General features: G+C 62.7%; 91 protein-coding genes and 1 pseudogene. 39 read left to right on the forward strand and 53 right to left on the reverse strand.

Translation table 11 applies throughout. The features are described from left to right. The 4 genes from AC1DS5_RS21300 to AC1DS5_RS21315 all read right to left on the reverse strand — a co-directional run. A partial coding sequence (locus AC1DS5_RS21300) for a helix-turn-helix domain-containing protein (protein ID WP_477718424.1) occupies positions 1–173 on the reverse strand: 173 nt, incomplete at its 3' end. Between the two features lie 170 nt (positions 174–343). Next, positions 344–1,540, reverse strand: coding sequence for an FAD-dependent monooxygenase (locus tag AC1DS5_RS21305; protein WP_477720254.1), 1,197 nt, complete (start codon positions 1,538–1,540; stop codon positions 344–346). A 145-nt stretch (positions 1,541–1,685) separates the two neighbouring features. Beyond that, positions 1,686–4,574 (reverse strand): aconitate hydratase, encoded by a 2,889-nt coding sequence (locus tag AC1DS5_RS21310; protein ID WP_477720255.1) that lies wholly within the window; start codon positions 4,572–4,574, stop codon positions 1,686–1,688. A gap of 144 nt (positions 4,575–4,718) precedes the next feature. After that, complete coding sequence (locus tag AC1DS5_RS21315) at positions 4,719–5,132, reverse strand: hypothetical protein (RefSeq protein ID WP_477720256.1); 414 nt, start codon at positions 5,130–5,132, stop codon at positions 4,719–4,721. Between the two features lie 188 nt (positions 5,133–5,320). Here AC1DS5_RS21315 and AC1DS5_RS21320 point away from each other — a divergent pair, with 188 nt between their 5' ends. Beyond that, a complete protein-coding gene (locus tag AC1DS5_RS21320; protein ID WP_477720257.1) occupies positions 5,321–6,124 on the forward strand; it encodes an MmyB family transcriptional regulator in 804 nt (267 codons plus the stop codon). Between the two features lie 190 nt (positions 6,125–6,314). Here AC1DS5_RS21320 and AC1DS5_RS21325 read toward each other — a convergent pair whose 3' ends face one another. The 4 genes from AC1DS5_RS21325 to AC1DS5_RS21340 all read right to left on the reverse strand — a co-directional run bounded on the left by AC1DS5_RS21325 (position 6,315) and on the right by AC1DS5_RS21340 (position 11,698). Next, positions 6,315–8,930: a bifunctional aconitate hydratase 2/2-methylisocitrate dehydratase gene (locus AC1DS5_RS21325; protein ID WP_477720258.1), complete on the reverse strand. Its 2,616-nt coding sequence runs from the start codon at positions 8,928–8,930 to the stop codon at positions 6,315–6,317. Between the two features lie 68 nt (positions 8,931–8,998). Then, the gene (locus AC1DS5_RS21330; protein WP_477720259.1) at positions 8,999–9,670 is read right to left on the reverse strand and encodes a hypothetical protein; all 672 of its coding nucleotides are present in this window, start codon (positions 9,668–9,670) and stop codon (positions 8,999–9,001) included. Between the two features lie 31 nt (positions 9,671–9,701). After that, a complete protein-coding gene (locus tag AC1DS5_RS21335; protein ID WP_477720260.1) occupies positions 9,702–10,691 on the reverse strand; it encodes an HpcH/HpaI aldolase/citrate lyase family protein in 990 nt (329 codons plus the stop codon). A gap of 20 nt (positions 10,692–10,711) precedes the next feature. Beyond that, on the reverse strand, positions 10,712–11,698 hold the full coding sequence (locus AC1DS5_RS21340; RefSeq protein WP_477720261.1) for a malate dehydrogenase: 987 nt from the start codon (positions 11,696–11,698) through the stop codon (positions 10,712–10,714). A gap of 240 nt (positions 11,699–11,938) precedes the next feature. On the opposite strand from AC1DS5_RS21340, the gene AC1DS5_RS21345 reads away from it, so the two are divergent. The 21 genes from AC1DS5_RS21345 (at position 11,939) to lysS (ending at position 34,886) form a co-directional block, all read left to right on the forward strand. Next, on the forward strand, positions 11,939–12,709 hold the full coding sequence (locus AC1DS5_RS21345) for a GntR family transcriptional regulator (RefSeq protein WP_477720262.1): 771 nt from the start codon (positions 11,939–11,941) through the stop codon (positions 12,707–12,709). Between the two features lie 336 nt (positions 12,710–13,045). After that, a complete protein-coding gene (sdhC, locus tag AC1DS5_RS21350) occupies positions 13,046–13,492 on the forward strand; it encodes a succinate dehydrogenase, cytochrome b556 subunit (protein WP_011484499.1) in 447 nt (148 codons plus the stop codon). Positions 13,493–13,508: 16 nt separating this feature from the next. Then, a complete protein-coding gene (gene sdhD / locus AC1DS5_RS21355) occupies positions 13,509–13,874 on the forward strand; it encodes a succinate dehydrogenase, hydrophobic membrane anchor protein (protein ID WP_011484500.1) in 366 nt (121 codons plus the stop codon). A gap of 54 nt (positions 13,875–13,928) precedes the next feature. Beyond that, positions 13,929–15,725 carry a succinate dehydrogenase flavoprotein subunit gene (sdhA, locus tag AC1DS5_RS21360; protein WP_477720263.1) on the forward strand — a complete coding sequence of 599 codons (1,797 nt, stop codon included), beginning with the start codon at positions 13,929–13,931 and terminating at the stop codon, positions 15,723–15,725. Positions 15,726–15,775: 50 nt separating this feature from the next. Then, positions 15,776–16,480 carry a succinate dehydrogenase iron-sulfur subunit gene (locus tag AC1DS5_RS21365; RefSeq protein WP_011484502.1) on the forward strand — a complete coding sequence of 235 codons (705 nt, stop codon included), beginning with the start codon at positions 15,776–15,778 and terminating at the stop codon, positions 16,478–16,480. Positions 16,481–16,502: 22 nt separating this feature from the next. Next, the gene (locus tag AC1DS5_RS21370) at positions 16,503–16,826 is read left to right on the forward strand and encodes an FAD assembly factor SdhE (RefSeq protein WP_477720334.1); all 324 of its coding nucleotides are present in this window, start codon (positions 16,503–16,505) and stop codon (positions 16,824–16,826) included. Between the two features lie 22 nt (positions 16,827–16,848). Continuing rightward, positions 16,849–18,159 carry a citrate synthase gene (gene gltA / locus AC1DS5_RS21375; RefSeq protein WP_477720264.1) on the forward strand — a complete coding sequence of 437 codons (1,311 nt, stop codon included), beginning with the start codon at positions 16,849–16,851 and terminating at the stop codon, positions 18,157–18,159. A gap of 104 nt (positions 18,160–18,263) precedes the next feature. Continuing rightward, positions 18,264–18,644 (forward strand): hypothetical protein, encoded by a 381-nt coding sequence (locus tag AC1DS5_RS21380; RefSeq protein ID WP_477720265.1) that lies wholly within the window; start codon positions 18,264–18,266, stop codon positions 18,642–18,644. A gap of 160 nt (positions 18,645–18,804) precedes the next feature. Continuing rightward, positions 18,805–19,782, forward strand: coding sequence for a LysR family transcriptional regulator (locus AC1DS5_RS21385; RefSeq protein WP_477720266.1), 978 nt, complete (start codon positions 18,805–18,807; stop codon positions 19,780–19,782). 24 nt (positions 19,783–19,806) lie between these two features. Then, positions 19,807–21,228: a 3-isopropylmalate dehydratase large subunit gene (gene leuC / locus AC1DS5_RS21390; RefSeq protein ID WP_477720267.1), complete on the forward strand. Its 1,422-nt coding sequence runs from the start codon at positions 19,807–19,809 to the stop codon at positions 21,226–21,228. Between the two features lie 12 nt (positions 21,229–21,240). After that, a complete protein-coding gene (gene leuD / locus AC1DS5_RS21395) occupies positions 21,241–21,891 on the forward strand; it encodes a 3-isopropylmalate dehydratase small subunit (RefSeq protein ID WP_477720268.1) in 651 nt (216 codons plus the stop codon). An 80-nt stretch (positions 21,892–21,971) separates the two neighbouring features. Then, positions 21,972–23,042, forward strand: coding sequence for a 3-isopropylmalate dehydrogenase (gene leuB / locus AC1DS5_RS21400; protein ID WP_477720269.1), 1,071 nt, complete (start codon positions 21,972–21,974; stop codon positions 23,040–23,042). A 282-nt stretch (positions 23,043–23,324) separates the two neighbouring features. Then, complete coding sequence (asd, locus tag AC1DS5_RS21405) at positions 23,325–24,464, forward strand: aspartate-semialdehyde dehydrogenase (RefSeq protein ID WP_477720270.1); 1,140 nt, start codon at positions 23,325–23,327, stop codon at positions 24,462–24,464. Between the two features lie 253 nt (positions 24,465–24,717). Then, a complete protein-coding gene (locus tag AC1DS5_RS21410) occupies positions 24,718–27,432 on the forward strand; it encodes a FimV/HubP family polar landmark protein (RefSeq protein WP_477720271.1) in 2,715 nt (904 codons plus the stop codon). 63 nt (positions 27,433–27,495) lie between these two features. Beyond that, complete coding sequence (truA, locus tag AC1DS5_RS21415; protein WP_477720272.1) at positions 27,496–28,290, forward strand: tRNA pseudouridine(38-40) synthase TruA; 795 nt, start codon at positions 27,496–27,498, stop codon at positions 28,288–28,290. 156 nt (positions 28,291–28,446) lie between these two features. After that, complete coding sequence (locus AC1DS5_RS21420; RefSeq protein ID WP_477720273.1) at positions 28,447–29,190, forward strand: phosphoribosylanthranilate isomerase; 744 nt, start codon at positions 28,447–28,449, stop codon at positions 29,188–29,190. Next, on the forward strand, positions 29,168–30,529 hold the full coding sequence (gene trpB / locus AC1DS5_RS21425) for a tryptophan synthase subunit beta (RefSeq protein ID WP_477720274.1): 1,362 nt from the start codon (positions 29,168–29,170) through the stop codon (positions 30,527–30,529). The genes AC1DS5_RS21420 and trpB overlap by 23 nt, the downstream gene beginning before the upstream one ends. Then, complete coding sequence (trpA, locus tag AC1DS5_RS21430) at positions 30,526–31,344, forward strand: tryptophan synthase subunit alpha (protein WP_477720275.1); 819 nt, start codon at positions 30,526–30,528, stop codon at positions 31,342–31,344. Before trpB ends, trpA begins: the two co-directional genes overlap by 4 nt. A 106-nt stretch (positions 31,345–31,450) precedes the next feature. Continuing rightward, positions 31,451–32,323, forward strand: a complete 873-nt coding sequence (accD, locus tag AC1DS5_RS21435; RefSeq protein WP_477720276.1) for an acetyl-CoA carboxylase, carboxyltransferase subunit beta — start codon at positions 31,451–31,453, stop codon at positions 32,321–32,323. Positions 32,324–32,491: 168 nt separating this feature from the next. Further along, entirely contained in the window at positions 32,492–33,151 is a 660-nt protein-coding gene (locus AC1DS5_RS21440; RefSeq protein ID WP_477720277.1) for an LON peptidase substrate-binding domain-containing protein, read from the forward strand. A 184-nt stretch (positions 33,152–33,335) separates the two neighbouring features. Then, positions 33,336–34,886, forward strand: coding sequence for a lysine--tRNA ligase (gene lysS, locus AC1DS5_RS21445; RefSeq protein WP_477720278.1), 1,551 nt, complete (start codon positions 33,336–33,338; stop codon positions 34,884–34,886). A gap of 55 nt (positions 34,887–34,941) precedes the next feature. On the opposite strand, the gene AC1DS5_RS21450 is transcribed toward lysS, so the two are convergent. After that, a complete protein-coding gene (locus tag AC1DS5_RS21450; RefSeq protein ID WP_477720279.1) occupies positions 34,942–36,318 on the reverse strand; it encodes a patatin-like phospholipase family protein in 1,377 nt (458 codons plus the stop codon). 168 nt (positions 36,319–36,486) lie between these two features. Between AC1DS5_RS21450 and AC1DS5_RS21455 the strand changes: the two genes are divergently transcribed. Next, entirely contained in the window at positions 36,487–37,014 is a 528-nt protein-coding gene (locus tag AC1DS5_RS21455) for a YgjP-like metallopeptidase domain-containing protein (RefSeq protein ID WP_477720280.1), read from the forward strand. Between the two features lie 120 nt (positions 37,015–37,134). Here the strand turns inward: AC1DS5_RS21455 and AC1DS5_RS21460 are convergent, their stop codons facing one another. The 27 genes from AC1DS5_RS21460 to AC1DS5_RS21590 all read right to left on the reverse strand — a co-directional run bounded on the left by AC1DS5_RS21460 (position 37,135) and on the right by AC1DS5_RS21590 (position 61,920). Next, positions 37,135–37,893, reverse strand: a complete 759-nt coding sequence (locus AC1DS5_RS21460) for an ABC transporter permease (RefSeq protein WP_477720281.1) — start codon at positions 37,891–37,893, stop codon at positions 37,135–37,137. After that, on the reverse strand, positions 37,886–38,830 hold the full coding sequence (locus AC1DS5_RS21465) for an ABC transporter ATP-binding protein (protein ID WP_477720282.1): 945 nt from the start codon (positions 38,828–38,830) through the stop codon (positions 37,886–37,888). Before AC1DS5_RS21465 ends, AC1DS5_RS21460 begins: the two co-directional genes overlap by 8 nt. Further along, entirely contained in the window at positions 38,827–39,921 is a 1,095-nt protein-coding gene (locus AC1DS5_RS21470) for an ABC transporter permease (RefSeq protein WP_477720283.1), read from the reverse strand. The genes AC1DS5_RS21465 and AC1DS5_RS21470 overlap by 4 nt, the downstream gene beginning before the upstream one ends. Positions 39,922–40,053: 132 nt before the next feature. After that, entirely contained in the window at positions 40,054–40,977 is a 924-nt protein-coding gene (osmF, locus tag AC1DS5_RS21475; protein WP_477720284.1) for a glycine betaine ABC transporter substrate-binding protein OsmF, read from the reverse strand. Between the two features lie 363 nt (positions 40,978–41,340). Then, positions 41,341–42,399 carry a beta-N-acetylhexosaminidase gene (gene nagZ, locus AC1DS5_RS21480; protein WP_477720285.1) on the reverse strand — a complete coding sequence of 353 codons (1,059 nt, stop codon included), beginning with the start codon at positions 42,397–42,399 and terminating at the stop codon, positions 41,341–41,343. A gap of 71 nt (positions 42,400–42,470) precedes the next feature. Then, on the reverse strand, positions 42,471–42,869 hold the full coding sequence (gene acpS / locus AC1DS5_RS21485) for a holo-ACP synthase (RefSeq protein WP_477720286.1): 399 nt from the start codon (positions 42,867–42,869) through the stop codon (positions 42,471–42,473). Then, a complete protein-coding gene (locus tag AC1DS5_RS21490) occupies positions 42,869–43,684 on the reverse strand; it encodes a pyridoxine 5'-phosphate synthase (RefSeq protein WP_477720287.1) in 816 nt (271 codons plus the stop codon). The genes acpS and AC1DS5_RS21490 overlap by 1 nt, the downstream gene beginning before the upstream one ends. 15 nt (positions 43,685–43,699) lie before the next feature. Next, positions 43,700–44,449 (reverse strand): DNA repair protein RecO, encoded by a 750-nt coding sequence (gene recO, locus AC1DS5_RS21495; RefSeq protein WP_477720288.1) that lies wholly within the window; start codon positions 44,447–44,449, stop codon positions 43,700–43,702. A 252-nt stretch (positions 44,450–44,701) separates the two neighbouring features. Next, positions 44,702–45,646 carry a GTPase Era gene (era, locus tag AC1DS5_RS21500; protein ID WP_477720335.1) on the reverse strand — a complete coding sequence of 315 codons (945 nt, stop codon included), beginning with the start codon at positions 45,644–45,646 and terminating at the stop codon, positions 44,702–44,704. A gap of 135 nt (positions 45,647–45,781) precedes the next feature. Beyond that, positions 45,782–46,483 carry a ribonuclease III gene (gene rnc, locus AC1DS5_RS21505; RefSeq protein WP_477720289.1) on the reverse strand — a complete coding sequence of 234 codons (702 nt, stop codon included), beginning with the start codon at positions 46,481–46,483 and terminating at the stop codon, positions 45,782–45,784. Further along, positions 46,484–46,825 (reverse strand): DUF4845 domain-containing protein, encoded by a 342-nt coding sequence (locus AC1DS5_RS21510; RefSeq protein WP_477720290.1) that lies wholly within the window; start codon positions 46,823–46,825, stop codon positions 46,484–46,486. Between the two features lie 75 nt (positions 46,826–46,900). Beyond that, positions 46,901–47,878: a signal peptidase I gene (gene lepB / locus AC1DS5_RS21515; protein ID WP_477720291.1), complete on the reverse strand. Its 978-nt coding sequence runs from the start codon at positions 47,876–47,878 to the stop codon at positions 46,901–46,903. Then, positions 47,878–49,689 (reverse strand): translation elongation factor 4, encoded by a 1,812-nt coding sequence (gene lepA, locus AC1DS5_RS21520; RefSeq protein WP_477720292.1) that lies wholly within the window; start codon positions 49,687–49,689, stop codon positions 47,878–47,880. Before lepA ends, lepB begins: the two co-directional genes overlap by 1 nt. A 589-nt stretch (positions 49,690–50,278) precedes the next feature. Beyond that, positions 50,279–51,742 carry a DegQ family serine endoprotease gene (locus tag AC1DS5_RS21525; protein ID WP_477720336.1) on the reverse strand — a complete coding sequence of 488 codons (1,464 nt, stop codon included), beginning with the start codon at positions 51,740–51,742 and terminating at the stop codon, positions 50,279–50,281. 151 nt (positions 51,743–51,893) lie between these two features. Beyond that, positions 51,894–52,916 (reverse strand): MucB/RseB C-terminal domain-containing protein, encoded by a 1,023-nt coding sequence (locus tag AC1DS5_RS21530; protein ID WP_477720293.1) that lies wholly within the window; start codon positions 52,914–52,916, stop codon positions 51,894–51,896. Positions 52,917–52,952: 36 nt separating this feature from the next. Further along, positions 52,953–53,573, reverse strand: coding sequence for a sigma-E factor negative regulatory protein (locus AC1DS5_RS21535; protein WP_477720294.1), 621 nt, complete (start codon positions 53,571–53,573; stop codon positions 52,953–52,955). Positions 53,574–53,718: 145 nt separating this feature from the next. Continuing rightward, positions 53,719–54,354: an RNA polymerase sigma factor RpoE gene (rpoE, locus tag AC1DS5_RS21540; RefSeq protein ID WP_477720295.1), complete on the reverse strand. Its 636-nt coding sequence runs from the start codon at positions 54,352–54,354 to the stop codon at positions 53,719–53,721. Continuing rightward, positions 54,351–54,890: a hypothetical protein gene (locus AC1DS5_RS21545; RefSeq protein WP_477720296.1), complete on the reverse strand. Its 540-nt coding sequence runs from the start codon at positions 54,888–54,890 to the stop codon at positions 54,351–54,353. Before AC1DS5_RS21545 ends, rpoE begins: the two co-directional genes overlap by 4 nt. Before the next feature lie 54 nt (positions 54,891–54,944). Beyond that, positions 54,945–56,189, reverse strand: coding sequence for a beta-ketoacyl-ACP synthase II (fabF, locus tag AC1DS5_RS21550; RefSeq protein ID WP_477720297.1), 1,245 nt, complete (start codon positions 56,187–56,189; stop codon positions 54,945–54,947). An 87-nt stretch (positions 56,190–56,276) separates the two neighbouring features. After that, the gene (acpP, locus tag AC1DS5_RS21555) at positions 56,277–56,516 is read right to left on the reverse strand and encodes an acyl carrier protein (protein WP_011484542.1); all 240 of its coding nucleotides are present in this window, start codon (positions 56,514–56,516) and stop codon (positions 56,277–56,279) included. 148 nt (positions 56,517–56,664) lie between these two features. Next, on the reverse strand, positions 56,665–57,411 hold the full coding sequence (fabG, locus tag AC1DS5_RS21560) for a 3-oxoacyl-ACP reductase FabG (protein WP_477720298.1): 747 nt from the start codon (positions 57,409–57,411) through the stop codon (positions 56,665–56,667). Continuing rightward, positions 57,408–58,358, reverse strand: coding sequence for an ACP S-malonyltransferase (gene fabD / locus AC1DS5_RS21565; RefSeq protein WP_477720299.1), 951 nt, complete (start codon positions 58,356–58,358; stop codon positions 57,408–57,410). The genes fabG and fabD overlap by 4 nt, the downstream gene beginning before the upstream one ends. Beyond that, positions 58,355–58,672, reverse strand: a complete 318-nt coding sequence (locus AC1DS5_RS21570) for a hypothetical protein (protein ID WP_477720300.1) — start codon at positions 58,670–58,672, stop codon at positions 58,355–58,357. The genes fabD and AC1DS5_RS21570 overlap by 4 nt, the downstream gene beginning before the upstream one ends. Before the next feature lie 72 nt (positions 58,673–58,744). Continuing rightward, positions 58,745–59,722 (reverse strand): beta-ketoacyl-ACP synthase III, encoded by a 978-nt coding sequence (locus AC1DS5_RS21575; RefSeq protein WP_477720301.1) that lies wholly within the window; start codon positions 59,720–59,722, stop codon positions 58,745–58,747. Positions 59,723–59,725: 3 nt separating this feature from the next. Then, a complete protein-coding gene (gene plsX, locus AC1DS5_RS21580; protein ID WP_477720302.1) occupies positions 59,726–60,838 on the reverse strand; it encodes a phosphate acyltransferase PlsX in 1,113 nt (370 codons plus the stop codon). 84 nt (positions 60,839–60,922) lie between these two features. Continuing rightward, on the reverse strand, positions 60,923–61,105 hold the full coding sequence (rpmF, locus tag AC1DS5_RS21585; RefSeq protein WP_007873878.1) for a 50S ribosomal protein L32: 183 nt from the start codon (positions 61,103–61,105) through the stop codon (positions 60,923–60,925). Positions 61,106–61,338: 233 nt separating this feature from the next. Next, on the reverse strand, positions 61,339–61,920 hold the full coding sequence (locus AC1DS5_RS21590) for a YceD family protein (RefSeq protein WP_477720303.1): 582 nt from the start codon (positions 61,918–61,920) through the stop codon (positions 61,339–61,341). Here AC1DS5_RS21590 and AC1DS5_RS21595 point away from each other — a divergent pair. Both AC1DS5_RS21595 and AC1DS5_RS21600 read left to right on the forward strand, forming a co-directional pair. Further along, positions 61,904–62,563, forward strand: a complete 660-nt coding sequence (locus AC1DS5_RS21595) for a Maf family nucleotide pyrophosphatase (protein WP_477720304.1) — start codon at positions 61,904–61,906, stop codon at positions 62,561–62,563. The two genes, AC1DS5_RS21590 and AC1DS5_RS21595, sit on opposite strands and share 17 nt — an antisense overlap. Next, on the forward strand, positions 62,560–63,327 hold the full coding sequence (locus AC1DS5_RS21600) for an SAM-dependent methyltransferase (RefSeq protein WP_477720305.1): 768 nt from the start codon (positions 62,560–62,562) through the stop codon (positions 63,325–63,327). Before AC1DS5_RS21595 ends, AC1DS5_RS21600 begins: the two co-directional genes overlap by 4 nt. 109 nt (positions 63,328–63,436) lie before the next feature. On the opposite strand, the gene AC1DS5_RS21605 is transcribed toward AC1DS5_RS21600, so the two are convergent. The 4 genes from AC1DS5_RS21605 to AC1DS5_RS21620 are packed head-to-tail and all read right to left on the reverse strand — an operon-like array spanning position 63,437 to position 66,844. Then, a complete protein-coding gene (locus AC1DS5_RS21605; protein ID WP_477720306.1) occupies positions 63,437–64,522 on the reverse strand; it encodes a S49 family peptidase in 1,086 nt (361 codons plus the stop codon). A gap of 21 nt (positions 64,523–64,543) precedes the next feature. Then, the gene (locus AC1DS5_RS21610; RefSeq protein ID WP_477720307.1) at positions 64,544–64,909 is read right to left on the reverse strand and encodes a Rieske (2Fe-2S) protein; all 366 of its coding nucleotides are present in this window, start codon (positions 64,907–64,909) and stop codon (positions 64,544–64,546) included. 33 nt (positions 64,910–64,942) lie between these two features. After that, entirely contained in the window at positions 64,943–65,602 is a 660-nt protein-coding gene (locus tag AC1DS5_RS21615; protein WP_477720308.1) for an HAD family hydrolase, read from the reverse strand. 51 nt (positions 65,603–65,653) lie between these two features. After that, the gene (locus AC1DS5_RS21620; protein WP_477720309.1) at positions 65,654–66,844 is read right to left on the reverse strand and encodes an RluA family pseudouridine synthase; all 1,191 of its coding nucleotides are present in this window, start codon (positions 66,842–66,844) and stop codon (positions 65,654–65,656) included. A gap of 636 nt (positions 66,845–67,480) precedes the next feature. Here AC1DS5_RS21620 and AC1DS5_RS21625 point away from each other — a divergent pair. Continuing rightward, positions 67,481–70,594: an Rne/Rng family ribonuclease gene (locus AC1DS5_RS21625; protein ID WP_477720310.1), complete on the forward strand. Its 3,114-nt coding sequence runs from the start codon at positions 67,481–67,483 to the stop codon at positions 70,592–70,594. Between the two features lie 167 nt (positions 70,595–70,761). Here AC1DS5_RS21625 and AC1DS5_RS21630 read toward each other — a convergent pair whose 3' ends face one another. From AC1DS5_RS21630 to hemC, 4 genes are read right to left on the reverse strand one after another with little or no spacing between them, the layout of a single operon-like run. After that, the gene (locus AC1DS5_RS21630) at positions 70,762–72,054 is read right to left on the reverse strand and encodes a heme biosynthesis HemY N-terminal domain-containing protein (RefSeq protein ID WP_477720311.1); all 1,293 of its coding nucleotides are present in this window, start codon (positions 72,052–72,054) and stop codon (positions 70,762–70,764) included. 23 nt (positions 72,055–72,077) lie between these two features. Next, positions 72,078–73,232: a uroporphyrinogen-III C-methyltransferase gene (locus tag AC1DS5_RS21635; RefSeq protein ID WP_477720312.1), complete on the reverse strand. Its 1,155-nt coding sequence runs from the start codon at positions 73,230–73,232 to the stop codon at positions 72,078–72,080. Further along, entirely contained in the window at positions 73,229–74,101 is an 873-nt protein-coding gene (locus AC1DS5_RS21640) for a uroporphyrinogen-III synthase (RefSeq protein ID WP_477720313.1), read from the reverse strand. Before AC1DS5_RS21640 ends, AC1DS5_RS21635 begins: the two co-directional genes overlap by 4 nt. 12 nt (positions 74,102–74,113) lie before the next feature. Next, positions 74,114–75,109: a hydroxymethylbilane synthase gene (hemC, locus tag AC1DS5_RS21645; RefSeq protein WP_477720314.1), complete on the reverse strand. Its 996-nt coding sequence runs from the start codon at positions 75,107–75,109 to the stop codon at positions 74,114–74,116. A gap of 82 nt (positions 75,110–75,191) precedes the next feature. Between hemC and ppc the strand changes: the two genes are divergently transcribed. From ppc to AC1DS5_RS21660, 3 genes are all read left to right on the forward strand, one after another. After that, on the forward strand, positions 75,192–78,146 hold the full coding sequence (ppc, locus tag AC1DS5_RS21650) for a phosphoenolpyruvate carboxylase (protein WP_477720315.1): 2,955 nt from the start codon (positions 75,192–75,194) through the stop codon (positions 78,144–78,146). A 289-nt stretch (positions 78,147–78,435) separates the two neighbouring features. Beyond that, complete coding sequence (locus AC1DS5_RS21655) at positions 78,436–78,666, forward strand: hypothetical protein (protein WP_477720316.1); 231 nt, start codon at positions 78,436–78,438, stop codon at positions 78,664–78,666. Positions 78,667–78,670: 4 nt separating this feature from the next. Further along, positions 78,671–87,088 carry a glycoside hydrolase family 94 protein gene (locus AC1DS5_RS21660; protein WP_477720317.1) on the forward strand — a complete coding sequence of 2,806 codons (8,418 nt, stop codon included), beginning with the start codon at positions 78,671–78,673 and terminating at the stop codon, positions 87,086–87,088. Between the two features lie 78 nt (positions 87,089–87,166). Here the strand turns inward: AC1DS5_RS21660 and AC1DS5_RS21665 are convergent, their stop codons facing one another. The 4 genes from AC1DS5_RS21665 to AC1DS5_RS21680 form a co-directional block, all read right to left on the reverse strand. Then, complete coding sequence (locus tag AC1DS5_RS21665; RefSeq protein ID WP_477720318.1) at positions 87,167–87,946, reverse strand: TerC family protein; 780 nt, start codon at positions 87,944–87,946, stop codon at positions 87,167–87,169. A gap of 267 nt (positions 87,947–88,213) precedes the next feature. Next, positions 88,214–89,386, reverse strand: a complete 1,173-nt coding sequence (locus AC1DS5_RS21670; protein ID WP_477720319.1) for an AI-2E family transporter — start codon at positions 89,384–89,386, stop codon at positions 88,214–88,216. Between the two features lie 199 nt (positions 89,387–89,585). Further along, on the reverse strand, positions 89,586–90,326 hold the full coding sequence (locus tag AC1DS5_RS21675) for a LytR/AlgR family response regulator transcription factor (RefSeq protein ID WP_477720320.1): 741 nt from the start codon (positions 90,324–90,326) through the stop codon (positions 89,586–89,588). Continuing rightward, positions 90,323–91,387 (reverse strand): sensor histidine kinase, encoded by a 1,065-nt coding sequence (locus AC1DS5_RS21680; protein WP_477720321.1) that lies wholly within the window; start codon positions 91,385–91,387, stop codon positions 90,323–90,325. Before AC1DS5_RS21680 ends, AC1DS5_RS21675 begins: the two co-directional genes overlap by 4 nt. Before the next feature lie 262 nt (positions 91,388–91,649). Here AC1DS5_RS21680 and argH point away from each other — a divergent pair, with 262 nt between their 5' ends. From argH to AC1DS5_RS21710, 6 genes are all read left to right on the forward strand, one after another. Next, on the forward strand, positions 91,650–93,059 hold the full coding sequence (argH, locus tag AC1DS5_RS21685; protein ID WP_477720322.1) for an argininosuccinate lyase: 1,410 nt from the start codon (positions 91,650–91,652) through the stop codon (positions 93,057–93,059). A 365-nt stretch (positions 93,060–93,424) separates the two neighbouring features. Continuing rightward, the gene (locus AC1DS5_RS21690) at positions 93,425–94,084 is read left to right on the forward strand and encodes a response regulator (protein ID WP_011484566.1); all 660 of its coding nucleotides are present in this window, start codon (positions 93,425–93,427) and stop codon (positions 94,082–94,084) included. Further along, positions 94,081–95,481: an ATP-binding protein gene (locus AC1DS5_RS21695; protein WP_477720323.1), complete on the forward strand. Its 1,401-nt coding sequence runs from the start codon at positions 94,081–94,083 to the stop codon at positions 95,479–95,481. Before AC1DS5_RS21690 ends, AC1DS5_RS21695 begins: the two co-directional genes overlap by 4 nt. 144 nt (positions 95,482–95,625) lie before the next feature. Next, a complete protein-coding gene (locus tag AC1DS5_RS21700; protein ID WP_477720324.1) occupies positions 95,626–97,131 on the forward strand; it encodes a Do family serine endopeptidase in 1,506 nt (501 codons plus the stop codon). Positions 97,132–97,356: 225 nt separating this feature from the next. After that, entirely contained in the window at positions 97,357–98,112 is a 756-nt protein-coding gene (locus AC1DS5_RS21705) for an enoyl-CoA hydratase/isomerase family protein (protein ID WP_477720325.1), read from the forward strand. A gap of 265 nt (positions 98,113–98,377) precedes the next feature. Then, a complete protein-coding gene (locus AC1DS5_RS21710) occupies positions 98,378–99,526 on the forward strand; it encodes an alpha-hydroxy acid oxidase (protein WP_477720326.1) in 1,149 nt (382 codons plus the stop codon). Positions 99,527–99,634: 108 nt separating this feature from the next. Here AC1DS5_RS21710 and AC1DS5_RS21715 read toward each other — a convergent pair whose 3' ends face one another. Both AC1DS5_RS21715 and AC1DS5_RS21720 read right to left on the reverse strand, forming a co-directional pair. Continuing rightward, entirely contained in the window at positions 99,635–100,039 is a 405-nt protein-coding gene (locus AC1DS5_RS21715) for a DUF3224 domain-containing protein (RefSeq protein WP_477720327.1), read from the reverse strand. 59 nt (positions 100,040–100,098) lie between these two features. Continuing rightward, positions 100,099–100,995, reverse strand: coding sequence for a c-type cytochrome (locus tag AC1DS5_RS21720; protein ID WP_477720328.1), 897 nt, complete (start codon positions 100,993–100,995; stop codon positions 100,099–100,101). 305 nt (positions 100,996–101,300) lie between these two features. Here AC1DS5_RS21720 and AC1DS5_RS21725 point away from each other — a divergent pair, with 305 nt between their 5' ends. After that, positions 101,301–102,512 (forward strand): Y-family DNA polymerase, encoded by a 1,212-nt coding sequence (locus tag AC1DS5_RS21725; RefSeq protein ID WP_477720337.1) that lies wholly within the window; start codon positions 101,301–101,303, stop codon positions 102,510–102,512. Positions 102,513–102,537: 25 nt separating this feature from the next. On the opposite strand, the gene AC1DS5_RS21730 is transcribed toward AC1DS5_RS21725, so the two are convergent. Both AC1DS5_RS21730 and AC1DS5_RS21735 read right to left on the reverse strand, forming a co-directional pair. Further along, complete coding sequence (locus AC1DS5_RS21730; protein WP_477720329.1) at positions 102,538–103,134, reverse strand: RNA-binding protein; 597 nt, start codon at positions 103,132–103,134, stop codon at positions 102,538–102,540. 18 nt (positions 103,135–103,152) lie between these two features. Continuing rightward, entirely contained in the window at positions 103,153–103,722 is a 570-nt protein-coding gene (locus AC1DS5_RS21735) for a DUF3455 domain-containing protein (RefSeq protein ID WP_477720330.1), read from the reverse strand. A 201-nt stretch (positions 103,723–103,923) separates the two neighbouring features. Between AC1DS5_RS21735 and AC1DS5_RS21740 the strand changes: the two genes are divergently transcribed. The 3 genes from AC1DS5_RS21740 to AC1DS5_RS21750 are packed head-to-tail and all read left to right on the forward strand — an operon-like array spanning position 103,924 to position 106,027. Next, the gene (locus AC1DS5_RS21740) at positions 103,924–104,535 is read left to right on the forward strand and encodes an RNA polymerase sigma factor (RefSeq protein WP_477720331.1); all 612 of its coding nucleotides are present in this window, start codon (positions 103,924–103,926) and stop codon (positions 104,533–104,535) included. After that, positions 104,532–105,284 (forward strand): anti-sigma factor, encoded by a 753-nt coding sequence (locus AC1DS5_RS21745; protein ID WP_477720332.1) that lies wholly within the window; start codon positions 104,532–104,534, stop codon positions 105,282–105,284. The genes AC1DS5_RS21740 and AC1DS5_RS21745 overlap by 4 nt, the downstream gene beginning before the upstream one ends. A 35-nt stretch (positions 105,285–105,319) precedes the next feature. Beyond that, a complete protein-coding gene (locus AC1DS5_RS21750; protein WP_477720333.1) occupies positions 105,320–106,027 on the forward strand; it encodes a phytanoyl-CoA dioxygenase family protein in 708 nt (235 codons plus the stop codon). Positions 106,028–106,310: 283 nt separating this feature from the next. On the opposite strand, the pseudogene AC1DS5_RS21755 reads toward AC1DS5_RS21750, so the two are convergent. Further along, positions 106,311–106,546 (reverse strand): annotated as a pseudogene (locus tag AC1DS5_RS21755) (IS4 family transposase); the annotation flags it as partial.

Genomic DNA, 106,546 nt, shown 5'->3' on the forward strand with positions numbered 1-106,546 from the left:
CTCTCTGCAAGCCCGGCTCCGCCTTCGGTGGCATAGCGCTGCAGCCATTTGTAGCCCGTCTGCGGGCTGATCCCGAAGCGCCGGCACAGCTCACGGCGATTCGCTCCATCTTTCGTAGCCAGTGCGACAAATTCCTGTTTCAGACTCATGGTGTCTTGTGCTTTCCAAGGCATGGTGATCCTCCGGCAAATTCGCCGGAAAGTGTCCACCATGTCCCCGCACACCTGTCACCTATGTCCCCGGTCTATACAGCGAAGCAAAAGAAAAGTGAGTAGCCAGCCGCCGGGCTACCCCCAGCCAGCTGCCCTCAGCAGAGCCAATCAGCTATTAATTCAATAGCAACCTACAAGACCTTGGACACCCCACCATAAAGCCAGGGCATATCCAGCAGCTTCTCCCCCAGCACCTTCAGCGCGGCATCCCGCCCCCAGCGCAACAGTCCGTCCGCATGGAATATCTGGCCGTTGCGCAAGGCCCTGGTCTGCACTTGCGCATTGCGCTGCCAGCGGTTCAGCGCATAACGCTGCAGCATGGTCGGTACATCAAAGGCCGGGTCCAGCGCCTGCGCCAGGGTGTGGCCCAGCTCGGCGGCGTCTTCAATCGCCATGCCGGCGCCTTGCGCCAGGTAGGGCAGCATCGGGTGGGCGGCATCGCCCAGCAGGGCCACGCGACCTACCGCATGCTGGTGGGAGTCCTGCATGGGCGCTCGATCGCTCAGTGCCCACAAGCGCCAGCCGGCCAGGGCGTCCACCAGCTCGCGCAGCGCGGCACAGCTGCCGGCCAGCGCCGCGGCCAGGTCGACCGCATTGGCGCTGTGGTCCCAGGGGTCGGCATCTGCGGCTACTTCGCCATGCACGATGGCCACCACATTGAGCCACTCGCCGCTGCGCACCGGGTACTGCACCACGTGCATGCGCGGACCCAGCCAGACCGTGACATGCTGGGTCCTGAGCTTTTCGGGCAGACTGGCCTGCGACACCAGTGCCCGGTAGGCAAGGTGGCCGGTGCGCCGCGGCAGGCCGTCGCCCAGCAGCTGCTGGCGCACCGTGCTCCACACGCCATCGGCGCCAACCAGGGCGTCGCCCTCAATTTCCGGCCCGCCTTCGGTTTTCACCGTGACGGCCTGCGCCGTCTGGCTGAAAGATTGCAGCGGACGGTCCAGGTGAAGTTTCGCGTCGGTCTGCTGCTGCACGGCCTGGAGCAGCAGGCCGTGCAGGTCGGCACGGTGCAGCGTGACATAAGGCGCACCATAACGCCGGACCATGCTGGCCCCCAGCGGCAACTCGCCCAGCACCTGGCTCGACACGGCGCTGCGCACCTGCAGGCGCCCGGGAAACGCGGCCACCGCATCAAGCGGCTGAGCCAGCCCCCAGCCGTGCAGCACCTTGACGACGTTGGGGCCCAGCTGAACGCCGGCGCCCACGTCGCTGAAAACGCTTGCGCGTTCAAACAGGCGCACTTCCCAGCCCGCCCGCGAGGCGGACAGCGCCGCCGCCAGCCCACCGATGCCGCCACCGGCAATCAAGGCTTGCCTCATCATGCTGCCATTGCTGCCATCAGGGCTTGAATGCTTCGACCGGCAGCCGTGCGCTTGACACTCCTGCTGTTCGTGTTCAGGCAGCGAGAAGCCGGCTGAGCACCTCGCCGCGCGGTCGCTTGGTGATTTTCAAAAATGTCCTGGGTGCTCATGCAGCGAGAAGCTGCCGAAGCACGAAAGGCAGAATGCCGCCGTTGCGGTAGTAGTCCACTTCGATGGGCGTGTCGATGCGCAGGATCACGCTGACCTCTTCACGCGAGCCGTCGGCGCGGGTGATGACCAGCGTGGCATCGCTCTGGGGCTTGAGTTCGGGGTGGGGAATCACGTCGATGACTTCGTTGCCCGTGAGTTTGAGGGTCTGCCACGATTCGCCGGGCCTGAACTGCAAGGGCAGGACGCCCATGCCCACCAGGTTGCTGCGGTGAATGCGCTCGAAGCTGCGGGCCACCACGGCCTTGATGCCCAGCAGCTGGGTGCCCTTGGCCGCCCAGTCGCGCGACGAGCCGGTGCCGTATTCCTCGCCGGCAAAAATCACCGTTGGCGTGCCTTCTTCAATGTACTTCATGGCGGCGTCGTAAATGAACATCTTCTCCTGTCCCGGCTGGAACAGCGTCACCCCGCCTTCTTCACGCGAGCCCGTTGCATCCGGCGGAATCATCAGGTTCTTGATGCGCACATTGGCAAAGGTGCCGCGCATCATCACGTCGTGGTTGCCGCGGCGTGCGCCGTAGCTGTTGAAGTCGGCCTTCTGCACACCGTGCGCCTGCAGCCACAAGCCTGCCGGCGAGCTGGCCTTGATGGAGCCGGCAGGCGAAATATGGTCGGTGGTGATGGAGTCGCCAAACAGCGCCATGATGCGTGCGCTCTTGACCGACACGCTGCCGGCCTCGCCCGCGGCCATGGTGAAATCCTTGAAGAATGGCGGCTCGGCGATGTAGGTGCTGGTGGGCCAGGTGTAGGAGGTGCCTGTCACCCCCTTGATGTTTTCCCAAAGCTTGCCCGGCTCGGTCTTGACCTTGGCGTAATTGGCGCGGAAGGCTTTGCCGTTCATGGCGTACTTCATGAGCTTGTCAATCTCATCGCTGGTCGGCCAGATATCGCCCAGGTAGACATCCTTGCCACCCTTGCCCTTGCCGACCGGCTCGGTCATCAGGTCGCGCATCACCGTGCCGGCAATGGCATACGCCACCACCAGCGGCGGGCTGGCCAAGAAGTTGGCTTTCAGGTTGGGATGGATGCGGGCTTCGAAGTTGCGATTGCCCGACAGCACGGCGGCGCACACCAGGTCGCTCTTGGTGATGGCTTCGTTGATCTCGGGCGTCAAATCCCCGGCGTTGCCGATGCAGGTGGTGCAGCCGTAACCGGCCAGGGCAAAGCCCAGCTTTTCAAGGTAAGGCAACAAGCCGGTTTCGGTCAGGTATTCGGTCACGATACGTGAGCCGGGAGCCAGGGAGGTCTTGATGTGCGGCTGCACTTTCAGGCCCGCTTCCACCGCTTTTTTGGCCAGCAGGCCCGCCGCCAGCAACACGCTGGGGTTCGACGTGTTGGTGCAGCTGGTGATCGCCGCAATCAGCACATCGCCGTTGCCGATGCTGATGCCGGCTTTTTTGGACTCGGGCGTGGGGACCTCGGGATGGGCTGCTGCCATCGTGGCCAGCGTGGGGCGGTTGCCTTCCATTTCGACCACCGAGCGCGGCGCACCCATTGGCGTGGGAAGCGCCCCCGGGAGAGTATCGGCGCGGCCATCGTCCGTGTGCCGCAGCAAGTGCCGCGTAGCCAGCATGCCGGCAGGCTGGTTGAAGCCGTTGTCCGCAATCGGCTTGCTAAAAAGCGAGGCGAACTGGCTGGCCACATGACCCAGTTCGATGCGGTCTTGCGGTCGTTTGGGGCCGGCCAGGCTGGGCGTGACGTCGCCCAGGTCGAGCTTGACCACCTGCGAATAGTCAATGTCACCGGCCTTGGCCACGCCGAACAGGCCCTGCGCCCTGAAGTAAGCCTCGAACGCCTCGATTTCGTCCTTGGTGCGCCCGGTGCCCTTGAAGTACTCGATGGTTTTTTCATCCACCGGGAAAAAACCCATGGTGGCGCCGTATTCGGGCGCCATGTTGCCAATCGTGGCACGGTCGGGCAGGGCCAGCGTGCGGGTGCCTTCGCCGAAGAATTCGACAAACTTGCCGACGACCTTTTCCTTGCGCAGGGTCTCCGTCACGCGCAGCACCAGGTCGGTCGCCGTGACACCCTCGCGCAGCCGGCCCGTCAGTTCAAAACCCACCACGTCAGGCGTGAGGAAATACACCGGCTGGCCCAGCATGGCGGCTTCCGCTTCAATGCCGCCCACGCCCCAGGCCACCACGCCAATACCGTTGATCATGGTGGTGTGGCTGTCGGTGCCGACCAGCGAGTCGGGGTAATACACCCCTTCTTTTGTCTTGTGCACGCCGCGCGCCAGGTATTCGAGATTGACCTGGTGCACGATGCCGAATCCTGGAGGCACCACGCCAAAGGTGTCAAAGGCCTGCATGCCCCATTTCATGAATTCGTAGCGCTCGCGGTTGCGCTGGAATTCGAGCTTCATGTTCAGGTCCAGCGAATTCTTCTTGCCGTAGTAGTCAACCATGATGGAATGGTCCACCACCAGGTCCACCGGCACCAGCGGCTCAATCGATTTCGGGTTCTTGCCCAACTTCAGGGCGACGCTGCGCATCGCAGCCAGGTCGGCCAGCAGCGGCACGCCTGTGAAGTCCTGCAGCACCACGCGCGAAACCACAAAGGGGATTTCCTGCGTACGGTCCGCACGGGGCGCCCAGTTGGCCACCTCCGCCACATGCTCGGCCGTCACTTTTTTTCCATCGCAGTTGCGCAGCACCGACTCGAGCACGATGCGTATGGACACCGGCAGGCGCGCCACCTTGGGGAACTGTTTGGCCAGCGCGGGCAGGGAATAGAACTCGCCCGTTTTGCCTGACGCGGTTTTGAAGGTTTTGCGCGTTGCAGCGAAAGCATGGGAAGGACGGGCGGGCGTAGGCAATTTGGCCATGGCAGACTCCTTTTTGTTAAACCAACAGCCTCCATTCTGGCAGGCGCCGGGCTGATGTGGGAGCCTTTGGCAACATACCCGGCAAGGTGGCGCGAGCTTTCACGGCCTGCCGCACAAGGCCCGCAACCACCTTTGCCAGCCCCTTCACCAGGCCGGCTGGGGCGCCGAGCGGCGTAATCCGAAAAACTGGAGTTCGGCCAGCACCGCCACGGTCAGCGCCTGCGCCACCACATAGGCCGCACCCAGCAGGGAGGGCGCCACGCGGCCACTGACCAGCAGCAGCGCACAAGCGATGGCCCAGCCCAGATTACCCGCCAGCAGCACCCAGACCAGGGGCCTCGGCAAGGGGTCACGCGTGGAAACAAAGGCCACCGCCGCCGCATACACGAGCAAAAATTCGCCGGTGTAGGCCAGCAAGGCCTCAGGCAAGCCCAGCAGTTGGGCCATGTGGCCCGTGAAAACGACCTGAAGCACACCGCAAGCCACGCACGAGAGCGCATCGGCACGCAGCACATTGCGCAGGAAGTTGGGGGAGGACATGAACGAAATGGAAGACATTGCAAACTCCTTGGATTAACTTGGATTAACTTGAATTGAACCTGGGTTGAGATAGCCGGTTAAGTCAGCCAGCGCACCTGGCTATCAATCAGTGCGGCATGGACTTGAATCATTCCCGCGGGGGCGCCGCAAGTCGATGACGTGGGAGGTAATGGAATACCGGCCTGCTGGCGCTTTAGGATGGCACCATGAACACAAGCACCCTCCAACCGTTTGGTGATCACCTGCGCCACTGGCGCCGGCACCGTCGCCTGAGCCAGCTGGACCTGGCCCATGAGGCGGAGATTTCGACCCGGCACCTGAGTTTTGTGGAAACCGGCCGGTCCGTTCCCAGCCGTGAAATGGTGTTGCGCCTTTCTGAGCGCCTGGACATTCCGCTGCGCGAGCGCAATGCCCTGCTGGTGGCGGCGGGCTATGCACCGATGTACCGCGAGCGGCCACTCCATGATCCGGCGCTGGATTCGGCCCGGCAGGCGGTGGAGTTGCTGCTGAAAAGCCACGAACCCTACCCCGCCTTGGCAATCGACCGGCACTGGAACCTGGTCGCGGCCAACCGCATGGTGCCGCACCTGATGGCCGGGGCCGATGCGTCGCTGCTGCAGGCGCCCGTGAATGTGTTGCGCCTGAGCCTGCACCCGCTGGGGCTGGCCCCAAAAATTGCCAACCTGGCGCAGTGGCGCGCCCACCTGTTCGAACGCCTGCGCCAGCAAATCACGGCTACCGCCGACCCGGTGCTGGTGGCCCTGCTGGAAGAACTGAAGGCCTACCCCGAGCCTGAAGACAACGCCGGCCTGCAGCTCGACGGCGAGCACGCGGGTGTCGTCATGCCCTTCAAGTTCACCACGCCGGCCGGCGTGCTGACATTGATCAGCACCACCACCATCTTCGGCTCGCCCGTCGACGTCACACTGCAGGAGCTGGCGATGGAGACATTCTTTCCGGCGGATGAGTTCACCAGGAAAACCCTGCAGACCTTGATGCCGCAGACTTGACCCGGCTCATTGGCTCGCCATTGAACAGATCCTTACGCAGATAGAGCAGATAGAGCAGATAGAGCGTTGACTACAGACACTGTTGAAACAAAAAGAAAAAGCCCCGCAACTTTCGCTGCGGGGCTTTTTGTCGAACCTGCCAGACTTTTTGAGGGGTCCGGGTGAACGCGGAATGGAAGTGGATGGAAGCTTACGCTGCCACGCCATCCTTCACGGTGTCCGCCATATCAGTGTAATCCTTGACCTTGTCAAAGTTCAGGTACTGGTACACGGTGCTGCTGGCCGCCGTCAACACGCCCATGTCGGCCATGTACTCCGCCTTGGTCGGGATGCGACCGAGCTTGGAACAGATTGCGGCCAGCTCGGCGGAGCCGAGGTACACATTGGAGTTCTTGCCCAGGCGGTTCGGGAAGTTGCGGGTGGACGTGGAGAACACCGTGGCGCCCTCTTTCACCTGCGCCTGATTGCCCATACACAGGCTGCAACCCGGCATTTCCATGCGCGCGCCGGCCGAGCCGAGCACGCCGTAATGGCCTTCTTCGGTCAGCTGCTTGGCATCCATCTTGGTCGGCGGAGCCATCCAGAGTTTCACGGGAATGTCGCGCTTGTTTTCGAGCAGCTTGGACGCGGCGCGGAAATGGCCGATGTTGGTCATGCAGGAACCGATGAACACTTCGTCGATCTTGGAACCCGCCACGTCGGCCAGCGTCTTCACGTCGTCCGGATCGTTCGGGCAGGCCACGATGGGTTCGTGGATGTCGGCCAGGTCGATCTCAATCACGGCGGCGTATTCGGCATCCGCATCGCCTTTGAGCAGCTGCGGATCGGCCAGCCAGGCTTCCATGGCGGCGATACGGCGGTTGATAGTGCGCACATCCGAGTACCCCGTCGCAATCATCCATTTCAGCATCGTGATGTTGCTGGTGATGTATTCGATGATGGGTTCCTTGTTCAGGTGCACCGTGCAACCACCGGCGGAGCGCTCGGCAGATGCATCGCTCAGTTCAAACGCCTGCTCTACCTTCAAGTCAGGCAAGCCTTCAATCTCCAGGATGCGGCCCGAGAAGACGTTTTTCTTGCCCTGCTTGGCCACCGTCAGCAAACCGGCCTTGATGGCGTACAGCGGAATGGCATTGACCAGGTCGCGCAGGGTGATGCCGGGCTGCATTTCGCCCTTGAAGCGAACCAGCACCGACTCAGGCATGTCCAGCGGCATCACGCCGGTGGCGGCGCCGAAAGCCACGAGGCCGGAACCCGCGGGGAAGCTGATGCCGATGGGGAAACGGGTATGGCTGTCGCCGCCGGTGCCCACGGTGTCGGGCAACAGCATGCGGTTGAGCCAGCTGTGGATGATGCCGTCGCCGGGACGCAGCGAAATGCCGCCGCGCGTGCTGATGAAGTCAGGCAGCTCGTGGTGCATCTTCACGTCCACCGGTTTCGGATAGGCCGCGGTGTGGCAGAAGGACTGCATCACCAGGTCGGAGCTGAAGCCCAGGCAGGCCAGGTCTTTCAGTTCGTCGCGCGTCATCGGGCCGGTGGTGTCCTGCGAACCGACAGAGGTCATCTTGGGTTCACAGTAGGTACCGGGGCGTACGCCCTGACCTTCAGGCAGGCCGACCGCGCGGCCGACCATTTTTTGCGCCAGCGTGAAACCGCGGCCGCTGTCAACGGGGTTTTGCGGCAGACGGAACTGGGTCGACACCGGCAGGCCCAGCGCTAAGCGCGCCTTGGCGGTCAGACCGCGGCCGACGATCAGCGGAATGCGGCCACCGGCGCGCACTTCGTCAAACAGCACATCGCTCTTGAGCTTGAACTCGGCGATCACCTTGCCGTCTTTCAGGGCCTTGCCTTCGTAGGGGCGCAGCTCGATCACGTCGCCCATGGCCATCTGGCTCACGTCGAGTTCGATCGGCAGCGCGCCGGAATCTTCCATGGTGTTGTAGAAAATCGGGGCGATCTTGCCGCCCAGGCAAACGCCGCCAAAGCGCTTGTTGGGCACAAAGGGGATGTCCTGGCCGGTCCACCACAGCACCGAGTTGGTCGCTGACTTGCGCGATGAACCCGTGCCCACCACGTCGCCCACATAGGCCACGAGATTGCCCTTGGCCTTGAGCTCTTCAATGAACTTGACCGGGCCGCGCTTGCCGTCTTCTTCGGGCGTGACGCCAGGACGGGCATTCTTGTGCATGGCCAGCGCATGCAGTGGAATATCGGGGCGGCTCCAGGCGTCGGGCGCGGGAGACAGGTCGTCGGTATTGATTTCGCCGGCAACCTTGAACACGGTCAACTTGATGGACTCGGGCACCTCGGGGCGGCTGGTGAACCATTCGGCGTCGGCCCAGCTTTGCAGCACGGCCTTGGCGTATTTGTTGCCCTTGTCGGATTTTTCCTGGACGTCGTGGAACTGGTCGAACATCAGCAGGGTGTTCTTCAGGCCGCTGGCCGCTTGCGCGGCCACACTGTCTTCGGCGTCGTCAAGCAGCGCAATCATCGGGCTGATGTTGTAGCCGCCCAGCATGGTGCCCAGCAATTGGGTGGCTTTTTCGCGCGAGATCAGCGCGCACTTTTCGGTACCGTGGGCCACGGCCGCCAGGTAGCTGGCCTTGACCTTGGCAGCGTCATCGACGCCGGCGGGAACACGGTGGGTGATGAGTTCAACCAGAAATGCGTCCTCGCCCTTCGGCGGGTTTTTCAGCAGCTCAATGACCTCGGCGGTTTGCTGGGCCGACAGCGGCAGCGGTGAAATGCCCGCAATGGCGCGCTCGGCGACATGGTTGCGGTAGCTTTGCAAAAACTCGGACGACATGCTGGTTTTCTCCTGTATTCAAAAATCGTGGGGATCGCGGGTTGGGTCTTGGGGGCTGAAAGTGGTGCTTACCTGACGGCCGGCGCGGCGGGCGCAGGTGCGACAGCCGCTGGCTGCGCAATGACCGGCGCCGTCACGGCAGCGGCCACAGGCTTGGGCGCATCCAGCACGCTGGCTGGCGGGTTCAGCTTCATGGCCTCGCCCACCGCCACTTGCGACGGGCTCACGCACTCGTCGGCCAGGCGGATGCCCAGTTTCTGGTTCATCAACATCGATTTGTTGGCCAATTGCAGCCACACCGCACCGGCCTTTTTGTCTTCCAGGCGAATGGCGCCGGTGGTGGTGGCCACCGGGAACATGCGATATTTGAAGTTCTTGCCTTGCAGGTCAAAGTAGCCGGGGGCTTTGGTGTCCGCCGTCAGCGTGACCGAAGCACCGAGTTCGCAAGGCAGACTGCCCACATGCACGCGCTCGGCAATGGCCAGCTCGGCTGGCGTCATTGCATCCTCCGCGGCCTCAATGCCCGCCGCCACGTTTTTGGCCGTGGTTTTGAGGTTGGTGCGGTCGGCGCTGACAGCCGGTTTTTTGGCGGCAGCTGGTTTGGCCGCAGCTTTGGCGGCAGGGGCAGCAGGCTTGTCGGCTGTGGTTTGCGCCGCCGCCATGCCAGGGCTGGCCAGCAAAACAGCAGCGACCATCGTGGCAGCAGTGGCAGCAAGGGTGGCGGAGTGAATGGTTTTCATGCGGTTGGTGACAATCTTGGTGAGGGGATGCTCAGGAATGAGCGGTCTGGAAATAAGTCCGGGCTTCGGCGGGCAGCGCCCGACCCGTCTGGTGCGCGCGCTCCAGCACCTGCCAGTAATAACGGTAACTCGCGCGGTCGTGCAATTTACCTTCAAAACTAATGGGAGCCCAATCAGCGCGCTCAGCAGCAGCTATTATTTTTGTAGCATCTTCAATCTCGCCCTCGCTGGGCGCAAAGGCCTCCAGGATGGGGCGGATCTGGTTGGGGTGAATGCTCCACATGCGGGTGTAGCCCAATTGGCGAGCCGCATGGCGGGCGGCCAGGGTCATGGCAGCCGTGTCATTGAACTCTGTGACAACGCAATGCGATGGCACCTTGCCATGCGCATGGCAGGCGGAGGCAATCTCGAGCTTGGCGCGCACCACCAGCGGATGCGTGAACTGGCCCTGGCTGCTCATGCCGTCGGCCGGAATCGCGCCGCCGTGGGCGGAGACAAAATCCATCAGCCCGAAGCTGAGCGACTGCACGCGCGGATGCGCGGCAATGTCAAAGGCGTTGTGCACCGCCAGCGGCGATTCGATCAGCACATGCAGCGGCAAGTCGCCGGCCGATGCGGCGATCAGCGCCTGTTCTGCCCTGATCACGTCATCGACCGACTCGACCTTGGGCACCATGATGTGCGAAAGCCGTTGCGCCAGCTTGCTGGCAATGGTGGCCATGTCGGACTCAAAAGCCGGATGGTCTACCGCATGCACGCGAACGGCCACACGGGCCTTGTCGCTGGCAAGCGTGGCCAGTGCTACCACCATGGCCGCATGGTCGGCCTCGCCGCCTACGGGTGCGCCGTCTTCGCAGTCCAGCGTCACGTCAAAAACGCAGGCGCCAAACTCCTCGCACATCTCGGCCTGCAGTTGCAGGCTTTTGCGCATCCGCGCCTCCACGCCGCTGTAGTGGTCACAAACAGGCAGGACACCGCTTGCGGCCTGAGCGCCGAGGAGAACTTCGCGCGGATGTTTCACTACTGAATTTGCCTTTGCAATCAGAGCAAATGGGCAACGCCTGCCTGCTCGCCTTGCAATTCTTCCAGCGTCTTGTTGATACGCTCCTGGCTGAACGCGTCAATCTCCAGGCCTTCGACCAGTTTGTACTCGCCGTTTTCGCAGGTCACGGGGAAACCGAACATCGTGTCTTTCGGAATGCCGTACTGGCCGTCCGACGGGATGCCCATGGTGACCCATTTGCCGTTGGTGCCGAGGGCCCAGTCGCGCATGTGGTCGATGGCGGCGTTGGCGGCCGAGGCAGCCGACGACAAACCACGGGCTTCAATGATGGCGGCGCCACGCTTGCCCACGGTGGGCAGGAACACATTGGCGTTCCATTCCTGGTCGTTGATCATCTTGGCGACGCTTTCGCCGTTGATGGTGGCAAAACGGTAGTCGGCGTACATGGTGGGCGAGTGGTTGCCCCAGACGGTGAGTTTTTCAATGTCAGCCACGGCCTTGCCGGTCTTGGCAGCGATCTGGCTGGCGGCACGGTTGTGATCCAGGCGCAGCATGGCGGTGAAGTTCTTGCGCGGCAGGTCGGGCGCGCTCTTCATGGCGATGTAGGCGTTGGTATTGGCCGGATTGCCGACCACCAGCACCTTGACGTTGCGGCTGGCCACGGCGTTGAGGGCCTTGCCTTGCGCGGTGAAGATGGCGCCATTGACGGCCAGCAGTTCAGCGCGCTCCATGCCGGGGCCGCGCGGACGCGAACCGACCAGCAGCGCGTAGTCGGCATCCTTGAACGCGGTCATCGGGTCGCTGTGCGCCTCCATGTCGACCAGCAGCGGGAATGCGCAGTCGTCAAGCTCCATCATCACGCCCTTGAGCGCTTTCTGGGGGCCTTCAACCGGCACTTCGAGCAATTGCAGAATGACAGGCTGGTCCTTGCCGAGCATCTCGCCAGAGGCGATGCGGAACAACAAGGCATAACCGATTTGACCAGCTGCACCAGTGACGGCAACACGGACGGGTTTTTTGCTCATGATTGAGGACTCCAGGAAGTTTGAAAATCGGTTGAAAAAGGGGTGTGAACGGCGTGAGGTGTTTGGCGCCAGCCTGGAGATTTCAGGTCAATCCGGACGGGGCTTTTACCCCAAAATTCCCCGGAACAGGCAGGCTGCGCGTTGGACTCAGCCGAAGATTTTACGCCTGAAAATGCCCGCCCGTCAATTTGTCTTATGTCTTATATAAGATATGATAAGCAGGATTAATACCGTTCTGCCATGACCGCCATTCCCGCCTCGTCTGTCGATGATTTTGCAGGTGCCACCCCGGCGTTCAGCCCGCTGTACCAGCAAATCAAGGGCCTGATCCTGCAAAGCCTGCAGTCGGGCGAGTGGAAGCCCGGCGAAGCCATTCCATCTGAAATGGAACTGGCGGCCCGTTACCGCGTCAGCCAGGGCACGGTGCGCAAGGCAATTGACGAGCTGGCCACCGACAACCTGGTGGTGCGCCGCCAAGGCAAAGGCACTTTTGTGGCCACGCATGCAGAGCAGCATGTGCAGTTCCGCTTCCTGAAGCTTGTGCCCGACTCCGGCATTCCGGGCAGCGAAGGCCCCGCACAGCGCGACATCATCGACTGCCGGCGCATCCGCGCCAGCGCCGACATTGCACGCGCCCTGGCGCTGCGTACTGGCGACGCGGTGCTGCAGGCGCGCCGGGTGCTGAGTTTTTCCGGCACGCCCACCATCCTGGAAGACCTGTGGCTACCGGCCGCGCCATTCAAGGGCCTGACCGCCGAACGCCTGGCCGGCTACCACGGCCCGATGTACGCCCTGTTCGAGACCGAATTCAATGTGCGCATGGTTCGCGCCGAAGAAAAAATACGTGCCGAACCCGCTACGGATGGTCGTGAACTGCTATTAAAAGTAGCGCATGGAACACCACTGCTGAGCGTGGAGCGCATTGCCTATACCTACAACGACGTCCCCATGGAGCTGCGGCGCGGCTACTACCGCACCGACACCCACCACTATCACAACACCCTGAGTTGAAACCGAAACCCCGAAACCGAAACCAAAACCCGAAGACAACAGACCCATGAAAACGATGTTTCCCCACCCAAGGCAACGCGCAAGCGGCAGCGCGGCGGGCGGCGGAAAATCAGGCCGAGCGGGACGATTTGTAAGATACGTGCCCCAATGTGTATCCCATCAGATTTCCAGCGCACTGGAACGGGGCGCATTTGCCGTTAAAACCCACTTTTTCCGATAAAAACTTTCAGCCATGGGGCACCCGGCCCAAGATTCATGCTGCATTGCAATAGAATTTCGGGCTGAGCAGCTTTTGATGGTTACAAACCAGTTACTCAAAAATATAGAAAGCCAAGTATGTCCGAATCAGCGACAACCGTAGCGAAGAAGCGGCCCGAGTTCCGCAACATCAACGCCTTTACCGACCTCCCCAGCTATCGCCTGCCCCTCGCCGGCCTTGTCTCCATCCTCCACCGCATCAGCGGGGCCATCATGTTTTTACTGATGCCCTTCATCATCTGGATGTTCGACACCTCGATATCGTCGGAAATCTCCTTCTCCAGATTCAAGTCCGCATTCAACGCGGGCATGCTCGGCCTGCCGGGTTTCCTCTGGAAGCTCGTCGCGCTGGCACTGATTTGGGCCTACCTGCACCATTTCATCGCAGGGCTTCGCCACTTGTGGATGGACACCAGCCATGCGGCCGTGAGCAAGGAATTCGGCAAGTCATCAGCCGCCGTCACGCTGGCCGTGAGCATTGGCCTCACGCTCGTGCTCGGCGCCAAGCTGTTTGGCCTTTACTAACTAGAAGGAGCTCACCATGTCTGTCAATTACGGCTCCAAGCGCATTGTTGTCGGCGCTCACTATGGCCTGCGCGACTGGCTGGCCCAGCGCGTGACCGCGGCCCTGATGGCCCTGTTCACCCTGCTGGTACTGGCCCAGATCCTTTTCAGCAAAGGCCCCATCGGCTATGACAAATGGGCCGGCATTTTCTCATCGCAATGGATGAAGGTGCTGACCTTCACCATCATCATCGCCCTGCTCTGGCACGTGTGGGTCGGCATGCGCGACATCTGGATGGACTACATCAAGCCGGTCGGGCTGCGCCTGGGCCTGCAGGTGTTCACCATGGTCTGGCTGGTGGCGTGCGCCGGCTGGGGCATTCAGGTCCTGTGGCGCCTGTGAGGCCCGTTTAAAGCACCGCTGACCGCCCCCGACTAAAAAGATTCCCAAATAAACATGACCGCTACCTCCAAACTCCCCAAGCGTAAATTTGACGTTGTGATCGTCGGTGCCGGCGGCTCCGGCATGCGCGCTTCGCTGCAGCTCGCACGCGCCGGCCTGAACGTGGCCGTGCTGTCCAAGGTGTTCCCCACGCGCTCCCATACGGTGGCCGCGCAGGGTGGCATTGGCGCCTCGCTGGGCAACATGTCGGAAGACAACTGGCACTACCACTTCTTCGACACCGTCAAGGGTTCCGACTGGCTCGGCGACCAGGACGCCATTGAATACATGTGCCGTGAAGCACCCAAGGTTGTCTACGACCTGGAACACATGGGCATGCCGTTCGACCGCAACCCGGATGGCACGATTTACCAGCGCCCGTTCGGCGGCCACACCGCCAACTACGGCGAAAAGCCGGTGCAGCGCGCCTGCGCCGCCGCCGACCGCACCGGCCACGCCATGCTGCACACGCTGTACCAGCAGAACGTCAAGGAAAAGACCAGCTTCTTTGTGGAATGGCTGGCCATGGACCTGATCCGCGACGCCGATGGCGATGTCGTGGGCGTGACCGCACTGGAAATGGAAACCGGTGACGTGCATATCTTCGAAGCCAAGACCACCCTGCTCGCAACAGGTGGCGCCGGCCGCATTTTTGCGGCCTCCACCAACGCGTTCATCAACACTGGTGACGGCCTGGGCATGGCCGCGCGCGCCGGCATTCCGCTGGAAGACATGGAGTTCTGGCAGTTCCACCCCACCGGCGTGCATGGCGCCGGCGTGCTGCTGACCGAAGGCTGCCGCGGCGAAGGCGCCATTTTGCGCAACAGCAACGGCGAACGCTTCATGGAGCGCTATGCGCCCGCCTACAAGGATCTGGCGCCGCGTGACTACGTGTCGCGCTGCATGGACCAGGAAATCAAGGAAGGCCGCGGCTGCGGCCCCAACAAGGACTACATCAACCTCGACATGACCCACCTGGGCGCCGAGACCATCATGAAGCGCCTGCCGTCGGTGTTCGAGATTGGCCACAACTTTGCCAACGTCGACATCACCAAGGAACCGATTCCCGTGGTGCCCACCATCCACTACCAGATGGGCGGCATTCCGACCAACATCCATGGCCAGGTGGTCACCCAGAACGCCGACAACAAGAGCGAAGTTGTTAACGGCCTTTATGCCGTGGGCGAATGCTCCTGCGTCAGCGTGCACGGCGCCAACCGCCTGGGCACCAATTCGCTGCTGGACCTGCTGGTGTTCGGCCGCGCTGCGGGCAACCACATTGTTGAATTCAACAATACCAACAAGACGCACAAGCCGCTGCCGGCCGACGCGGCCGACCTGACGCTGGCGCGCATTGCCCGGCTGGACAACGCGAGCGGCGGCGAGTACGCGCAGGATGTGGCCAACGACATCCGCACGGCCATGCAGACGCATGCCGGCGTGTTCCGCACCCAGGCCCTGATGGACGAGGGCGTCACCAAGATCGCGGCCTTGCGCGAACGTGTGAAGAACATCGGCCTGAAGGACAAGTCAAAAATCTTCAACACCGCACGCATCGAAGCGCTGGAAGTGGAAAACCTGATCGAGGCGGCAGAGGCCACCATCGTGTCGGCTGCCGCCCGCCACGAAAGCCGCGGCGCGCACTCGGTTGATGACTACGGCGATACGCCAGAGCATCCCAATGGTCGCAACGACACCGACTGGCACAAGCACACGCTGTGGCACAGCGAGGGCAGCCGCCTGAGCTACAAGCCCGTGCAGATGAAGCCGCTGACGGTCGAGTCCGTGCCACTCAAAGTGCGCAGCTTCTAAGCGCAAGCCAAGCGAACCAGTCAAGCCAACAAGACCGCGAGAAACGCCCCATGTCAAAACGTACCTTCCAGATCTACCGCTACGACCCGGACACCGACGCCAAGCCCTACATGCAGACCATCGAGGTGGAGCTCGACGGCAGCGAGCGCATGTTGCTGGACGCCCTGATGAAGCTCAAGGCGCAGGATCCGAGCATCAGCTTTCGCCGCTCCTGCCGCGAAGGCGTTTGCGGCTCCGACGCGATGAACATCAACGGCAAGAACGGCCTGGCCTGCCTGACCAACATGCGCACGCTGCCCGGCACGATTGTCCTGAAGCCGCTGCCCGGCCTGCCCGTGGTGCGCGACCTGATTGTCGACATGACGCAGTTCTTCAAGCAGTACAACTCGATCAAGCCCTACCTGATCAACGATAACGTACCGCCCGAAAAAGAGCGCCTGCAAAGCCCCGAGGAGCGCGACGAGCTCAACGGCCTCTACGAGTGCATCCTGTGCGCCAGTTGTTCCACCTCCTGCCCCAGCTTCTGGTGGAATCCCGACAAGTTTGTCGGCCCCGCCGGCCTGCTGCAGGCTTACCGTTTCATTGCCGACAGCCGCGATGAAGCCACGGCCGAGCGGCTCGACAACCTGGAAGACCCGTACCGGCTGTTCCGCTGCCACACCATCATGAACTGCGTCGATGTCTGCCCCAAGGGCCTGAATCCGACCCGAGCCATTGGCAAGATCAAGGAAATGATGGTCCTGCGCGCAGTCTGATCAATTATTTGGCATGATTGGCATGGAAGCCCCTGACGTTTTGCTCGATGAGCGCGCCCTGAGCAAGCTCAAGTGGCGCTGCCGCCGGGGCCTGCTGGAAAACGACCTGCTGATCGAAAAGTTCTTTTCCCGCCACGAAGCGACGCTCAGCGTCAGGCAGGCAAAAGGCTTGAATGATTTAATGGACTTGTCCGACAACGATTTGCTGGACCTGCTGTTAAAACGTCGGGAACCTGACCAGCTTCCCGATGCTGATGCGTTGGCAAGCGCCTCTACTTCGGAAGCGCTTGAGGTTTTAAATTTGCTGCGCACCGCAGCGGCCGGCCGCGTGGCTGTTTCCATGTGATTTGATACGAAAGAAGCGAGAAATGAAGCTAGCTGACAACAAAGCCACCCTGTCCTTCAGCAACGGCAGCCCCAGCGTCGATTTGCCCGTTTACCACGGCAATGTGGGCCCGGACGTTGTGGACATTCGCAAGCTGTATGCCCAGACAGGCATGTTCACCTACGACCCCGGTTTCCTGTCAACGGCCTCCTGCCAGTCGGCGATCACCTACATCGACGGCGACAAGGGCGAGCTGCTGTACCGCGGCTACCCCATCGAGCAGCTCGCCACCAATTGCGACTACCTCGAAACCTGCCACCTGCTGCTGTACGGCGAGTTGCCCAACGCTGGCCAGAAAAAGGATTTCGTCAGCCGCGTGACCAACCACACCATGGTCAACGAGCAGATGCAGTTCTTCCTGCGCGGCTTCCGCCGTGACGCGCACCCGATGGCCATCATGACCGGCCTGGTCGGCGCGCTGTCGGCCTTCTATCACGACAGCACCGACATCACCAACCCCGAGCACCGCGAAATTGCCGCGATCCGGCTGATCGCCAAGATGCCGACGCTGGTCGCCATGGCCTACAAGTACACCGTGGGCCAGCCCTACATGTACCCGAAGAACAACCTGAGCTACGCCGGCAACTTCCTGCACATGATGTTTGCCACCCCCTGCGAAGAGTACAAGGTCAGCCCGGTGCTGGAACGCGCACTCGACCGCATCTTCATCCTGCATGCAGACCATGAGCAGAACGCCTCGACCTCCACGGTTCGCCTGTGCGGCTCGTCGGGCACCAACCCGTTTGCCGCCATTGCGGCCGGTGTGGCCTGCCTGTGGGGCCCGGCCCACGGCGGCGCCAACGAAGCTGCACTGAACATGCTCGGCGACATCCAGAAAAATGGCGGCATCGAGAAAATCGGCGACTTCATCAAGCAGGTCAAGGACAAGAACTCCGGCGTCAAGCTGATGGGCTTCGGTCACCGCGTTTACAAAAACTACGATCCGCGCGCCAAGCTGATGCAAGAAACCTGCAAGGAAGTGCTGCACGAGATGGGCCTGGAAAACGACCCGCTGTTCAAGCTGGCAATGGCCCTGGAAAAAATCGCGCTGGAAGACGACTACTTCGTGTCCCGCAAGCTCTACCCCAACGTGGATTTCTACTCCGGCATCGTGCAGCGCGCCATCGGCATTCCCGTGCCGCTGTTCACCGCGATCTTCGCGCTGGCCCGCACCGTGGGCTGGATCGCCCAGCTCAACGAGATGATTGGTGACCCCGAGTACAAGATCGGCCGTCCACGCCAGCTCTTCACCGGCTCAACCCCGCGTGACGTCAAGCCCATGGCCCAGCGTTAACGGCCGGGGTACCTGACCCAAACGTTTCGACAGAGCCCGCCCGATGGCAACATTGGCGGGCTTTTGTGTTTTTGAATCTTTACTGCCATTTCCCACACACACCCATGGCCCCCATCCAGACCGCCACCGAACTGCGCCAGGCCCTTGCCGGGGTAGCCGCCCCCCGGGCCTGCACCTGTGCACTGGGGGCCTGCGCCGGCTGGGAAAGCCTGGCCGAATACCGCTGGGAGGTGCAGCAGATGACCCAGGTCGCGACGCTGCGCGACCCTGCGCTTGACGAGCCCACCCTGGAAGAGCGGCACCCCCAAGGCACCCGCTACGAATCGCCCAATGCCCTGATTGCCGTACGGTTTTTCCCGTACAACCGCTGCGATGTCTGGCATTGCGCCCGGTGCGACCGCCACCTGCTGCGCTATACCGAATTTGGCGGCTACAACGTGGACCACCGGGTCCGGGTCCTGGCCCCTGACAACATCATTGACTGATCGGACCGAAACCGGTCGCTATTTTCTATAGCGACCCAACCCCGCATTGCCAGGGTCCCAGTCCACCGGCACGCCACCCATCGCATACCGCGATGACGAGATGATGGATATTGGCTCAAAATACAGGGGTACATCGTGAACCGCGATGACTTTAACCCTCATGAAAAGCTCGGAACGCAACTTTGCCCGCCGCATTGACCTCACTTCGCTGCAATTATTTGTCGCGGTGTGCGAGCTCGGCAGTATCGGCAAGGCGGCAGAACGCGAATTCATTGCGGCCTCGGCCGTCAGCAAGCGCCTCAGTGACCTGGAGGCTGCGCTGGACACGCCGCTGCTGTACCGCCACACCCGCGGCGTGGACCTGACACCCGCCGGGCAAAGCCTGTTGCACCATGCGCGGTCCGTGCTTTTCAGCCTGGAAAAAATGCAGGGCGAGCTCAGCGAGTACGCCGCTGGCGTGCGCGGCCATGTGCGGGTACACGCCAGCATTTCGGCGATCGTGCAGTTTTTACCCGAAGACCTGGGCGCCTTCATCCGCCGCCATTCCGAAATCAAGATTGACCTCGAAGAACACCTGAGTACCGAAGTCGTGCGCGCCGTGCAGGAAGGCGCTGCGGACCTGGGCATCTGCAACACCGCCGATGGGGTAGGCGGCCTGCAGACACTGCCGTACCGGCACGACCAGCTGGTGCTGATCGTGCCGCGCGGGCATGTGCTGGGCGCGCGGGACGCCATCGCTTTTGAAGACAGCCTGGAGTTCGACCACGTGGGCCTGCACTCCAACAGCTCGATTTACCTGGCGATGCGGCAGGCCGCTACGGCACTGGGCCGCACCATCAAGCTGCGCATCCATGTCACGGGCCTGGACGCCATGTGCCGCATGATCCACAACGGCCTGGGCGTGGGCGTGATGCCGCAGCGCGCATTCGAGCTCATGCATGACGTGGGGGAACTTGAATCCATCGCCCTCACGGATGACTGGGCAGCGCGCCAGATCCAGCTCGTGGCGCGGGATTTTTCCACCCTGCCCCTGACCGCCCGCCTGCTGGTCGAGCACCTGACCCAGCCCGCGCCTGCCGCGAAGCCCGACAAAACGCCTGCAAAAACCACAATGGCGGGTGCCCGTTCACCCGCCTAAAATTGAAAACCACGAAGGAAAACCATGGGACGCACCCTCTACGACAAAATCTGGGACGAGCACGTTGTTCACACCGAAGAAGACGGCACGTCCATTCTTTATATTGATCGCCACCTGGTGCATGAAGTCACCAGCCCGCAGGCCTTTGAAGGACTGCGCGAAGCCGGCCGCAAGGTCTGGCGCATCAGCTCCATTGTGGCGACGGCCGACCACAACACGCCCACCACCGGCTGGGAGCTGGGCTACGACGGCATCACCGATCTGGTCAGCAAGGAACAGATCACCACGCTGGACGCCAATATCAAGGAATTCGGCGCGGCGGCCTTCTTTCCCTTCCTGTCCAAACGCCAGGGCATCGTGCACGTCATCGGCCCCGAAAGCGGCGCCACCCTGCCCGGCATGACGGTGGTCTGCGGCGACTCGCACACCTCCACCCACGGCGCATTCGGCGCGCTGGCGCACGGCATCGGCACCAGCGAGGTCGAGCACGTGATGGCCACGCAAACCCTGCTGGCCAAAAAGGCCAAAAACATGCTGATCAAGGTCGAAGGCACGCTGCCCAAGGGCTGCACCGCCAAGGACATCGTGCTGGCCATCATCGGCAAGATCGGCACCGCAGGCGGTACCGGCTACACCATTGAATTTGCCGGCTCGGCGATTCGCGCGCTCAGCATGGAAGGCCGCATGACGGTCTGCAACATGGCGATTGAAGGCGGTGCCCGCGCCGGCCTGGTGGCGGTTGACCAGAAAACCATTGACTACGTGAAGGGCCGCCTGCTGGCGCCCACCGGTGTCGAGTGGGACCAGGCCGTGCAGTACTGGGCCACGCTGCACTCGGATGCCGACGCGAAATTTGACGCCGTGGTCGAACTCGACGCGAGCCAGATCCTGCCGCAAGTGACCTGGGGCACGTCCCCTGAAATGGTACTGTCGATTGAAGACCGTGTGCCGGACCCCGACAAGGAAAAAGACGCCAACAAACGTGGCGCCATCGAGCGAGCGCTGACTTACATGGGCCTGCAACCGGGCAAGGCGCTGAACGACCTCTACGTCGACAAGGTGTTCATCGGCTCCTGCACCAACAGCCGCATTGAAGACATGCGCGAAGCCGCCGCGATCGTCAAGAAACTGGGCCAGAAGGTCGCCAAGAACGTCAAGCTGGCCATGGTGGTGCCGGGCTCCGGCCTCGTGAAGGAACAGGCTGAGCGTGAAGGCCTGGACAAGATTTTTGTGGCCGCTGGCTTTGAGTGGCGCGAACCCGGCTGCTCCATGTGCCTGGCCATGAATGCCGACCGGCTGGAGCCCGGCGAACGCTGCGCCTCCACCAGCAACCGCAACTTTGAAGGCCGACAGGGTGCGGGTGGCCGCACCCATCTGGTCAGCCCGGCCATGGCGGCGGCGGCGGCCGTGCATGGCCATTTTGTCGACGTGCGTAAATTTGTCTGAACCGAGTCACACATGCAAAAATTCACCGTACACAAGGGCCTCGTGGCACCGATGGACCGCGAGAACGTCGACACCGACGCCATCATCCCCAAGCAATTCCTCAAATCCATCCGCAAGACCGGCTTTGGCCCCAACCTGTTTGACGCGTGGCGCTACCTGGACGCCGGCTTTCCCGGGCAGGACCCGGCCAGCCGCAAGCCCAACCCGGACTTCGTGCTGAACCAGCCGCGCTACGCCGGCGCCTCCATCCTGCTCGCGCGCAAGAACTTCGGCTGCGGTTCCTCCCGCGAGCATGCGCCGTGGGCGCTCGACCAGTACGGCTTTCGCGCCATCATCGCGCCGAGCTATGCCGACATCTTCTTCAACAACAGCTTCAAGAACGGCTTGCTGCCCATCGTGCTGCCCGAGGCGCAGGTGTCCCAGCTGTTCGACGAGGCGTTCGCGTTCCCGGGCTACCAGCTCACGGTGGACCTGGAACGGCAAGTGATCGTCAAGCCCCAAGGCGAAGAGCTGCCTTTCGATGTGCAGGCTTTCCGCAAATACTGCCTGCTCAACGGTCTGGACGACATCGGCCTGACCTTGCGCCAGAGCGACAAGATCAAGGCATTTGAAGCCGAGCGCCTCGCGAAGAAGCCCTGGCTCAACCACACCATCCCGGGTTGATCAGCCGGTATTTTTCAGTCAAATCATGCTTTTGCCCCATCAATATGGGCATGAGCGGCCATACAAAAAAGATAGCAACCATGAAAATCGCAATTCTCCCGGGTGACGGCATTGGTACCGAAATCGTCGCGGAAGCGGTCAAGGTCCTGAGCGTTCTGGACCTGAAGCTTGAAACCGAAACCGCGCTGGTGGGCGGCGCCGCCTACGAGGCCCATGGCCACCCCCTGCCCGAAGCCACCCTGAAGCTCGCCAAGGACGCCGACGCCGTGCTGTTTGGCGCGGTCGGTGACTGGAAATACGACAAGCTGGACCGTCCGCTGCGTCCCGAGCAGGCGATTTTGGGCCTGCGCAAAAACCTGGGCCTGTTTGCCAATTTCCGGCCGGCCATCTGCTATGAGCAGCTGACACACGCCTCCAGCCTCAAACCCGAACTGGTCGCCGGCCTGGACATCCTGATCATCCGCGAGTTGACCGGCGACATCTACTTCGGCCAGCCGCGCGGCCGCCGTGTGGCCACCGACGGGCACTTTCCTGGTGCCGAGGAAGCCTTTGACACCATGCGCTACTCGCGCCCCGAGATCGAACGCATCGCCCATGTGGCCTTCCAGGCGGCGCGCAAGCGTGGCAAGCGCGTCACCAGCGTCGACAAGGCCAATGTGCTCGAGACCTTCCAGCTCTGGAAAGACGTCGTGACGGAAATCGGGCTGCAGTACCCCGACGTGGCGCTGGACCACATGTACGTGGACAACGCCGCCATGCAGCTGGTCAAGGCACCCAAGAAATTTGACGTGGTGGTCACGGGCAACATGTTTGGTGACATTCTGTCGGACGCCGCCGCCATGCTGACCGGCAGCATCGGCATGCTGCCTTCGGCCAGCCTGAATGACAAAAACCAGGGCCTGTACGAGCCCAGCCACGGCAGCGCACCCGACATCGCGGGCAAGGGTGTGGCCAACCCACTGGCCACCATTTTGAGCGCCGCGATGATGCTGCGCTTCAGCCTGAACCAGCCCGAAGCCGCCGCGCGCATTGAAAAAGCCGTGGATGCGGTGCTCAGCCAGGGGCTGCGCACACCCGACATTTACAGCGAAGGCACGACCAGGGTCGGTACCGTGCAAATGGGCGATGCAGTCGTGAAGGCGCTCGGCTGACGTTTTTTTGCCGCAAACCGGCTCAAACCACCGCGTTGCCGGGGGTTTGAGCCAGCCGTCAGCCGCGCGAAGCCCAAGCTTGGCTACAATCAGCACCATGTGTAAAAACCCCGCACCCATCCGCTGCACTGCCGCCTCGCGCGCGCTCAGCGCTGCGCCGGTTTTTGCCCAGATCACCAAAACGACCACCATTAAAGGCTGACAAGCCCGGTTCGTCGTGCCCGCCGGCTCGATGAGCCGGGTCAAAAAGCCTGTTTTTCGTACTTTTTGAAGGGCAATTCCATGAAACTCAAAGGCAATCTCACAGGACTCGTTGGCTGGCGCGGCATGGTCGGCTCGGTGCTGATCGACCGCATGCAGGCCGAAGGCGACTTCGACCTGATCGAGCCGGTTTTCTTCTCCACCTCCAATGCCGGCGGCAAAGCCCCGGCCCAGGCAAAGAACGAAACCACGCTCAAGAATGCTTTTGACATCGAGGCGCTCAAGAAGTGCGACGTCATCATCACCGCACAAGGCGGCGACTACACCTCCGAAGTATTTCCCAAGCTGCGCGCCGCCGGCTGGAAGGGTCACTGGATCGATGCGGCCTCCACCCTGCGCATGAACGATGACGCCGTGATCATCCTGGATCCGGTCAACCTGCCCGTCATCAAAAATGCCATGGCCAAGGGCGGCAACAACTGGGTCGGCGGCAATTGCACGGTCAGCTGCATGCTGATGGGCGTGGGCGCACTGTACAAGGCGGGCCTGGTCGAGTGGATGACCAGCATGACCTACCAGGCCGCTTCCGGCGGCGGCGCGCAGCACATGCGCGAGTTGCTGACGCAGTTCGGCACGCTCAACAGCGACGTCAAGGCGCTCCTGGACGACCCGAAATCCGCCATCCTTGAAATCGACCGCCGCGTGCTAGCCAAACAGCAGTCGCTGAGTGGCGGCGAAACCGCCAACTTCGGCGTCCCGCTGGGCGGCTCGCTCATCCCCTGGATCGACAAAGACCTGGGCGACGGCATGAGCAAGGAAGAATGGAAGGGCGGCGCCGAGACCAACAAGATCCTGGGCCAAGGCGCGGCCTTTGGCACGGCCGAAACGCCGGTCGACGGCTTCTGCGTGCGCATTGGCGCCATGCGCTGCCACAGCCAGGCGCTGACCTTCAAGCTCAAGAAAGACGTGCCGCTGGCCGACATCGAAGCCCTGATCGCCGCCGACAACGACTGGGTCAAGGTCGTGCCCAACACGCGCGAAGCCTCCATCAAGGACCTGACACCGGTGGCCGTGACCGGCACCATGCAGATCCCTGTGGGGCGTCTGCGCAAGCTGACCATGGGCCCGGACTATTTGGGCGCCTTCACCGTCGGCGACCAGCTGCTCTGGGGGGCTGCCGAGCCGTTGCGCCGCATGCTGCGCATCCTGCTGCAGGCTTGAACGCAGGCACGGACGGGCGGCCGGGAGGCATCCCGTCCGTCCGTAACCACTTGTCACAGGTCGTTGTCGTCAGACAACATCTGAAACTTGTAAGTTGATGCTAACTCGCCGTGTCAAAACTTAAGTGGTGTCTTAGCTTGTCAGCCTAATGCCTTGATGTTATGGTTGTTTTTCGAAAATTCGCATTGAGGTTTTTGTGCGCCTAAGCAGAATAAAGTTACATGCAACCCCAGCAATCGAGGATCAAAAACCCATGAATCATCGTGGTCGTTGGCGTATTGGTGCTCTGGCGAGCGCTATTGCATTGCTGGGTAGCCTGGCAAGTCTGGAAGCACATGCCCTGGCGTTGGGCCGAATAACGGTTCAATCGGCGCTGGGGGAACCCCTTCGCGCAGAAATCGACATCGCGGACATCACTGCAGACGAGGCCTCCAGCCTGAAGGCGGGTGTCGCGTCTGCCGACACCTTCAAGGCAGCAGGGCTTGAATACACCACCGCGCTGTCTGGCCTGCAGATCAACCTGCAGCGCCGCGCCGATGGCCGGGCTTATTTGCGCCTGACCAGCAGCCGACCCGTGAACGAGCCGTTTGTCGACCTCATCCTTGAGGCCAGCTGGGCCTCCGGACGGATCACCCGCGACTACACCATGCTGTTTGACCCGCCCAACCTGCGGTCCGCGGGCACGGCTGTCACGCCAACCGCACCCCAGTTGTCACGGCCGGTCGCACCGAGTACCGCAGCGCCAGCCCGGGGAACGACTTCCCCTCCAGCCACACCGCCAGCCCCACCCGCAGCCAAAGCCGCGCCGGCTGACAAAGCCCCCGTGGGCGACAAACAGCTGACGGTCAAGGCCGGAGATACCGCCGGGAAGATCGCTGCCGAGAACAAACCCGCCAGCGTATCGCTGGACCAGATGCTCGTGGCCATGCTCAGGAGCAATCCGAACGCATTCATCGGCGGCAACATCAACCGGCTCAAATCCGGCGCCGTGCTGGAAATGCCCAGCGCGGAAACAGCCAGCGCGATTTCACCGCGCGAAGCCACGCAAACCATCGTTGCCCAAAGCAGGGATTTCAACAGCTTCCGGCGCAAACTCGCCGAAGGCGTGCCAACCGCCCAGGTAGCCGATGCCGACAGGCAGGCCGGCGGAAAAGTTCAGGCCAAGGTGGAGGATCGCACACCGGCAACCACCACCCCCGACAAGCTGACGCTGTCCAAAGGTGCGGTTCAGGGCAAAGCAGCAACCGAAGACAAGATAGCCAAAGACAGGCAAGCCCAGGACGCCTCCACCCGCGTGGCGGAGCTGTCCAAAAACATCAGCGATCTCAACAAGCTGGGCGTTACCCCCGCTCCGGTGGCAGCCGCCAGCGCCGCCAAGGCGCCCGGCGTTGCCTTGCCCGCGCCGTCGGGCCTTGCGGCACCCGCACCTGCACCTGTGCCCCCTGCGGCTGTGGCGGCCAATTCAGCCCAACCTGGCACCGCCGGCAGCCCCGTATCCACACCAGCGGCTCCAGCCTCTGCAGCCACCGCGGTCCCGGCCGTCCCCGCTGCCAGTGCTGCCGCAGCGGCCAATGCCGCGGACAGCACCACAAACACCGCAGCGGCAGCTATCACCCCGGCCTCTGCAGCCGGTGCAATGCCCCCAGTGGCTGCAGTCGTCCCCCCCAAGAAGCCCGTGGTGGTCGCTCCTCCACCCCCGGAACCCAGCCTGGTGGACGGTTTGCTGGAGAACCCGCTGACCCTGCCGCTGGCCGGCGGCCTGCTGGCCCTGCTGGCCGGCTTCGGTTTTTACCGCTACCGCCAGCGCGGCAACCCCGCCCAGGTTGACAGCTCCTTCCTGGAAAGCCGCCTGCAACCCGACTCCTTCTTTGGCGCCAGCGGTGGCCAGCGCATCGATACCAACGAGGGCAACGCCACGGGATCGTCCCTCGTGTACTCGCCCAGCCAGCTCGATGCGGCCGGCGATGTGGATCCAGTGGCCGAGGCCGATGTTTACCTGGCCTACGGACGAGACTTGCAGGCTGAGGAAATCCTCAAGGAAGCCCTGCGCACCAGCCCGACGCGCGTGGCCATCCATGCCAAACTGATGGAAATCTATGCCAAGCGCCGCGACACCAAGGCCTTTGAGACCGTGGCGGTCGAGGCCTTCAACCTGACGCAGGGCAATGGCCCGGACTGGGCGTATATCAGCGAAATGGGCCGTGAACTGGATCCGGGCAACCCGATGTACCAGCCTGGCGGACAACCCATGGCCGGAGGCAAAGGCAGCGGCGCAGCCGCTTTCAATACTGCTTCCGGCACGGTCGCCAGAGCAGCCCAGCCTGCACCTGCCGCCCCCGTGACGCCGCCTGTGGTGGATGTCGATCTCGACCTCGATTTCTCGCTGGGCGATGCAGAAGACGCGGCGACCACCCCCGTTGCCTCGCCTACCCCCCCGGTACGACCGACACCCCCCCGGCCGCCAGAGCCGCCTGTGGCAGCGAAGCCCGCCCCCGCGCCAGCTCCCGCCTTGCCCGACCTTGACATGGATTTCGGCAGTGCCACTGTCTCGCTGCCCGAGATAGCGGCCCCTGCACCGGTATCCAAGCCTGCCGCAGCGCCGGCGCTCGAGATGGACTTCCCCTCCGCGGGACTGGACTTTACCCCCGAGCCCATAGCTGCCCCGAAGCCGGTCCTGGCCACCAAGGCCGCCGCCGCGCCTGCGCCAGCCGCTTCCGACAGCGGCATGCTGGAATTTGACCTCGGTTCGCTGTCGCTGGACCTGGACGACGGCCCCGCAACTGAAAGCCCGATTCACACCCAGGCAGCCGCGTCCAACGATCCGCTGGAAACCAAGTTCCAGCTGGCCGAGGAATTCCGCTCCCTGGGTGATCCGGACGGCGCGCGGTCCCTAGCCGAAGAGGTGCTGGCCGAAGCCAAAGGGCCGCTGAAGGTCAAAGCGCAGGCGTTTCTCAACGCCCTGGCGTGAACCCGGGGTGGTATTGCAGGCCGGCCTGAGCGCCTCGCGTTCGCTGGCCGAGAAGGTTTCCCCGTGAGGATTGCGCTCGGTATCAGTTACAGCGGCAGCGCCTATGAAGGCTGGCAAAGCCAGCTGTCGGGCAACACGGTACAGGACAAGCTGGAGCTGGCACTGGGCAAATTTGCCGCCCGGCCCGTGCGTACCCTGTGCGCCGGCCGCACCGATGCCGGCGTTCACGGGCTGATGCAGGTCGTGCACTTTGACACCGTCCTGCACCGTGACATGGGGTCATGGATCCGCGGCACCAACACCTTTTTGCCTTCCGACATCGCGGTGCAGTGGGCACGCGAAGTTCCTGACGCGTTTCATTGCCGAGGCAGTGCCATTGCACGCCGCTACGCCTACGTGGTGCTGGAATCACCCGTGCGACCCAGCGTGGAGGCCGGACGTGTCGGCTGGGTCTACCGGCCGCTGGACGGTGCGGCGATGCGGCAGGCCATCACGCACCTGGTTGGCGAGCATGACTTCAGCTCCTTTCGGGCAGCGCAATGCCAGGCCAAATCGCCCGTCAAAACCATCAACCGGATCGAAATTTCGGAGCGTGCCGGTACCGGTTCAAAGTACTGGCGCTTCGAGTTCGAGGCCAACGCCTTTTTGCATCACATGATCCGCAACATCATGGGCTGCCTGGTCGCCATAGGTCAAGGCAGCCATGAGCCTGGCTGGCTCCTGGAGGTGATGGCCGCACGCAGCCGGGATGCCGCCGCCCCCACCTTTTCACCCAACGGCCTCTATTTCCTGGGGCCTGTCTATGAAGACCACTATGGCCTGCCAAATCGCACGGCGGCTTATGATTGGATCCCATGACGCTCCCCCCGTTGCTCCCCCACTGCGTGTGGGTCGCCTCCCCCCTCAAGGGGGCAACACCTGCGGCCCGGCAAAGCCGGTTCCGCGGCGTTCCTGGGCTGTGCAGCGCCGGTTTCATAGGCTATGCGCGGCGCTTCGCGCCATAGACCCCTCGGTATGAGCACGCAAAATACCCCGCCGCCCACTCGCACCCGCATCAAGATCTGCGGCCTGACGCGGGAAGAAGATGTGGATGCGGCTGTGGCCGCGGGCGCAGATGCGGTCGGTTTTGTCATGTATGAGCCCAGCCCGCGTTATGTGACGGTGGAACGAGCCGCCGAACTGGCCCGCCGCTTGCCGCCCTTCGTCACGCCGGTGCTGCTCTTCGTCAACGCACCACTTGCAAAAATCATGGCTGCCTGCGCCCATATTCCCTCGGCCTTGCTGCAGTTTCATGGTGATGAAACGCCTGAAGTCTGCCTGCAGGCGGGCCGGCCCTTCATGCGCGCCGCCCGTATCCCGCTGGGCGAACATGCCGCGGCAGACCCCGCCGGAAACCAGGGTCGCTTCGATCTCGTAAAATATGCCGAAGATTTCAAGACAGCCCAAGCCATCCTGCTCGACGCCCATGTCGAGGGCTATGGCGGCGGCGGGAAAGCATTCAATTGGTCACTTCTTCCTCCAAGCGTCAGCGCTCACCTCGTTTTGTCTGGTGGATTGACGCCTGCAAATGTGACCGATGGCATTTTGCAAGTCAGGCCGCGCTGTAAAACGCTGGCCGTTGATGTGAGCTCAGGCGTCGAGATTTCCAAAGGAATCAAAAGCGCCGACAAAATCAACCAATTTGTCGCATCCGTTCGCGCGGCCGACGAACAACTTGCAAGAAACCCTCCTAGCCATGTTCGACTATCACCAACCTGACGTTTCCGGGCATTTCGGAATTTACGGCGGCAGCTTCATTTCCGAGACTCTGACCCATGCGGTCAATGAGCTGAAAGACGCCTACGCCAAATACCAGAACGACCCGGAATTCCTCGCCGAATTCCATTCCGAGCTGAAGCATTTTGTGGGCCGCCCTTCCCCCATCTACCACGCGGCCCGCATGAGCCGCGAACAGGGCGGCGCGCAGATTTACCTCAAACGCGAAGACCTCAACCACACCGGTGCACACAAAATCAACAACACCATCGGCCAGGCCATGCTGGCACGCCGCATGGGCAAGCCGCGTGTGATTGCCGAAACCGGCGCCGGCCAGCACGGCGTGGCCACCGCCACCATTTGTGCGCGCTACGGCCTCGAATGCGTGGTCTACATGGGCAGCGAAGACGTCAAACGTCAGAGCCCCAACGTCTACCGCATGAAGCTGCTGGGTGCCACCGTGGTGCCGGTTGAAAGCGGCAGCAAGACGCTGAAAGACGCGCTGAATGAAGCGATGCGCGACTGGGTTGCCAATGTGGACAACACCTTTTACATCATCGGCACCGTGGCGGGCCCGCACCCCTACCCCATGATGGTTCGCGATTTCCAGAGCGTGATTGGCACGGAATGCCTGGCGCAGATGCCCGAATTCATCGGCAAGCCCCAACCCGACGCGGTGGTGGCCTGCGTGGGCGGCGGCAGCAATGCCATGGGCATTTTTTATCCTTACATTCCCTATGAAACAACACGCTTGATCGGCGTGGAAGCCGCCGGCGAAGGCATGGACAGCGGCAAGCACTCGGCTTCGCTGCAGCGCGGCCTGCCCGGTGTGCTGCATGGCAACCGTACCTATGTCTTGCAAAACGAAGACGGCCAGGTTACCGAAACGCACAGCATCAGTGCGGGGCTGGACTACCCTGGCGTGGGCCCGGAGCATGCGTTTCTCAAAGACATCGGCCGGGCCGAATATGTCGGCATCACCGACGCCGAGGCGCTGGAAGCGTTCCACTACCTGTGCCGTACCGAAGGCATCATTCCTGCGCTGGAATCCAGCCACGCCGTGGCCTGCGCCATGAAAATGGCCAGAACCATGCGCAGCGACCAGAGCATTCTGGTCAACCTCTCGGGCCGGGGCGACAAGGACATCGGCACGGTGGCCGATTTGTCGGGGGCTGACTTTTATGACCGGCCTTCGATGCGCGGCCATGCCGTCAAGGGCAGCGAACAGTCAAAGGAATTTTCCGACGGGCCGCCCCTGGGAAAATTAGCCCCTTCTGGTGATGAAAGGGGCAGCGCACCGCCGAAGGCACACGAAGCGACAAGCGTGGGGGCCAGGAAATGAGCCGCATCAGCGCCACGTTCGCCAACCTGAAAAGCCAGGGCCGCAAGGCCCTGATTCCCTATGTGACGGCGGGTTTCCCGTTTGCCGACATCACCCCCGAGTTAATGCACAGCATGGTGGCCGGCGGCGCCGATGTGATTGAGCTGGGTGTGCCCTTCTCGGACCCGAGCGCCGACGGCCCGGTGATCCAGAAAGCGGGCGAAAAAGCCCTGGCCCTTGGCATCGGCCTGGCTCAGGTGCTGGAGATGGTACGCATCTTCCGCCAAAAAGACGGTGCCACGCCGGTGGTCCTGATGGGCTATGCCAACCCCGTCGAACGTTACGACATCAAGCATGGCGGCAGCGCAACGGAAAGCGCCTTTATCCGCGATGCCGCAAAAGCGGGTGTGGACGGCGTGCTGATCGTCGACTATCCGCCCGAGGAATGCGTCGAATTTGCTGCCCGGCTGCGCGCGCACGGCATGGACCTGATCTTCTTGCTGGCACCCACTTCTACCTCCGCACGCATGGCGCAGGTTGCCGAAGTTGCCAGCGGCTATGTGTATTACGTCTCACTCAAGGGCGTGACCGGCGCGGGCACCCTGGACGTGGACGCCGTGGAAGCCATGCTGCCGCGCATCCGCCAGCACGTGAACGTTCCTGTGGGCGTGGGTTTTGGCATTCGCGACGCAGCCACCGCCAAAGCCGTCGGCAAGGTGGCGGACGCGGTCGTGATCGGCAGCAAGATCATCCAGCTGATAGAAAACCAGCCGCGGGACAAGGTTGCGACCGTGGCCCATGACTTTCTGAAAGAAATCCGTACTGCTCTGGACTGATTTTTGACCCGCCAAACCCGGCGCATAATTGCGTTTTTCGCGCGCCTGCAGCCGCAGCGACAGTGAAACAGCGTAGCGCAGACGCATCCCAACAAGGACTGACACCATGTCTTGGTTAGAAAAACTACTTCCTCCAAAAATCAGCCCGACCGATCCGACCGAGCGCCGCAGCGTGCCCGAAGGACTGTGGATCAAATGCCCCAGTTGCGAGGCCGTGCTGTACAAGACCGATCTGGAAAAGAACCAGAACGTCTGCCCGCAATGCAGCCACCACCACCGCATTGGCGCGCGTGCCCGGCTGGATGCGTTTCTCGACGCCGAAGGCCGCTATGAGCTGGGCCAGGAAGTGCTGCCGGTGGATGCGCTCAAGTTCAAAGACAGCCGCAAGTACCCCGAGCGCCTGAAAGAAGCGCTGGAAAACACCGGTGAAACCGATGCGCTCATCGTGATGGGCGGCGCCGTGCACAGCATTGCCGTCGTGGTTGCGTGCTTTGAATTTGATTTCATGGGTGGCAGCATGGGCAGCGTGGTCGGCGAGCGCTTTGTGCGCGGCGTGCACGCGGCCATCGAGCAGAAAGTGCCCTTCATCTGCTTCACCGCCACCGGAGGCGCGCGCATGCAGGAGGGCCTGCTGAGTCTGATGCAGATGGCCAAGACCAATGCGGCGCTGACCCGCCTGGCCAAAAAAGGCCTGCCTTACGTGAGCGTGCTGACCGACCCGACCATGGGCGGCGTGAGCGCCGGCTTTGCCTTTGTCGGCGATATCGTGATTGCCGAGCCCAAGGCGCTGATCGGTTTTGCCGGCCCGCGCGTCATCGAGTCCACCGTGCGCGTGACCCTGCCAGAGGGCTTTCAGCGCGCCGAGTTCCTGCAGACCAAAGGGGCCGTCGACTTTATTTGCGACCGGCGCGAATTGCGCAAGACGGTGGCGAGCTCGCTGGCCATGCTGCTCAGGCAGCCGGCCGACGCCGTCAGCTGAACCCTGTAACCCGGCCCCGTTCACCGCGCCTGTTCTGCGCCTCTCGCGAAAGCGCTGCCGCGGGCACGAAATAGCCCCCTTTTGGGTTGGGCACATCTGGCAGCGGCCAGGAGCAGGGAAATGCGGGCGTGGGATGATGTCATTCAACGTAATTTGACGCATGACGCCATGTCCGAAACCTTGACCCTGACCTCCCTGCCGCTGTTTCCCCTGGGCACGGTGCTCTACCCCGGCGGCCTGCTGCCCCTGCGGATTTTTGAAGTCCGCTACCTCGACATGATCGGCAAATGCCACAAGGCGGGCGCACCTTTTGGCGTGGTCTCGCTGACCGAAGGCTCGGAGGTCCGCCGGCCCGACAATGCCGGGCCCGGCGGTGACGGCTTTGCGCACGAAGCCTTCAGCACGGTCGGCACCCTGGCCACGATCACCGAATTTTCAGTCCCGCAAGCCGGCTTGATGGTGATTCGCTGCACCGGGACCCAGCGTTTTACGATTTCCAGCAGCGAAAAAATGAAACACGGTCTGTGGATCGCCAATGTCACGCGCCAGGACGACGATATCGCCGTGAAGATCCCGGAAGACCTGCAGGACACCGCCAACGCGCTCGGCAAGCTGATCCAGACCCTGCAGACGCGCGGCGTGCCGGCCGGGCAAATGCCCATGTACCCGCCCTACAGGCTCGACGACTGCGGCTGGGTCGCCAACCGCTGGTGTGAATTGCTGCCGATCTCGCTCCAGCTCAAACAACGCCTGATGGAACTGGACAACCCGCTGCTCAGGCTTGAATTGGTGAGCGACATCCTGGGCCGCAGCGGCATCTCCGCTTAACGCCTGGCCTTCCCTTGCGTTGCGTGGCCTGGGCTTCGATCCGGGAAAATCCGCCGTATCACGGTCGTTAAACCGTAAAACAGCCGGTTAAAAACTTAAAATCATGGGTTGGGCGCTTTCTGGCCATTTTGGAATGGTGCAGCGCCCTGCACTTTCGAGACCTTTTTCCGGAACACCCACCCCTATGTCCATCCACCCCGCTTTGCCCGCAGCCGACAGCGCAATTTCCGCCCCGCCAGACGACAACCAGCTGATGGTCGAGCGGCGCGAAAAGCTCAAGGGCCTTCGCAGCGCCGGCGTAGCCTTCCCGAACGACGTCCGGCCCGAACACCGGGCCGAGGCACTGTTTGCGCAGTACGACAGCAAGACCAAGGAAGAGCTGGAACCCCTGGCGGTGAAAGTGAGCGTTGCCGGCCGCATGATGCTCAAGCGGGTGATGGGAAAAGCCAGCTTTGCCACGCTGCAGGACGCTTCGTTTGGTCCGTCCGGTGGGCGCATCCAGGTCTACATCAACAACGAGGGTGTGGGCGAAGAAGTTCATGCCGCCTTCAAGCATTGGGATCTGGGCGACATCGTCGCGGCCACCGGTACGCTGTTCAAAACCAAGACCGGCGAGCTGTCGATTCATGCCACCAGTGTCCGGCTGGTCACCAAAAGCCTGCGCCCCCTGCCTGACAAATTCCACGGAATGGCCGACCAGGAAGTCAAATACCGCCAGCGCTATGTGGACCTGATCATGGACGAGTCCGCCCGCAAGCGCTTCATCGCGCGCAGCAAGGCGGTCAGCGGCATTCGCGAATTCATGGTGGCCAACGACTTCCTCGAAGTCGAAACCCCCATGCTGCACCCGATTCCGGGCGGCGCCAATGCCAAGCCCTTCAAGACGCATCACAACGCGCTGGACCAGGAAATGTTCCTGCGCATCGCGCCCGAGCTCTACCTGAAACGCCTGATCGTCGGCGGGTTTGAACGTGTATTCGAAATCAACCGCAGCTACCGCAACGAAGGCATCAGCGTGCGCCACAACCCCGAGTTCACCATGATGGAGTTCTACGCGGCCTGGTGGAATTACTCTGACCTGATGACGTTTACCGAAGCACTGATTCGCGATGCGGCCCAAAAGGTCACGGGCTCCCTGCAACTGAGCTACGGCGGCAAGCCGGTGGACTTGGAACCGGCCTTTGAACGCCTGACCATTCGCGAAGCCATCCTCAAGCACACCGAAGCCGGTGCGCAGGTTGACGACGCGGCATGGTTGACCAACGCGCTCAAAAAACTGGGCTTGACCGAAGAAAAAAACCACCTGTCCACGCGCTCACTCGCGAGTTTGCAGGTAATGTACTTTGAGGAAACCGTCGAAGAAAAACTCTGGCAGCCGACCTTCATCATGGAGCACCCCACGGAAATCTCCCCGCTGGCGCGCGCCAATGATGCGCGCCCCGAAGTCACGGAACGCTTTGAGCTTTACATCACCGGCCGCGAATTCGGCAATGGCTTTTCCGAGCTGAACGATGCAGAGGAACAGGCGGCCCGCTTCAATGCCCAGGTGGCAGCCAAGGACAGCGGCGACGACGAAGCCATGTTCTACGACCACGACTTCATTCGCGCCCTCGAATACGGCATGCCGCCGACCGGCGGCTGCGGTGTGGGCATAGACCGGCTGATGATGCTGCTGACCGACAGCCCCAGCATTCGCGATGTGATTTTGTTCCCCGCACTGCGCCGCGAAGCGTAAGCGCGCCGCAGGGGCGTGCCTGCGCAGGCAACACGCCGGACAGGCCGGACCCGGTTCAGCCCTTGCGCTTTTTGAGCTTGTGCAGGTAGTTGTCCAGCACCGAGCGGATTTTGTGACGCACGGTCTTGCGCGCGGCTGGCGCTGATGCGGGCGCAGGCGCGGGCGCCTGTACTGGTGCCGATACCTTGACGGCCCCCGTTGATGCTGAAGGTACTGGCGGTAAGGTTGCCGACTTGCCGCGCTCGCTGGCCTCCACGGCTTCCGGGCGTTCCGGGCGTTCCGGGCGCGCCGGCTGCCCATTCGCATTCGTTACCGGCATGCGCAAATCATCAAGATAATCCCGCGCAATGTTGACACTGTCCTTCACGCCCAGCGCCGGATAGTGCTTTTCCAGCCACTCCTTGCCGCAACGGATGCCCAGGTCGCGCAGGCCGTGAATCAGGCCGGCATCGGTCGATGACTTGGTAGAGGCCGTGAAGCGCTCAAGCGCCTCGCCACCATCCACCCGGTGCATCAGCACATTCTTGTAGTGCCCCGGATCGAGCTTGCCTTCGGCCAACAGGCGCTTGACGAAATCAATGGCCCGCATCTCGGCAATCAGCCCGGCATTGAAGGTAATTTCGTTGATGCGGTCCATGATCTCGTTCGCGTTGGTCGGCAGTGACTCGCGCTTGATGGGATTGATCTGCACCAGCACGATATCGCGGCTGTCGCAGTGATAGATCAATGGATGGATCGCGGGATTGCCCGAATAACCGCCGTCCCAGAAATGATCGCCCTCAATCTCCACCGCCTGGAACACCATCGGCAGGCAGGCCGAGGCCATCACGGCGCTGGCCGTCAGGCGCTTGCCTGAAAACACCTCGGCCTTGCCGGTGTTGACGCGCGTGGCCACCACAAATACCTTGGGCGTGCCGGGGTGACGGGCGGTCGCCAGCCGTTCGAAATCGACCTGGCTCTCCAGAAATGTCTTGAGCGGGTTGATATCAAAGGGGTTGCTCTGGTAAGGCGACAGCGTATTGGCCCAGTAGCGCGTCATGGCATCGGTCCATAACCTGGACGGCCCCTCAGACGTTCCCATCGCCATGTGGCCAAACAGGATGTCAAACGGAGCGCGCTGCATTTTCGACAGCGACTGTGACATCGACGACGACAGCGCGCCCATGCTGACGATGCCGTTCCAGAAGCTGGCCAGCGCTTCGCGTGCCGCGTCATGCTGCTGCACTTTGGATTTTCCCTCGGCACCGGCAAAGCCATGCGCCAGCGCCACCGCATTCATGGCCCCTGCGCTGGTGCCGCTGATCCCCTCGATATCGATGCGCCCGTCTTCGAGCAGCGCATCGAGCACGCCCCACGTGAAGGCACCGTGCGAGCCGCCGCCCTGCAAAGCCAGGGTGATGCGACAGGTTGGAAAGCTTTGGACGTGGTTCATGGGTCAAGATTAGCAAAAAATGGTGTCGATGCGCGCCACACGCATCACGGCCGCTCCACGACTAAAATCAGTAACTTTCCCCGCGTCCGGGAATCAGCAGCCCTCCGCGGGCTTCCATGCATCCGGCTGCCTGCTGGCAAACGTCGGCAGCCATCAAACAAATCGCAAATGAATCCCGTCGGCCATCCGATGAAATACCTCTCGGGCTACCCTGACAGCCTCAAAGCCCAGGTACAGCAGCTCATGGCACAGGAGCGTCTGGGCGACATGCTGCTCGCGAAATACCCGAGGGCACACGACATACGCACCGACAAGGCCTTGTACGACTACGTGATGGACCTCAAAAACACGTTTTTGCGCAACGCCGAACCGCTCAGCAAAGTCGCGTTTGACAGCAAGCTCCATGTGATCGCTCACGCGCTGGGGACCCACACGGCCATCTCCAGGGTCCAGGGCAGCAAGCTCAAGGCCAAACGCGAAATACGTGTGGCCACGCTGTTCAAGGACGTTCCTGCCGAGTTCCTGAAGATGATTGCGGTGCACGAGCTGGCCCACATCAAGGAAAAGGCGCATGACAAAGCCTTCTATCAGCTCTGCACCTACATGGAGCCGCAGTACCACCAGTACGAATTTGACCTGCGCGTTTATCTCACGCACATCGATGCGGCGGGCAAGCTGGACTGGCCAGCGGCCTAACAGACACCCAAAATGGCATTGAAGACCGGCAAAGGCCTAAAAAAATCCCTCTTTCATGCATGAAATGGACTGCCAACCCATGAGACGGGTACCAGAAGCTACGTAATTGATAGCAAGCAGTCAGCGTTTCCACGAGGCAAGCCGAGACAAGCGTTCAAAAGCCATGTCGGTCACCACGGCCAGCATTCCCACCAGCACCGCTCCCTGTAAAACATAAGCGGTATTGAAGCCGCTGAGTCCGACAATAATCGGTGAGCCCAGGGTTTTGGCGCCCACGGTGGAGGCGATGGCCGCGGTGCCTATGTTGATGATGACGGATGTGCGCACGCCGGAAATCCAGACCGGCAACGCCAAAGGGGTTTCGACCTGCCGCAAACACTGCCAGAGCGACATGCCCATGCCGTTGGCCGATTGACGGACCGATTCCGGAACCGATTGAAGACCCGACACGGTGCCATGCACCACAGGTAGCAAGCCGTACAAGGTCAGGGCAATGAGTGCGGGCAGTTCGCCAAAGCCCACCACAGGCACCGCCACCGCAAGCACAGCCACGGGCGGAAAGGTCTGCCCCATGGACACCACAGTCTCCACAACCGGCTGGAACTGCCGCCCAATCGGGCGTGTGATCCAGACAGCGATAGCGCTTCCAAGTAGAACAGACACCGCGCTGGACACGCCCACCAGCTTGCAGTGTTGCCACAGCAGTTGCGCAAACGGCTCCTGGCGGTAAACGGGGCGGTCCAGCTCGGGGAAAAGGCTGGCAAACAGGGGCTGCGAATGCGGCAGCCAGAGCACCAGCGCCGCCAGCGCCAGCGCGGCCCACAGCAGCCTGTCTCCGGCCAGCCCGGCCAGACGCCGCAGCCCACCCGCGCTAGACATCAGAAGGCCCGGCCTTGCGAAAAATATCAGCGGCATGCAGCACGCCGGCGTGGGCGCCAGCGGCATCCGTCAGATTCACCACCGCGAGCTGGCGCATGGCCAGATAAGACACCGCCTCACGCAACGTGGTGGCCGCTGGCAGACTGGGGCCCCGATGTTGGGGTTCGTGCCGCGCCAGGCTCTGGGCAGACTGAAGCGACAACAGCTTGATGCCGATGTCGCCGCGGCCCACAAAGTCGACCACCAAGGCGTTGGCGGGCGCGGCCAAAAGCTCCAGCGGCGTCGCCACCTGCACAATCTGGCCCTGGTCGAGCAGCACGATTTTGGTGGCCAGGCGCAAGGCCTCGTCAATGTCGTGGGTGACCATCACGATGGTTTTGCCGGAGGCCTGGTGAACGCGCTTCATCTCCAGCTGCAATGACGCCCGGATCACCGGGTCCAGGGCCCCAAACGGCTCGTCCATCAATAAAACATCCGGGTCTGCCGCCAAGGCACGGGCAACACCCACGCGCTGCTGCTGGCCGCCCGATAGCTGGTGGGGGTAGCGAGTTCTGTAGGTCTCAGGGTCAAGGTCGAACAACTGCAGCAGCGTGGTGACGCGATCGCGGATTTTTGGGGCCGTCCAGCCGAGCATCTGGGGCACGGTTGCAATGTTGCGCTCCACCGTCCAGTGCGGAAACAAGCCCACAGACTGAATGGCGTAGCCCATGCGCAGGCGCAGGTCGCGCACCTTGAAGCTGTAGATTTCTTCGCCATCGAAAAGGATTCTTCCCGCGTCATGGTTTTCCATGCGGTTAATCATCTTCAGCATGGTGGATTTACCCGAGCCCGAAGCACCAATCAGGACCAAAAACTCCCCGCGGTCAATCTTGAGGTTCACCCCGTCTATCGCCGTGACAGGGCCATAAGATTTGCTGATGTTCTGAAATTCGATCATGACTGCATGCCACTTCTTGATCCGGTGACGCTGGTAAGGCTGATCAACACCTTGAACGCCACATCGGCCAACACCCCCAGAGCGATGATGGGCACGACGCCCAGCAACACCAGATCCTGCGCGCTGCTAAAGAGCCCTTCAAACATGATCGCGCCCAGCCCACCCGCCCCAATGAGCGCGGTAACGGCAGCCAGCCCCACGGCCTGAATGATGGCGGTGCGCACACCCCCCAAAACAACCGGCAGGGCCAAGGGGAACTCGATACGCCCGAAAATCTGAAAGCGCGTCATGCCCATGCCAGTGGCTGCATCAATCACACTGGACGGAACCTGCTCCAGGCCGGCCACGGTGGCCCTGACCACCGGCAGCAAACCGTACAGGGTCAGCGCAATCACGGCCGGAGCCAGGCCTACGCCACTGATGCCCGCCCTGGCGAGCGCGGGCCAGGCCGCCGCCAGCAGGGCCAGGGGTGCCATCAGCAGGCCAAACAAGGCAATCGAAGGGATGGTTTGAATGATGTTCAGCAGCGGAAACAGCGCGCCGGCGAGCCTGTTTTTTTGACAGGCCAGCCATCCCAATGGCAGGCCAATGCACAGGGTGAAGGCCACCGCCATCATCACGATCTGAATGTGCCGCACGACCACGCCCACAAAGATATCCGAGCGGTTTGCATACTCTTTCATGATGGACAGGTCATCGCACCAACCTGCCGACAGCATGAAGCAAACCGGACTCAGTACCGCCGCGACGACGGTAAAGCGTTGCGCGCTGCCCGCCCGCAGGCGCTGCATCCCATCCGCCGCGATCAAGACCAAAAGCAGCAGCGCGGCCCAGAATGCGCCCCCCAGTGAGGTCCGGGCAAGGGGCGACTCGGCCCCGGCGACCAAGGACGCATAACTGCCTGCGAGCCAGATCAGGCCACTCACAAGCACACAGGAAACCATGACCACGGACCACAGCAGTGCGCGAGCGGGTTTAAAAAATGCGGCAAGCAGCAAGGAGGCCATTAAAACGACCAGCAGCCACCCACGGCCTTGCAGCACCGCAATAAGGGAAACGGACTCGCCCGATACCAGACGGTTGGGTGCCACGCGCAAAAACGGCAAACCGTAAAGAACACACGCCCCCATGAACGACATGGCCGCCAGGACGGGGCTCCATCGCAGAGGAGGCGACCCCGAAGGATCTCCAGAAGGACGGCGCCCCTGAGTCACGCGGCAGGCTTACTTCAGCAGCCCCTTGGACTTCAGGAAATCTGAAGCCACTTTTTTGGCATCCTGCCCGTCAAGCTGAATCTTCGCGTTCAATGCCTGCAGGGTCGGACCGTCCAGCACCTTGAACACCGGGGCCAGTACGTCCCTGATTTTCGGATTTTTCTTGAGCGCTTCTTCCCGAATGATGGGCGTGGGCGCGTAAATGGGCTGAACGCTCTTTGGGTCTTCCATGATCACCAGGCCCAGCGCAGCCACCGCGCCATCTGTGCCATAGGCCATGGCGGCGTTCACGCCGGAGGTTTTTTCGGCTGCCGCGCGTATCGTGACTGCCGTATCACCGCCAGCCAGCGTCAGAATTTGGTCGGGCTTGAGTTTGAAGCTGTATGCAGTCTGAAAGGCAGGCAAAGCATCAGAGCGCTCGACAAACTCGGCCGATGCCGCGAGCTTGAACTGCCCGCCCCCCGTGATCCACTTGCCCAAGTCGTCCAGGGTCTTGAGCTTGTTGGCGGTCGCCACCTCTTTGCGAACGGCAATCGCCCAGGTGTTGTTGGCCGGTGAGGGCTCGAGCCAGACGATTTTGTTTTTGTCGTAGTCCAGCGTCTTGACACGCTCGTAGCCCGCCTTGGCGTTCTTCCAGACCGGACTGGATTCTTCCGAGAAGATAAAAGCGCCGTTGCCGGTGTACTCCGGGTAAAGATCAATTTCGCCGGCCGTGATGGCGCCGCGCACGACCTTGGTGTTTCCCAGCGAGGCTTTGTTTTCAGTCTTGATGCCGTTGGCCTCCAGCGCCAGGACAATCATGTTGCCCAGCAGCTTTCCCTCGGTGTCGATTTTGGAGCCGACCCGAACTGGTGCCGCTCCCTGCGCCAGCACCCCGCCTGCCGCCAGAGCACCGACCAGCAGCATGGCGGCCCTGCGTTGGATTGATTTCATGGTGAGTACTCCCAAAAGTGGACGAAGAGGATTTGACGATACCTCAGACTGACCGGCCTCGGCTAGTGGGCTGTAACGATTGAATCGAAAGCGCCCTACGCAGGGAGCAGTGCCCCTTACCCTGAACGTTGAAAACAGACGATCTGGTTTTAGTTCGAATTAACCATCAACGGCTGCCAGCGCCCCCCGAACCTTGGCAATGAAAGACCGGCAGACGGGCAGACAAACGGCTGGGGAAGCCGTGATCGATGCTGACTCAGGAGTTTTGACTATTCAGCAAAAAGTATCGCTATAGCCCATATAAATCGGGAACATTAAGCTATTTAATTGATAGCGAACCCGGAATTTTTGATACGACTGGCCTCAGGGAATCAAGCCCATCGCATGCATATAGGCGGGGTGCAACATGAGCTCGTCCCACTCGTGAGCCGGCGTCGCTGGCAGCAAATCAAGCCTGCGCATTTCGCTGGACTCCAAGGCCTCCCACTGCCCTTTGACCAGCGCCTCGGCCATGCCGTCAAGCAGTTCATCGACTGGTTTGCCATCCCCCACGGACTGGTTGCACAGCAGCACCATGTCGCAACCGGCGTTGAGGGCCGTGACCGCCGCCTCGGTGTAGCTGACTTGCCTGCCGTCAATCAGGCGCGCACCGGCCATGCTCAGGTCGTCGCTGAAAATCGCACCGCCAAAGCCAAGCTGGCCACGCAGGATGAATGTCAGCCATTTTTCCGAAAACCCCGCCGCTCTAGCATCGACCTTGGGGTAAATCACATGCGCCGGCATCACGCTGGTCAGCGTGGTGTTGAGCCATTCATAAGGCGCGGCATCGTCGGCGAGGATGGCCTTGAGGCTGCGCTTGTCGACCGGGATGTCGGTGTGGGAATCGGCCTTCACAAACCCATGTCCCGGGAAATGCTTGCCGCAGTTGGTCATGCCGCTTTGCAGCAGGCCATGCATCAGGCTTTTGGCCAGCAGGCTGACCACGCGCGGGTCCCGGCCAAAGGCGCGATCGCCGATGACGCCGCTTTCGCCCCAATCCAGGTCCAGCACCGGCGTGAAACTGAAGTCCACGCCGCAGGCACGCAGTTCGGCGCCCAGCACATAGCCACAGGCGGTGGCCGCGTTGGTGGCGGCCAGCTGGTCTTTCATCCACAGGGCACCCAGGGCTCGCATGGGCGGCAGGTGGGTAAAACCGTCGGTCCGGAAGCGCTGGACACGGCCCCCTTCATGGTCGACGCAAATCAGCAAATCCTGGCGAATGCGCTTGATGTCGGCACACAGGGCCGTCAGTTGCTGGCGGTCCTTCCAGTTACGGCCGAACAGAATGATGCCCCCTGTCAGCGGGTGCTTCAGGCGCCGGCGGTCGGCCTTGGTGAGGGACAGGCCCGCAATGTCGATGATCAGGGGAGCGTGCTGGGTCATGGGAAATATTTCAAGGTTGCCACTTCAGGGTTGCTATTTAATTGATAGCTGCCTGCTCAAATATCACATAGCTAAAAGGCATTTTTCTCTACTACGCAAAAGCTGGCCGCGTACTCGTTCTCGTCGGTCACGCTGACATGCACGCTCAGCTGACGGGTTTCAAACCAGTCCTTGAGCGCACCGTGCAACACAATCTCGGGCTTGCCGCTGGCCGCTTTGGAAATTTCACAATGGCGCCAGGTCATGGGCATGCGCATGCCCAACCCAATCGCCTTGCTGAAAGCCTCCTTGGCTGAAAACCGCGTGGCCAGGTAGCGAACGCCGCGATCGGGCCAGCGCACGCTGCGCTCTTTCCATGTGGCCAACTCGGCATCGCTGAGGATTTTTTGCGCAAAGCGCTCACCATGGCGCTCCAGGCTGGCACGAATGCGGCGCACGTCGCAGATGTCGGTACCCACTCCGTAAATCATCAGGACGTCACTGCAAAGGCTTCGTCAATACAGCGCAGGTAATCTTTCACGGTCGCGGTGTAGCCCAACTCCAGCGCATCGGCTATCAGGGCGTGGCCGATCGAGACCTCCTGCACGCCAGGCACTGCGCGCAGAAACGCAGTCAGGTTGTCACGGTTCAGGTCATGGCCGGCGTTTATACCCAAATTCAAAGCCGCTGCCGCCCGGGCGGCGCTGGAAAACCGGTTGAGCGCTTCCATTCTTTCCGTGCCTGACGAGGCCCGGGCGTAGCTTTCGGTGTAAAACTCCACCCGGTCGGCCCCCACCGCCTTGACAGCGGCCATGGCTTCGGCAACGGGGTCCATGAACAGGCTCACGCGCACCCGGCGGGCATGGGCCTGCTCGATCAGGGGCTGCAAGCGGTCGGCATCGGCGGGAAACGTCCAGCCATGGTCGCTGGTGAACTGGTCTTCGCTGTCGGGCACAAATGTGCATTGATGCAGCGGCAAGCCCCGCGCCGTCAGGTCACGCACAAAATTCATCAGGTTCTGGAAGGGATTGCCTTCAATATTGAACTCGCGGTCAGGCCAGTCCTTCATGAGGGCCGCGAGTTCGTACACATCATCGGGTCGAATATGCCGCTCGTCCGGCCGTGGGTGTACCGTGATGCCCTGGGCGCCCGCTTCCAGGCACAGCTCTGCGGCACGCAGCACGCTCGGAATATCGATATGCCGCGTGTTGCGAAGCAGCGCGACTTTGTTGATATTGACCGAAAGGGCGGTCTTGTGAACGCCCGAGGGTGCGGGTGGATGGTCAGTGTGGCGAAAAAGGGGCATGGCGGTATTGGGCTGTTAGAGGGCCTGCAGGTCCATCATCATTTGCCGGGTTTTCAGGACCTTCACACCGCAATGGTAGTGCAGCAGCGCACGCAGCTGGGTTTTAAGTTCATTGAGCCCGGGAATGCAGGCCCGCACCGTGTCGGAAAACAGGGCATTGTCGCCCAGCGCCTGCTGCAACGCCGTCCATTGCTCGCCGGTCAGACTGCTGCGGTCGTCGTCATGGGCCTGCCTGAGGCCGGCTTCCGCCACCAGCACGTAGCGGGTCTGGGGCGCCAGCGGCGCCAGCGTGGCCGTTTCCGCATCCAGCAGGGGCAACAGGCCAATATCACGCAGCAAACGCAGCTCAAAGGCCCGCAAGGCCAGCTGCAGCGTGTCTGTACTCTGGGTAGCCAGCAGCTGCACGGTGGCCGAATAGGCGTCAAAAAGCACCGGGTGCGGGTCGTCGCGGGCCAGCAGGCGCATCAGCAGCTCATTCAGGTAGTAACCCGACAGCAGGGCGTCGCCGGTGGGCATGACATGGCCGCCCTGCCACTCCGCGCTTTTCAGGGTCCGGATTTCGGCATCACCGCCAAAGGCAACATGCAAAGGCTGCAAGGGAAGCAAAATCGGCCGGAAGCTGGAGCTGGGTTTTTTGGCCCCGCGCGCCACCAGGGCCACCCGTCCATACTGGCGGGTAAAGACTTCCAGGATCAGGCTGGACTCGCTCCAGTCGTAGCGGTGCAGGACGTAAGCGGGTTCGTCACCTATACGTTTGGTAGCCATAGATGTCAGGCAGGAGACCCACAGCGAACCGCCACGTCGGCAATAAGCGACCGTGAGGGCTTCCCGTCCAGCCAGGGCCGCGGAACCGGCTTCGCCGGGCCGCAGGCGCAGCGCCCCCTCGGGGGGCAGGGAGCTACACGCAGTGAGCGACCGTGGGGGCTCAGTTCCCCGCGGAACCGGCTTAGCCGGGCCGCAGGCGCAGCGGCCCCCTCGGGGGGCAGCGCAGTACGCGAAGCGACAAGCGTGGGGGCCTCATTCATACCCGAAGGTCTTGACCCGGGCCTCGTCGTCCGCCCAGCCCGAACGCACCTTGACCCAGATCTCCAGAAACACCTTGTTGCCGGTGAGCGTTTCCAGCTCATGCCGGGATTCGGTACCGATTCGCTTGAGCTTTTCGCCCTTCTCGCCAATCACCATGCCCTTGTGGCCGTCGCGCTCCACGACGATGGTGGCAGCAATCCTGCGCAGGTTGCCCTCTTCTTCATATTTGTCAATGATCACCGTGGAGGTGTAAGGCAACTCGTCGCCGGTCAGGCGAAACAGCTTTTCGCGAATGATCTCGGCGGCCATGAAACGGTCGCTGCGATCGGTCAGCTCGTCGGCGCGGTACATCCAGGGCTGCGCCGGCAAATACTTCTCGCAGATGCCAAACAGCCGCTCAATATCCTTGGCATTGTTGGCCGACATGGGCACAAACTCGGCAAAATTATGCCGTTCCTGCATGGAGCGCAGCCAAGGCGCAATCTCGGCCCGGCGATGGATCAGGTCAAACTTGTTGGCCAGCAGGATGGCCGGTGTTTTTTCGGGCAGCAGGGCCAGCACCTTGGCATCGGCCAGGTTGAACTGGCCGGCTTCCACCACAAAAACAATCAGGTCCACGTCGTTGACGGCGCCCACCACCGTGCGGTTCAACGAACGGTTCAAGGCATTGCCGTGCCGGGTCTGGAAACCCGGGGTGTCCACAAACACAAACTGCGTGGCCTCCACGGTGCGCACACCGGTGATACGGTGGCGTGTGGTTTGTGCCTTGCGGGAGGTGATGCTGATTTTCTGGCCCACCAGTGCATTGAGCAAAGTGGATTTACCCACGTTGGGTTTGCCGACAATGGCAATTAGGCCGCAGCGCTGCGCGTCGACGGGCGGGGTGTCTGCAGCAGCCCCCGCTGCAGCACGCGATGACAAGGCCTGGGCCAGCATGGCATCCAGCGCGTCAGGGCCCTGCGCCTCGTCAGCGGGCAATTCAAGCGATATATTTGCCGGCTTCTTCGGCTCTTTTTTACCTGTACTCATGGTCTCTCAATGGTGTTGGACGGGCGCGGCTGCGACGCCGAGTCAGGAATCCAGGGTTTTGACGTACATCAGCATGGCGGCGGCCGCAGCCTGCTCACCGGCCCGGCGCGAGCCACCGATGCCGCGTTCCGCCCGGCCGTACTCGGTGATTTCACACTCCACATCAAATGTCTGCTTGTGAGCGGCACCCAACGTGCCCACCACCCGGTAAATGGGGAGGTTCATTTTGCGCCCTTGCAACCACTCCTGCAATTCGGTTTTCGGGTCCTTGCCGATGGCCTGCATCTGCGGGTTGATTTCCATATCCTTGAACAGGCGCCGTACCAGCTGGTCGGCCTTGTCGAAGCCGGCATCCAGGTAGACAGCACCTATTACCGCCTCCAGCGCATCAGCCAGAATGGACGGCCGCTTCTGCCCACCCGAGCGGGCTTCGCCCTCACCAAGCCGCACCATATCGGGCAAACCCAGCGTCAAAGCCAGTTTGTGCAGGGTATCCTGCTTGACAAGGTTGGCGCGCACGCGGGACAGGTCGCCTTCGGGCAACTCGCTCAATTGCTCGTACAGCAGACTGGCCACTGCGAGGTTCAATACAGAGTCGCCCAGAAACTCGATCCGCTCATTGTGGTCAGCGGAAAAGCTGCGATGCGTGAGTGCCTGCGCCAGCAGTTTGGGATTGGAAAACTCGTGCTGCAGGCGTTTTTGCAGTGCCAGCAGGTCTGGGCTTGAGGTGGCGCTGGCTCTCACTTATTTGGATCGGCCGTTGTACTTCAGCAGCAGGTAAGCGGGACCTGCCATGTGGATTTCACGGGTATAGGCGAAAGCCACCACGGTCTTGTCGCCCTCTTTCGTGACCTCAAGATCCCTGCCGGCAATCGATTTGATGTCGTCAATCGCCGCGGCTTTGTCAAAAATGGACTTCACTTCAGCCACCGTATTGCCTTCCTTGGCCTTGCTGGCAGCTTTGTTGATGGCCTGAAATTCGATCAGGGTTGGCACGACCTGGGCCGCCAGGATACCGCCACAACCAATCACGCCACCGACAAACAAAATGCCAATGAAGGAAATGCCGCGTTGCTGATGTTTCATTTTTTCTCCTGCTCTGGCCGGGTAGCCCTGTAGGTGACCGCTTGACCACCCCCGGGCGCCTACCCCATGCCGCAATTACTGAAAAGAACCAATGCGTTTGAGGTTGCCAAAGTTCATCCAGACAAAAAAGGCCTTGCCCACGATGTTTTTCTCGGGGACAAAGCCCCAATAGCGGGAATCCAGCGAATTATCGCGGTTGTCGCCCATCATGAAGTAGTGCCCTTCCGGCACCTTGCAAACCACGCCCTCGCTACTGTAACGGCAATTTTGCTTGAACGGAAAATCCTCGGCACCGGCAACAAAGGCCGGCCGGTCGTCGTCATTGAGCAGGCGGTATGTCCGTCCGCCATTGGTTTCCTGATACTGCTTGGCATAGCGCAGCGCATCCTCATCGAAAAAATCGGCCAACGGCACCTTGGACACAGGTTTGCCGTTGATGGTGAGTTTCTTGTTGAGGTAAGCCACCTCGTCACCGGGCACACCCACAACCCGCTTGATGTAGTCCAGGCTGGGCTTGGGAGGGTAGCGAAACACCATGACATCGCCGCGCTGCGGGCTGTGGTTGTCAAACAGCTTGGTGTTGATCACGGGCAGGCGCACGCCGTAGTGGAATTTGTTGACCAGAATCAGGTCATTGATGAGCAGGGTCGGGATCATGGAGCCCGACGGAATCTTGAATGGCTCAAACAGAAAGGAACGCAGCAGAAAAACCACCACAATCACCGGGAACAGGCCGGCGGTCCAGTCCAGCCACCAGGGCTGCATGATGAGCCTGGTTCTGGCTTCGCTGATATTGCTGTCGACCTGGTTGATGCCCATTTTGGCCAGTTCGGCCTGGCGTTTGGCGGCGGTCTGTTCAAGCACGGCAACCGCTTTGTGCCGCTGCGGCAGAAAATAAAACCGCTCCGCAAGCCAGTAAATGCCGGTGACCACGGTCGCCAGGAAAAGCAGCAGCGAGAAGTTGCCCTCCACTGCGCCCAGATACCAGGCAGCCCCGTAGCCGACAAACGCCGCCAGCACCAGGGCGGTGATGGAACTCATGGTGTTGCGCATTATTCTTCTACCTGCAATATGGCGAGGAAAGCCTCTTGGGGCACCTCCACCGAACCGATTTGTTTCATGCGCTTTTTACCCGCTTTTTGTTTTTCGAGAAGCTTGCGTTTGCGCGAAATATCTCCGCCGTAACACTTGGCGATCACGTTTTTCCGCAGCGCCTTGATTGTCTCACGCGCAATAATATTGGCGCCGATGGCCGCCTGGATGGCGACGTCGAATTGCTGACGCGAAATGATTTCGCGCATTTTGGCCACCACCGCCCGGCCCCGGTAGGCGGACTGGCTGCGGTGAACGATGATGGACAGCGCATCCACCTTCTCGCCATTGAGCAAAATGTCCACCTTCACCACGTCGGAGGCCCGGAACTCCTTGAATTCGTAGTCCATCGACGCGTAGCCGCGCGAAACCGATTTGAGCTTGTCAAAGAAATCCAGCACGATCTCGCCCAGCGGCATCTCATAGGTCAGCATGACCTGCTTGCCGTGGTAGGCCATGTTCAGCTGCACCCCGCGCTTGAGGTTGGCCAGCGTCATGACGGCGCCGACATAGTCCTGCGGCATGTACAGGTGCACGGTCACGATGGGCTCGCGAATCTCCGTGACCCTGCCGGCATCGGGGATTTTGGAGGGATTTTCAACCTTGATGATCTCGCCATCGGCCTTGAGCACCTCATACACCACGCTGGGCGCCGTCGTGATCAGGTCCTGGTCGAACTCCCGCTCCAGCCGCTCCTGGACAATCTCCATGTGGAGCAGGCCCAGGAAGCCGCAGCGAAAACCAAAGCCGAGGGCCTGGCTGACTTCCGGCTCGTAATGCAGCGAGGCGTCGTTGAGCTTGAGTTTTTCCAGCGCATCGCGCAGGGAGTCGTACTCGCTGGCCTCGGTCGGGTAGAGCCCGGCAAACACCTGGGGCTGGATTTCCTTGAAGCCGGGCAACGCTTCCGTCGCCGTGAAAGCCGCACCACCCGTGCCGGGTTTGATCAGGGTCACGGTATCGCCCACGCGCGCCGCCTGCAGCTCCTTGATACCCGCAATCACAAAGCCCACCTCACCGGCCTCCAGCGACTGGCGCGGCTCGGTGTGCGGCGTGAAGACGCCCAGTTGCTCTGCGTTGTACATGGCTTCGCTGGCCATGAGCTTGATGCGGTCGCCTTTGGCCAGGCGCCCGTCCACCACACGCACCAGCATGACGACGCCCACGTACGCGTCGTACCAGCTGTCGATGATCATGGCGCGCAAGGCACCGTCCGGATTGCCCTGTGGCGGCGGCACCCTGGCGATCACGGCTTCCAGAATTTCGTCTATGCCCATGCCGGTCTTGGCGCTGCAGGGGATGGCATCGGTTGCATCAATGCCGATCACGTCCTCGATTTCCTGCTTGGCATTCTCGGGGTCGGCCTGCGGCAAATCCATCTTGTTCAAGACGGGCACCACCTCCACACCGAGATCCAGCGCGGTATAGCAATTGGCGACGGTCTGCGCTTCCACACCCTGGCTGGCATCCACCACCAGCAGCGCGCCTTCGCAAGCAGACAGCGAGCGACTCACTTCATACGAGAAGTCAACGTGGCCTGGCGTGTCGATCAGATTGAGGTTGTAGACCTGGCCATCGCGTGCCTTGTATTTGAGCGCAGCGGTCTGCGCCTTGATGGTTATCCCACGCTCCTTCTCGAGATCCATTGAATCGAGAACCTGCGCACTCATCTCGCGATCCTGCAAGCCACCACAGCGCTGGATGATGCGATCTGCAAGCGTGGATTTGCCGTGATCAATGTGCGCAATGATCGAAAAATTTCTGATGTGATTCATCAACGAGAACACCTAAGTGCTTGAAAGTATTGCGAAGAGATTGCACGTCATTCGCGATGGACCATAAAAAAGGGCGCGTCGAGTAGTGACGCGCCCTGAACCAACAATCTATGGCAACTGCGATAGTTGGAACTTCATTGTAGGCAAAAAGCCAGCAGCGAACAGTCCCAAAATCTCCATATTTTTGTCGTTGCAGGCTAGCAACAGGAAACTTATACACAACTTATTCACAATTTTATACTGCTTGGCTCTGGACAACTTGTGGGCGATCTGTGGATCAGTACTGAATGGATGGAATTGATGATGAAAGCCACAGGAATCCCGGCGGTCGAGAAGCTCGATATATCAAAAAGGCACCGTAGCTCTACGGCATTCTACTCAAACTCATCATTGGATCGTTTAATTTTGTGAGTGAGTACTAACAAATTTAAAGATGATCTACCCAAAATATATTTTTTTGAAGACGCCCAAAAAACAGTATCTGGTGTGGAAAAACCCCCAACCCTGGCGGGGTATGGGGGTCTTTCATGCCTGTAGCGGGAGGGGCAACAGCGTAGCGAGGCCCTTGCCGCGAGGCAAACTCAAACCATTAACGCGCCGGCCGGATCAACACAAACTGCGCCAGTTCTCCCCGGCGAAACAGCACATTGACCGGCTTGCTCTTGTCAATTTTTGCGAGCGCAGTCTCGAACTCCTTGACGTTTGCGATTTCGGAGTTGGCAATGGCGACGATCACATCACCTTCGCGAAGTCCTGCACGGGCTGCTCCAGCCTCTGCGCTGTCTACCCGGACCCCGCCCTTGATCTTGAGTTCCTTTTTCTGTGCATCCGGCAGGTCGCTCACCACCAGGCCCAAAGCCTGTGCAGGGCCGGCGACCGGCGGTTTGGATTCCGGTGACGAGGCCTTGCGAAGGGGCTTCTCTGCCTCCACCTCCGCGATGACCACCGGCAAATCCTTGGTGGCACCCCGCCTGAAGACGGTCACCACCGCCTTGGTGCCGGGCTTCACATTGCCGACCATGCGCGGAAGATCACTGGATTTTTCGATCTGCTTGCCGTCGAACTTGATGATGATGTCGCCGGCTTCCACGCCTGCCTTTTCTGCAGGTGCACCAGCCTCCACGCCTCTGACCAGCGCCCCCCGGGGGCTGCCCAGACCGATGGACTCGGCCACTTCCTTGCTGACCTGATCGATCTGCACCCCGATGCGTCCACGCGTTACCCGGCCGCTGCTGCGCAGTTGGTCTGAAACACGCGTGGCCTCGTCAATCGGGATGGAAAACGAAATGCCCTGAAAGCCGCCAGAACGTGAATAGATCTGGCTGTTGATACCCACGACTTCCCCGCGCATGTTGATCAGGGGCCCACCCGAGTTGCCGGGGTTGATGGCCACATCGGTCTGGATGAACGGCAGGTAGTCACCGGTATCGCGCTGCTTGGCGCTAACAATACCCGCCGTCACGGTATTTTCAAGGCCGAATGGTGAGCCGATGGCCATCACCCATTCGCCCACCTTCAGACGGTTGATGTCGCCAATTTTCACGGCCGGCAGCCCGCTTGCCTCGATCTTGACCACCGCCACATCGCTGCGCTTGTCCGCGCCGATGATTCTGGCCTTGAATTCGCGCTTGTCGGTCAGCGTGACGATCACTTCATCGGCGCCTTCCACCACATGGGCATTGGTCATGACAAAGCCGTCTCCCGTGAGGATGAAGCCGGAGCCCACACCGCGCGGCTGCTCTTCGTCGGGCTGGGGCTGGCCGCGGTCGGGACGCGGCGTGCGCGGCAGATTGGGCGGCACGGGAATCCCGAAACGCCGGAAAAATTCCAGCATTTGCTCATCCACGCTTCCGGCGCCCGAAGCCTTGACTTTTTCTATCGTGCGGATGTTCACCACCGAGGGTCCAACCTGGTCAACCAGATCGGTGAAGTCGGGCAGCGCGCGGACCTGCGCCCATGCAGGGGCAGCAGGCAACACCACTGTGGCGGTCACCACGCCCAGCAGACCTGCGAGCAGACAGGAGCGCAGGGGTTTCCAGTTCAATTCAAGCATCATCGGCCTCGTCGTAAATGTTGGTAATCAGGCATGCAAAACTTGTGGGAAGGAAATAGGAATACCAGAGAAAAAGACAATACGGACAACATGCGGCGCCTGCGCCCTGTGGGAAAAATTTTCCAGCAACAACGCCCCTCACAGGCACTGTCTACTTTTTTCGCTCCAGTCCATTGGCAAAATGGCGCAGGGTTGCCATGGGAACTTCACCCATGATGGTTACCCAGTAAGCGTCCAGTTGCCGGGTCAGCGTCTGGGTGGCCCCCAGTGACAGGCTGGATTCCTTCTCATGGCGTTGCCGGTCATAGGGTTCCACAAAGATGGAGACGGAGGCAAGCCCGTCGGAGAAAATCCATTGCAGAGGCTCGGCACCTGGCGCGGCGCTCGCCGCGGGGCGCTTGTAGCAGCTCATGGGTTTAAACCCGGCAACAGGCGCTTTGAGCACCCAGCCTTCGGCGCTGGCCGTGGTCTTCACCATCACAGGCTTCTCAACGCGATAGCCGTCCACCTTGCCCATCATCTGGATAAGCTGGTCCATTTTGACCGGCGCATCGAGTTGCAGCTCCGAAAACGCGGCCTGCTCGAGCACCTTGCCGTCAGCGTCCAGGGTCTGCAACTTCACCACCAGGCCCTTTTTTTGCTCGGTCCAGATACGGTAGCCAAAACGCATGCTGTCCTTGGGAACCAGCATCACGACGTCCGCTTCGACGCCGGCCACCCGCTCTACGCCGTCATGCCGCATCTTGTAGAAATCGGCAATGCGGCTGTCGGTTGACTGGAGCAACTCGGGAAACATGCCCAGCGATTCCCGTTTTTCGCTGCGCACCACCTTGTGGTCGGGCATGAATGTAACGACCTGATCGTTGTGCCGGAAGATAGAGCGCGGCGCCCCGGTCAGGGTTTCAACCCTTTCCACCTGCTGGTTGCCTTCGCAGACATGCCAGACTTTTGCGCTCGACATGGCGCCACCCGACGAAACAACAAAGGTCCCAATATAGGAGCGTTTTTTGGAGGCCTCGTGCATGCGCATCAACCAGTCATTGACGCTTCTGGATTCCGCCGCCGTGGCAGGCGTGGACGCCGTGGCCGGCGAAGGCACCTGGGCCGCTACATAATTGATAGCGGCGAGTGGCCAAACAAAAAAGGCCACAAGGCGATAAGTCTTGAAATTCATGGTTGTTTTGAAGGCTCTGCCGCAGCAAAAGCTCATTCAACGCCCTGCATTCTGAGGCGTTTCAAAGGTGGCGTTTCGCAAAAACCCCGACGGCACCTGCAAGGCGGATGCACCACCCAACTGCTTGTGTGCGGTCAGCAACTCCTCCAGCCGGGCATCGCGCACTATCGGACCCTGCGGTGAAGCCACCAGCACCTGCTGAGCCGGGCCTTGGGCAAGCTGCGGTGCAGCATCAGGCATCAGCAGGCCCGAGGAGTTCCACGCGATGGCGGAAATGGCTGCCAGGGAAGCAAAGCCGGCCACCCACTTCCAGGGCAGCATGCTGTCATTGGATGCCGCGCCGCGGTGGTGGACCACGTTCGCACCAGTTTTTCCCCTGGCTTGCGCCGCTGAATCAAGTGCAACAGGCTGGTGGCGCGCCCGAAGCAACGGCTCTTGTGGCTCTTGCGAAAGGCGCTGGTTCAACCGACCCAGAAAGGCCAGGTCCGCCACGGGCGCCACGGGCGCAGGGGATCGCAACACCTCGCCAATCAAATGGTAAGCGGCCCAGCTGGAAAACGCAGATTCGTCGTGCTGGCAGGCCTGCAGTGCGGCGGCAAAGTCCTCACCGCCCAGCTGGCCATCGGCCAGGGCAGACATGAGTTCACTGGTTTGCATAGACGGTTTCATGATGTTCATGGGCAGTGGGCATGCCGGTTTATTAAAGGGCTTTACAGGCTGAAAGAAGGGCGTTATTCATTCATTGGTTCAATAGTGATTCAACAAGGCTCTTGACATGGATACCAGCCAACAACTACCAGCATCACCAGCGCTTGCCTGACTGGTTTTCCAGCAAGGGCTTGACTTTCCCAGAGATCGCTTCACGCGCCCTGAAAATACGGGACCGCACTGTGCCAATGGGGCAATTCATGGCCTCCGAGATTTCTTCATAGCTCAACCCTTCGATTTCGCGCAAGGTGATGGCCTGACGAAGCTCTTCCGGCAAGGCCTCCATAGCCGCGTTGACCATTTCCGCAATTTCCTTGCTTGCCAACACGGCATCCGGCGTTTCCGAGCTAGTTAGTTCGTTTTCCAGCGGGGAAGTTTCATCGTCCTCTCCGGATTTAAAGGAATTTTCGGAAACGGTGGGATCCCGCTTGAGATCCATCAGGGCTTTTTTGGCGGTGTTGACCGCGATCCGGTAGAGCCAGGTGTAGAACTGGGCTTCGCCCCTGAACTGCGCCAAGGCCCGGTAAGCCCTGATAAACGTCTCCTGGGCGATGTCTTCCACCAGATCCACATCGCGCACCATGCGCCCTATGAGGCGCTGAATGCGGCGCTGGTACTTGATCACCAGCAGCTCAAAGGCCTTTTGGTCCCCGGCCACGGCGCGCTCGACCAGCATGGCGTCGCTGTCAGCCGCTTTTTCGGATTGCCGGGGTGTCAGGTCCTCAGTCATGGCTTTATCCGTGTGGCATCAACAGGAAGCTCATGGCCCGATACTGCCACAGCCGGCAGCGGCTCTGCAGGCATCCCGTCCAATGAGCGGGAAGAGCCTGCCGGCTTGTGCGGGGAATATACCGCCCGGCGCAGGTCCAGCCAGCGCTCTGGCAACACCCTTCGCTCCGCCCAAAGCCAGAGTCCGGCACGCGCCGGATTCTGAAGCCGGAGCAGTAGCATGTGCTGGAAATCAGCAATCACCGAGAGTTCGTACCCGGCAACGCCCGCCTGGTAAGCCTGGCTTTCCCAGTGCCACACCTCGCCGTCCCATGCCAGCCGGCCAGAGGGTACTTTTTTCCAGCCAACCCATGCCAGGGCGCCCGCACCGCATACCGCTGCAACGACCAGTGCCATCCGCCAACCAGATTGACGGACAAGGTGAAACCAAAATAAAACCAGCAACACACCCGCCAGCCACAGACCCAGCAATAGCCAGCCCTGAAAACGCGAACGCCCCAGCGGATAGACAACCGGCGGGGCGTTGTGGGTGATCAAGACAGTCAGTGCGGTGCTTGGGCGCGTGCTTGAAAAGGTGGAAACAGGGCGACGTCAGGCGCGCTTGAAAACCAGCGTACCGTTGGTGCCGCCGAATCCAAAATTGTTTTTCACCGCAATTTCAATGTTGGCGTCGCGCGCCACGTTGGCGCAGTAGTCCAGGTCGCACTCGGGATCCTGGTTGAAAATGTTGATGGTGGGGGGGATCTTCTGGTGATGCAATGCCAGCACGGTGAACACCGACTCAATGCCACCGGCGCCGCCCAGCAGGTGGCCTGTCATCGATTTGGTCGAACTGACCACCATGTTCTTCGCATGGCTGCCAAATGCCGCCTTGATGGCGTTGGTCTCGTTCAGGTCGCCCAGCGGCGTGGAAGTTCCATGCGCGTTGAGGTACTGAACCTGATCGGCGTTGACGCCTGCATTCTTCAATGCCATGGTCATGGAACGGCACGGCCCGTTGATGTCGGGTGCGGTCATGTGATAGGCGTCAGCGCTCATGCCGAAACCGATGACTTCAGCATAAATCTTTGCGCCGCGCGCCTTCGCATGCTCGTACTCCTCGAGCACCAGAACACCACTGCCCTCGCCCAGTACAAAGCCGTCGCGGTCCTTGTCCCAGGGACGTGAAGCGGTCTTGGGGTCCTCATTGCGGGTTGACAGCGCGCGGGCTGCGGCAAAGCCGCCCACACCCAAAGGCGACACCGTCGCTTCAGCACCGCCGGCAATCATGACGTCGCAGTCGCCGTATTCGATCATGCGGGCTGACAGGCCAATGGCATGAAGGCCGGTGGTGCATGCCGTGACAACCGCGATGTTGGGCCCCTTGAAGCCAAACTTGATCGACACATGGCCGGAAATCATGTTGATGATCGACGCCGGCACAAAAAACGGGGAAACGCGACGTGGGCCGCGATTCACCAGCTCGGCATGCGTCTGCTCGATCATCGGCAAACCGCCAATGCCCGAGCCGATGTTGCAACCAATGCGGGTAGCCAGCTCGTCGCCGAGCGCATCGCCGGTAGGCAAGCCACTGTCAGCGACCGCCTGGAACGCCGCAGCCAGGCCCAGGTGAATGAAGCGGTCCATGTGCCGGGCTTCCTTCTCGGGGATGTAATCCTCGATCTTGAAGCCCTTCACCTCACCCGCGAACTTGCAGGCAAAGTTGCTTGCATCAAATTGCGTGATCAGGTCAATGCCGGGAGTTCCGGCAAGCAAATTGGCCCACGAATCAGCGACGGTATTACCTACCGGGCTGACGCAACCCAAACCTGTCACAACGACACGACGACGGCTCATTCAGTAATCCTGAAAAAAACCCGAAAAGACCCTGAACGGCCTTTCAGGTTGAATGACGGCAAAGGCAAAGGTCTGGAACCTTGGGCCTCAAGCCTTTTGATGGGTGTTGGCGTAGTCAATCGCATTCTGGACGGTGGTGATTTTCTCGGCATCTTCGTCGGGAATCTCAATGCCAAACTCGTCTTCCAGAGCCATAACCAGTTCTACGGTGTCAAGCGAGTCAGCGCCGAGATCGGCCACAAAGGCTTTTTCACTGGTGACTTGACCTTCTTCAACGCCAAGTTGCTCGGCAATGATTTTCTTAACACGTGCTTCGATATCGCTCATAGTTCCCTCTGAGGGTTGTAAATTAATCCGTGATTTTACCGCGTTAGGGTCGTTTCCCTAAGCATCAGGCCGGACGGATAAAAACCGGCCCCGATTTGATGTGTTTTACCACCGTCAACCCATGCTCCTCATGAGGCAGGCTGAGCGGCTACATGTACATGCCGCCGTTGACATGAATTTCCTGCCCTGTGATGTAGGCCGCTTGCGGACTGGCCACAAAAGCCACAGCATGCGCAATATCCTGCGGCTTGCCGAGATGGCCCAGCGGAATTTGCCCCAGCAGCGCTTTTTGCTGCTCTTCAGGCAGGCTGGCCGTCATGTCGGTCTCGATAAAGCCCGGCGCCACGCAGTTGACCGTGATGTTGCGCGAGCCCAGTTCGCGCGCCAATGCTCGCGTCATGCCTGCCACACCCGCCTTGGCGGCGGCGTAATTGGACTGCCCCGCGTTGCCTGATGCACCCACCACCGACGTAATGCTGATGATGCGGCCATAACGCTGCTTCATCATGATGCGCATCACGGCGCGGCTCATGCGAAACACCGCCTTGAGATTGGTGTCGAGCACCGCATCCCAATCGTCGTCCTTCAGGCGCATGGCCAGCATGTCACGCGTGATTCCGGCATTGTTGACCAGCACCTGCAGGCCGCCGTGTTCCCGGACGATGCTGTCTATTAACGCCTCGGCCGCCGCAGCATCATTCACATTCAGGTTCTTGCCGGCACAACCGGGGAAAGTGGCAAGGACCTGGCTGATTTTGGCCGCACCTTCATCACTGGTGGCCGTACCGATGACCTTCAGGCCCTTCTGGGCCAGCTCCAGCGCAATGGCGGCGCCTATGCCGCGCGACGCACCGGTGACCAGTGCAACCTGTCCTTCAAACTTGACTTCATTCATGCCAGCATCTCCTTCACGTCTGCCATTGAGGCCGGGTCAAACAGGGGCACGCCCGTCAATTCCGGGTCTATTCTTTTGACCATACCGGCCAGCACCTTGCCCGGCCCGCACTCGACAACCGTCGTCAACCCGCGCGCCTTGATGGCCTGGACACACTCGACCCAGCGCACCGGCCCGAAAGCCTGCTTGTAAAGCGCTGCGCGAATGCGATCGGCATCCGTCTCTACCGCCACGTCGATATTGTTGATGACGGGAATCAGCGGGGCCGCGAAATCGATGGCAGCGAGTTTTTCCCTGAGTTTTTCGGCGGCCGGTTTCATCAGGCTCGAATGAAACGGCGCCGACACCGGCAGGGGCAAGGCCCGCTTCGCGCCGTTGGCTTTCAGCACCTCGCAAGCCTTGTCCACCGCAGCCTTGCTGCCCGCAATGACGGTTTGCAGGGGGTCGTTGAAATTGACGGCTTCCACCACCTCATCGGTATTGAGCCCGAAGGTGCGGACCGCCTCGGCACAACCTTCGATGACCCTGGCTGCGTCCATGCCCAGAATGGCCGCCATCGCGCCCACACCCACAGGCACGGCGTCCTGCATGGCCTGGGCGCGGAAGCGCACCAGCGGCGCGGCCTGCGCCAGGGACAGCACCCCCGCAGCCACCAGCGCAGAATATTCGCCCAGCGAATGGCCAGCCACGGCGGCCGGCGCCGTGCCGGTTTCCGCCATCCACGCCCGGTAGGCGGCCACACCCGCCACCAGCATCACCGGCTGGGTGTTGGTCGTCAGGGCCAGGGCCTCCTTGGGGCCGTCCTTGATCAGCTGGCCGATATCCTGACCCAGGGCATCCGATGCTTCGATGAGTGTTTGCCGGACGACAGCATGGTCGCCCCAGGCGTCCAGCATGCCCACCGACTGCGAACCCTGACCGGGAAAAACAATAGCGAACGATTTCAAATAATTACTCCAGTTATCAAGCGGCGAACCCTGTCAGCGCCCGCCATTCTAAGAAACCCATCAGGACGGCAACCGGTCAGGCACGCCCCACCCCACCCGCCGCCATGCGGCCCGCGATTTTCGAAGCGGAAACGGCCGTCAGGTGAACGCTGCTGCGGTGGCAGGCTTGCGTCCGGCGGGGCTTTCAGGGAAGCGCCCGGCAACACCGCCTGCTGCGGTGCCGCCGCATAGCTGACGGCAGGCAGGCGGTTGGAGATTTTCCAGCCGGCCAGGACAAAGGCCGCCACCAGCAGCAGGATTGCAATGGCATCCACACGGCCTGACGGTCTGAGACTCAAACGGCCACCTGTCTGTCAGAAGCTGGCCGGGAAATACAGGCAGCCATCTCAATAGTTGAGAAGCACTGCACCCCAGGTAAAACCGCCGCCCACGCCTTCGAGCATGAGGGTGTCACCTTTTTTCACCTTGCCGCTGCGCACGGACGCATCCAGTGCCAGCGGGATGGATGCAGCCGAGGTGTTGCCATGCTCGTCTACCGTGACGATCAGCTTTTCCAGGGGCACCTTCAGCTTCCTGGCAGTGCTATGCATGATGCGGATATTGGCCTGATGCGGAATCAGCCAGTCGATGTCCGTATCCAGCAAATTGGCCTTGGCCAGTGCGGCCCGGGCCGCACTTTCAAGTACACCCACGGCCAGTTTGAACACCGCCTGCCCGTCCATTTTGAGGAAGGGATCGCCCAGCACCTGGCCGCCCGATACATTGCCCGGTACGCACAGGATGCCGACATGCTTGCCGTCAGCATGCAGATCGCTGGCGAGGATACCCGGCGTCTCCGACGCTTCCAGCACCACGGCGCCAGCACCATCGCCAAACAGCACGCAGGTGGTCCTGTCGGAGAAATCCAGAATGCGCGAGAACACTTCCGCGCCAATCACCAGCGCCTTGGTGGCCGAGCCGGTTTTGATCAACGCATCGGCCACGGTCAGTGCATAAACAAATCCACTGCAAACCGCCTGGACATCAAAGGCCGGGCAACCCGCAATGCCGAGTTTGTTCTGCACGATGCATGCGGCAGAGGGAAACACCATGTCTGGCGTCGACGTCGCAACAATGATCAGGTCGATGTCGGACGCCTGACGACCTGCAGCTTCCAGCGCGTGCCGGGCAGCTTTCACGGCGAGGTCGCTGCTGGACACATCGGGCGCGGCGAAATGGCGCGCCCGGATACCGGTGCGCTCCACAATCCATTCGTCGGAAGTTTCAACGCCTTTGGTGGCCAGCTCGGCGGCCAGCTCGGCATTGGTCAGTCGGCGCGGTGGCAAGTAACTACCGGTGCCAGTGATGCGTGAATAACGGGTCATTGATTAGTGTGCCGCTGTTGGGACTGCTGGGTCAACTGCCATCGAAGAAACCGCAGGCACGCCATTGTTGGCCGGTGCCGGCTGCCCCGCCACCAACAAGGGGGCGGCATGGGCGATGCGTTCGCGAACTCTCTCCAGCAAATTGTTACGAGCCGCATCATAAGCCCGATTCAGCGCCCTCTCAAAAGCAAAGGCATCTGCGGATCCATGGCTTTTGAAAACCAGGCCTTGCAGGCCCAGCAATGCGGCGCCGTTGTAACGCCTGTGGTCTACCCGGTTTTTAAATGCAGTTAGCACAGGATAGGCCACAATTGCCGCGCATTTCGTCAAAATATTGCGTGAAAACTCAGCCTTGATGAAGCCACCGATCATGCTCGCCAGCCCCTCGCTGGCTTTCAGCGCCACATTGCCGACAAAGCCATCGCACACCACGATATCGGTTGTGCCCTTGAAAATATCGTTGCCTTCAACATTTCCGTAAAAATTTAGATCACCGGAAATAGAGGCAGATCGCAGCAATTCACCGGCCTTTTTAATGGTTTCACTGCCTTTTATCGCCTCTTCACCGATATTGAGCAGTCCAACGCTAGGCGCGGGTTTACCGGAAATGGCGGCCACCAAGGCTGAACCCATGACCGCAAACTGCAGCAAATGGTCGGCAGTGCAATCCACATTGGCGCCGAGATCCAGCACCGTGGTGGCGCCGCCCGCAGCATTGGGCAGCTGTGTCGCAATGGCGGGCCGGTCGATGCCCTCCATGGTTTTCAGCACGTAGCGGGCAATGGCCATCAGTGCGCCGGTGTTGCCGGCCGAAACAGCGGCCTGGGCGACACCGTCCTTGACCTGGTTCATGGCCACCCGCATGGACGAGTTCTTTTTTCGCCGCAATGCGATTTCGATCGGATCGTCCATGGTGACGATCTCGCTGGCGGCAACGATTTGACAGCGGGGATGCGATTGCAGCAGGGCGTATTGCGGGTGCGCCGCCAGAACGTCTGGCTGACCCACCAGCACCACCGAGGCTTCCGGGTGGCCGCTCAAAAAGGCCAGGCTGGCGGGAACGGTCACGTCCGGGCCAACATCCCCACCCATGGCATCGACAGCGATCCTGATCATGAAAAGACCGGCGCAGTCAAGATTGAATTATGGACAAAAGAAAGGCCCGCAGTATCAGTGCGGGCCAGTACATCAAGCGCGGAATTACGCTTCGGATTTGGTTTTCAGCACCTTGCGGCCACGGTAAAAACCGGTCGGGCTGATGTGGTGGCGCAGGTGGGTTTCGCCCGTGGTGGATTCCACAGCGATGCCTGGCACGGTGAGTGCGTTGTGCGAGCGGTGCATGCCGCGCTTGGAAGGTGACTTTTTGTTCTGCTGGACGGCCATGATCCGCTCCTGAGGGGGGTATAGGGTTGGTAAATTACGCGCCAGATTTTTGAATTCAGGTAGCTGGGCCTGTATGTTGGTCTACAGGGCCGCATCACTACATTGGCACGCGAAGCCTTTGATTATAGCGCGATACCGGCAATTTTGGCCATCACCCCGCCCGGCAATTCCGTGGCTGCGCATCATTCCAGTGAATTCCCGCCGCCGCAGATAGTAAATCTAATACAAATTTATTACTTTTTCTTGAGCTGCGCCAGCACAGCGAAAGGATTGGGCTTCTGACCGGATTCGTCGGCGACGTCAGCCTCACCAGCCTGCAACTTGGGAGCCACCGGGCATTCGCCGTGCATGGGCACCAGTGGCAACGCCATCAACAACTCGTCTTCAAGCACCGCCAGCAAATCGAATTGCGGCTCCATCACCAGCAGGTCTTCTTCGGACTGATCGTCCTCGGCCATCGCAATGTCTTCGTTGGCAACAAAACGGTACCACTGATCCACCTGGACAGGGGTGACCACCGCCCCCATGCAACGCTGGCAGGTCAGCGGCACATCCGCTTGCGCTTGCAGGTGCAGCCAGACCTCGTCATCAGCCCCCGGGCGTGGCCGCAGCTCCGCCCGAGCCTCCCACTTTATAACTGACTCAGGCTCCAGCCCTTGTGTTTCCTCCACAAGGCGCTTCATATTTTGTAGCAAAGTGGTTTCGACAAGCGGCACACCATCCTGGGCGAAAGCTTGCATGTTGAGCCGGTGGGCTTGAAGAGATCTGGACATGGGTGCAGTGTAAGAGAATCGGAGCATGAACTCTGCCTCCAACCCGGTCGCCGCATCAACGGCAGCCACGGCCCTTGCGCCCACAAGCCGCCCACTGGTGCTGGGCTCGACCTCGCCCTATCGCCGCGAACTGCTGCAGCGCCTGCACCTCCCGTTTGAGGTGGCAACTCCCGACGTTGATGAGACACCGCTGCCCGGCGAAACGCCCCGCCTGCTGGCTGAACGTCTGGCACTCGCCAAGGCACGCGCGGTGGCTCGCAATTTTCCCCATGCGGTGGTGATCGGTTCCGACCAGGTGGCCGACCTGAACGGCCTGCCGCTGGGCAAACCAGGCACCCACGAACGGGCGGTTGCGCAACTGCGTCAGATGCGGGGCCAAACCGTGGTGTTTCAAACGGCGGTGGCCGTGGTGTGCCTGGAAAGCGGGTTCGAGCAAAGCAGCCTGGCGGCCGTGCGGGTGACATTTCGGGACCTGAGCGATGCGGAGATTGAAAACTACCTGCGCGCCGAGCAGCCTTATGACTGTGCCGGCAGCGCAAAAAGCGAAGGGCTGGGCATCGCGCTGCTCGAATCGATTGACAACGACGACCCGACCGCACTGGTCGGCCTGCCGCTGATACGTACCTGCAAAATGATCCAGGCGGCCGGTGTGGCCCTGCTCACCGGCAGCGGGGCACAGCGATGAGCGGCGCCATGAAAGGCCGGCTTTACCTGGTGCCCGCGCCGCTTGATTTTGGCTGCGACACCCAGGCCCCGCTTCAGGACGTGATGCCCTCGGGCACGCTGCAGGTCGCAGCCCGGCTGTCCTGCTGGATTTGCGAGAACGCCAAAAGCACCCGCGCTTACCTGAAGCGCATCAACGAACAGCACCCCCTGGCGCACCCGCTGCAGTCGCTACAAATTCAGGAGCTGCCGCGTGAGGTCCACAAGAAGGGCGATCACACCGGCAACTTTGATGCGCGGCCGCTGCTCGTGGCCGCGACGGAGGGCCATGACATGGGCCTGGTCAGTGAAGCCGGCATGCCGGCGATCGCCGACCCGGGCTCGTCAGTGGTGCGCGCAGCGCATGACCTCGGGCTGCAGGTGGTGCCGCTGACGGGCCCCATGTCGCTGATGCTGGCGCTGGCGGCGAGCGGCCTCAATGGCCAGAACTTTGCGTTTGTCGGGTATTTGCCGCAAGACGGCGGCGAGCGGACCCAGCGCATCCGCGAGCTGGAGTCTCTGGCCCTGAAAACCGGCCAGACCCAGCTTTTTATTGAAACGCCCTACCGCAATGCGGCCCTGCTACAGGCGCTGCTGCAAACGCTGCAGGGCAATACACGGCTGGCACTGAGCTGCGGCCTGACGCTGGACAAGGCCTCGTCGCGCAGCATGCAGGCCAGCGGCTGGAAACGCGACAAACCAGTCCTGCCACTGGATCTGCCCACGGTTTTTTGCATAGGCCGCTGAGAAACATCTGGGGCAGCCCGATAAAAAAAAGCCCGCACAATGAAATGGCGGGCTTTTTTTGGTTTTGTGGTGCAGCTGTTTTTTGGCGCTGCGTGATCCGAAAAGGCGCCTAGCGAATGGCAGGAATGACCTTGAAGGCCTTCATGGCCCCCTCGCCCATGGCCGCGCCAAACTTCTTGGCAAGGCGCTCGGCCACATTCTCGCGGCGCGTGTAGTCGATGATCTCTTCGGCCTTGACCACCTCGCGTGCCACATACTCCAGGCCGCCCAGCTGGTCAGCCAAACCCAGCTCCACCGCCTGCTGGCCGCTCCAGAACAGGCCGCTAAACATCTCCGGCATTTCCTTGAGGCGCTTGCCGCGGCCGGCTTTCACCACCGTGATGAACTGCTGGTGGATCTGGTCCAGCATGGCCTGCGCATACACGCGCTGCTTGTCGCTCTGCGGGCTGAAGGGGTCCAGAAAGCCCTTGTTCTCACCAGCCGTCAACAGCCGGCGTTCCACGCCCAGCTTGTCCATCAGGCCAGTGAAGCCAAAGCCGTCCATCAGCACGCCGATGCTGCCGACAATGCTGGCCTTGTCGACGTAAATCTTGTCGGCCGCCACCGCGATGTAATAGGCTGCCGATGCACAGGTTTCCTCCACCACGGCATAAACCGGCTTCTTGTGCTTGATCTTGAGGCGCAGGATTTCGTCATTCATCATGCCGGCCTGCACCGGGCTGCCCCCCGGTGAGTTGATCAGCAGCACCACGGCCTTGGCGCCATCGTCTTCAAACGCGGCACGCAGCGCCGCATTGACAAACTCGGCACTGGCGTCGGCGCCGGCGGCGATTTCACCCTTGATCTCCACCACGGCCGTGTGCGGCGCGGCCGCATCGGTGGCGGGGGTACCGCGGTGCAGGAGCATCCACACCAGCACGATGAAAAACGCCAGCCAGGACAGGCGCACAAAGGCTTTCCAGCGGCGGGCAGCTTTTTGCTCATTGAGCGATGCAAACGCCAGCTTCTCCAGCGTCGCGCGCTCCCAGCCGGGAGCCAGGGACGGGTCGGCCTGAAGGGCTTTTTTCGCTCCCGCTTCAGGAGCACGATCTTCCGGATAAGGACGGGACTCCGGCTGGTTCGGCCTGAAATCCGACTCCCGCAGGAGATCAGGGGAGGTGTCGTTCGGATTGTCGGGGCGGTTGGATTCGTTCATGGTCGCTAGTTTAGAGAAGTATTAGAACTGTACCGGTCTGAGGTTGTAAGCGGAATGCCAATAAACAACCCCGTCATTTTCCGAAAGCGTGATTTTGATCAACCCGCCCTGGCAGGGGCCGCCTGCGCACTGGCCGGTATCGGGCCGGTAAGCCGCACCATGGCTGGCGCACAGCAGCCATTGTCCGCTGTCGTCAAACACCTGGTTGGGCTGCCAGTCGAGTTCCATGGCCACATGCGTGCAGCGGTTCAGGTAAGCATGCGGCAGGCCCTCGTAACGGATGGCAAAAGCCCGGCAGGTCTGGCCCGCATAGTTGATATCGAAGGGCACTGCCTCCCCGCCGTCGACCAGGTCACTGGCATTGCACAGGGGTAACAGCTCATCCATGGGAAGCCCTTCAGTCGCTGGTACTAGCCATTACTAGCCATTGACCAGCAGCCAGTCATGGAGGTCCTGCACCGAATGGGCCACGTGGCGCGGCGCCAGGGCCGTGAAGGCATCAGGTTCGTGCGCGCCGTAGCTCACCCCCACACTGGGGCAGGCCGCATTGAGCGCCATCTGCAGATCGTGCGTGGTGTCGCCCACCATCAGCATCCGCTGAGACGTGCAGCCGAATTCCTCCATTAGCTCATGCAGCATCCGCGGGTCGGGCTTGCCGGCCGTCTCGTCGGCCGTGCGCGAGCCGTGAAACATGCCCTTGAGTTCCGCGCTCCGCAGCGCCTCATCCAGCCCGCGCCGGGATTTTCCGGTGGCCACCGCCAGCCGGAAGCCACGCGCCTTGAGGGCATTCAGCATCGGCAACACGCCGTCAAAGAGGATCAGGTCGTCGTAGTGGGCAGCGTAATGGTGGCGGTAACGGGCGCCCAGCTCGGGGTATTTTTCAGCGGATACATCCGGAGCCGCATAGGCCAGCGCCTGCATCAGGCCCAAGCCGATCACATAGGCGGCCGCCTGGTCGGTGGGCACGGTGCCACCCACGTCACGCACCGCGGCCTGGATGCAGCGCACGATGATGCTGGTGGAATCGAACAGCGTGCCGTCCCAGTCAAAGGCGATCAGGTCAAAATTTCGGGTGTGCATGCCTTGATTGTCGCTGGCCCCGGCACGCCCTGCAGGGCTGGGGCCATAGCGTCACGGTTCTCGGGTGCCTTCGGGCCGGAGCGACAGGAACTGCTGCAGTTCGTCGGGCAAGGGGGTTTCCAGGTGGATGGTCTTGCGTGTCTTGGGGTGGTTGAATTTCAGGCTCCAGGCATGCAGGAACATGCGCTTGAGGGGCGCGCCCCCGGCGACGGACTTCTGCAGGGACTTGTTCAGCTCGAAGTCGCCGTATTTATCATCCCCCGCAATCGGGTGGCCCTCGTTGGCCAGGTGCACGCGAATCTGGTGCGTGCGGCCGGTCTTGATGGTGACTTCGAGCAGGGTAAACGGGGTGCCCGGGGCCACGGGAAGGGCCGCAAAGGCGGACTTGACCTTGACCAGCGTGACCGAGCGCATGCCGTCGGGATGGTCATTGGACACCACCTTGACGCGCCGTTCGCCTTCACCAGCGCCACCGGGCAACAGGTATTTATGCAGCGCCTTGTCGATCACGCGGTGATTGGCAGGCCAGTTGCCGCTCACCAGCGCCAGGTAAACCTTGTCGGTTTCGCGCTCGCGAAATTGCTCCTGCAGCAGTTTCAGGGCCATGCGGCGCTTGGCGATCAGCAGGATGCCGCTGGTTTCCCGGTCCAGCCGGTGCACCAGCTCCAGGAAATCCGCCTCCGGCCGGGCCATGCGCAATTGTTCAATCACCCCAAAGCTCACACCGCTGCCGCCGTGCACGGCCACGCCGGCCGGTTTGTCGATGGCCAGCAGGAAGTCATCTTCGAAAAGGACGGGAAACTCCCGCGAGGGCGCATACCCGCCGACGGTGGAGCTGGCACCGTGGCGCGCCACCTCCTCGGCCATGGCCTGGGCCTTCTGGTCAGCCCGCTCCGAGGTCCGCACCGGCGGCAGGCGGACCACGTCGCCAGCCTCGAGGCGGGTGTCGGCCTGCGCCCTGCCCTTGTTGATCCGCACCTCGCCGCTGCGGATGATGCGGTAAACATGGGTTTTGGGCACACCCTTGAGCTGGCGGATCAGGAAGTTGTCGAGCCGCTGGCCGGCGTAGTCTTCATCGACCGTGACCAGCGTCGCCTGGGGCTGCGCCGGGGCAGCCACCTCGCGAACGACGGGACGGGACGGGGTCTGGGGCCTGGGTTGGGAGGCGGCAACAAGCGCGCGGACCGGTGCTTTAACCGGTCTCCTTGCCTTGCCTGCCGCTACCCCTATAATGTGTTTCACTAGCGATATGCTGTAAGTGGTTGATTTGTCTGGAGTTTAGTCCACCCAAGTCCGGAGCCCATCAAAAGGCTTGTTAACAAGCCGCCTACAGCCCCGCTGGAAGGTCGATGCCCTGCAGGCAATTGCCCGCAAGCGACGAGTGCCAGGCACCTCGCGGCGAGCGGATTACCGTGCAGACGAGTCGGCGTTTTGCGAATACAACTACGGAATACCATGCATTCAGCCCAAGTCACGCCAATCATCGTGCACAACAGGCTGCATGCGGATCCAGCTGAGATCAAGTCCTTTAACGGGTAGCCTTCTGATGACAACATGGGTCAGTCTGATAAATATATGCCTGCGGCGCCTTGGGGCCCTGCTTTTTGGCATAAATCAGCCTCCACCCATTGTCCAGTGGGCGCAAGCCGCTACATATTTTGTGGCAAGCACCTGTTTGACCCCTGCTCACTCCATCCACGCGCCTACGCCCAGACCACTTCGCTGACTGATTTTTCAGTCGGCCAGGGTGCGGTCAAAAGCTCTCCGGCAATTCCCCACGTTCGCACTGCGTCCCTCCGGCGTCGTTAGCCCATTTTGGGCATGTGATTGATGTTCGAGACATGACATCAAAACGAAGAACGATAAGGAAAGCTACCCATGAAACGGATGCTGGTAAACGCCACACAGGCAGAAGAACGCCGTCTGGCGATCGTCGATGGACAAAAACTCCTCGACTACGAAATTGAAATTGAAGGGCGCGAGCAGCGCAAGGGCAACATCTACAAGGCCGTCGTCACCCGCGTCGAGCCTTCGCTGGAAGCCTGTTTTGTCGATTACGGTGAAGACCGCCACGGCTTCCTGCCGTTCAAGGAAATCTCCAAGCAATACTTTGCACAAGGCGTGCCGGTCAGCCAGGCACGCATCAACGATGTGATCCGCGAAGGCCAGGAGCTGCTGGTCCAGGTGGAAAAAGAAGAGCGCGGCAACAAGGGCGCAGCCCTGACCACGTTCGTGTCGCTTGCCGGCCGCTATGTGGTCCTGATGCCCAACAACCCGCGCGGCGGTGGCGTGAGCCGCCGCATCGAAGGCGACGACCGGGCCGAGCTCAAGGAAGCGATGGACCAGCTCGAGTACCCGAACGGGATGAGCATCATCGCGCGCACCGCGGGCATCGGCCGCAGCGCGCCTGAGCTGCAGTGGGACCTGAACTACCTGCTCAAGCTCTGGACGGCCATCGACGGCGCCGGCAAGGGCGGCAAGGGCGCTTTCCTGATTTACCAGGAATCCAGCCTGGTGATCCGCGCCATCCGCGACTACTTCAACAGCGACATCGGCGACATCCTGTTCGACACCGACGACGTCTACGAGCAGGCCCGCCAGTTCATGGCGCATGTGATGCCCGAGCATGAGCACCGCGTCAAGCGCTACCGCGATGACGCACCGCTGTTCTCGCGCTTCCAGATCGAGCACCAGATCGAATCGGCCTACGCCCGCACCGTGCAACTGCCTTCCGGCGGCGCCATCGTGATCGACCACACCGAAGCACTGGTTTCGGTCGACGTCAACTCGGCCCGCGCCATCAAGGGCGGCGACATCGAGGAAACCGCCACGCGCACCAACCTGGAAGCCGCCGACGAAGTCGCACGCCAGATGCGCCTGCGCGACCTGGGTGGCCTGATCGTCATCGACTTCATCGACATGGAAGAGTCGCGCAACCGCCGCGACGTGGAAAACCGCCTGCGCGATGCGCTGCGGCAAGACCGCGCACGCGTGCAGTTCGGCACCATCAGCAAATTCGGCCTGATGGAAATGAGCCGTCAACGGCTGCGGCCAGCCTTGTCGGAAGGCGCATCGATTCCCTGCCCGCGCTGCGGCGGCTCCGGCCATATCCGCGACACGGAAAGCTCGGCGCTGCAGATCCTGCGCGTCATTCAGGAAGAGTCCCTGAAAGACAGCACGGCTTCGGTGCTGTGCCAGGTGCCGGTGGATGTGGCATCTTTCCTGCTCAACGAAAAACGCTCCGAAATCGGCAAGATCGAGCTCAAGCAGCGCATCAATGTGCTGCTGGTTCCCAACAAGACACTGGAGACGCCGAACTACCGCCTGGAGCGCCTCAAGCACGACGATCCGCGCCTGGACAATATCGAAGCGAGCTACAAGCTGGCCGACGAGGTGGAAGACCCGACGACGGTGACCCGCCGCAGCCAGGAAAAACACAACAAGCAGGAACCCGTGATCAAGGGCGTACTGCCCGATGCGCCTGCGCCGATTGCGCCACCCAAGCCCGAACCGGTAGCCCCTGCGGCCAAAGTGGCACCCCGCCCTGCGCCGGCAGCGCCCGCCCACGTGGCGGCCGAAAAAGGCTTCTTTGGCTGGATCAAGAGCCTGTTCGGCGGCGCCGAGGCACCGGCTGCTGCGCCTGCCATTGAAGTGAAAAAAGAAGAGCGTGGCGGCGACGCACGACGTGATGGACGTGGCGAACGTGGCGAACGCGGCGAGCGAGGTGAACGTTCAGAGCGCGGTGGCCGCGATGGCCGCCGTGGTGGCCGCAGTCGTGGTGAAGGACGTGGCGAGGCTCGCCCGGAGGGCCGCCCCGAAGGCCGTGGCGACCGTACCGAGGGCCGCGGCGGCGAACGCCGTGAACGCAGTCCCGAAGCACGCGGCGAAGGCGCACGCCAGGAGCGTCCCGCCGGCGAAGTTCGCGCTGAAGCCCGCACTGAAAATCGCGGCGAAGGCCAGCCCCGCGGCGAAAGCCGTGAAGGGCGTGAGGGTCGCGGCGAAGGTCGCGGTGACCGCAACCGCCGCGAGCGCGGCGAACGCGGGGACCGCATTCCGCGCGATGCGGTAGAGCAGGATCTCGCACTGGCCAACCAGGCCGCCATGGCTGCAGCCATGGGTGGCGATGCTGCCGTGCAAGGCCAGGACAGGCCCGCCCCGGAAGCCGGCCGTGACGGCGATCGCCAGCAGGGCGGACGCGAAGGACGGGGCGAAGGCCGCCGTGAACGCGGCGAACGGGGTGGTGAACGCGGTGGCCGTCGCAATGACCGCCGCGGCGAACGCACCGAGGGCCAGGGCCCGGCCCCCGAGGCGGCTGGCAACCTCGTGAATGCTGAAGCCGCGCCTATGGCCGCCGCCGCACTCGACGAGACCGGCCAGGGCGTCAACCCGGCAGACGAGCAACGCCAGCCCCGCGAACGCCGCAGCCGTGACCGCTACGGCCGCGACCGGCGCGAGCGTGGCGAGGAGCGCGGTGAAACCGGCGAGCGCAGCGAGCAGCCCGCCGAGGGCGCCGCCGCACCCGCCGGCTCAGCGCCAGGTCAGGTGCCAGCCCAGGAAGAGCGTGCGCCAGTCGCTGCAGAATTTGTAGCACCGACGACCCCTTCGGCAAACGTTCCAGTTGCGGTTCCGGCTCAGGTTCAGGCTCCCGCGCCTGCCTACACGGCACCAGCCGCTGTTGTCGCACCAGTGGCTGCGCCCGTGCCGGTACCTGCGCCCGCAGCAGCCGGTATCACGCTGCCCAAGGTCCAGGCCTACGCCCTGCCCCTGCAGGACCTGGCCCAGGTGGCCGAGTCTTCAGGCCTGCAGTGGGTCAACTCCGATGCGGCCAAGATTGCCGAGGTGCAAGCCGCCATCGCAGCTGAAATCAAACCGCTGCATGTGCCGCGCGAGCGCCCACCCCTGGCGGTGTCCGATGAAGGTCCACTGGTGCTGGTGGAGACCAAACGCGATCTGGGCTCGATGACGCTGCCCTTTGAAAACCCGGCCGCCTGATGGACTGACGGGCAATCACCCCCCATGAAAAAGGCCCCGCACGCGGGGCCTTTTCTTTGCCTGTCCACTTTGCCTGTCCAGCTTCTTGCGCCGGTATTCCGTGAAGTTTTGTGCTGCGCCCTGCACAGACAGCAGCGCCTGGCCGCAGAGTCCTTGCGCTTCTATCTCTAATTAAGCTGTGCAGCGCGCTTGTAGGCCTGGGCCGCCGCCGGCTCATCCTCACGCTGCTCAGCCAGCACTGCCAGCGCACGCCAGGCATTGCGGTGCAGCGTGGCATCCTGCAGGCCCATGGCGGCTTGCGACAGCAGCTGGCGGGCCTTGCCCCACAGTTGGCGGTTCAGGCAGGCCATGCCGGCCAGGTACTGCAGATTGGCGTCGCGCGGCCGGCTGAGCTGCGCCGTTTCGATACGGGCCAGCCAGGCCGCGTCCAGGGAGTCCAGGCCAGCTTCCAGCACCGTGATCAGCTTGATGCGAAGGTTGTCGCCGATCTCCGAGCGCGGCTCCATCATGCGGTCCCACACCTGCAGCAGCCAGGCGCGCGCCAGCCCGGCGTCGCCGTGCAGCGCCATCAGCCGCGATGCGGCATGCACCACCAGCTCAGGCATCGCCCGCTCGCTCTCGTCCAGCGAAAACCAGGCTTGCTGCAACTGCGCCGGATCATGCGCGTCGTTCAGCAACTCCAGTGCCAGGCCGCGCACAATGCTTTGCGCCGCCGCCTGTGAAAAAGCACGGTGCTTGGCCAGCAGGCGGGCGGTGTCCAGCGCCAGCAAGGTCTGCTTGACCTGACGGGTCGCGCGCAGCTTCATGCGCAGGGCCAGGGTACGCCGCGCGGCGCCTTGGGGCAACTGCGTCAGCCACTCGAGTGCAGCGCCGGCATCACGGTCTTCCAGCGCCCAGCGTGCCGCACGGAGCTGCACACCCTCGCGCACTTCCTGCGCATGGCGCTGGGCCGCGCTTTGCAGCGCCAGCTGCAGGTGCTGGTCGCGCAAGGCACTGTTTTGCAGGGACTGCGCGCTTTCCGCTACCAGCAGGTGGGCCAGCGATCGCAATTGCGTGGACCGGCTCGCGCTGTGGCCGGTCACCTGGCCCGATTGATCGGTGAGCAGGCCCAGGCTTTTTTCCTGCACGAGGGCGTTTTGCGCCGACTTGGTGGCGCGGATGTAGCGCCCCGCCAGCAGGTTCGCCAGCGAGTCCATCAGGGAGCCGTACATGGCACGCTCTTTCTGCTGGGCACGCCAGCGCCGCGCTTCCAGCGGCAGGGCGAACAGGGCCGACATGGCGCGCAGGGCACCGTACAGCAGCATGAAAAAGCCTGCCAGTACCAGCACCATCAGGTTGAAGGAAACATCAAGCCGGTGCGGCGGCCAGAAGACAGTGACCACCGCCTGGTTGTTGCCCGCAAACAGGGCCACAGCCACGGCGACACCAAACAGGGCCACAAGCCAGAGGGCGGCGCGCATCGTTGGCTCCCTGTCCTTAACGCTTAACGGCCTGCAGCCGCGGTGGCCAGTGCAGACATGGTTTCGTCCAGGCGGGGCAGCTCGCTGGTTTTGAGCTGGCCCTGCACCTGTTGCAGCAACTGGGCCGCCACCTGGGTCTTGCGCGAAGCAGGGTCAAAGTATTTACCCAGCCAGGCGTTGGCGCTCAGCAAGTCCGCGCGCGCGGCTTCCGTCTGGCGTGACAGCAGGCCAAGGCGCGCATTGAGCAGCTTGAGCTTGAGGTTTTCACGCAGGAAAAACGACTGTTCGGGAGAAAGCAGTGCCGCCTCAGGCTGCTCGATGCGGCTCACGCGCAAGAGCTTGCGGGCTTCTTCGCGCAGGTTGTCGAGCGTCCGCTGCGCCCAGGTATTGAGCACCAGCTTGTCAAACACCAGCAGCGAGTGCTGGGGCGCGGAGGCGCCAGTGTGCGGGACCGAAGCCGCCCCGGCGAGGCCATTCGCCCCGCGCACAGGCGCCGCAGCCACCATGGCATTGGCCAGCGGCAAGTCGTCGGCCAGGCGGACCAGTTCGTCGAGCTTGAGCAGCAGCACGGGCACATCGGTCAGGCTGGCCGCCTTGATGCGGTCCATGTCCCGGGAGATGGCGCGCTGCAAGGGGTTCAGGCGGGGCTGGGCGGCGCGCGCCAGGCGCTGCTCGGCCGACTTGAGCGCCGCGAGCAGCGGCTCGGCGCTGCCTGTGAGCTGGGCCTGCTGCTGGGCCAGCCGCAACGCAGACTCCATATCCACCACCAGATTTTCATCCCGCGAGCGTGACAGGCTCTGCATCAGCTCTTCAAGTTGCGTGCGCTGCAGGCTGACTTCGCTGATGCGGGTTTCCTGCAGGGCCAGCCGGGCCGACAGCTCCCGCGCGCCTTCCTGGGCCTGCCGGGCCAGCGTGCGCGCTTCTATCGCCTGCGCACCCGACTCCGTGCTGCGGCGGGCGAGTTCTTCCTGGATATTGCCGAGCTTTTGCCAGAGCAGCCCGCTGGCGAGCAAGCCGGCCGCCGCCAGCACCGCCACTAGGAGCGCCCATTTGCGGGGCACCACCCAGGCATCTGGCCGAACGGACTGCGGCTCGGCCGGTACCAGGGCGCGTTCCAGCACAGACTCGCTGTCGGAAACGGGTTGTTCGGGCTGGGCGGGATGGCTGCTGTCGCTCATGGATGAAGTGATTCTATCGAGCGGACAACGGCCTTGATGTCGTTCAGCGCCGGACGTGACTCCACAACAACACCCCAGCCCGCAGCACGCACGGTATCGGCAATGCGCGGATGCGTGGCCACGGCGCGCGCGTGGCGCCAGTCCATCGCCGGCAGGCTGGCCAGGTTGGCCACCGCTTCTGAACTGCTGAACAGCCAGACCGAGCCATCGGTGCTGGCAGCCCTGGCACGCCGCAGCTGCGCTTCGGTCAGCACCGGCGCACGGCGCTGGTACACCGCCAGGAAATCCACCTGTGCGCCCGCCGCTTCCCACTGGCGTGCCAGCCAGTCCCGGCCCGGCGAGCCTGTGCCCTCGCCCGCCGCACCGACGCTGTGCCCGCGCACGATCAGCACCCGGCGGCCCTGCCAGCGGCGCGGGCCCACCACCTGCCACAGGGCTTGCGAATCAAACTGGCTGGCATCCGGCGCCGGCGCATCGATCTGCGCCGCGGGAACGCCGGCGGCAAGCAGTGCAGCCACCGTGCCCGGCCCCGGCGCCATGAAGCGCAGGTCGGGCAATGGCCGGCTTAAGACCGAATTCGCTATGTTATTAATAGCTGATTGTTCAGTGAATTCAAGGCTAGCAGCCAAATTTCCCCTGAAAAAATGCTCTACCGCATTGGCACTGACAAACATGCAGGCAGCGTAGCTGTCCAGCGTTTGCCAGGCCTGCTCCAGCGCCTGCAGGTCCGAAAGCCTGCTGGCCGGTGCAATGTCAATCAGGGGTAGAGCCTCGGCCTCGATGCCGCTCTGCTGGAGCTGCTGCACCCAGTGCTGCGCATCGCGAGCGGGCCGGGTCACAATGACGCGGACAGGGCGGGGAATGCTCACTCGGCCCCCGCGTCAGGTGTCGGAAGGGGTGTTGGTGGCCCAGACCGCGCCGCCGGCACGCAGCTGCGCCGCCACCGCTTCGCCCAGCGCCTCGGCCTCGGAAAAACTGCGCACTACCGCTGTTTTTTGCACCCGCACCAGCGGGGCCAGTGGCTGGCCGGCCGGAGCCTCGGCGGTGGCCGGATCGCCCCAGGCCGCATGGAGCAGCATGCCTTCTGCGGCCGGACCTCGGGTGTAGGCGGCCAGCGGCATGGAGCAGCTGCCACCCATGGCGCGCGAGACGGTGCGCTCAGCCGTCACCGCCAGCCAGGTCGGCTGATGGGCCAGCGATCCGAGGGCCTGCATCAAATCACCGCGGTCGGCCCGCACCTCAATGCCCAGCGCGCCTTGCCCCGCGGCCGGCAGCATGTCGGCGGGCGCAAAGATGCTGCGAATGCGCGCCTGAAGGCCCAGCCGCTTGAGTCCAGCCGCCGCCAGCACGATGGCGTGGTAGTGGCCCTCGTCGAGCTTGCGCAGGCGTGTGTCGAGATTACCGCGCAGCGGCTCGATTTTCAGGTCAGGCCGCAGCGCTTTAAGCAGCACCAGCCGGCGCAGGCTGGAGGTTCCGACCACCGCGCCCTGCGGGAGGTCGGCCAGCGAAGCGAACTGGCTGGAGACAAAGGCGTCGTGCGGATCTTCGCGCTCCAGCACGCAGGCCAGCGCGAAGCCTTCGGGCAGATCCATGGGCACGTCCTTGAGCGAATGCACGGCCAGGTCGGCCCGGCCTTCGCTGAGGGCAATTTCGAGCTCCTTGACAAACAGGCCCTTGCCGCCGACCTTGCTCAGGGAACGGTCCAGGATCTGGTCGCCCTGGGTCGTCATGCCCAGCAGTTCCACCTGCCAGCCCAGACGCGATTCGAGCAGGGCCTTGACATGCCCGGCCTGCCACAGGGCCAGCCGGCTTTCGCGCGTGGCGATGACGATTTTGGGGGGGGCAAGCGGGTTGCCGGGTTGAAACGCTGCAGACACTCGTAACCTGTTCGTAATCCTTGGGGGAAAGTGAATGCTAGCATGCGGGGTTCAAGAACAGGTCCAGAACCAGAGGGTAGAGATGGTCATTTCAGCACGCGCCAGGAAGGTCAATGAGAACGCCAAAGACGGCACCACCACCGGCAAGGCCTCCACCCGGTCCCGGGACAACGAGCGCCCGCTGGTGGAAGACATCCGCCTGCTGGGCCGTATCCTGGGAGACGTGATTCGCGAGCAGGAAGGTCTCATCGCCTACGAACTGATCGAGCAGGTGCGCAAGCTGTCGGTGGCTTTTCGGCGCGATGCCGACCAGGAAGCCGACAAGGCGCTCAAGAAGCTGCTCAAGGGCCTGAGCGGCGAGCAGACCGTCAGCGTCATCCGGGCCTTTACCTACTTCAGCCACCTGGCCAACCTGGCGGAAGACCGCCACCATATCCGCCGCCGCGCCGTCCACGAGCGCGCGGGCGACACCCAGGAAGGCAGCATCGAAGTGGCGCTGGCCCGCCTGCGCTGGGCGGGGATATCCCCCAAAACCATCGCCAGCACACTGGCCCACAGTTTCGTGTCGCCGGTGCTCACCGCCCACCCCACCGAAGTGCAGCGCAAAAGCATTCTGGATGCCGAACGCGACATTGCACAGCTGCTCACGGCGCGCGATGACATCAAGGCGCTGGCGCAGGCCACCAACGCCGCAAAGGACGCCCTCACGCCTCGCGAGCTGGCGGCCAACGAAGCCCAGTTGCGCGCCCGCGTGATGCAGTTGTGGCAAACGCGCCTGCTGCGCTTTTCCAAGCTCACGGTGGCCGACGAGATCGAAAACGCGCTGAGCTACTACGAGGCCACATTTCTGCGCGAAATCCCCAAGCTCTACGCCAACCTGGAGCGCGAGCTGGGCAACCAGCCGGTGCACAGCTTCCTGCGCATGGGGCAGTGGATAGGCGGCGACCGCGATGGCAATCCGAATGTCAGTGCGGACACGCTCAACTACGCGCTGGCACGGCAGGCCGAAGTGGCCCTGCGCCACTACCTGACCGAAGTCCACTACCTGGGCGGCGAGCTGTCGCTGTCAGCCATGCTGGTGGAGGTCAGCCCAGGCATGCAGGCACTGGCTGAAAGCTCTCCGGACACCAACGAACATCGCAAGGACGAGCCCTATCGCCGTGCCCTGACCGGCGTGTACGCCCGGCTGGCAGCCACCCTGAAGGAGCTGACGGGTGGCGAGGCCGCACGCCACGCCGTGGCGCCGCAGAACGCCTATGCCCGGGCCGAAGATTTCCTGGCGGACCTGCGCACGATTGAAGCGTCGCTGAAATCGAATCACGGCGAGGCGCTGGTTGCCCAGCGCCTGCATCCGCTGATCCGGGCGGTCGAAGTGTTTGGTTTTCACCTGGCGACGGTGGACCTGCGCCAGAGCTCCGACAAACACGAGGAAGTGGTGGCCGAACTGCTGGCCGTGGCGCGCATCGAACCCCGCTACGCCAGCCTGGACGAAGCCGCAAAGCGCGCGCTGCTGATCCGCCTGCTCAACGACGCGCGACCCCTGCGCGTGATCGGCACCGCCTACTCGGCGCATGCGCAGAGCGAGCTGGCCATCTTTGAAGCCGCACGCACCGCGCGCGCGCGCTTTGGCAAGGAAGCCATACGCCACTACATCATCAGCCACACCGAAACCGTGAGCGATTTGCTGGAGGTGCTGCTGCTGCAAAAAGAAGTCGGGCTGATGCATGGCATTCTCAATGACCCCCACGCTAGTCACTCCGTGTACGGCGCTGCCCCCCAGGGGGGCGCTCGCGCCTTGGGGCGGCCCGGCGACGCGACGTTCGACAACGGCGCCACCAACGATCTGATCGTGGTGCCGCTGTTTGAAACCATCGAAGACCTGCGCAATGCCGCGCCCATCATGCGCGAGTACTACGCGCTGCCGGGGATCGCCCAGCTGGTGCAACGCAGCGGCGCCGAGCAGGACATCATGCTCGGCTATTCCGACAGCAACAAGGACGGCGGCATCTTCACCAGCAACTGGGAGCTGTACCGCGCCGAGATCGCGCTGGTCGAGCTGTTCGACCAGCTGGCGAACTCGCACAACATCCAGTTGCGCATGTTCCATGGCCGCGGCGGCACGGTAGGCCGGGGCGGCGGCCCGAGCTACCAGGCCATCCTGGCGCAGCCCCCGGGCACAGTGCGCGGGCAGATCCGCCTGACCGAGCAGGGCGAGGTCATCGGCTCCAAATATGCCAACCCGGAAATCGGCCGGCGCAATCTTGAAACCCTGGTGGCGGCCACGCTGGAAGCCACGCTCCTGCAACCGACCAAACCGGCGACCAAGGCCTTTTTGCAGGCGGCTGCCGAGTTGTCACAGGCCAGCATGGCCGCCTACCGCGCACTGGTCTACGAAACACCTGGCTTTAACGAATACTTTTTCGGCGCCACACCGATCCGGGAGATTGCCGAACTCAATATCGGCTCTCGCCCCGCATCGCGCAAGGCTTCGCAGAAAATTGAAGACCTGCGCGCCATTCCGTGGGGCTTCAGCTGGGGCCAGTGCCGCCTGACCCTGCCCGGCTGGTATGGCTTTGGCGCCGCCATTGAAAAAATGCTCGACGCGGGCGGCACACCCGCCACCCGCAAGGAAACGCTGGCTCTGCTGCAAAAAATGTACAAGCAGTGGCCGTTCTTTCGCACCCTGCTGAGCAACATGGACATGGTGCTGGCCAAAAGTGATCTGGCGCTGGCGTCGCGCTACGCCGAGCTGGTGGGTGACGCCCGGCTGCGCAAGAAGGTTTTCACCGCGATCGAGGCAGAGTGGCACCGTACCGCGGAAGCGCTGACGCTGATCACCGGTGAAAAACAGCGGCTGGCCGGCAATGCGGCACTGCAGCGCTCCATCCGCCACCGTTTCCCCTACATTGACCCCCTGCACCATCTGCAGGTCGAGCTGGTGCGACGCTACCGCGAAGGCAAGACCGACCAGAAAGTGCAAACCGGCATCCATATTTCGATCAACGGGATCGCGGCCGGATTGCGCAATACGGGCTGATTTTGAGGTTTACCGGACCTACCCTCCCTACCTGACCTGACCGACGCACCGTTTCCCGCCCCCGTCGGACCCCGCCGCTCGGGGCGCAGGGGTATTCTGGCGCGCCTGCAGAAGGCCGGTAGCAAGCCCTGTTGCAGTAGGCCCTGTAGGCATTGTCCTAGCCAAACTCCGGAGTCGTCTGATGTCATTTCGGGGCGCCCCCGCTTAGCATGGGTGTTAGCCATGGAAAATCCGCGTGCGTTTCGCTGCGCGGTGACTATCCAGACTCATCCCCCGGAGCGCAACAATCATGACGACCCTTGAGATCATGGCCGATTCGTCGTCGGCCCGCACCACCGATTTTGTGTCCGCGGACGCCGCCAACCTGGCGTCCCACATGAGTCACTGCGCCAGCTCACGCAGCCGTTTCTTTGCCCTGCATTCGGCACTTCAATCCATTCATGGCTTGGTGAGCCCGCGCATTGTCACGGTCTCGGCAGTGTTGGCAATCTGCCTCGGCCTGCTTGTCGTTATAGCCTGAGCGTGTGAAAACGACTCCCATCGAACGGCTGGAGTCCTTAAGTCCCTACGCCAGGAAAGTTATTTTTTCCCAGCGCGATGAGCTGCAGGAGCCCATACGCGCGGAGCTCTTCGGCGCGCAGCGGTTTGAGGAGCATGGCCGCAGCCTGGCCGCAGTGCAGACCGTGCGGCCCGCCGGCAGCCCCGACCGCGGGTCGCCCTTTTTCCCCCGTGTGAAGGAAAACATCGCCGCGCTTCGCCAGGCCTACGACTACATCGCCCTGACCTCGCAAAGCGGCCATTACGTGACGCCGGCTGCCGAGTGGCTGCTCGACAACTTTCACCTGATTGAAGCGCAGCTTCAGCAGATCCAGGAGGGCGTTCCCCACCGCTACTATGCGGACCTGCCCAAACTGGCCGACAAGCCGCTGGAAGGCCTGCCGCGCGTCTACGGCATCGCCTGGGCCTATGTTGCACACACCGACAGCGTGCTCGACCCGGTGCTCTTCACGGCTTTCCTGCATGCCTACCAGGAGGTCAGCGAACTCACCCTGGGCGAACTCTGGGCCCTGCCTACCACCCTGCGCGTGGTGCTGCTGGAAAATCTGCGTCGCATGGCCGACCGGATTGCCTGGAACAAGGTCGCACGGGAAGTCGCACACGCCGTCTGGGATTCGGCCGATATCATGAGCGTGCAGGCACTCGATGAGCTGCACCAGCGCCTGCAAAGCCGCGGCCTCGAACGCGGCTACCTGACCCAGCTGTGGCAGCGCATGCCTACGGAACAGGTGGATTCCGCCGTTCCCCTTGTCGGCTGGATAGAACACCATTGCCCCGATGGGCTGGGCCTGATTGGCGAGGGGCAAACCAGCCAGGTCGCGGCCAACCTCACGGTCAGCAACATCATCACCACGCTCAGGCTGATTGGCCAGGTGGAATGGGCCGAACTGATTGAGCCGGTGAGCCATTCGCTGCAGGTCCTGCGCCGGCTGCCCAGCTTTTCCAGGGAAAGCGAGATGACGCGCCAGCAGATCACCCGCGCGATGGAAAGGCTGTCCCAGCAAAGCGGCCGCTCCGAACGTGCCGTGGCCGAAGCAGTGCTGGCAGCCGCCCGGCAGCCCAACAATTCGATGGTCGCGCGAACGGCAGGCTACTACCTGATGGGGCCGGGCCGCCCGCTGCTGGAGGCGGCGCTGCGCCCGCCCGGCACAGCTCTCAAAGCACTGCCGGCCAGACTGACGCGGCGCGCCTGGCGCCTGCCGCTGTATGCCGCGGTCTGGCTGGCCGGCACGGTAGCGGCTCTCTGGTGGGCCGTGCCTGCGCCTGCCGCCATGCACTGGACGGGCTGGGTGGCTGTATTCCTGATGGCGTGGCCTGCCTCCGAAGCCGTGGCCTCACTGATTCACCGCTTGATTGCGGAGTCGACCCGCATCCAGCCGATGGCCCGCCTTGACTTCAGCGCCGGCATTCCGGCCGAGCACCGCGTGCTGGTGGTGATTCCCGCCATGCTCAGTTCCACCGCCTCCAACAGCGAACTCGTGCACCGGCTCGGCCTGCATTGGCTGGCCAGCCGCGAAATCCACGCCCAGTACGCCCTGCTGACAGACTGGGTCGACGCGGACACGCCCACCCTGCCTGGTGACCAGGCCCTGCTCGATGACGCCCTCGCCAGGTTGCGCGCGCTCAACCGCCGCTACCCGCCCGCCGCCGGCGCGCCCCCCCGTTTTGTGCTGCTGCACCGCCCGCGCAGCTGGTCGCCCACAGAAAGTCGCTGGATAGGCTGGGAACGCAAGCGCGGCAAGCTCGAAATACTGCTGCGGCAACTGGCCGAGGGCTCGGCATCGACGTTTGTGCCGGTCAGCCCCGACATGCGCCTGGCAGACGGCGTGCGCTATGTCCTGACGCTGGACAGCGACACCACCCTGCCCGCGGGCGCCCTGCGGGAACTGGTCTCCATCGCCGCCCATCCGCTGAATGCGCCGCAGATTGACCGCAAAGGCCACCGCGTGACCGCGGGTTACGGCATCCTGCAACCGCGCGTGGTGACACCCCTGTCGGCGCACCATGAGCGTTCACCATTTCATGCGATGTTTGCGGGCCAGTGCGGCCTGGACCCTTACGGCAGCAGCGCCTCCGACCTGTACCAGGATGTGTTTGGCCAGGGGACGTTTACCGGCAAGGGGCTGCTCAATGTGGCTGCGGTTCATGCGGTGCTGGACCAGCGGCTGCCCGAAGGCGCGGTTTTGAGCCATGACCTGCTGGAAGGCAGCATCACCCGCTGTGGCTATGTCAGCGACGTCGTCCTGCTGGAAGACCATCCCCATCACACCGGTGTGGCGGCATCGCGCGTTCATCGCTGGACACGGGGTGACTGGCAGCTGCTGCCCCTGATGCTGCGCGCCCGGCACTTCGGTATTGACGCGCTGGGTGTGTGGCGCATGACGGACAACCTGCGCCGCTCGCTCGTCGCACCCGCTGCACTGGCGCTGCTGGTGTGGGTGATCTTCACCGGTGCCCTTTCGCTGGTGACCACCCTGGCATTCGTCCTCTCCGCCTACCTGGCCGGACCGTTGATGGGGGCGCTGGCAGGTTTGGTGCCCACGCGCCGCGGCATTGCATGGCTTCATTTCTTCCATGTAGGCTTGCGCGAGGTGGCACGCAGTTTTGCGGCAAGCGCCTGGCAGTTCAGCCAGCTCGCGGTTCAGGCCGGCCTGATCTCCGACGCCATTGCGCGGGCCCTGTGGCGCATGGCCGTCAGCCACAGGCACCTGCTCGAATGGACCATGGCGGTGCAGGCGCAGGCGTCGGCGAAATACACGATGGGCGCCTTCCTGCGCCGCCACGCGGCGGCGTCGCTTCTTTGCGCGGGGCTGGCAGTGGCCGCGTGCTGGAGCCCGCATCCCTGGGCCGGCCCCGCCCTGTTCCTGCTGTGGGCCATGGCGCCCCTGACCAGCTGGTGGGCCAGCAAACCGGCGGCACGCCCGCTACGGCTGACGCTCGACGCCAGGGACAGGGACTACCTGCATCAGCTGGCCCGGCAGACCTGGCAGTTTTTTGAGCGTTGCGTCGGGCCCGAAGACAACCACCTGCCGCCGGACAACCTGCAGCTGTTGCCCGAGCCGACGCTCGCCCACCGCACATCGCCCACCAACATCGGCCTGTACCTGCTGGCCACGGCCTGCGCGCACGAGTTTGGATGGATCACCATCGCCGACCTTCTCGCGCGGCTGGAAGCCACGCTCGGCACGGTGGAGCGATTGCCCAAGCACGATGGCCATCTGTTCAACTGGTATGAAACGCGCACGCTACAGGTGCTGCTTCCCGCCTACGTGTCGACCGTGGACAGCGGCAACCTGGCGGGCCATTTGCTGGCCACTGCGCAGGCATGCCGGAGGTTAGTGGCCCCCACGTTTGTCGCTGCGCGTGCCTTCGGCGGTGCGCTGCCCCTTTCACCCCATGAAGGGGCGCATTCCGCCTTGGGGCGGCCCGGCGGCGAAACCCTGGCCCCCACGCTTGTCGCTTCGCGCGCCTCCGGCGGTGCGCTGCCCCTTTCACGAGGAGATGGGGCTGAACTTGCCCGGGGCGGCCCTTCGCTGCGTTCAATGGCCCCTACGCTTGCCGCATCTTTGACCGCGGAACAGGTCGCCAGCCTGAACCATCTTGCCGATCGCTGCGAGCGCCTGTGCATGGCGATGGACTTCAGGGGTCTTTACAGCGCCAAGCGTCACCTGTTTCACATTGGCTTGCGCGTGCACGAGCAGGCGCTAGATGCCAGCTACTACGACCTGATGGCATCCGAGGTCAGGCTGACGAGCTTTCTGGCGATGGCCAAGGGCGACATACCGCGGCGCCACTGGCTGGCACTGGGCCGCGCCTTCCTGACGGTCGGCATCACACCCGGGCTCAAGTCATGGTCAGGCTCCATGTTCGAGTACCTGATGCCCTCGCTGGTCATGACCGAACCCGACCAGGGCCTGCTGCATGTCTCGGGCCTCGCGGCGGTCAAGGAGCAGCAGGCTTTCGGCAGGGCAAACCACCTGCCCTGGGGAGTCTCCGAGTCCGCCTATCTGGCGCAGGACCACACCCTCGCCTACCAGTACGCGCCCTTCGGGGTGCCACGGCTGGCCCTTCGCCGCACGCCGCCCGGTGACCGGGTCGTGGCACCGTATGCCAGCGTAATGGCGGCCATGTTTGCCCCGCGGCAGGCAGTTGCCAACCTGCGCCGGCTCGAAGCGCTCGGCGCGCGCGGAGACTGCGGCTTCATGGATGCGGTGGACTTCACGGTCTCCCGGCAGCCGGCGGCGCAGGCGCTCAGCGTGGTCTACAACTTCATGGCGCATCACCAGGGCATGTCGCTGGTGGCGCTGTGCAATGTGCTGTGCGACGAGGCGCCGCGCCGCTGGTTCGCCTCAGCGCCGCTGGTGCAGGCCCACGAGTCGCTGCTTCATGAACGCACACCGCGCCAGATCATCGAGAGTGCCGATCCGCGCACCCTCCCGGAGCCGGACCTGATCGAAGAGGGGCCCCTTTACCAGTCGCGCGATGTGGATCCGGCGGCAACCGGCTGGCAGCCGACGCAGCTGCTGTCCAACGGGCGCTACAGCGTGGCACTGCGCGCCAGTGGCGCTGGTGTGAGCCGCTGGCACGCGCAAAACCGCACGTACAACATCACACGCTGGCGCGACGACCTCCTGCGCGACGAGTACGGCACATTCATTTACCTTCGCACCGAAGGTCAGGCGCGCGCCTCATCTCTCACGTACCACCCCGCGCCGAATCCCGACTGGCATTACTCGGCCATGTTTCTCGCGGATCGGGTCCAGTTTGACGCGATGTCGACCGACCTGGAGGCGACGACCAGCGTGCTGGTGAGTCCGGAGGACGACACCGAGATCCGCACGGTCACGCTGCACAACCTCTCCACGGCCACGGTCACGCTGGAGGTGATTTCATGCCTTGAGGCGGTGCTGACCGACCCGCGCGCCGACGAGGCCCACCCCGCCTTCTCCAACCTGTTTGTGCAAACCGGGTGGCATCCCGAGTGGCGCGCCCTGATCCTGTCGCGCAAACCCCGGCTGCAGGAAGATGCAGGCATGGCCATGGCGCATTTCCTGGCCGATTCCGATGCCAATGTGCGGGCCATCGACTTCATCGCCGACCGGCGCGCCTTCCTCGGGCGCAACCATGTGCCCGCGCAACCCGCATTGCAGGCGCAGGCCAGGCAGGCTGATGGTTCCCCCGTCAATGGGCTCGACCCCGTCGCGGGCCTGCGCGTGCGGGTGCGCATCCAGGCCGGTGGTGTTGCGCGGCTGACTTTTGCGACCGCCGCCGCGGAAACGACCGAGGAGCTGGAGCCGCGCATCGACAAATACCTACAGACGATGCACGTGGAGCGGGCCACCCGGATGGCCGCCACGCTGGCGCAGGTACGTCTGCGCGATCTGGGAACGGATCCGGAAGAAAACGAGGCCCTCCAGGATCTCAACACGGCGCTGATGTACACGGCGGCACGTCCCGGAAGCGATCGCGGCCCGGTGGACCAGCGTCAGCTCTGGCGCTTCGGCCTGTCGGGCGACAAGCCCATCGTGCTGGTACGCATTCACTCCAGCAACGGGCTGGGTCTCGTGCGTGCCCTGCTGCGCGCCCAACCCTGGTGGAGCTTCTGCGGCCTGGCGACCGATGTGGTGATCCTCAACAGCGAGGTCAACTCCTACCTGATGCCCCTGCAGCAGGGCATCCTCGCCCTGCGCGACCATACCCTCCAGCAGGCGGAAAACAGCTTTCCGCGCAGCGATGTCGCCGGTTTCTTCCTGCTGCGCGACCACGAGGTGGCGCCCTCCGAAAAGGCTGCGCTGTCCGGCCTGGCACGCATTACCCTCATCGCAGACGGGCGCCCGCTCCAGCAGCAGGTGGCGGCCTGGAAGGACCTGGCCGGGCCGACGCGCCGGAGCCCGCGCGCCGCCGCGCCCCTGCTAGAAGTGGCGGAAGACCCCCCGTCCGCGCAACCTGTCTCGCCTGTTTCGCTGCAGGCGCCCGCAGGGCGCTTCGACGCCGCCACGGGAGAATTCCAGTTCGACATCGATCGCCAGCACCGCCCGCCGCGCCCATGGATCAACGTGATTTCGAATCCGTCCTTCGGTTTTCAGGTCTCCGAAGCGGGCGCCGGCTACACCTGGGCAGTCAACAGCCGCCTGCATCAACTCACGCCGTGGTCCAACGATCCGGTACGGGATCCCGGTTTTGAACACTACCTGCTGCAGGACCTCGATACGGGAAAGCCGCTCGCCCTGAGCCCCTCCACCGAAAGTGGTTCACAGCAGGCGTTCCGCGTGCGTCACGGCCAGGGCTACACCGTGTTTGAATGCCTGCACGGAGAGCTGAAGGTGGAAACCACCTTCTTTGCCGACCGCAATGACGCCGTCAAGATCGTGCGGGTGCGGCTGCACCAGCAGGGCGCCGGCAAGCGCCGTCTGCGCGCGCTGGCCATGGTGGAGTGGCAGATGGGCGCGGCACGCCACGACCGGCGTACCGTCCATGCCTGGAAAGCCCAGGATCTGCCCGCCGTGCTGGCGCAGCAGCGCGAAGGCCGTGCCGGCTTCGGCGGCAACAGTGCCTTTTTGTCGCTCACCGGCCTGCCCGGTCCGCTGCAGTGGACGTGCGACCGTCGCGAATTTTTTGACGCCGCCGGCGGCCTGGTGCTCCCCGGCTTGCTGGGCCAGCAGACCGGGAGTGGCGTAGACCCCTGTGCGGCGCTCGCCGGAGAGTTCAGCCTGTCGGCCGGCCAGAGCCTGGACCTGTGCTTCATGCTGGGTCATGCCGGCGATGCCGCAGGCGCCGAACAACTGGCACGCACCTGGCAAGTCAGGGATGTGGACGAGGCGCTGGCGGGCGTCAAAAACTTCTGGACTGACCTGCTCGGCAAAGTCGAGGTACGCACCCCCGACCCGCTGTTTGACGCGCTGGTCAACCGCTGGCTGCTCTACCAGACCCTCACCTCGCGTCTTTGGTCCAAGGCGGGCTTTTACCAGGCTGGCGGAGCGTTCGGGTTTCGCGACCAGTTGCAGGACGCGATGGCCTTTGCGCTGATCGAGCCGCAACGGCTGCGCGAGCAGATTCTTCTCAACGCCTCGCGCCAGTTTCCAGAGGGCGATGTGCAGCATTGGTGGCACGCACCCGGCGGCGAAGGCGTGCGCACGCATTTTTCGGACGACCTGCTGTGGCTTCCCTATGCCTGCGCGCACTACATTGCAATGACGGGCGATGCCGGCATTCTTGACGAGAACGTGTTGTTTATTGAAGGGGCGGCCATACCCGACGGCGCGGAAGACGCGTATTACCCGCCCAAGGCCAGCGATGAAACGGCGTCGGTCTTTGAGCACTGCGCGCGCGCCATAGACCGCAGCCTCGCGGTGGGCGCTCACGGCCTGCCCCTGATGGGCACCGGTGACTGGAACGACGGCATGAACCGCGTGGGCCATGAGGGACGCGGCGAATCCGTCTGGCTGGCCTGGTTTTTGTGCAGCGTGGTCGCGCAGTTCAGCCCCCTGGCGGAAACCCGGGGCGAGCGGGCCCGCATGGACCGCTGGAACACCAGCCGCGAGGGCTGGGTCGCAGCACTGCACCGCGACGGCTGGGACGGGCAGTGGTTTCGCCGCGCCTTCTTTGACAACGGCGCACCCCTGGGTTCATCGGTCAATGAAGAGTGCCGGATTGACCTGATCGCGCAGGCCTGGTCGGTGCTGTCGGAGGCCTCCAGCCCACCCTACACCACGCCGGCGCTTCAGGCCATGAATCGCGAACTGATAGACCCCGAGGCCGGCCTGCTGCGCCTGCTGCACCCGCCGTTCGCTACCTCGGAAAACAACCCGGGCTACATTCAGGCCTACCCCCCCGGCATCCGGGAAAACGGCGGGCAGTATTCGCACGCCGGCGTCTGGGCCCTGATGGCGCAAGCGAAAACAGGCGACGCCGAAGCGGCCTGGGAAAGCTTCAAGGCGCTGAGCCCCGCCCACCGCAGCCGGCACCCGCAACGCGGCCCGCAGTACGAGATCGAACCCTATGTGATGGCGGGCGATGTGTACAGCGCCGCGCCCTATGTCGGCCGCGGCGGCTGGAGCTGGTACACGGGTTCCGCCGCTTGGCTGCACAGGGCCGCGCTGGAAAACCTGATCGGCCTGCAGGTGCGCCAGGGCGAGTTTTGCATGTCACCCTGCCTGCCGGCCCACTGGCCTTCGGTGGAGGTCACGCTCAGGCTGCAGGACCGCGTCATCCACATACGCTGGCAGCGCGCCGGTGTCGCAACCGACGGCGATTTCAAGCCCGAATACACGGTGCAGCCCGGACAGTGGCTGCCGCTCGCGGCGCTGGGCCCACGCACTACGCTGCTCGTTCAGGAGGGCGCCGTCACCAACGCCCCCTTAGCGCCAGCGACTGTCTATAGCTGACGCGTTGCACGGGATCCGGGGTCATCCGGGGTCGATTTCCGCCTGCGCCGGGGGCCGGCGCATCCGGCGATGGCGAGCTCAGCCTTGATCCGGCAGGTCGGTTTGCGCGGCTTTTTCACGCGCATAGGCCGCGTGCAGATGCGCAGGCGTGGCGGACTTGCGGCGCATGCGGATATTGAGCATCTCCACCGACAGCGAGAATGCCATGGCAAAGTACACAAAGCCCTTGGGTACGTGGTACTCGAAACCTTCCGCAATCAGCACCACGCCAACAACGACCAGAAACGACAGCGCCAGCATTTTGATGGTCGGGTGGTCAGACACAAAGCGCCCAATGGCGCCGGCAAACAGCATCATCAAACCGACCGAGACGATGACGGCGGCAATCATGACGGGCAGGCTGTCCACCATCCCCACGGCCGTGATGATGGAGTCCAGCGAAAAGACCATATCGACCACCATGATCTGCACAATGACGGCGGCAAACGTGGCCTGCACCGCACTGGAGGCGTGGCCTTCCTCGCCTTCCAGCGACTGGTGAATTTCCCCGGTGCTCTTCCAGATGAGAAACAGGCCGCCACATATCAGGATCAGGTCGCGTCCTGAAATTTCCTGGCCGATCACGGTAAAAACCGGCGCTGTCAGACCCACAATCCACGACAGCACCATGAGCAGCCCGACACGAATGAACATCGCCATGAACAGACCCAGACGGCGCGCCAGTTCTTGCTGCGCCTTGGGCAGCTTGTCGACCAGAATCGAGATGAATACGATGTTGTCAATGCCCAGCACCAGTTCCAGCGCAGTGAGCGTGGCAAAGGCAATCCAGGCTTGCGGGTCGGTGAGCAGTTCCATCATGGCATGGCCTCTTTCTTTTTTTCAATGATCCAGCGCGGCCATGTAGCGACCGCAGAAGTTTTACACCAGTAGGGGCCGCGGGACTGGCTTTGCCAGATCGCAAGCGCAGCGGCCCCCTCGGGGGCAGGGAGCTACACGCAGTGAGCGACCGTGGGGGCTCTTCACCCCAGCCGGGGCCGCGGGACTGGCTTCGCCAGACCGCAGGCGCAGCGGCCCCCCCGGGGGGCAGGGAGCTACACGCAGTGAGCGACCGTGGGGGCCTCATTTCTAAGAGCCCAGAAACTCGCCAATGGGCTTGAGGTCATCAATCCGGTCGCAAACGGACTTGACGATCATCAGAATCGGTATGCCGAGCAGCAAGCCCCACACGCCCCACAACCAGCCCCAGGCCAGCAGACCGACAAAGACCGCCACCGGGCTCAAGCGGCTGGCGCGGCTGGTGAACCAGGGGGTGAACAGGTTGCCCACCAGCATGTGGATGACCAGCGAGGCGCCGGCCACCACGATCGCCATGTCGAGCGAACCAAACTGCAAAAACCCCACCAGCCCCGACGCGCCCGCCGTCACCAGCGAACCCACATAGGGAACGAGGTTCAGCACACCGGCGGCAATACCCCACACCGCAGCGTTGTCCAGCCCGATGAGGAGCAGGGCCAGCCAGGTCAGCACGCCGACCAACGCACTGGCCAGCAGCTGCACCTGCAGGTAGCGCTGGATCTGCCCGGTGATCTCATGCAAGGCCTGTAGCGTGATTTTCTTGCTGCTGAAGCTGGGCGTCAGCTTGATCAGCTTGCGGCGGAAGCTGTCACCGGAGATCATCAGGAAGTAGGTCAGGAAAACCACCACGGTGAACTGGCCTATCAGCGTGAGCAGGCCCAGGGTGCCTGTCCACAGATAGTCCCGCACATTGAACGTTGCCGTCTCAACGACGACCCGCATGGCGCCCCGGGATGATCCGGGAGAGGCGGCACCACTTTCACGCGCTGCCTGTTCGATCTGGGAAGCGGCTTTCTGCACGTTTTCCAGGGCACCGTCTGGCTTGCCATCACGCATTTTGACCGCCTGCCTGAACTTTTGCGCCGCCAGCGGCAACGACTCCACCAACCGGGAAGCCTCATCGCGCAGCGAATACGCGGTCGAGCCGATCGCGCCCAGAATGGCCAGCAGCAGCACCGCGGCGCTGAGCCAGCGCGGCACGCGTTTGAGCTCCAGCCAGTTGACCACGGGCGACAGCGCATAGCTGAAGAGGAGACCCAGCATGAGGGGAATGAAGACCGCCTTGGCCCAATGAAGCATAAACAGGCTGGCCAGAATCGCCAGGATCACCAGCGAGACACTGCGGATGTCTACCGGCATGTGCAGCAGCAGCCGTTCCGGCTCCGGCAAAAGCGCCGCCTCCGTCTCGGCAAGCGGCGTATCTTTTGCGGCTTCTTCAGTCATTGTTGCTCCTCATGGACCCCACAGCTGCAGGCTTTGCCCGTCGTACCGGCAAAACCCCGCGAAAAACCCGCGTGGGGCAGTCCCCGTCATCGTTATGCGTCCATTGGACCTGAACAACCCGCCTGTCGGTGTAGGACGCAGGCACCGGAAGGAATCAGCTGCCGCCCCCGGTCCCGCCAGCCCCGAACCGGCCCACCCGTCATCCCGCGATGGCTTCACGCACCGCACTGAGCTGGCGGCGCGACACGGCCAGCAATTCGTCGATGCCGTTGAGCCGCACCGCCCAGCCTTCGCCTTCCTCGGGATCAAAATGCTTTTCGAGCGCGCGCACCGCGCGCCGCGCGATCAGCGCATTGCGGTGTATGCGCATGAACTGCGCGGCATGGCGCTCTTCCAGCTCGCTCAGTGATCCGTCCAGGATGTAGCTGCGGCTGGCGGTACGCACCGTGATGTATTTCAGCTCGGCCTTCAGGTAGAGCACCTCGGCCAGCGGCACGCGCTCCGTGCGCCCCCGGTCCTGGATGATGAGCATCTCCCGGGATGCATCCGCCTGCGGTCCCGGTACGGTCTGCGCAAGCCGGCTCACCTTCTGCAGCGCCTGCTGCAGGCGCTCCAGCCGTACCGGCTTGGTCAGGTAGTCGATGGCTTCCAGCTCGAAAGCCTGCACGGCATGCTCGGAATGCGCCGTGACAAACACCACGGCCGGTGGCCGGGGCAGGGCTGCAATGGTGCGGGCCAGCGCCATGCCGTCAACGCCCGGCATGCGGATGTCCAGCAATACCGCGTCGAAGCTGTCCTGCCGCAGGGCGTTCATGGCCTGGACCGCATCGCAGGCTTCCGCGGCCACCACCGCCTGCGGCGCCGTACAGTCGCCCAGCAGCGTGCGCAGGCGCGAGCGGGCGAGTGCTTCATCATCAACCAGCAGTACCTTGAGTTTCATGCAGGAATCTCCAGCCTGACCTGAAATACACCATCCTTGAACACGGTCTTGAACTGTGCCTGCACATCATGCAGCAAAACCAGGCGCTCGCGCACATTGGCAAGCGCCAGCCCGTTGCCGCGCTCCCCCACCCCGGCCGGCGTCGAATTGATCACCTTGATCACCACCTTGCCACCGCGCCTGAGGGTGCTTATCCGGAGTTGCGCCCCGCTGGCGCTGGGCTCCACGCCATGCTTGACGGCATTTTCCACCAGCGGCTGGAGCAGCAGCGGCGGCAGTTTGGCCTCATCAGCGCTGGCGTCCAGGCTCCACTGCACCTGCAGGCGATCACCAAAGCGGATCTGCTCTATTGCCAGGTAGCGCTGGGCCAGCGCAATTTCCTGGCCCAGCGTCACGGACTCGGCCGGATCAGCCAGCGCATGGCGAAACAGCTCGCTCAGGTCCTCCAGCACGGCCTCGGCCTTGGCCGGCTCGGCACGCACCAGCGCAATGGCGCTGTTGAGTGTGTTGAACAGGAAATGCGGCCGGATGCGTGACTGAAGCTCGGCCAGCCGCGCGGCGGTGGCTGCCGGCGTGCGCGCCTTGGCACGCCAGAACAAACCCGCCAGCACCATGGCCGACAGCAGGGCGCCCGAGGCGGCGCTGGCCCACCACGGCGCCGGCTGCAGCAGCCCTATCAGAGCCAGCAGACCGCAGCCATAGAGTCCGGCAGCCGCACCCAGTGCCATGCCGGCCAGCCACTGCAGCGAGGTATCCAGCCGGTTCAGCCGCAACTTGAGCGCGCAAACGGCGATCAGCCAGGCCAGGGTGGCGGGCAACACCCCGCCGGTCAGCAGCGAAACCCGCAGCAGCCAATCCATCGGGTGGTTGGCGCCAAACATGGCGCCAACCCCTGCCACCGCCTCCACAAACAGCACCGCGCGCAGCACCACCCCGACATGGCAGGCGTCAAACATGCCGGTGCGCACCGGCGGCCACGCCACCACCTCTTCGTCGGCGGGAATAAAGCTTCCCAGCAGCGTGGACTCCCCGAAGGTCTGTGGATCAGGCAAAGGCTTCATCGTTTGTGCGGGCGTTCCCGGGGTTATTCGGGGTTATTCGGGTTTATGGCAGTGTCTTGTTGCGGAACGCGGCATGGCGGTCAGTCACAGATAAAATCACCGGAAACGAGTATGGCACCGGCCGTGGCCTTCCAGCCCGGGTTGAAACCCGATTTAAACCCGGCCGCAGCGAATACTTGCCCAGAATAGCGCACCTGGCGCCCTAACCCATGGCGCGCGGCCTCGCAGCCCTGCCGCGCAACCGCCCGAAAGAAAGCCCGACGTGAATCAATTCGACAAAAAATCCCAAGCCTGGTCAGCCCTGTTCTCCGAACCCATGAGCGACCTGGTCAAGCGCTACACGGCCAGCGTGTTTTTTGACAAGCGCCTCTGGCAGGCCGATATCACCGGCTCGCTGGCCCACGCCGACATGCTGGCCGCGCAAAAGATCATCGCACCCAGCGACCTCGCGGCCATCCAGAAAGGCATGGCGCAAATCACCGCTGAAATCGAGGCGGACACGTTTGAATGGAAACTGGACCTCGAGGATGTGCACCTCAACATCGAAGCGCGGCTGACCCAGCTGGTGGGCGATGCCGGCAAGCGCCTGCACACCGGCCGCAGCCGCAATGACCAGGTTGCTACCGATGTGCGCCTGTGGCTGCGCGGCGAGATTGACCTCATCGGCGGCCTGCTCGGTGACCTGCAAAAAGCGCTGGTCGACATTGCCGAGAAAAACGTCGACGTGATCCTGCCCGGCTTCACCCACCTGCAGGTGGCGCAGCCGGTGAGCTTTGGCCACCACATGCTGGCCTATGTGGAAATGTTTGCGCGGGACGCCGAACGCATGGCCGAGATCCGCCAGCGCGTCAACCGGCTGCCGCTGGGCGCCGCCGCCCTGGCCGGCACCAGCTATCCGCTGGACCGCGAGCGCGTGGCCAAAACCCTGGGCATGGTGGACGAGCAGGGCCGCGCCTGTGTCTGCCAGAACAGCCTGGACGCCGTCAGCGACCGCGACTTTGCCATTGAATTCACCGCCGCCGCCACCCTGGCCATGGTGCACATCAGCCGCATGAGTGAAGAGCTGATCTTGTGGATGAGCCAGAACTTCGGCTTCATTCACATCCCCGACCGCTTCACCACCGGCTCGTCCATCATGCCGCAGAAGAAAAACCCCGACGTGCCCGAACTCGCCCGCGGCAAGACCGGCCGCGTGGTCGGCCACCTGATGGGCCTGATCACCCTGATGAAAGGCCAGCCCCTGGCCTACAACAAGGACAACCAGGAAGACAAGGAGCCACTGTTCGACACCGTCGACACGCTGAAAGACACGCTGCGCATTTTTGCCGAGATGGTGGCTGGCATCACCGTCAAGCCTGAAGCCATGGAAACCGCCGCGCTGCGCGGCTACGCGACCGCCACCGATCTGGCCGACTACCTGGTGAAAAAGGGCCTGCCCTTTCGCGATGCGCATGAAACGGTGGCGCATGCCGTCAAGGCCGCCATCTCGCATGCGGTGGACCTGTCGGAACTGCCGCTGGCGGTGCTGCAGCAGTTCAACCCGAGCATCGAAAAAGACGTTTACGATGCTTTAAGCCTGCGCGGCTCGCTCAATGCCCGAAACATCCTGGGCGGCACCGCCCCGGCCCAGGTGCGGGCGCAGATTGCAAGGCATCGCGCCCGCCTCGCCTAAGTTCCGGCTAAGGTGTACTTTGTAGACTGAACAGCTACGAAGGACACAACAATGCGTTATGTGACACCCCCGTCCAGGCTCACTGCGTGTAGCCTGCTCCCCCCTCAAGGGAGCGGCGCCTGCGGTCTGGCAAAGCCAGTCCCGCGACTCCCACTGGTTGTACCCGCTGGAACTCTTCAACCCAGCATGAGCCGCGGAACCGGCTTTGCCGGGCCGCAGGCGGGCGGCCCCCGAGGGGCTGGAGCCCGCGGCTCCAAGCCTGCCTGCGCAGGCTTGGACGGGCGACAGAGGCGAAGCGTCTCGCGAGCCGCGGCCGGCAAGGCCTCGGGAGCTACACGCAGTGAGCGACCGTGGGGGCTCAAATAATGCGCTTACTGCTGGTGGAAGACGACGCCATGATCGGCGAGACCGTGTTGCACGTGCTGCGTGCAGAACACTACGCCGTGGACTGGGTGCGCGACGGCAGCATGGCCGACCAGGCCCTGCGCAGCGAGCAGTACGACCTGGTGCTGCTCGACCTTGGCCTGCCGCAGCGCGATGGGCTGGAAGTACTGCGCTCACTGCGCGCGCGGCGCAATGCCACACCGGTGCTGGTGGCCACGGCGCGCGACGCCATCGGCGACCGGATCGCCGGGCTGGATGCCGGCGCCGACGACTATGTGGTCAAACCCTATGACATCGACGAGTTGCTGGCCCGCATACGTGCCCTGATACGGCGCAGCGCCGGTCGGGGCGAACCGGTGTTTGAGCACAAGGGCGTCAGCCTCAACCCCGCCACCCGCGAAGCCAGCGTTCATGGCCAGCCGGTGTCGCTGTCCGCACGTGAGTGGGCCGTGCTGGAGGCCCTGCTGGCCCGCCCCGGTGTGGTGCTCTCGCGCGCCCAGCTGGAAGAAAAACTGTTCAGCTGGAAAGACGAGGTCAGCAGCAACGCGGTGGAAGTCTATATTCACGGCGTGCGCAAAAAGCTCGGCAACGAGCTGATTCAGACTGTGCGCGGCCTGGGCTACCTGGTACCCAAGGAATGAGCCGCACCACCCCGCCGCCAGCCACCGGCACGCACTCGCTGCGGGGCCGGCTGCTGTGGTTTGTGCTGGCAGCCATCCTGCTGGCGGCGCTGTTGCAAGCCGCGACCGCCTACCGTGGCGCCCTGCAGCAGGCCGACGCCATGTTCGACGACCATCTGCAGCAGATGGCCCGTTCGCTGCGCAGCGGCATTCCCCTGGGCTCGCCGCTGATCGACGGCGACGAAGACGCCAGCTTTGACCTCTATGTGCAGATCTGGGGCCAGGACGGCACCCAGCTCTTTCGCTCGACCCGCTCGGCCTTGCCGCCGCGTGCGGTCCTGGGTTTTTCCGATGTCGAGGCCAACGGCAATCGCTACCGGGTCTACACGCTGCAAACCGCCCTGCAAACCGTTCAGATCGCGCAAGACCTCGACGCGCGTTCGGCGCGTGCCCGCGCACTCGCCCTCAGGGCGGTGCTGCCCTTTGCCCTGCTCACCCCGCTGCTGATGCTCGCGGTGTGGTGGGTGATCAGCCTGTCGCTGGCGCCCATAGAACGCGCCCGCCGCCAGGTGGCCGGCCGGTCGGCGGACGACTTTTCTCCGCTGGCCCCGACCGGCCTGCCCGACGAGGTGCGCCCACTGGTCGACGAACTCAACCTGCTCTTCGGCCGGGTGCGCGGCGCGTTCGACGCGCAGAAGAATTTTGTTGCCGATGCGGCGCACGAGTTGCGCTCACCCCTCACGGCCCTGAAGCTCCAGGCCCAGGCGCTGCGCCGCAGTGATGACGATCCGGCGGAACGCGAAGCGGGCATTGCGCGGCTGAACCAGGGCATAGACCGGGCAATACGCCTGGTGGAACAGCTGCTGGTGCTGGCGCGCGAAGAAGCCGGCCCGGGGGAAAATACCGAGGGCAGCGGTGACGTCAACCTGCACGAGGTGGTCAAGCTGGCGGTGGCCGACGTCTTGCCGCTGGCGGGGCACAAGCAGATTGACCTGGGCCTGGCCGATGAGCAGGGTACGCAGGTGCCGCCGGTCCCCGGCCAGGGCGAAGCCCTGCGCGTCATGCTGCGCAACCTGCTCGACAACGCCGTCAAGTACACACCGGCGGGTGGTCAGGTCGACGTGTCGCTGCAGCAGCAGCAAGGCCAGCCGGTGCTGACGGTGGAAGACAGCGGGCCCGGCATTGCGGCGCAGGACCGCCCACGCGTGTTCGACCGATTCTTTCGGGCCAGCGACGTAGCGCTGGAAACCGGCAGCGGCCTGGGGCTGGCGATTGTCAAGGCGATTGCCGAGCGGCACGGCGCAACACTGGCGCTGGAGCGCTCGTCCCGGCTGGGAGGGCTGAAGGTTGAGATCCGCTTTGCGCCCGGCCCTACGGCCACTACGGCCACTACGGCTGCTTCGGCCGCAGCGCAATAGCCACTGCGGGGCCGCGCCCACCCGCCCATCTGCTCACCTTAAGCCTCGTCTAAGGCTGGCTCCCCATAGTTGGTCCTGTGGGCACGAGGCGTGCCCGATGTGTGTCCGATATCTATATCTGTCTCCAACGCAAGGAAGCCAACCATGACATCCGCAGCATTGAAAAATACCCGATTGATCGTTGCCCTGCTGGCCGCTGGCGCCATGGGTGGTGCCAGCGTCAGCGCGCTGAACGCCCTGCATGGCAGCGCCGTTGCCGCCCCTGCCTCCGCAGCCGTTGCCACTACCGGCGGCGTGGCCAGCACGCCCGTGGCGCTGCCCGACTTCTCCCGGATCACCGAGCGCCACGGCCCAGCAGTCGTCAACATCAGCGTCACCGGCACCACCAAGGTGTCCAGCGGATCACCTCTGGCCCAGGGCGATGATGACGACGATGCTCTGGCCGGTGATCCATTTTTCGAGTTCTTCCGCCGCTTCCAGCAGGGACAGGGCCGACAGGGCCGCGGCGGCCAGCAGGAAGTTCCCACCCGAGGCCAGGGCTCCGGCTTCATCGTAAGCAGCGACGGCATCATCCTGACCAATGCGCACGTGGTGCGCGATGCGCGCGAAGTCACGGTCAAGCTGACCGACCGGCGCGAATTCCGCGCCAAGGTGCTGGGCGCTGATCCCAGGACCGACGTCGCCGTGCTGCGGATTGCGGCCAGCAACCTGCCGGTGGTGACCCTGGGCAAAACCAGCGAATTGAAGGTCGGCGAGTGGGTGCTGGCGATTGGTTCGCCCTTCGGTTTTGAAAACACCGTGACGGCCGGCGTCGTCAGCGCCAAGGGTCGGTCCCTGCCCGACGACAGCACCGTGCCCTTCATCCAGACCGACGTCGCCATCAACCCCGGCAACTCGGGCGGCCCGCTGTTCAATGCCCGCGGCGAGGTGGTCGGCATCAATTCACAGATCTACTCCCGCAGCGGCGGCTATCAGGGCGTGTCGTTTGCGATTCCGATCGATATCGCGGCCAGGATCCAGAAGCAGATCGTGGCCAACGGCAAGGTGGAGCATGCGCGCCTGGGCGTGGCGGTGCAGGAAGTGAACCAGACCTTTGCCGACTCGTTCAAACTCGACAAACCGGAAGGCGCCCTGGTGTCCACGGTTGAAAAAGGCAGCCCGGCCGAGAAGGCGGGCCTGCAGTCCGGCGACGTGATTCGCAAGGTCAATGGCCAACCCATCGTCTCCTCGGGCGACCTGTCGGCCCTCATTGGCCTGGCCGCCCCCGGCGACACCGTCGCGCTCGACGTCTGGCGCCAGGGCGCCGCCAAATCGCTCACGGCACGACTGGCCAGTGCCGACGACAAGTCCGCCCAGGCCGCCAGCAAAAAAGACTCGCCCAGCCAGGGCAAGCTGGGCCTGGCCCTGCGTCCGCTGCAGCCCGACGAAAGGCAGGAGGCAGGCCTCGACAGCGGCCTGGTGGTGCAGCAAGCCAGCGGCCCGGCGGCGCTGGCCGGCGTGCAGGCTGGCGACGTGCTGATCGCCATCAATGGCACACCGGTCAGGAATGTCGAGCAGGTGCGTAGCGTGGTCGCCAAAGCGGACAAATCGGTGGCGCTGCTCATCCAGCGTGGCGACAGCAAGATTTTTGTGCCGGTGAACCTGGGCTGAAGTCTGCGGAGATGGCGAAAAAGGATGGGTGCCGGTTGACCGGTATAAAACGGTATAAAGGAGGAGGCGATGCCGCGGGGCCGTCAGCCGCAAACTGATTCCTCCCACCCCGCCCTCCTGGTCTGAGGAGGGCATTTTTTCATCGGATCATCCATCCCCGCCAGAACACCGCCGATAGCAGCCGTCTTGACACCAAGACACGGAAAGAAACCATGGAGACAAGCCATGTCGCAAGTACTGTTTGAAAAACACGGGCCCGTCGCCATCGTCACGCTCAATCGCCCGGAGCGCCTGAATGCCATCAGCGAAACGTTGCTGGACGACCTGCACGCCGCCCTGCTCAAGGCCCAGCTCGATGAGGACATCAAGGCCATTGTGCTTGCCGGCGCAGGCCGGGCGTTTTGCGCGGGTGCCGACCTGAAGGAATTTTCCGGGCAAGCCGCCACCGCCCGGGACACATCAAACTATGCCGAAAAAATCCAGCAGGTCACGCGCGACATCATGTTCAACGGCAAGCCCGTTGTCGGAGCCATCCAGGGGTTTGCCGTGGGTGGGGGTTTCGAGTGGGTGCTCAACTGCGACATGGTGGTAGCGGCCGAAGATGTGGTCTGTTTTTTTCCCGAAATGAGCTGGGGGCAGTTTGTGACCGGTGGCGTCACCCATCTGTTGCCCCAGGCTGTGGGCCACCAGCGTGCCATGGAACTCTGGTTGCTGGGCGAGAAGCAAAGTGCCGACACGCTCTACCGGCTCGGCCTGGTCAACCGCGTGGTGCCCAAGGAGAAAGTGCTGGAGACCGCAATCGCGCTGGCCGAGAAGATCAGCGAGCGCTCCACTTTCACCGTGTCGCGCCTGAAAAAGATGGTCAATACGCAACTCTCAGGTCAACTGGCAACGGCCTTGCAGCTGGAAGCCGAAGCAGCGGCCAGTGCCATGGGAAACGAGGACACCCAACAGCGCGTTGCGGGCTTTACCGCCCGATAAACAGGGCAGCACCTCGCACCGCTGAAGCCTTTTTTTGAAACTGAAATTGCATGACGGTGATGACCGCGCGATGACCATGGCTGCCTGGCCCAGGCCTTGATTCGTGTCCTCGCCAACCTTCGGCATTTGTCCGCCGCGGACGCACCGGACCACGTGCCAACGTGAGAAAAATTACACCGGCACGCCTGATTCCAAAAAACTTTCAAACCGCCGGGCTGCCAAACTGGCTACGATGCGGGTCGAGAACCCAGGAGTTACCTCACCCATGCCCGTCATCACCAATATCGAAGACCTGCGCGTTCTGGCGCAAAAACGTGTTCCCCGCATGTTCTACGACTATGCCGACTCCGGCTCGTGGACGGAGAGCACCTACCGCGCCAACGAGAGCGACTTCCAGAAGATCAAGCTGCGCCAGCGCGTGGCCGTCAACATGGAAAACCGCAGCACGGCCACGCAGATGATTGGGCAAAACGTTGCCATGCCGGTGGCCATCGCCCCGACGGGCCTCACCGGCATGCAGCATGCCGACGGCGAAATCCTGGGCGCCCGTGCGGCCAAGAAATTCGGCATTCCGTTCACGCTGTCCACCATGAGCATCTGCTCCATCGAGGACGTCGCCGCCGGCACGGACCGCCACCCTTTCTGGTTCCAGCTGTATGTGATGAAGGACCGCACCTTCATTGAAGGCCTGATCGACCGCGCCAAGGCCGCCAATTGCTCGGCGCTGGTGCTCACACTGGACCTGCAAATCCTCGGCCAGCGCCACAAGGACCTGAAAAACGGCCTGAGCGCACCGCCCAAACCCACGCTCGCAACCATCCTCAACCTCATGACCAAGCCCCGCTGGGGCCTGGGCATGCTGGGGACCAAACGCCACGGCTTTGGCAACATCGTCGGCCACGTCAAGGGCGTCGACAACATGGGCTCGCTTTCGGAATGGACGGCCAAGCAGTTCGACCCGGGCCTGAACTGGGGCGATGTCGAATGGATCAAAAAGCGCTGGGGCGGCAAGCTGATCCTCAAGGGCATCCAGGACGTGGAAGATGCGAAACTCGCCGTCAACTCGGGCGCTGACGCGTTGATCGTGTCCAACCATGGCGGCCGCCAACTCGATGGGGCGGCCTCCTCCATCTCTGCCCTGCCGGAGATCGTGGAAGCGGTGGGCCAGCAAATCGAGGTGCACATGGACGGCGGTATCCGCTCGGGGCAGGATGTGCTGAAGGCAATGGCGCTGGGCGCCAAGGGCACCTACGTCGGCCGCGCCTTCCTGTACGGCCTGGGCGCCATGGGCGAACAAGGCGTGACGAGAGCGCTGGAAATCATCCACAAGGAGCTGGACCTGACCATGGCGTTTTGTGGCCGCACCAACATCAACACGGTGGACAAAGGCATCCTGCTGCCGGGGACGTACTGACCACAGGGCACCGGCCGGGGACTCACAATTCTGAAGAAAATCTCATTCTGGTTAAGCAAAGTTCTTATGGCCAGAAGAAGTCGCCAGTACGGCTGTTTACCGCATCTGCTACGGCAAGGGTGAAATCTCGTAGTCCATGGCGTACAAATGCTTGCCATCGGCAATCTGGATGCTGAGCGTGCCGGTGAGGCCGGTCAATTCACCAGTACCGGAATCGGGCACCACGCTGACTACCAATTGCGGTGCGCCCCGATTCATGGTGCCGCTGTGCTGCAACACAAAGCTGCCGCTTTTCCCGTTCAGCGTGCCGGTCACGCATTCCATCGCGACATAGCCGGCCGAGCCTTTGACAGCCGTGCCCGCGCTGAGCATCTCGCCCTTGCTGGTGGCCTGCAGGTCGCCGCTGAAGGTCTTATTGATGGACAGCCGCCCCATCAGTGGCCCCGCGTCCGCATTCGCCAGGGATTGCGGCACGAGATTGACTTCAAAGCTTCCGGCGGCATGGGACGGCATGGTATTCACTTTCAATGGGAGGTGGCAATGCCGGCCATGATGCCAGAGTGCCTGCAGTTTTACCGCTGCCCGAAGGGCCGGGCCGGCACCGTTTGCAGGTAAGCGTGCAGCGCCCGCGTATCGACATCGTTCATGGCCGACAGCGATCCAAACGGCATCACCTGGATGGCTGTGCCGTCAGGCCGTTTGCCGCTGCGCATCATGGCCATGAACTGCGCTGCGTCCTTGTAACGCCCCATGGCACTGCCCTCGCCGGGCGTGATGTTGGCGGCCGCCGGCCAGTCCGGGGGGCCACCGGGAATCTTGCCGCCCGACAGCTTCTCGCCATGGCAGCCGATGCACATATTGGCCACATAGGCGCCATGCTGCACCGTCACGGCAGCCGCCACCGGGGTTGAAGGCGGCAGCGAGTGGTCAATCCGTTGCGCCGCATCTGGAATGGCGTCAAAACCGTAGAGCACCCAGGCCGGCAGGGGCAGTTCGATCACAGCGGCGCGGGAACTTTGTGGCGGCAAGCTGCGCACATACGCCACCAATGCGGCCAGGTCTTCATTGGTGAAGCGGTTGTAGTCCTCGCTGGGCATGATCAGCGCCGGGCGCCCATCGGGCTTGACCCCATGGCGTATCGTGCGAACCCAGTCCTCGGGCTTGTACCCGGCCACCACGCCGCCAGGCGTGATGTTGGGCCCGGCGATGCGCGTGCCTTTGCCGTCATTGACAAAGTCGCGCCCGCCCCCGTTCGCGCCATGGCAGTCAACGCAACCGCGCGACTGGAATAAATATTTGCCACGCTCCAGCGCCTGGCCATCCGAGGCGTACGCCACGGGTTGAACCGGCACACTCACCTGGCGCATGCGTTTTCGGTCGGCCAGCTGCGTGCCCACCACGGCCGCACCCGCGACCAGCAGTACGGCCAAGCCCAGGCCGGCAGCGCTCCATTTAATCCAGCGTTTCATGGTATTTCCCCCTCCATTAGCCTCGAAGGCGTGCCACCACCGGGCAGCATCGTCGCAGGTAATCGGCCAGTGTAGGCAGCCGCGGATTCTTTGTCAGTGACAAAATAACATTGCCTGGCGTGAAACCGGTGTGGGCAGCCAAAGCAATCAGTCCCCCCACACTCGCGCCCGCATCGGCGTGGAAGTCGGTATCCGGGAGGTTGACCACACAAAAGCGATGGCACGTCGACGAACGCTATGCTTGCCATGTGAACGTTTCAACCCTGCCCCACGGCGCCAGACTGCGCCGCATTGCCCACCTCGACATGGACGCATTTTTTGCGTCCATCGAGCTGCTGCGCTACCCGCAGCTCAAAGGCCTGCCGGTGGTGATTGGTGGCGGGCGGCGCAAGGTGGATGAAGAACTGCTGGCGGCGCAAGGCGAGCGAGCGCTGCGCTTCATTCCAGTGGAAGATTTCCCGCTGCTCAAGGACTATGTGGGCCGCGGCGTGATCACCACGGCAACCTATGCCGCGCGGCAATTTGGCGTGGGCTCGGCCATGGGCATGATGAAGGCCGCCAAACTCTGCCCGCAGGCGATTGTGTTGCCGGTCGATTTTGAAGAAGTGCGCAAATACTCGCGGCTCTTCAAAAGCACCATCACCGAGATTGCCCCTGTGATGCAGGACCGCGGGGTGGACGAGGTGTATATCGACTTCACCGATGTGCCCGGCGGCCAGCGCGAGGGAGGCCGGGTGCTGGCGCGGCTGATCCAGAAAGCCATTTTTGAAAAGACCGGCCTCACCTGCTCGGTTGGCGTGGCGCCCAACAAGCTGCTGGCCAAGATGGCCAGCGAGTTCAACAAGCCCAACGGCATTTCGATTGTGTATGAGGAAGATCTGCAAACCATGATCTGGCCGCTCAACGTACGCAAGATCAACGGCATTGGTCCCAAGGCGGGGGAAAAGCTGGCGCGGCTGAACATCCACACCATCGGCGAGCTGGCCGCACAGGATCCTTCGCTTCTGATTGCCAACTTCGGCAAGGCCACGGGCGCCTGGATGCACGAGGCCGCCTGGGGCCGTGACGACCGACCGGTGGTCACCGAGAGCGAGCCCGTCAGCATGAGCCGGGAAACCACCTTTGACCGCGACCTGCATGCGGTACGCGACAAGGCGGTGCTTGGCGCCATCTTCACCGATCTGTGCAGCAAACTGGCACAGGACCTGCAGCGCAAGGGCTATGTGGCCAAAACCATAGGCATCAAGCTGCGCTATGACGATTTCAGGATTGCAACGCGCGACCAGACCGCCGACAGCTACACCGCTGACGGTCAAGCCATCCGGAAACTGGCGGGCCTGTGCCTGAAGCGGGTTCCGCTCGAGAGAAAGCTGCGCCTGCTGGGCGTTCGCGCCAGCACGCTGGCCAAAGCCGGTGAAGAGCCGGTGCCCGAACAAAAATCGCCATCATCCCGATCGGGAAGCCCGCAACAAGGGCAACACGGTATTGAATCGACAGCAAACGATCAATTGTTTTAGCGCATCGACCGCTCCATCTTCAGCGCTAGCTAGCACTCCTTTCAGAGCCACCATCCAGCGGTGCAAGGTCGGATAAATAGACACGGTTGCCGAGCTGCAACTCATGCCCTTTCTGCCGGGCGGCCTCGAAGGCGGCAAACTCTTCGGCCGTGGGGTGGTGGTCGTGCTTCCGGTGCGGCAGCGGCAGGCCCGGCGCCGTGGCCCCGCCGCCGCTGTGCTTCGCATCAGGCCGGCTGGTCTCGAAGCCCTGAATCTGGCCGTTGACCTGCCAGTACACCGCGGACACCGTGATGCCGTACCGCGCGGCCGCATTTTTGGTGATCGCCACACCCAGGACGACCAGTTGCCCGGGACGGCCTTCGCGGTTGTGCAGGAAGTCGGTGGACAGATCAACCAGAACTGAATACTGGTGACCGCGCCTGTCGTTGCGCACCACACGGAACCGGTAGCTCGCCGACAAGATGCCGTGGGCCTGCATCGTGACCGTGATGGCCTCATACAGCATTTTTCGCCGGAACCACATGCGCTCTTCAAGACTCATCTTGACGGGCGTGGTCTCCGGCCCGGCAGGCTCGGATTTTGAGCGCTTCCCGGTGCTAAACAGATTCTTGAGTACGAACATGCTGGGGTGACATCAGGGCTATTTCGCCGCAAAGAAAACGTAGTCGGCCGTATAGCCTTCCTTGCTGCGCTTGCCGGCGTCGGCCTTGGTCTCGCAGCCCTTGGCCGGCGCATTGCCGCCTGCCGTGTTGAGACGCTGCACGCTGGTGACGCTGGCCATCCTGCCGGTCGCATCGCTTGATTTGGCGGACAGCAGCAGCAGCGGAATGTCTGCCGCTCGCTCACCATCGGCGCGGGCCTTGACGGTGCCTACGGTCTTGCTGCCGTCAAGCGCCGCCCAGCTGGGGCCGGCACCGTGGGTGCCGACTTTCTCGTTTTTCTGGTTGAAGAGATCAGCCTCGGGCGCCACAAACACCCAGGCCCAACCGCCCTTGTCGGCGGCGCGGCATTCATAAATCTGCGAACCGACGGCGTGCCAGGTGAACGCCACGCGCTCGCTATCGGCGGGCCTGAGCGCCGCAGGCACGGGTTTCGCGGCGTTTGCGGATCCTTCCGGTTTGGACGAGGCGCAAGCACTGAGCAGGCCGGCGCATAGCGCAGCCAGAACCAGGCTGGTGGCGGCTGATGGAATTGCGGAAATCGATGTCATGAAAACCTCCTGAAATGAATTGATGGATAAACAGCCGGTCGGCTGAGGCGCGTAGCCAGGTGCCCTGGTTCCGCCGCCTTGCCTGCAAGGGACAAACGCTGCGTTTTGAAAATCGGATGCAGATTCGCAAAAATATTTTTGTCACGAGGCCTGGGCGTTTGCCGCCCGGCAAAACTCCAGGAACTTCATATACTCGGCCGCATGAAGCTGGACACTGATGCGGACACCCGTAGCCTGGAAGCGCTGATCGCGGCTGCGGCGCAAGGCGACCATGCCTGCTTCGCCCGGATCTATTCACGCACCCATATGCATCTGTTTGGCGTTGCCCTGCGTATATTGAGACATGGACAGGCGGCCGAGGATGTGCTGCAAGAGGCGTATGTGAGCATCTGGAAAAATGCCGGCAGCTATCGCAGCGAGGTAGACGGGCAAACCATTCAACCCATGACATGGCTGATTGCCATCGTCCGCAACAAGGCGCTGGACGCCTTGCGCTCCCGCACGCGCCGCAAGGAAAACGAATTACCCGAGTCCGGCGACGTGGACGAAGAAGACACCGAAACCACCGCAACGCCCGCCCCCAGTGCCATGCAGCTTCTGGAACAAGCCAGCCAGGCCCTGCATATAGAAGGCTGCATGAATGCGCTGGAAGGCAGTTACCGCCAAAGCCTGGCGCTTGCCTACTACCAGGGCTTGTCGCACACCGAGGTGGCGGCGCAAATGGGCGCGCCGCTCGGCTCCGTCAAAGCCTGGATACGGCGCGGGCTGGAAAAACTCAGAGGCTGCCTGGCCGCGCAGGGAGTGACGCCATGAGGTACACCCACCCTGAACTGCTGGAACACCTCGCCTCGTCTTATGTGCTGGGCACGCTGGCGGGCGGCGCACGGCGCCGCTTTGAACGCCTGCAGCGCGACCGCGCCGATGTGCGGATGCTGGTGACGCAGTGGGAAACGCGGCTGGGCCAGCTGGCCATGTCAGTGCCGACCCAGCGGCCTTCGCCGCAGCTGTGGGCCGCTATTGCCGCACGTACGCAACCCGACCGGGCACCCGCTGCACCGCCTGCCATTTCCCCTTCGGCCTCCTGGCTGGGCTGGCTCAAGCCGGCAGGCTTTGGCCTGGGTGGCCTGGCGGCCGGGGTGATAGCGGCCAGCGCGCTGTTTGTAGCCATGCCCTCGCTTTTCATGTCCAGCGACCAGATCGCCATGCGTTCGGGTGAAAAACTGCCACAAAGCTATGTAGGCCTGCTCACCGATGCGCAGGGCAACGGCAAGCTGCTGGTGAGCTCGCTGCGTCACGGCAAGACCATGACGGTCAAGGTGATAGGCCCGATCACACCGCCCGCTGCCGGAACGCTGGTGCTGTGGGCCGTGCCCGCCAATGCGCCGGCCTTTGCACTCGGCGCCGTGCCCACCAGCGGTTCGGCCGTTTCCATGTTGCCCGACACGTCGGAGAAGCTGCTGTCCAAAGTGGGCAAGCTGATGGTGACGCTTGAGGCCAGCGCAACGCCTGCCGTTCCTGGCGGGACCGTGGTCTTCAGCGGCAATTGCGCGAAGTTGTGGTGAGCCTGCCAGGCTCCCCCGCTGACAGGCCAACCCAGATGACACAAGGCCGAAAAGACCTGCCACCGGAAATGAGCCATACCGAGTTCACGGCCCGGGGCTTTGCCCTCACTGCACAGGTGCTGACTCGCGCCGAGTGCGAAGCCGTCGCCCGCCGGGTTGCGGAGGTTCCGGCAGGCTCGGCAGGAACGCGTTGCCTGCTGTCCCAAGCCTGGTGCCGGGCGCTGGCTGCAAAAATCAGCCAGCATCCATCACTGTCGCCGCTTATTCCTTCCGATTTTGTCGCCACGCAATGCACCTACTTTGAGAAATCGCAGTCTCGCAACTGGCTTGTGCCCATGCACCAGGATTTGAGCATCCCGGTTGGCGGTCGCGTAGAGCACGAAAGCCTGGGCGGCTGGTCCGAAAAGGAAGGCACCCTGTATGTTCAACCGCCGGTCGAACTCCTGCAGCAGCTGGTAGCGGTGCGCCTGCACATCGACGCTTGCGGCGTCAACGACGGTCCGCTGCGAGTGGTGCCCGGTTCGCACCTGTGCGGCCGGCTTCCGGCAGAGGCGGCGGCCGCCGCCCGCCAGTCGCTGGCTGAGTTCGTCTGCACGGCCGGGCAAGGAAGTGCGATGGCCATGCGCCCGCTGCTTTTACATGCGTCGTCGAAATCTACGGGCAGCAGCATGCGCAGGGTTCTGCATTTTCTGTATGGCCCCCGCGAATTCCCGTTGGGCCTTCGGTGGCAGCATGCGGTTTAAGAGCCTGTTCACGATTTATTTGGGGTCGCGTTGGGACGCAATCGGGATGAGTTGGCTGCCAACATCACGCCGCATGGGCTCATGCCCATGCAAGGGATTTGGTTGCCAAATCGCCCGATTTCGTCCCAACCCGAAGGGCAGGTGCCTTTTCGGGCCGTCTGCGGCGTTGCACTGCTTGCCAATAGCCGGGCTATTGGCGGCGCACTGCGCCTTGCAGCCCATCCCGAAAAGACAACTGCGCAACCCCAAATAAATCGTGAACAGGCTCTAAGCCGAATGGCACTTACTTTGGCTCATAGGCATGACCATGCCTCTGGACGTGTCGGCGAGCCTGGTCGCGGGGCACCTTCAACCAGGGGTAGGGTTTGGGCCTTCGTTTTCGCATTCGCGGCTCGATGCGTCCGGGTCGATGGCCGACCCTGCATTGTGCGATCAACGTGAATAGCCGCCCGCAATCCTTCGTGGCCGAGAGGCCTCGCGAGACCCACTCTGTCCACAGTTGCACCGTGTGCTTGAAGC

The sequence above is a fragment of the Polaromonas sp. P4_H1 genome (assembly GCF_056400945.1).

Excerpts from the sequence above, each read along its gene's own strand:
- AC1DS5_RS21315 (WP_477720256.1), bottom strand. The coding sequence starts at position 5,132 with ATGTCTTCCATTTCGTTCATGTCCTCCCCCAACTTCCTGCGCAATGTG.
- AC1DS5_RS21535 (WP_477720294.1), bottom strand. The coding sequence starts at position 53,573 with ATGCAAACCAGTGAACTCATGTCTGCCCTGGCCGATGGCCAGCTGGGC.
- AC1DS5_RS21600 (WP_477720305.1), top strand. The coding sequence starts at position 62,560 with ATGAGCGGCGCCATGAAAGGCCGGCTTTACCTGGTGCCCGCGCCGCTT.
- AC1DS5_RS21410 (WP_477720271.1), top strand. The coding sequence starts at position 24,718 with ATGAATCATCGTGGTCGTTGGCGTATTGGTGCTCTGGCGAGCGCTATT.
- leuB (WP_477720269.1), top strand. The coding sequence starts at position 21,972 with ATGAAAATCGCAATTCTCCCGGGTGACGGCATTGGTACCGAAATCGTC.
- nagZ (WP_477720285.1), bottom strand. The coding sequence starts at position 42,399 with ATGACCCAGCACGCTCCCCTGATCATCGACATTGCGGGCCTGTCCCTC.
- AC1DS5_RS21675 (WP_477720320.1), bottom strand. The coding sequence starts at position 90,326 with ATGAAACTCAAGGTACTGCTGGTTGATGATGAAGCACTCGCCCGCTCG.
- AC1DS5_RS21670 (WP_477720319.1), bottom strand. The coding sequence starts at position 89,386 with ATGACTGAAGAAGCCGCAAAAGATACGCCGCTTGCCGAGACGGAGGCG.
- sdhA (WP_477720263.1), top strand. The coding sequence starts at position 13,929 with ATGACCGCTACCTCCAAACTCCCCAAGCGTAAATTTGACGTTGTGATC.
- accD (WP_477720276.1), top strand. The coding sequence starts at position 31,451 with ATGTCTTGGTTAGAAAAACTACTTCCTCCAAAAATCAGCCCGACCGAT.
- AC1DS5_RS21380 (WP_477720265.1), top strand. The coding sequence starts at position 18,264 with ATGGCCCCCATCCAGACCGCCACCGAACTGCGCCAGGCCCTTGCCGGG.
- AC1DS5_RS21605 (WP_477720306.1), bottom strand. The coding sequence starts at position 64,522 with ATGAACGAATCCAACCGCCCCGACAATCCGAACGACACCTCCCCTGAT.
- AC1DS5_RS21595 (WP_477720304.1), top strand. The coding sequence starts at position 61,904 with ATGAACTCTGCCTCCAACCCGGTCGCCGCATCAACGGCAGCCACGGCC.
- AC1DS5_RS21725 (WP_477720337.1), top strand. The coding sequence starts at position 101,301 with ATGGACGCATTTTTTGCGTCCATCGAGCTGCTGCGCTACCCGCAGCTC.
- acpP (WP_011484542.1), bottom strand. The coding sequence starts at position 56,516 with ATGAGCGATATCGAAGCACGTGTTAAGAAAATCATTGCCGAGCAACTT.
- AC1DS5_RS21490 (WP_477720287.1), bottom strand. The coding sequence starts at position 43,684 with ATGCCCCTTTTTCGCCACACTGACCATCCACCCGCACCCTCGGGCGTT.
- gltA (WP_477720264.1), top strand. The coding sequence starts at position 16,849 with ATGAAGCTAGCTGACAACAAAGCCACCCTGTCCTTCAGCAACGGCAGC.
- leuD (WP_477720268.1), top strand. The coding sequence starts at position 21,241 with ATGCAAAAATTCACCGTACACAAGGGCCTCGTGGCACCGATGGACCGC.
- recO (WP_477720288.1), bottom strand. The coding sequence starts at position 44,449 with ATGGCTACCAAACGTATAGGTGACGAACCCGCTTACGTCCTGCACCGC.
- AC1DS5_RS21700 (WP_477720324.1), top strand. The coding sequence starts at position 95,626 with ATGACATCCGCAGCATTGAAAAATACCCGATTGATCGTTGCCCTGCTG.
- AC1DS5_RS21345 (WP_477720262.1), top strand. The coding sequence starts at position 11,939 with ATGACCGCCATTCCCGCCTCGTCTGTCGATGATTTTGCAGGTGCCACC.
- AC1DS5_RS21630 (WP_477720311.1), bottom strand. The coding sequence starts at position 72,054 with ATGCGCGCCGCCCTCTGGCTTGTGGCCCTGTTTGGTGTCGCCGTGGCT.
- AC1DS5_RS21510 (WP_477720290.1), bottom strand. The coding sequence starts at position 46,825 with ATGAAACATCAGCAACGCGGCATTTCCTTCATTGGCATTTTGTTTGTC.
- AC1DS5_RS21330 (WP_477720259.1), bottom strand. The coding sequence starts at position 9,670 with ATGAAAACCATTCACTCCGCCACCCTTGCTGCCACTGCTGCCACGATG.
- rpoE (WP_477720295.1), bottom strand. The coding sequence starts at position 54,354 with ATGACTGAGGACCTGACACCCCGGCAATCCGAAAAAGCGGCTGACAGC.
- AC1DS5_RS21750 (WP_477720333.1), top strand. The coding sequence starts at position 105,320 with ATGACACAAGGCCGAAAAGACCTGCCACCGGAAATGAGCCATACCGAG.
- AC1DS5_RS21340 (WP_477720261.1), bottom strand. The coding sequence starts at position 11,698 with ATGAGCAAAAAACCCGTCCGTGTTGCCGTCACTGGTGCAGCTGGTCAA.
- AC1DS5_RS21680 (WP_477720321.1), bottom strand. The coding sequence starts at position 91,387 with ATGAAGCCTTTGCCTGATCCACAGACCTTCGGGGAGTCCACGCTGCTG.
- trpA (WP_477720275.1), top strand. The coding sequence starts at position 30,526 with ATGAGCCGCATCAGCGCCACGTTCGCCAACCTGAAAAGCCAGGGCCGC.
- sdhD (WP_011484500.1), top strand. The coding sequence starts at position 13,509 with ATGTCTGTCAATTACGGCTCCAAGCGCATTGTTGTCGGCGCTCACTAT.
- fabF (WP_477720297.1), bottom strand. The coding sequence starts at position 56,189 with ATGAGCCGTCGTCGTGTCGTTGTGACAGGTTTGGGTTGCGTCAGCCCG.
- AC1DS5_RS21655 (WP_477720316.1), top strand. The coding sequence starts at position 78,436 with ATGACGACCCTTGAGATCATGGCCGATTCGTCGTCGGCCCGCACCACC.
- leuC (WP_477720267.1), top strand. The coding sequence starts at position 19,807 with ATGGGACGCACCCTCTACGACAAAATCTGGGACGAGCACGTTGTTCAC.
- lepA (WP_477720292.1), bottom strand. The coding sequence starts at position 49,689 with ATGAATCACATCAGAAATTTTTCGATCATTGCGCACATTGATCACGGC.
- AC1DS5_RS21385 (WP_477720266.1), top strand. The coding sequence starts at position 18,805 with ATGAAAAGCTCGGAACGCAACTTTGCCCGCCGCATTGACCTCACTTCG.
- AC1DS5_RS21635 (WP_477720312.1), bottom strand. The coding sequence starts at position 73,232 with ATGAGCGACAGCAGCCATCCCGCCCAGCCCGAACAACCCGTTTCCGAC.
- AC1DS5_RS21420 (WP_477720273.1), top strand. The coding sequence starts at position 28,447 with ATGAGCACGCAAAATACCCCGCCGCCCACTCGCACCCGCATCAAGATC.
- AC1DS5_RS21625 (WP_477720310.1), top strand. The coding sequence starts at position 67,481 with ATGAAACGGATGCTGGTAAACGCCACACAGGCAGAAGAACGCCGTCTG.
- fabG (WP_477720298.1), bottom strand. The coding sequence starts at position 57,411 with ATGAATGAAGTCAAGTTTGAAGGACAGGTTGCACTGGTCACCGGTGCG.
- AC1DS5_RS21525 (WP_477720336.1), bottom strand. The coding sequence starts at position 51,742 with ATGCTTGAATTGAACTGGAAACCCCTGCGCTCCTGTCTGCTCGCAGGT.
- AC1DS5_RS21320 (WP_477720257.1), top strand. The coding sequence starts at position 5,321 with ATGAACACAAGCACCCTCCAACCGTTTGGTGATCACCTGCGCCACTGG.
- asd (WP_477720270.1), top strand. The coding sequence starts at position 23,325 with ATGAAACTCAAAGGCAATCTCACAGGACTCGTTGGCTGGCGCGGCATG.
- osmF (WP_477720284.1), bottom strand. The coding sequence starts at position 40,977 with ATGAAATCAATCCAACGCAGGGCCGCCATGCTGCTGGTCGGTGCTCTG.
- AC1DS5_RS21710 (WP_477720326.1), top strand. The coding sequence starts at position 98,378 with ATGCCCGTCATCACCAATATCGAAGACCTGCGCGTTCTGGCGCAAAAA.
- AC1DS5_RS21325 (WP_477720258.1), bottom strand. The coding sequence starts at position 8,930 with ATGTCGTCCGAGTTTTTGCAAAGCTACCGCAACCATGTCGCCGAGCGC.
- lepB (WP_477720291.1), bottom strand. The coding sequence starts at position 47,878 with ATGCGCAACACCATGAGTTCCATCACCGCCCTGGTGCTGGCGGCGTTT.
- AC1DS5_RS21575 (WP_477720301.1), bottom strand. The coding sequence starts at position 59,722 with ATGACCCGTTATTCACGCATCACTGGCACCGGTAGTTACTTGCCACCG.
- AC1DS5_RS21720 (WP_477720328.1), bottom strand. The coding sequence starts at position 100,995 with ATGAAACGCTGGATTAAATGGAGCGCTGCCGGCCTGGGCTTGGCCGTA.
- AC1DS5_RS21440 (WP_477720277.1), top strand. The coding sequence starts at position 32,492 with ATGTCCGAAACCTTGACCCTGACCTCCCTGCCGCTGTTTCCCCTGGGC.
- AC1DS5_RS21705 (WP_477720325.1), top strand. The coding sequence starts at position 97,357 with ATGTCGCAAGTACTGTTTGAAAAACACGGGCCCGTCGCCATCGTCACG.
- AC1DS5_RS21370 (WP_477720334.1), top strand. The coding sequence starts at position 16,503 with ATGGAAGCCCCTGACGTTTTGCTCGATGAGCGCGCCCTGAGCAAGCTC.
- ppc (WP_477720315.1), top strand. The coding sequence starts at position 75,192 with ATGGTCATTTCAGCACGCGCCAGGAAGGTCAATGAGAACGCCAAAGAC.
- AC1DS5_RS21530 (WP_477720293.1), bottom strand. The coding sequence starts at position 52,916 with ATGAATTTCAAGACTTATCGCCTTGTGGCCTTTTTTGTTTGGCCACTC.
- AC1DS5_RS21310 (WP_477720255.1), bottom strand. The coding sequence starts at position 4,574 with ATGGCCAAATTGCCTACGCCCGCCCGTCCTTCCCATGCTTTCGCTGCA.
- era (WP_477720335.1), bottom strand. The coding sequence starts at position 45,646 with ATGCTGGCCCAGGCCTTGTCATCGCGTGCTGCAGCGGGGGCTGCTGCA.
- AC1DS5_RS21460 (WP_477720281.1), bottom strand. The coding sequence starts at position 37,893 with ATGTCTAGCGCGGGTGGGCTGCGGCGTCTGGCCGGGCTGGCCGGAGAC.
- AC1DS5_RS21450 (WP_477720279.1), bottom strand. The coding sequence starts at position 36,318 with ATGAACCACGTCCAAAGCTTTCCAACCTGTCGCATCACCCTGGCTTTG.
- AC1DS5_RS21715 (WP_477720327.1), bottom strand. The coding sequence starts at position 100,039 with ATGCCGTCCCATGCCGCCGGAAGCTTTGAAGTCAATCTCGTGCCGCAA.
- lysS (WP_477720278.1), top strand. The coding sequence starts at position 33,336 with ATGTCCATCCACCCCGCTTTGCCCGCAGCCGACAGCGCAATTTCCGCC.
- AC1DS5_RS21465 (WP_477720282.1), bottom strand. The coding sequence starts at position 38,830 with ATGATCGAATTTCAGAACATCAGCAAATCTTATGGCCCTGTCACGGCG.
- AC1DS5_RS21745 (WP_477720332.1), top strand. The coding sequence starts at position 104,532 with ATGAGGTACACCCACCCTGAACTGCTGGAACACCTCGCCTCGTCTTAT.
- AC1DS5_RS21455 (WP_477720280.1), top strand. The coding sequence starts at position 36,487 with ATGAATCCCGTCGGCCATCCGATGAAATACCTCTCGGGCTACCCTGAC.
- rpmF (WP_007873878.1), bottom strand. The coding sequence starts at position 61,105 with ATGGCCGTCCAGCAGAACAAAAAGTCACCTTCCAAGCGCGGCATGCAC.
- AC1DS5_RS21305 (WP_477720254.1), bottom strand. The coding sequence starts at position 1,540 with ATGATGAGGCAAGCCTTGATTGCCGGTGGCGGCATCGGTGGGCTGGCG.
- plsX (WP_477720302.1), bottom strand. The coding sequence starts at position 60,838 with ATGATCAGGATCGCTGTCGATGCCATGGGTGGGGATGTTGGCCCGGAC.
- AC1DS5_RS21615 (WP_477720308.1), bottom strand. The coding sequence starts at position 65,602 with ATGCACACCCGAAATTTTGACCTGATCGCCTTTGACTGGGACGGCACG.
- AC1DS5_RS21730 (WP_477720329.1), bottom strand. The coding sequence starts at position 103,134 with ATGTTCGTACTCAAGAATCTGTTTAGCACCGGGAAGCGCTCAAAATCC.
- AC1DS5_RS21610 (WP_477720307.1), bottom strand. The coding sequence starts at position 64,909 with ATGGATGAGCTGTTACCCCTGTGCAATGCCAGTGACCTGGTCGACGGC.
- AC1DS5_RS21690 (WP_011484566.1), top strand. The coding sequence starts at position 93,425 with ATGCGCTTACTGCTGGTGGAAGACGACGCCATGATCGGCGAGACCGTG.
- AC1DS5_RS21665 (WP_477720318.1), bottom strand. The coding sequence starts at position 87,946 with ATGATGGAACTGCTCACCGACCCGCAAGCCTGGATTGCCTTTGCCACG.
- acpS (WP_477720286.1), bottom strand. The coding sequence starts at position 42,869 with ATGATTTACGGAGTGGGTACCGACATCTGCGACGTGCGCCGCATTCGT.
- AC1DS5_RS21695 (WP_477720323.1), top strand. The coding sequence starts at position 94,081 with ATGAGCCGCACCACCCCGCCGCCAGCCACCGGCACGCACTCGCTGCGG.
- AC1DS5_RS21740 (WP_477720331.1), top strand. The coding sequence starts at position 103,924 with ATGAAGCTGGACACTGATGCGGACACCCGTAGCCTGGAAGCGCTGATC.
- AC1DS5_RS21365 (WP_011484502.1), top strand. The coding sequence starts at position 15,776 with ATGTCAAAACGTACCTTCCAGATCTACCGCTACGACCCGGACACCGAC.
- sdhC (WP_011484499.1), top strand. The coding sequence starts at position 13,046 with ATGTCCGAATCAGCGACAACCGTAGCGAAGAAGCGGCCCGAGTTCCGC.
- trpB (WP_477720274.1), top strand. The coding sequence starts at position 29,168 with ATGTTCGACTATCACCAACCTGACGTTTCCGGGCATTTCGGAATTTAC.
- AC1DS5_RS21735 (WP_477720330.1), bottom strand. The coding sequence starts at position 103,722 with ATGACATCGATTTCCGCAATTCCATCAGCCGCCACCAGCCTGGTTCTG.